This window comes from Bacillus kwashiorkori (assembly GCF_001375515.1).
In the GTDB taxonomy this organism is placed as follows: Bacteria; Bacillota; Bacilli; order Bacillales; family Caldibacillaceae; genus Bacillus_BK; species Bacillus_BK kwashiorkori.
In genome coordinates, this window is record NZ_CTDX01000016.1 from 230,687 (window position 1) to 346,029 (window position 115,343).

The 115,343-nt window shown below is 35.6% G+C and carries 110 protein-coding genes, 1 other RNA gene and 4 other annotated features (2 of these 115 running past the window's edge); of the genes, 97 read left to right on the forward strand and 14 right to left on the reverse strand.

Features of this window, described 5'->3' with window-relative positions; genetic code table 11:
* The 3 genes from lonB to yihA all read left to right on the forward strand — a co-directional run.
* A protein-coding gene (gene lonB, locus BN1242_RS10320) for an ATP-dependent protease LonB (protein ID WP_062355359.1) crosses the window boundary here: on the forward strand, nt 1-1,589 show its 3' portion. It extends 88 nt beyond the left edge of the window; 1,589 of the gene's 1,677 nt are visible here — the last part of the coding sequence; its start codon lies off the left edge, out of view; it ends in the stop codon at nt 1,587-1,589.
* 297 nt (nt 1,590-1,886) lie between these two features.
* Nucleotides 1,887-4,211, forward strand: coding sequence for an endopeptidase La (gene lon / locus BN1242_RS10325; RefSeq protein WP_062355362.1), 2,325 nt, complete (start codon nt 1,887-1,889; stop codon nt 4,209-4,211).
* Nucleotides 4,208-4,795 carry a ribosome biogenesis GTP-binding protein YihA/YsxC gene (yihA, locus tag BN1242_RS10330; protein WP_062355366.1) on the forward strand — a complete coding sequence of 196 codons (588 nt, stop codon included), beginning with the start codon at nt 4,208-4,210 and terminating at the stop codon, nt 4,793-4,795. The genes lon and yihA overlap by 4 nt, the downstream gene beginning before the upstream one ends.
* Before the next feature lie 508 nt (nt 4,796-5,303).
* Here the strand turns inward: yihA and BN1242_RS10340 are convergent.
* Nucleotides 5,304-5,789: a hypothetical protein gene (locus BN1242_RS10340; protein ID WP_062355374.1), complete on the reverse strand. Its 486-nt coding sequence runs from the start codon at nt 5,787-5,789 to the stop codon at nt 5,304-5,306.
* Between the two features lie 265 nt (nt 5,790-6,054).
* On the opposite strand from BN1242_RS10340, the gene hemA reads away from it, so the two are divergent.
* The 8 genes from hemA to ysxE all read left to right on the forward strand — a co-directional run bounded on the left by hemA (nt 6,055) and on the right by ysxE (nt 15,603).
* Nucleotides 6,055-7,395, forward strand: coding sequence for a glutamyl-tRNA reductase (hemA, locus tag BN1242_RS10345; RefSeq protein WP_062355377.1), 1,341 nt, complete (start codon nt 6,055-6,057; stop codon nt 7,393-7,395).
* A gap of 23 nt (nt 7,396-7,418) precedes the next feature.
* Nucleotides 7,419-8,252 (forward strand): cytochrome C assembly family protein, encoded by an 834-nt coding sequence (locus BN1242_RS10350; protein WP_062355380.1) that lies wholly within the window; start codon nt 7,419-7,421, stop codon nt 8,250-8,252.
* A gap of 59 nt (nt 8,253-8,311) precedes the next feature.
* Complete coding sequence (hemC, locus tag BN1242_RS10355; RefSeq protein WP_062355383.1) at nt 8,312-9,244, forward strand: hydroxymethylbilane synthase; 933 nt, start codon at nt 8,312-8,314, stop codon at nt 9,242-9,244.
* 44 nt (nt 9,245-9,288) lie between these two features.
* A complete protein-coding gene (locus tag BN1242_RS10360) occupies nt 9,289-10,098 on the forward strand; it encodes a uroporphyrinogen-III synthase (protein ID WP_062355386.1) in 810 nt (269 codons plus the stop codon).
* A gap of 2 nt (nt 10,099-10,100) precedes the next feature.
* Nucleotides 10,101-11,084 (forward strand): porphobilinogen synthase, encoded by a 984-nt coding sequence (gene hemB / locus BN1242_RS10365; RefSeq protein ID WP_062356985.1) that lies wholly within the window; start codon nt 10,101-10,103, stop codon nt 11,082-11,084.
* Between the two features lie 62 nt (nt 11,085-11,146).
* Nucleotides 11,147-12,445, forward strand: a complete 1,299-nt coding sequence (gene hemL, locus BN1242_RS10370) for a glutamate-1-semialdehyde 2,1-aminomutase (RefSeq protein ID WP_062355389.1) — start codon at nt 11,147-11,149, stop codon at nt 12,443-12,445.
* A gap of 398 nt (nt 12,446-12,843) precedes the next feature.
* Nucleotides 12,844-14,286: a LysM peptidoglycan-binding domain-containing protein gene (locus tag BN1242_RS10375; RefSeq protein ID WP_062355393.1), complete on the forward strand. Its 1,443-nt coding sequence runs from the start codon at nt 12,844-12,846 to the stop codon at nt 14,284-14,286.
* 300 nt (nt 14,287-14,586) lie between these two features.
* Nucleotides 14,587-15,603 (forward strand): spore coat protein YsxE, encoded by a 1,017-nt coding sequence (ysxE, locus tag BN1242_RS10380; RefSeq protein ID WP_062355397.1) that lies wholly within the window; start codon nt 14,587-14,589, stop codon nt 15,601-15,603.
* A 116-nt stretch (nt 15,604-15,719) separates the two neighbouring features.
* Here ysxE and BN1242_RS10385 read toward each other — a convergent pair whose 3' ends face one another.
* Nucleotides 15,720-15,911, reverse strand: a complete 192-nt coding sequence (locus BN1242_RS10385) for a hypothetical protein (protein WP_062355400.1) — start codon at nt 15,909-15,911, stop codon at nt 15,720-15,722.
* Nucleotides 15,912-16,202: 291 nt separating this feature from the next.
* Nucleotides 16,203-16,476, forward strand: a binding site (T-box leader).
* 88 nt (nt 16,477-16,564) lie between these two features.
* Between BN1242_RS10385 and BN1242_RS10390 the strand changes: the two genes are divergently transcribed.
* The 3 genes from BN1242_RS10390 (at nt 16,565) to BN1242_RS10400 (ending at nt 22,697) form a co-directional block, all read left to right on the forward strand.
* The gene (locus BN1242_RS10390) at nt 16,565-19,213 is read left to right on the forward strand and encodes a valine--tRNA ligase (RefSeq protein WP_062355403.1); all 2,649 of its coding nucleotides are present in this window, start codon (nt 16,565-16,567) and stop codon (nt 19,211-19,213) included.
* Between the two features lie 344 nt (nt 19,214-19,557).
* Nucleotides 19,558-20,871 carry a bifunctional folylpolyglutamate synthase/dihydrofolate synthase gene (locus BN1242_RS10395; protein ID WP_062355406.1) on the forward strand — a complete coding sequence of 438 codons (1,314 nt, stop codon included), beginning with the start codon at nt 19,558-19,560 and terminating at the stop codon, nt 20,869-20,871.
* A 107-nt stretch (nt 20,872-20,978) separates the two neighbouring features.
* A complete protein-coding gene (locus BN1242_RS10400; protein ID WP_062355409.1) occupies nt 20,979-22,697 on the forward strand; it encodes a sensor domain-containing diguanylate cyclase in 1,719 nt (572 codons plus the stop codon).
* Between the two features lie 518 nt (nt 22,698-23,215).
* Here BN1242_RS10400 and BN1242_RS10405 read toward each other — a convergent pair.
* From BN1242_RS10405 to BN1242_RS10415, 3 genes are read right to left on the reverse strand one after another with little or no spacing between them, the layout of a single operon-like run.
* Complete coding sequence (locus tag BN1242_RS10405; RefSeq protein ID WP_062355412.1) at nt 23,216-25,117, reverse strand: hypothetical protein; 1,902 nt, start codon at nt 25,115-25,117, stop codon at nt 23,216-23,218.
* Nucleotides 25,107-25,610: a hypothetical protein gene (locus BN1242_RS10410; RefSeq protein WP_062355415.1), complete on the reverse strand. Its 504-nt coding sequence runs from the start codon at nt 25,608-25,610 to the stop codon at nt 25,107-25,109. Before BN1242_RS10410 ends, BN1242_RS10405 begins: the two co-directional genes overlap by 11 nt.
* Entirely contained in the window at nt 25,603-26,019 is a 417-nt protein-coding gene (locus tag BN1242_RS10415) for a type IV pilus modification PilV family protein (RefSeq protein WP_062355417.1), read from the reverse strand. Before BN1242_RS10415 ends, BN1242_RS10410 begins: the two co-directional genes overlap by 8 nt.
* 317 nt (nt 26,020-26,336) lie before the next feature.
* Here BN1242_RS10415 and BN1242_RS10420 point away from each other — a divergent pair, with 317 nt between their 5' ends.
* The 28 genes from BN1242_RS10420 to BN1242_RS10555 all read left to right on the forward strand — a co-directional run bounded on the left by BN1242_RS10420 (nt 26,337) and on the right by BN1242_RS10555 (nt 51,962).
* The gene (locus tag BN1242_RS10420; RefSeq protein ID WP_062355420.1) at nt 26,337-27,659 is read left to right on the forward strand and encodes a G5 domain-containing protein; all 1,323 of its coding nucleotides are present in this window, start codon (nt 26,337-26,339) and stop codon (nt 27,657-27,659) included.
* Between the two features lie 20 nt (nt 27,660-27,679).
* Entirely contained in the window at nt 27,680-29,335 is a 1,656-nt protein-coding gene (locus tag BN1242_RS10425; protein ID WP_203226057.1) for a GspE/PulE family protein, read from the forward strand.
* 12 nt (nt 29,336-29,347) lie between these two features.
* Entirely contained in the window at nt 29,348-30,397 is a 1,050-nt protein-coding gene (locus BN1242_RS10430) for a type IV pilus twitching motility protein PilT (protein ID WP_062355427.1), read from the forward strand.
* Nucleotides 30,384-31,592 carry a type II secretion system F family protein gene (locus tag BN1242_RS10435; RefSeq protein WP_062355430.1) on the forward strand — a complete coding sequence of 403 codons (1,209 nt, stop codon included), beginning with the start codon at nt 30,384-30,386 and terminating at the stop codon, nt 31,590-31,592. Before BN1242_RS10430 ends, BN1242_RS10435 begins: the two co-directional genes overlap by 14 nt.
* A gap of 126 nt (nt 31,593-31,718) precedes the next feature.
* Nucleotides 31,719-32,132, forward strand: coding sequence for a prepilin-type N-terminal cleavage/methylation domain-containing protein (locus BN1242_RS10440; protein WP_062355433.1), 414 nt, complete (start codon nt 31,719-31,721; stop codon nt 32,130-32,132).
* Nucleotides 32,133-32,174: 42 nt separating this feature from the next.
* The gene (gene pilM, locus BN1242_RS10445) at nt 32,175-33,164 is read left to right on the forward strand and encodes a type IV pilus biogenesis protein PilM (RefSeq protein ID WP_062355436.1); all 990 of its coding nucleotides are present in this window, start codon (nt 32,175-32,177) and stop codon (nt 33,162-33,164) included.
* Nucleotides 33,165-33,758 (forward strand): PilN domain-containing protein, encoded by a 594-nt coding sequence (locus BN1242_RS10450; protein ID WP_062355439.1) that lies wholly within the window; start codon nt 33,165-33,167, stop codon nt 33,756-33,758.
* A complete protein-coding gene (locus tag BN1242_RS10455) occupies nt 33,751-34,491 on the forward strand; it encodes a hypothetical protein (protein ID WP_062355442.1) in 741 nt (246 codons plus the stop codon). The genes BN1242_RS10450 and BN1242_RS10455 overlap by 8 nt, the downstream gene beginning before the upstream one ends.
* A 22-nt stretch (nt 34,492-34,513) precedes the next feature.
* On the forward strand, nt 34,514-35,269 hold the full coding sequence (locus BN1242_RS10460) for a prepilin peptidase (RefSeq protein WP_062355445.1): 756 nt from the start codon (nt 34,514-34,516) through the stop codon (nt 35,267-35,269).
* Between the two features lie 336 nt (nt 35,270-35,605).
* Entirely contained in the window at nt 35,606-36,589 is a 984-nt protein-coding gene (locus BN1242_RS10465; RefSeq protein ID WP_062355449.1) for an SPOR domain-containing protein, read from the forward strand.
* Between the two features lie 188 nt (nt 36,590-36,777).
* Nucleotides 36,778-37,347, forward strand: coding sequence for a Maf family protein (locus BN1242_RS10470; RefSeq protein ID WP_062355459.1), 570 nt, complete (start codon nt 36,778-36,780; stop codon nt 37,345-37,347).
* Nucleotides 37,348-37,478: 131 nt separating this feature from the next.
* Nucleotides 37,479-38,168, forward strand: coding sequence for a RadC family protein (gene radC / locus BN1242_RS10475; RefSeq protein ID WP_062355462.1), 690 nt, complete (start codon nt 37,479-37,481; stop codon nt 38,166-38,168).
* Between the two features lie 375 nt (nt 38,169-38,543).
* Nucleotides 38,544-39,560: a rod shape-determining protein gene (locus BN1242_RS10480; RefSeq protein WP_062355467.1), complete on the forward strand. Its 1,017-nt coding sequence runs from the start codon at nt 38,544-38,546 to the stop codon at nt 39,558-39,560.
* 16 nt (nt 39,561-39,576) lie between these two features.
* Nucleotides 39,577-40,449, forward strand: coding sequence for a rod shape-determining protein MreC (gene mreC / locus BN1242_RS10485; protein WP_062355470.1), 873 nt, complete (start codon nt 39,577-39,579; stop codon nt 40,447-40,449).
* Nucleotides 40,446-40,982: a rod shape-determining protein MreD gene (gene mreD / locus BN1242_RS10490; protein ID WP_062355473.1), complete on the forward strand. Its 537-nt coding sequence runs from the start codon at nt 40,446-40,448 to the stop codon at nt 40,980-40,982. The genes mreC and mreD overlap by 4 nt, the downstream gene beginning before the upstream one ends.
* A 153-nt stretch (nt 40,983-41,135) precedes the next feature.
* Nucleotides 41,136-41,813 (forward strand): septum site-determining protein MinC, encoded by a 678-nt coding sequence (gene minC, locus BN1242_RS10495; RefSeq protein WP_062355476.1) that lies wholly within the window; start codon nt 41,136-41,138, stop codon nt 41,811-41,813.
* A gap of 2 nt (nt 41,814-41,815) precedes the next feature.
* Nucleotides 41,816-42,619 (forward strand): septum site-determining protein MinD, encoded by an 804-nt coding sequence (minD, locus tag BN1242_RS10500; protein WP_062355478.1) that lies wholly within the window; start codon nt 41,816-41,818, stop codon nt 42,617-42,619.
* A 122-nt stretch (nt 42,620-42,741) separates the two neighbouring features.
* Entirely contained in the window at nt 42,742-43,512 is a 771-nt protein-coding gene (locus BN1242_RS10505) for a M23 family metallopeptidase (RefSeq protein ID WP_062355481.1), read from the forward strand.
* The gene (locus BN1242_RS10510) at nt 43,505-44,356 is read left to right on the forward strand and encodes a M50 family metallopeptidase (protein WP_062355486.1); all 852 of its coding nucleotides are present in this window, start codon (nt 43,505-43,507) and stop codon (nt 44,354-44,356) included. The genes BN1242_RS10505 and BN1242_RS10510 overlap by 8 nt, the downstream gene beginning before the upstream one ends.
* Nucleotides 44,357-44,534: 178 nt before the next feature.
* Nucleotides 44,535-44,616: a sequence feature (ribosomal protein L21 leader region), on the forward strand.
* Nucleotides 44,617-44,629: 13 nt separating this feature from the next.
* Nucleotides 44,630-44,938, forward strand: coding sequence for a 50S ribosomal protein L21 (gene rplU / locus BN1242_RS10515; RefSeq protein ID WP_062355488.1), 309 nt, complete (start codon nt 44,630-44,632; stop codon nt 44,936-44,938).
* Between the two features lie 11 nt (nt 44,939-44,949).
* Complete coding sequence (locus BN1242_RS10520; RefSeq protein ID WP_062355491.1) at nt 44,950-45,282, forward strand: ribosomal-processing cysteine protease Prp; 333 nt, start codon at nt 44,950-44,952, stop codon at nt 45,280-45,282.
* A 15-nt stretch (nt 45,283-45,297) separates the two neighbouring features.
* On the forward strand, nt 45,298-45,588 hold the full coding sequence (rpmA, locus tag BN1242_RS10525; protein WP_062355494.1) for a 50S ribosomal protein L27: 291 nt from the start codon (nt 45,298-45,300) through the stop codon (nt 45,586-45,588).
* Between the two features lie 199 nt (nt 45,589-45,787).
* Nucleotides 45,788-46,333, forward strand: a complete 546-nt coding sequence (locus BN1242_RS10530) for a Spo0B C-terminal domain-containing protein (protein WP_062355498.1) — start codon at nt 45,788-45,790, stop codon at nt 46,331-46,333.
* A gap of 18 nt (nt 46,334-46,351) precedes the next feature.
* Nucleotides 46,352-47,635 carry a GTPase ObgE gene (obgE, locus tag BN1242_RS10535; protein ID WP_062355502.1) on the forward strand — a complete coding sequence of 428 codons (1,284 nt, stop codon included), beginning with the start codon at nt 46,352-46,354 and terminating at the stop codon, nt 47,633-47,635.
* A gap of 247 nt (nt 47,636-47,882) precedes the next feature.
* Nucleotides 47,883-49,463, forward strand: coding sequence for a SafA/ExsA family spore coat assembly protein (gene safA / locus BN1242_RS10540; protein ID WP_062355505.1), 1,581 nt, complete (start codon nt 47,883-47,885; stop codon nt 49,461-49,463).
* Nucleotides 49,453-50,439, forward strand: coding sequence for a phosphotransferase (locus tag BN1242_RS10545; RefSeq protein ID WP_062355508.1), 987 nt, complete (start codon nt 49,453-49,455; stop codon nt 50,437-50,439). Before safA ends, BN1242_RS10545 begins: the two co-directional genes overlap by 11 nt.
* Before the next feature lie 37 nt (nt 50,440-50,476).
* Nucleotides 50,477-51,217 carry an NAD(+) synthase gene (gene nadE / locus BN1242_RS10550; protein ID WP_062356987.1) on the forward strand — a complete coding sequence of 247 codons (741 nt, stop codon included), beginning with the start codon at nt 50,477-50,479 and terminating at the stop codon, nt 51,215-51,217.
* Nucleotides 51,218-51,419: 202 nt separating this feature from the next.
* The gene (locus BN1242_RS10555; protein WP_062355513.1) at nt 51,420-51,962 is read left to right on the forward strand and encodes a BofC C-terminal domain-containing protein; all 543 of its coding nucleotides are present in this window, start codon (nt 51,420-51,422) and stop codon (nt 51,960-51,962) included.
* Nucleotides 51,963-52,101: 139 nt separating this feature from the next.
* Here the strand turns inward: BN1242_RS10555 and BN1242_RS10560 are convergent, their stop codons facing one another.
* Nucleotides 52,102-52,722 (reverse strand): FMN-dependent NADH-azoreductase, encoded by a 621-nt coding sequence (locus BN1242_RS10560; protein ID WP_062355516.1) that lies wholly within the window; start codon nt 52,720-52,722, stop codon nt 52,102-52,104.
* Between the two features lie 303 nt (nt 52,723-53,025).
* Between BN1242_RS10560 and ruvA the strand changes: the two genes are divergently transcribed.
* From ruvA to yajC, 6 genes are all read left to right on the forward strand, one after another.
* Complete coding sequence (gene ruvA / locus BN1242_RS10565) at nt 53,026-53,619, forward strand: Holliday junction branch migration protein RuvA (RefSeq protein WP_062355520.1); 594 nt, start codon at nt 53,026-53,028, stop codon at nt 53,617-53,619.
* Nucleotides 53,620-53,669: 50 nt separating this feature from the next.
* Nucleotides 53,670-54,671, forward strand: coding sequence for a Holliday junction branch migration DNA helicase RuvB (gene ruvB, locus BN1242_RS10570; RefSeq protein ID WP_062355523.1), 1,002 nt, complete (start codon nt 53,670-53,672; stop codon nt 54,669-54,671).
* Nucleotides 54,668-54,874 (forward strand): DUF2905 domain-containing protein, encoded by a 207-nt coding sequence (locus BN1242_RS10575; RefSeq protein ID WP_062355526.1) that lies wholly within the window; start codon nt 54,668-54,670, stop codon nt 54,872-54,874. The genes ruvB and BN1242_RS10575 overlap by 4 nt, the downstream gene beginning before the upstream one ends.
* Nucleotides 54,875-54,899: 25 nt before the next feature.
* On the forward strand, nt 54,900-55,928 hold the full coding sequence (gene queA / locus BN1242_RS10580; protein ID WP_062355529.1) for a tRNA preQ1(34) S-adenosylmethionine ribosyltransferase-isomerase QueA: 1,029 nt from the start codon (nt 54,900-54,902) through the stop codon (nt 55,926-55,928).
* Between the two features lie 113 nt (nt 55,929-56,041).
* Nucleotides 56,042-57,181 (forward strand): tRNA guanosine(34) transglycosylase Tgt, encoded by a 1,140-nt coding sequence (gene tgt / locus BN1242_RS10585; protein WP_062355533.1) that lies wholly within the window; start codon nt 56,042-56,044, stop codon nt 57,179-57,181.
* A 23-nt stretch (nt 57,182-57,204) separates the two neighbouring features.
* Nucleotides 57,205-57,489 (forward strand): preprotein translocase subunit YajC, encoded by a 285-nt coding sequence (yajC, locus tag BN1242_RS10590; protein ID WP_062355537.1) that lies wholly within the window; start codon nt 57,205-57,207, stop codon nt 57,487-57,489.
* Nucleotides 57,490-57,589: 100 nt separating this feature from the next.
* Here yajC and BN1242_RS10595 read toward each other — a convergent pair whose 3' ends face one another.
* Nucleotides 57,590-57,979, reverse strand: coding sequence for a TIGR04086 family membrane protein (locus BN1242_RS10595; RefSeq protein ID WP_062355540.1), 390 nt, complete (start codon nt 57,977-57,979; stop codon nt 57,590-57,592).
* Between the two features lie 159 nt (nt 57,980-58,138).
* Between BN1242_RS10595 and BN1242_RS10600 the strand changes: the two genes are divergently transcribed.
* Nucleotides 58,139-58,792 (forward strand): DUF421 domain-containing protein, encoded by a 654-nt coding sequence (locus BN1242_RS10600; protein WP_062355543.1) that lies wholly within the window; start codon nt 58,139-58,141, stop codon nt 58,790-58,792.
* Between the two features lie 235 nt (nt 58,793-59,027).
* Here the strand turns inward: BN1242_RS10600 and spoVB are convergent, their stop codons facing one another.
* Entirely contained in the window at nt 59,028-60,578 is a 1,551-nt protein-coding gene (gene spoVB / locus BN1242_RS10605; RefSeq protein WP_062355546.1) for a stage V sporulation protein B, read from the reverse strand.
* Nucleotides 60,579-60,776: 198 nt separating this feature from the next.
* Between spoVB and BN1242_RS10610 the strand changes: the two genes are divergently transcribed.
* The 33 genes from BN1242_RS10610 (at nt 60,777) to BN1242_RS10770 (ending at nt 97,833) form a co-directional block, all read left to right on the forward strand.
* The gene (locus BN1242_RS10610; protein WP_062355549.1) at nt 60,777-61,070 is read left to right on the forward strand and encodes a post-transcriptional regulator; all 294 of its coding nucleotides are present in this window, start codon (nt 60,777-60,779) and stop codon (nt 61,068-61,070) included.
* Between the two features lie 119 nt (nt 61,071-61,189).
* Complete coding sequence (gene secDF / locus BN1242_RS10615; protein WP_062355552.1) at nt 61,190-63,451, forward strand: protein translocase subunit SecDF; 2,262 nt, start codon at nt 61,190-61,192, stop codon at nt 63,449-63,451.
* A 339-nt stretch (nt 63,452-63,790) separates the two neighbouring features.
* A complete protein-coding gene (gene recJ, locus BN1242_RS10620) occupies nt 63,791-66,154 on the forward strand; it encodes a single-stranded-DNA-specific exonuclease RecJ (RefSeq protein WP_062355555.1) in 2,364 nt (787 codons plus the stop codon).
* Entirely contained in the window at nt 66,145-66,657 is a 513-nt protein-coding gene (locus tag BN1242_RS10625; protein WP_062355558.1) for an adenine phosphoribosyltransferase, read from the forward strand. The genes recJ and BN1242_RS10625 overlap by 10 nt, the downstream gene beginning before the upstream one ends.
* Before the next feature lie 393 nt (nt 66,658-67,050).
* Nucleotides 67,051-69,240 (forward strand): RelA/SpoT family protein, encoded by a 2,190-nt coding sequence (locus BN1242_RS10630; RefSeq protein WP_062355561.1) that lies wholly within the window; start codon nt 67,051-67,053, stop codon nt 69,238-69,240.
* A 15-nt stretch (nt 69,241-69,255) separates the two neighbouring features.
* A complete protein-coding gene (gene dtd / locus BN1242_RS10635; RefSeq protein ID WP_062355564.1) occupies nt 69,256-69,702 on the forward strand; it encodes a D-aminoacyl-tRNA deacylase in 447 nt (148 codons plus the stop codon).
* A gap of 149 nt (nt 69,703-69,851) precedes the next feature.
* Nucleotides 69,852-70,028, forward strand: a complete 177-nt coding sequence (locus BN1242_RS13730; protein ID WP_062355567.1) for a hypothetical protein — start codon at nt 69,852-69,854, stop codon at nt 70,026-70,028.
* A gap of 85 nt (nt 70,029-70,113) precedes the next feature.
* Nucleotides 70,114-70,423 (forward strand) — a binding site (T-box leader).
* An 86-nt stretch (nt 70,424-70,509) separates the two neighbouring features.
* Entirely contained in the window at nt 70,510-71,793 is a 1,284-nt protein-coding gene (hisS, locus tag BN1242_RS10645) for a histidine--tRNA ligase (protein WP_062355571.1), read from the forward strand.
* A 2-nt stretch (nt 71,794-71,795) separates the two neighbouring features.
* Nucleotides 71,796-73,568 (forward strand): aspartate--tRNA ligase, encoded by a 1,773-nt coding sequence (aspS, locus tag BN1242_RS10650; RefSeq protein WP_062355574.1) that lies wholly within the window; start codon nt 71,796-71,798, stop codon nt 73,566-73,568.
* Between the two features lie 149 nt (nt 73,569-73,717).
* A non-coding RNA gene (ssrS, locus tag BN1242_RS10655) (6S RNA) lies at nt 73,718-73,902 on the forward strand.
* 144 nt (nt 73,903-74,046) lie between these two features.
* Complete coding sequence (locus tag BN1242_RS10660; protein WP_062355577.1) at nt 74,047-74,805, forward strand: tRNA threonylcarbamoyladenosine dehydratase; 759 nt, start codon at nt 74,047-74,049, stop codon at nt 74,803-74,805.
* Nucleotides 74,806-75,013: 208 nt separating this feature from the next.
* Nucleotides 75,014-76,303, forward strand: a complete 1,290-nt coding sequence (locus tag BN1242_RS10665) for a replication-associated recombination protein A (RefSeq protein WP_062355582.1) — start codon at nt 75,014-75,016, stop codon at nt 76,301-76,303.
* Nucleotides 76,304-76,477: 174 nt separating this feature from the next.
* Nucleotides 76,478-77,146 (forward strand): DUF6198 family protein, encoded by a 669-nt coding sequence (locus tag BN1242_RS10670; protein ID WP_062355586.1) that lies wholly within the window; start codon nt 76,478-76,480, stop codon nt 77,144-77,146.
* 14 nt (nt 77,147-77,160) lie between these two features.
* A complete protein-coding gene (gene cymR, locus BN1242_RS10675) occupies nt 77,161-77,583 on the forward strand; it encodes a cysteine metabolism transcriptional regulator CymR (protein WP_062355589.1) in 423 nt (140 codons plus the stop codon).
* A gap of 78 nt (nt 77,584-77,661) precedes the next feature.
* Nucleotides 77,662-78,804, forward strand: a complete 1,143-nt coding sequence (locus BN1242_RS10680) for a cysteine desulfurase family protein (protein ID WP_062355592.1) — start codon at nt 77,662-77,664, stop codon at nt 78,802-78,804.
* Between the two features lie 17 nt (nt 78,805-78,821).
* A complete protein-coding gene (gene mnmA / locus BN1242_RS10685) occupies nt 78,822-79,943 on the forward strand; it encodes a tRNA 2-thiouridine(34) synthase MnmA (RefSeq protein ID WP_072136187.1) in 1,122 nt (373 codons plus the stop codon).
* 30 nt (nt 79,944-79,973) lie between these two features.
* Nucleotides 79,974-82,358, forward strand: coding sequence for an SF1B family DNA helicase RecD2 (gene recD2, locus BN1242_RS10690; RefSeq protein WP_062355595.1), 2,385 nt, complete (start codon nt 79,974-79,976; stop codon nt 82,356-82,358).
* Nucleotides 82,359-82,528: 170 nt separating this feature from the next.
* A complete protein-coding gene (locus BN1242_RS10695) occupies nt 82,529-82,720 on the forward strand; it encodes a hypothetical protein (RefSeq protein ID WP_062356992.1) in 192 nt (63 codons plus the stop codon).
* A gap of 54 nt (nt 82,721-82,774) precedes the next feature.
* Nucleotides 82,775-83,842: an AI-2E family transporter gene (locus BN1242_RS10700; RefSeq protein WP_062355598.1), complete on the forward strand. Its 1,068-nt coding sequence runs from the start codon at nt 82,775-82,777 to the stop codon at nt 83,840-83,842.
* A gap of 67 nt (nt 83,843-83,909) precedes the next feature.
* Nucleotides 83,910-84,157 (forward strand) — a binding site (T-box leader).
* Between the two features lie 275 nt (nt 84,158-84,432).
* Complete coding sequence (gene alaS / locus BN1242_RS10705; RefSeq protein WP_062355601.1) at nt 84,433-87,063, forward strand: alanine--tRNA ligase; 2,631 nt, start codon at nt 84,433-84,435, stop codon at nt 87,061-87,063.
* 74 nt (nt 87,064-87,137) lie between these two features.
* On the forward strand, nt 87,138-87,404 hold the full coding sequence (locus tag BN1242_RS10710; protein WP_062355604.1) for an IreB family regulatory phosphoprotein: 267 nt from the start codon (nt 87,138-87,140) through the stop codon (nt 87,402-87,404).
* Nucleotides 87,405-87,821, forward strand: coding sequence for a Holliday junction resolvase RuvX (ruvX, locus tag BN1242_RS10715; RefSeq protein WP_062355607.1), 417 nt, complete (start codon nt 87,405-87,407; stop codon nt 87,819-87,821).
* Between the two features lie 18 nt (nt 87,822-87,839).
* Complete coding sequence (locus BN1242_RS10720; RefSeq protein ID WP_062355610.1) at nt 87,840-88,118, forward strand: DUF1292 domain-containing protein; 279 nt, start codon at nt 87,840-87,842, stop codon at nt 88,116-88,118.
* A 170-nt stretch (nt 88,119-88,288) separates the two neighbouring features.
* On the forward strand, nt 88,289-89,407 hold the full coding sequence (gene mltG / locus BN1242_RS10725) for an endolytic transglycosylase MltG (protein WP_062355613.1): 1,119 nt from the start codon (nt 88,289-88,291) through the stop codon (nt 89,405-89,407).
* Nucleotides 89,408-89,570: 163 nt separating this feature from the next.
* On the forward strand, nt 89,571-90,215 hold the full coding sequence (locus BN1242_RS10730; RefSeq protein ID WP_062355616.1) for an O-methyltransferase: 645 nt from the start codon (nt 89,571-89,573) through the stop codon (nt 90,213-90,215).
* Nucleotides 90,216-90,282: 67 nt separating this feature from the next.
* Nucleotides 90,283-91,209 carry a peptidase U32 family protein gene (locus tag BN1242_RS10735; RefSeq protein WP_062355619.1) on the forward strand — a complete coding sequence of 309 codons (927 nt, stop codon included), beginning with the start codon at nt 90,283-90,285 and terminating at the stop codon, nt 91,207-91,209.
* A 38-nt stretch (nt 91,210-91,247) separates the two neighbouring features.
* The gene (locus tag BN1242_RS10740) at nt 91,248-92,516 is read left to right on the forward strand and encodes a peptidase U32 family protein (RefSeq protein WP_062355622.1); all 1,269 of its coding nucleotides are present in this window, start codon (nt 91,248-91,250) and stop codon (nt 92,514-92,516) included.
* 1 nt (nt 92,517) lies between these two features.
* Nucleotides 92,518-93,153 (forward strand): uridine kinase, encoded by a 636-nt coding sequence (udk, locus tag BN1242_RS10745; protein WP_062355625.1) that lies wholly within the window; start codon nt 92,518-92,520, stop codon nt 93,151-93,153.
* Nucleotides 93,154-93,471: 318 nt separating this feature from the next.
* On the forward strand, nt 93,472-93,945 hold the full coding sequence (gene greA, locus BN1242_RS10750) for a transcription elongation factor GreA (RefSeq protein ID WP_062355628.1): 474 nt from the start codon (nt 93,472-93,474) through the stop codon (nt 93,943-93,945).
* A gap of 177 nt (nt 93,946-94,122) precedes the next feature.
* Nucleotides 94,123-95,898 (forward strand): peptidoglycan D,D-transpeptidase FtsI family protein, encoded by a 1,776-nt coding sequence (locus tag BN1242_RS10755; RefSeq protein ID WP_062355631.1) that lies wholly within the window; start codon nt 94,123-94,125, stop codon nt 95,896-95,898.
* Between the two features lie 104 nt (nt 95,899-96,002).
* Nucleotides 96,003-96,740, forward strand: coding sequence for a YrrS family protein (locus tag BN1242_RS10760; RefSeq protein ID WP_062355634.1), 738 nt, complete (start codon nt 96,003-96,005; stop codon nt 96,738-96,740).
* 12 nt (nt 96,741-96,752) lie between these two features.
* Nucleotides 96,753-97,448 carry a 5'-methylthioadenosine/S-adenosylhomocysteine nucleosidase gene (gene mtnN, locus BN1242_RS10765; protein WP_062355637.1) on the forward strand — a complete coding sequence of 232 codons (696 nt, stop codon included), beginning with the start codon at nt 96,753-96,755 and terminating at the stop codon, nt 97,446-97,448.
* A gap of 130 nt (nt 97,449-97,578) precedes the next feature.
* Nucleotides 97,579-97,833, forward strand: coding sequence for a YrhC family protein (locus BN1242_RS10770; protein WP_062355640.1), 255 nt, complete (start codon nt 97,579-97,581; stop codon nt 97,831-97,833).
* A gap of 102 nt (nt 97,834-97,935) precedes the next feature.
* On the opposite strand, the gene sigK is transcribed toward BN1242_RS10770, so the two are convergent.
* A complete protein-coding gene (gene sigK / locus BN1242_RS10775) occupies nt 97,936-98,661 on the reverse strand; it encodes an RNA polymerase sporulation sigma factor SigK (RefSeq protein WP_062355643.1) in 726 nt (241 codons plus the stop codon).
* Between the two features lie 147 nt (nt 98,662-98,808).
* Between sigK and BN1242_RS10780 the strand changes: the two genes are divergently transcribed.
* The gene (locus BN1242_RS10780; protein ID WP_087941749.1) at nt 98,809-100,644 is read left to right on the forward strand and encodes a M3 family oligoendopeptidase; all 1,836 of its coding nucleotides are present in this window, start codon (nt 98,809-98,811) and stop codon (nt 100,642-100,644) included.
* A gap of 49 nt (nt 100,645-100,693) precedes the next feature.
* On the opposite strand, the gene pssA is transcribed toward BN1242_RS10780, so the two are convergent.
* Nucleotides 100,694-101,233 carry a CDP-diacylglycerol--serine O-phosphatidyltransferase gene (pssA, locus tag BN1242_RS10785; protein ID WP_062355649.1) on the reverse strand — a complete coding sequence of 180 codons (540 nt, stop codon included), beginning with the start codon at nt 101,231-101,233 and terminating at the stop codon, nt 100,694-100,696.
* Between the two features lie 98 nt (nt 101,234-101,331).
* On the opposite strand from pssA, the gene BN1242_RS10790 reads away from it, so the two are divergent.
* Entirely contained in the window at nt 101,332-102,111 is a 780-nt protein-coding gene (locus tag BN1242_RS10790; protein ID WP_062355652.1) for a phosphatidylserine decarboxylase, read from the forward strand.
* Between the two features lie 66 nt (nt 102,112-102,177).
* Here the strand turns inward: BN1242_RS10790 and BN1242_RS10795 are convergent, their stop codons facing one another.
* A complete protein-coding gene (locus BN1242_RS10795; RefSeq protein WP_062355655.1) occupies nt 102,178-102,318 on the reverse strand; it encodes a sporulation histidine kinase inhibitor Sda in 141 nt (46 codons plus the stop codon).
* A gap of 465 nt (nt 102,319-102,783) precedes the next feature.
* On the opposite strand from BN1242_RS10795, the gene BN1242_RS10800 reads away from it, so the two are divergent.
* The 8 genes from BN1242_RS10800 (at nt 102,784) to BN1242_RS10835 (ending at nt 107,867) form a co-directional block, all read left to right on the forward strand.
* Nucleotides 102,784-103,314: a YqeG family HAD IIIA-type phosphatase gene (locus BN1242_RS10800; protein ID WP_062355658.1), complete on the forward strand. Its 531-nt coding sequence runs from the start codon at nt 102,784-102,786 to the stop codon at nt 103,312-103,314.
* Nucleotides 103,304-104,407 carry a ribosome biogenesis GTPase YqeH gene (yqeH, locus tag BN1242_RS10805; RefSeq protein WP_062355661.1) on the forward strand — a complete coding sequence of 368 codons (1,104 nt, stop codon included), beginning with the start codon at nt 103,304-103,306 and terminating at the stop codon, nt 104,405-104,407. The genes BN1242_RS10800 and yqeH overlap by 11 nt, the downstream gene beginning before the upstream one ends.
* A gap of 72 nt (nt 104,408-104,479) precedes the next feature.
* Complete coding sequence (gene aroE / locus BN1242_RS10810; RefSeq protein WP_062356995.1) at nt 104,480-105,235, forward strand: shikimate dehydrogenase; 756 nt, start codon at nt 104,480-104,482, stop codon at nt 105,233-105,235.
* 26 nt (nt 105,236-105,261) lie between these two features.
* Nucleotides 105,262-105,552, forward strand: coding sequence for a ribosome assembly RNA-binding protein YhbY (gene yhbY / locus BN1242_RS10815; protein ID WP_062355664.1), 291 nt, complete (start codon nt 105,262-105,264; stop codon nt 105,550-105,552).
* Between the two features lie 23 nt (nt 105,553-105,575).
* Nucleotides 105,576-106,160, forward strand: coding sequence for a nicotinate-nucleotide adenylyltransferase (locus tag BN1242_RS10820; protein WP_062355667.1), 585 nt, complete (start codon nt 105,576-105,578; stop codon nt 106,158-106,160).
* The gene (gene yqeK, locus BN1242_RS10825; protein WP_062355670.1) at nt 106,138-106,698 is read left to right on the forward strand and encodes a bis(5'-nucleosyl)-tetraphosphatase (symmetrical) YqeK; all 561 of its coding nucleotides are present in this window, start codon (nt 106,138-106,140) and stop codon (nt 106,696-106,698) included. The genes BN1242_RS10820 and yqeK overlap by 23 nt, the downstream gene beginning before the upstream one ends.
* Before the next feature lie 72 nt (nt 106,699-106,770).
* Nucleotides 106,771-107,124: a ribosome silencing factor gene (gene rsfS, locus BN1242_RS10830; RefSeq protein WP_062355674.1), complete on the forward strand. Its 354-nt coding sequence runs from the start codon at nt 106,771-106,773 to the stop codon at nt 107,122-107,124.
* Nucleotides 107,124-107,867 (forward strand): class I SAM-dependent DNA methyltransferase, encoded by a 744-nt coding sequence (locus tag BN1242_RS10835; RefSeq protein WP_062355677.1) that lies wholly within the window; start codon nt 107,124-107,126, stop codon nt 107,865-107,867. The genes rsfS and BN1242_RS10835 overlap by 1 nt, the downstream gene beginning before the upstream one ends.
* 149 nt (nt 107,868-108,016) lie before the next feature.
* Here the strand turns inward: BN1242_RS10835 and comER are convergent, their stop codons facing one another.
* On the reverse strand, nt 108,017-108,841 hold the full coding sequence (gene comER, locus BN1242_RS10840; RefSeq protein WP_062355679.1) for a late competence protein ComER: 825 nt from the start codon (nt 108,839-108,841) through the stop codon (nt 108,017-108,019).
* Nucleotides 108,842-108,940: 99 nt separating this feature from the next.
* Between comER and BN1242_RS10845 the strand changes: the two genes are divergently transcribed.
* From BN1242_RS10845 to BN1242_RS10855, 3 genes are all read left to right on the forward strand, one after another.
* Nucleotides 108,941-109,561: a helix-hairpin-helix domain-containing protein gene (locus tag BN1242_RS10845; protein WP_238985133.1), complete on the forward strand. Its 621-nt coding sequence runs from the start codon at nt 108,941-108,943 to the stop codon at nt 109,559-109,561.
* A 70-nt stretch (nt 109,562-109,631) separates the two neighbouring features.
* On the forward strand, nt 109,632-110,198 hold the full coding sequence (locus BN1242_RS10850) for a ComE operon protein 2 (protein ID WP_062355685.1): 567 nt from the start codon (nt 109,632-109,634) through the stop codon (nt 110,196-110,198).
* 98 nt (nt 110,199-110,296) lie between these two features.
* Nucleotides 110,297-112,573 carry a DNA internalization-related competence protein ComEC/Rec2 gene (locus BN1242_RS10855; RefSeq protein ID WP_238985134.1) on the forward strand — a complete coding sequence of 759 codons (2,277 nt, stop codon included), beginning with the start codon at nt 110,297-110,299 and terminating at the stop codon, nt 112,571-112,573.
* Between the two features lie 253 nt (nt 112,574-112,826).
* On the opposite strand, the gene BN1242_RS13020 is transcribed toward BN1242_RS10855, so the two are convergent.
* Nucleotides 112,827-112,961: a YqzM family protein gene (locus BN1242_RS13020; protein ID WP_071435512.1), complete on the reverse strand. Its 135-nt coding sequence runs from the start codon at nt 112,959-112,961 to the stop codon at nt 112,827-112,829.
* A gap of 321 nt (nt 112,962-113,282) precedes the next feature.
* Here BN1242_RS13020 and holA point away from each other — a divergent pair, with 321 nt between their 5' ends.
* A complete protein-coding gene (gene holA / locus BN1242_RS10860) occupies nt 113,283-114,305 on the forward strand; it encodes a DNA polymerase III subunit delta (protein ID WP_062355692.1) in 1,023 nt (340 codons plus the stop codon).
* Nucleotides 114,306-114,665: 360 nt separating this feature from the next.
* On the opposite strand, the gene rpsT is transcribed toward holA, so the two are convergent.
* Nucleotides 114,666-114,932 carry a 30S ribosomal protein S20 gene (gene rpsT / locus BN1242_RS10865; RefSeq protein ID WP_062355695.1) on the reverse strand — a complete coding sequence of 89 codons (267 nt, stop codon included), beginning with the start codon at nt 114,930-114,932 and terminating at the stop codon, nt 114,666-114,668.
* A gap of 194 nt (nt 114,933-115,126) precedes the next feature.
* Between rpsT and gpr the strand changes: the two genes are divergently transcribed.
* On the forward strand, nt 115,127-115,343 hold the 5' end (the start) of the coding sequence (gene gpr, locus BN1242_RS10870) for a GPR endopeptidase (RefSeq protein ID WP_062355698.1). 899 nt of this gene lie beyond the right edge of the window; 217 of the gene's 1,116 nt are visible here — the first part of the coding sequence; the start codon lies at nt 115,127-115,129; its stop codon lies beyond the right edge, outside the window.

The following is a 115,343-nucleotide window of genomic DNA, read 5'->3' on the forward strand; positions in this document are numbered from 1 at the left end:
GAACACAAAAAGTTTCAATAGATCGTGAATCAAAGAAGGAAATGGAAACATTAAGGAAAATGCGCTTAATAAAGCTTACAGAACCACTTGCTGAAATGGTACGGCCATCTAGTTTTTCCGACATCATTGGGCAAGAAGACGGTATTAAAGCACTGAGAGCAGCACTATGCGGACCAAATCCACAACATGTAATCATCTACGGTCCACCAGGGGTTGGAAAAACGGCTGCAGCAAGACTTGTGCTAGAAGAAGCGAAAAAAAACGATAAGTCACCATTTCGTCATGATGCATCTTTCGTTGAACTTGATGCTACGACAGCTAGATTTGATGAGAGAGGAATTGCTGATCCGTTAATTGGCTCTGTTCATGATCCAATCTATCAAGGTGCGGGTGCGATGGGACAGGCAGGAATTCCTCAACCGAAACAAGGGGCAGTGACAAATGCCCATGGTGGAGTATTATTTATCGATGAAATTGGTGAACTACATCCAATACAAATGAATAAATTGTTAAAAGTACTGGAAGATAGAAAAGTATTTTTTGAAAGTGCTTATTATAGCGAAGAGAATCCGCAAATACCAAGCTTTATCCATGATATTTTTAAAAATGGACTGCCTGCTGATTTCCGTTTAATTGGTGCAACGACAAGAACACCGGAAGAAATTCCGCCAGCAATTCGATCACGTTGTATGGAAGTGTTTTTTCGAGAATTAACGGAAGAAGAAATAAAAAAAGTTGGTAAACGTGCAGCGGATAAAGTAGCTTTACATATAAGTGAAAAAGCACTAGAAAATTTAGCTCATTACGCGAAAAATGGACGGGAAGCGGTCAATCTTGTGCAAATTGCCGCTGGTTTAGCAATTACCGAGGAACGGAAATACATTAAAGATGAAGATATTGAGTGGGTAATTTATTCTAGTCAGTTAACACCAAGATATGATATAAAAATTCAAAAAGACCCGCAAATCGGCTTAGTAAATGGACTTGCTGTGTTTGGACCAAATAGTGGTGCTCTCCTGGAAATAGAAGTAACAGTCATACCGGCAAAGGAAAAAGGCTCCATTAATATTACTGGAATAGTGGAAGAAGAGTCGATAGGTGGTCAAGGGAAATCCATTAGAAGAAAGAGTATGGCAAGGGGCTCCATCGAGAATGCAATTACAACACTGCGGTCTTTAGGTGTACCTGCTGATGAATATGATATACATGTGAATTTTCCCGGTGGTATTCCAGTAGACGGCCCATCAGCAGGAATTGCAATGACAACAGGGATTTATTCGGCAATATATCGTTTTCCAGTTAAAAACACGGTGGCAATGACAGGTGAAATTAGTATTCACGGTAAAGTGAAACCAGTTGGCGGTGTGCTGGCGAAAGTGAAAGCAGCGAAAAGAGCTGGGGCAAAAAAGGTAATTATCCCTGCTGAAAATATGCAATCGGTGCTCAACGAAGTGGATGGAATCGAAATCATTCCTGTCCATCATTTAAGTGAAGTATTTGAGGCGGCATTAATAAAATTTGAAAAGAAAGAAAAACTGGACCAACCAGCATTTTCATTACCTTTTCAACAACAAAAAGAAAGTATATAACAGTAACAACTAATAGCTTCACGACAGAACGGTTTGTTATCAAACAAACCGTTTTTCCAAGTCTAAGCGAGGAGGCTTAGCCATATTTTACATATCCATTCATTTTCCTTTACAAATTAGCTATATTTAAGATAAGGTTAATTTTACTCGGTTTCATTAATTACCTATCTTATTTAAATGATAGATAAACTCCATGTAAATAGACATCGCCAGTTTTTTACGTTAAAATTTTTACAAGAGGACTAATACATATCGGAGCAAAGGATAAAGCAAAATATAATTTTGGAGGTTTGCATAATGAGTGAACAACATAAGATGATCGTTCCCCTCCTTCCACTAAGAGGATTACTCGTCTTTCCAACAACTGTTTTACACTTAGATGTAGGAAGAGAAAAATCAGTACAAGCATTAGAAAAGGCGATGATAGATGAACATCTAATTTTTTTGACGACACAAAAAGATGTAGCTATTGATGAACCTGATAAAGATGACATGTATCATATTGGTACCCTTACGAAAGTGAAACAAATGTTAAAACTGCCAAATGGTACTATTCGAGTATTAGTAGAAGGATTAAAAAGGGCAAAAATTGAAAAATTCATCGATCACGAAGAGTATTTCGCAGTAGAAATTAATACATACGAAGAGGAAAATGAGAAAGACGCAGAAGCTGAAGCATTCATGCGCACCGTGTTAGAGTATTTTGAACAGTACATCAAAATATCGAAAAAAGTTTCCGCCGAAACATTTGCCATCGTCAAAGATGTGGAAGAGCCAGGCAGACTTGCGGATATTATCGCATCCCACTTACCTTTAAAACTAAAGGAAAAACAAGATCTCCTTGAAACAATTGACGAGAAAGAACGATTACATAAGATTATTCGTGTGTTAAATAACGAAAAAGAAATTATTCAATTAGAAAGAAAAATTGGCCAACGTGTAAAAAAATCAATGGAGAGAACGCAAAAAGAATACTATTTGCGGGAACAGATGAAAGCAATTCAAAAAGAACTAGGCGATAGAGAAGGAAAAAGTGGTGAAATCGAAGAACTACGTGAAAAAATTGACTTCGCTCAAATGCCAGAACACGTTTATAAAACCGCATTAAAAGAATTAGACCGATATGAAAAGATTCCGAATACGTCAGCAGAAAGTGCGGTCATTCGTAATTTTTTAGACTGGTTAATTGCATTGCCTTGGACGAAAGCAACTGCTGACGATTTAAATATTCAACGAGCAGAGAAAATATTAAATGACGATCATTACGGTTTGGAAAAAGTAAAAGAACGTGTTTTAGAATATTTAGCTGTCCAACAATTAACGAAATCTTTAAAAGGACCTATTCTTTGTTTAGTAGGGCCACCAGGAGTAGGTAAAACGAGTTTAGCCCGCTCCATTGCCCGTTCATTAAAGCGAAACTTTGTTCGGATTTCCTTAGGGGGAGTTCGGGATGAATCAGAAATTCGCGGACATCGTCGTACATATGTAGGAGCTATGCCAGGTAGAATTATTCAAGGAATGCGTAAGGCTGGAACTATTAATCCTGTGTTTCTATTAGACGAGATAGATAAAATGTCGAACGATTTTCGTGGGGATCCGTCTGCAGCTATGCTAGAAGTGTTAGATCCAGAACAAAATAAAAGTTTCAGTGATCACTACATCGAAGAGACTTATGACTTATCGAAAGTAATGTTTATTGCAACAGCGAACGATTTAAGTACTATTCCTATACCGCTAAGAGACCGGATGGAAATTATCTCTATACCTGGTTATACAGAGCAGGAAAAATTACATATTGCAAAAGGTCATTTAATTGGAAAACAAATAAAAGAACATGGATTAACGAAAAAGCAGCTACAAATTCGTGATGAAGGATTATTACAAATTATTCGCTACTATACGAGAGAAGCTGGAGTTAGAGGTTTGGAACGACAAATTGCCTCCATTTGCAGAAAAACGGCAAAAATTATCATTGCTGAGGAAAAGAAACGCGTCATCGTAACAGAACAAAATGTGGAAGACTTTTTAGGTAAGCAGATTTTTCGTTATGGTCAGGCTGAAACAGAAGACCAAATTGGTGTGGCAACTGGTCTAGCTTATACAGCATTTGGCGGAGACACTTTACAAATCGAAGTGTCATTGGCACCAGGAAAAGGTACGCTTGTCCTTACCGGAAAACTCGGCGATGTGATGAAAGAGTCTGCACAGGCAGCTTTTAGTTATGTACGTTCATCATCAGAAATGCTCGGCATTGAGACAGACTTTTATAAAAAATATGATGTCCATATCCATGTGCCAGAAGGAGCGGTACCGAAAGATGGTCCTTCTGCTGGAATTACCATTACGACAGCCCTCGTTTCTGCCTTGACTGGTAAAAAAGTGCGCCGTGAAATAGGTATGACCGGAGAGATTACGCTACGGGGACGTGTATTGCCTATCGGTGGATTAAAAGAAAAAACATTAGCGGCCCATCGAGCAGGTATAACAACTATTATTTTGCCGAAAGACAATGAGAAAGACTTAGACGATATTCCAGATAGTGTGAAAGGTGAGCTAACGTTCATCCCTGTTTCCCATATTGATGAAGTGTTAGCGAAAGCGTTAGTTGGTGAAGATAAATGAAAGTAAATAGTGCAGAATTTATTATCAGTGCCGTTTCCAACAAGCAATATCCAGAAGGGGATTTACCAGAAATTGCTTTAGCTGGCAGATCTAATGTCGGAAAATCATCATTTATTAATAAGTTAATTAATCGGAAAGGCTTAGCAAGAACATCTTCTAAGCCAGGTAAAACACAAACATTAAATTATTATTTAATCAATGAGCAGTTTTATTTTGTCGATGTTCCAGGGTATGGCTATGCAAAAGTATCCAAAACAGAGAGAGCTGCTTGGGGAAAAATGATTGAATCGTATTTAACAGAACGAAAACAACTAAAATGTGTTTTACTAATTATTGATATTCGTCATAAGCCGACCGATGATGATGTGATGATGTATGACTTCTTAAAGTATTACGAAATACCGACGATTATTATTGCAACGAAAGCAGATAAAGTACCTCGAGGGAAATGGCAAAAACACTTGAAGGATGTAAAAGAAACATTAGAAGTTGTAGAGGGAGACCAAACCATTCTTTTTTCCGCTGAAACAGCGCAAGGGAAAGAGGAAGCATGGAAATTATTAACTCCTTATATTAACTCCTAACTAAAAGTCACGATACTGTATAGGCGAAAAAACGTTTCCAGGTTTTATTAGAAAAACAACGTGGAATTAACGGGAGTTCTCTACTAATTTCTAAACAATCAAGAAGAATTAGAAAAAAGCTGACGCAAAAGGTCGATAAAAAGACTTGTCTGAGCCAGCTTTTTTCTTTATCGGTGTTTATTTTTAAATGTAAAAAGATGAAGGGTTGATTTTCCCCCCCTTCATCTTTTTTGTAGTTTTCTCTTATGAGTTTCCCGCTTTTTCCAATGATAAAAAACACAAATAAGCTCCATTCCATATTTTTTGAATAGTCCTCATAGTGGAAAAAACATTTTTGCATCTACCTATTATGGATACACTTATTCCGCACGACGTCCTCCTCTAACAAACAAAAGCTCCTCTAAAAGTCAATCTGTGTTTCTTAAGGGGAGCATTTTAAAAAGGATATACTTTTTGGATAACATCTTTTTGGTGTTAATAAATAGACCTAAATTTACGCATTGGACCATTATTTCCGTTTAAAAAAGAATAGATAACCGCCTACAGCAAATAAAATGATTGGCCAAAAAGAATTTAAGTCGGCTATTTTATATTGGATAAACCCGAGCCACTGAAAGATTTTTTCATAAAACAATTGGATAAAAGCTAAAATAAGGAAAAGCCAGCCATACAATAATCCAGAATTTGTTTTTTGGTATTGCAGAAAAAAGCTTAAAGAAATAAATAAAATAATTACACCCATATGATCCAAGCGAATCGAATATTGCTGAGATAAATAAAAATGAATTCCTAGTCCAGAAAATAATACTGCTGGAAGGATAAAATCATATTGTTTTCCACCGTAAGCTTGTACAAAAAAAGCAACTCCGATTAAAAACAATAAAGCCGGCCACCCGAATAATGACAGATAAGTCAAGATGGGAAAGTTTTGCAAAATAACATATAAGCCAAACCCAATTAATATTGCACTAGGAAATAATTTATTGCCTTTCATTTTGCACCTCAAAAAACATAGTCTTTAAAAGAACAATGAAAATTTATTTGATAGATGTTGTATGGATAATTAAAACTTAAAACTTGAATATTACGGTAATCTTTGATAAGTTACAAGTGAAAACATTAATTTATAATAAATTTAAATTAGTAGTAGTTATTGACTGCTAGGCATACTACATATTATCGTATCATAATTTTTACGAAAATGTGGCTTAAATTAACTAATTTTGAAAATAAAACTATTTATGTTAGGGTGGTTCCTGTTGCATATTCTCGCAGTTGGTCTCAATTATAAAACCGCACCTGTTGAAATAAGAGAACGTCTGTCTTTTAATGAAACGCTGATCGGCGAAAATATGCTTTTATTAAAGCAGACGAAAAGTATATTGGAAAATGTCATTATTTCGACATGCAACCGTACAGAAATATACGCTGTTGTAGATCAAATACATACGGGAAAATATTATATAAAAGAGTTTCTAGCAAAAACTTTTGGAATTTCTCGAGAAGAATTTGAACAATATCTCTTTATATATGAAAACGATTTAGCCATTCGTCATTTATTCCGAGTTACTTGTGGTCTAGATTCGATGATATTAGGAGAAACTCAAATTTTAGGACAAGTTAGGACAAGCTTTTTTACTGCACAAAAACATCATACAGTTGGAACGGTATTCAATCAGCTATTTAAACAAGCGATTACTGTGGCAAAAAAAGCCCATACAGAAACAGAGATTGCGGCAAATGCAGTCTCGGTCAGTTATGCCGCAGTCGAGCTTGCGAAAAAGGTTTTCGGTAATTTGAAAGAAAAGAAAATATTAATTATTGGTGCAGGTAAGATGGGCGAGCTGACACTAGAAAACTTAGCTGGAAGCGGTGCAAATAATATTACCATTATTAATCGAACATATGAAAAGGCTAGTGCGCTAGCTGTTAAATTTAGTGGGGTTGCTAAACCTTTTGAGGAAATCCAAAAGTGTTTAGCAGAGACAGATATCGTCATTAGTTCTACTGGAGCTAGCCAATACATTATAACTGAAGATTTAGTAGAAGACGCTGTGCATTATCGAAAAGGAGAACCAATTCTTTTCGTTGATATTGCGGTACCGCGAGATATTCATCCGAATATTGGAACACTAAATTCCGTTTTTTTATACGATATTGATGATTTAGAGGGAATTGTCCAAGCTAATTTACAAGAGCGAGAACGTGCCGCTATTGAGATTGACAACTTTCTTACCGTAGAACTAGTTGCATTTAAGCAATGGCTAAATACGTTAGGTGTTGTACCACTAATTTCTGCGTTACGAGAAAACGCATTGCAAATCCAAGCTAATACGATGGAAAGTTTGGATAGGAAGTTGCCAAACTTAACGGAGAGAGAAAGAAAAGTTATTGGCAAACATATGAAAAGTATCATTAATCAAATGTTGCGGGAACCAATATTACAAATAAAAGAAATGGCAAATGAAGAAAATGGAGATGTTGCTTTACATTTGTTTAAGCAAATCTTTAACCTGCAAGTGGAAGAGGAAGATAATTATGTGCAAAATCCTAAGTCAGTTAAAGACAATACTGTAACATTTGAACTAGCAAAAAATTAACGATTGTTAGTGAGGTTTTCCTAATGGGTGAAAACTTTTTAGCCAAAATGCATGAAGTAACAATTTTACTTTATGCATTTTGTGTTCTTTTATATTTTATTGATTTTTTGCAAAATAATCGGAAAGCAAAACAATGGGCTGCTTTTTTATTATCAATTATTTGGGCTTTGCAAACGGTTTTTTTTCTACTATATATGATTGATATAGGTCGTTTTCCCATTTTAACATTAGGAGAAGGATTATATTTTTATGTGTGGATTATTATATCGCTTACTTTAGTTTTTCATAAATACTCTCGCATTGAATTTTTAAGTTTTTTTACTAGTATATTAGGATTTATTTTAATGGTCATTTTAACATTTGCTCCGTTTCGCTGGCAGTCGGAAGCGTTAGCACAAAACTTAGCATCCGAACTGCTATTTATTCACATAACGATGTCAATAGTAGCATATGGAGCGTTTTCTTTATCCTTCATCTTTTCCCTGCTCTATTTATTTCAATATCGGTTATTGAAAAAGAAAAAATGGGGGATTCAATTAATGAGAATGGATAATTTAGTAAAGCTGGAAAATATGTCCTATATTTTAAATGCTCTTGGAATGCCGATTTTTTTGCTAGGTGTTATACTAGGGTTACAGTGGGCTTACATAAAAATTCCTCATTTATCTTGGTTTGATTGGAAGATTGTCGGTTCGTTTATGTTAATCGGTATTTATGGGTTATATTTATATGTAAAATTGCGAAAAGAGATGGCTGGCAAAAGTTTGGCGTTCTATAATATTGGCGCATTCTTATTTGTACTTATTAATTTCTTTTTGCTCGGCAAATTGTCTGCTTTTCATTTTTGGCTCCAATAAGTTTGATAGGTAATTGTATGTGAATGGAATAACATATTTTTATACAATTAGGAGGAACAATGAGAAAAATAATTGTTGGTTCTAGAAGAAGTGCGCTTGCATTGACACAAACAAAGTGGGTTATTGACAAACTAAAAGAGTTAGGGGCTCCCTTTTCATTTGAAATAAAAGAAATGGTTACAAAGGGAGATCAAATTTTAAACGTAACACTATCAAAAGTGGGTGGCAAAGGTCTTTTCGTGAAAGAAATTGAACATGCACTGTTGCAAAATGATATTGACTTTGCGGTACATAGTATGAAAGATATGCCGTCGGTTTTGCCGGCTGGACTCATTATCGGTGCGATACCAGAACGCGAAGATGCTAGAGATGTTCTATTAACGAAAAAAGGAGAGAAAATAGAAGATATGTCGGCAGGTTCTATTGTCGGTACGAGCAGTTTGCGAAGACAAGCGCAAATTTTAGCTATCCGACCAGATTTACAAATCAAATGGATTCGTGGAAATATTGATACTCGAATTAATAAGCTGCAAACGGAAGACTATGATGCCATCATATTGGCGGCGGCTGGATTAAATCGTATGAATCTAAAAATTAATGAAGTTACTGAATATTTAAATATAGAGCAATACATCCCTGCTGTTGGGCAAGGGGCACTTGGTATTGAATGTCGTGAGGAAGATATTGAACTTCGCCAATGGTTAGATAAATTAACTTGTAGCAAAACAGAACGGGTTGTCAAGGCGGAACGAGCTTTCCTCCAAAAAATGGAAGGTAGCTGTCAAGTACCGATTGGTGGTCACGCGATTATTACGGATGCCGATAAAATCGAATTAACTGCTTTCGTTGCGGCTCCAGACGGGAAAACAATTTTTAAAGAAACGATGACAGGCAATGACCCGAAAACGGTTGGAGAAGAAGCAGCCCGAAAATTAATTGCAGCTGGTGCCAAGAAATTAATTGATGAAGTGCTGAAGCAAAATGAGCAATAAAGTTTCATCTTGCTAGAATTGTCATTGTTAGGGAGTTGGGAACGTTGAAAGAGCAACAGTTGCCGTTAGAAGGTAAAACTTGTTTAATTACACGGGAACAAAGGCAAGCACAACCGTTAAAAAATGAAATTGAAAAACTAGGCGGCATACCGATAGTTATTCCGTTAATCGCTTTTCGAAAAAGCAAATTAACGAAGGGCGAGCGTGCAATTCTTTCTAACTTACGAGCGTACCAGTGGTTCGTTTTCACTAGCCAAAATGGGGTCGAGTATTTTTTTACCGAATTAAAAGAGCAGGGACTGGCTTTTCCGCAAGGGGCAAAAGTAGCTGCTGTCGGAACAAAAACTGCAAAATTGTTACAAAACTTTGGGGTTACCGCTACCCTTGTTCCGGAAAAATTTACCGGTGAATGGTTAGCAAGTGAAATGCTCCCGTTGATGACAGATAAAGACTCTGTTTGTGTAATAAAAGGGAACTTAGCCCGCGATATAGTCGGAAAAAGTTTAACAGAACAAGGGATATCTGTATCTGAAATCATCATCTATGAAACATATTTTCCAACAGAAAATAAAAGCGCATTATTAGCTGCTATGCAGAATAAGACGCTTGATTTGCTCATATTCACAAGCCCGTCTACCGTGAAAAATTTTATTGAAACATTAATAGAAAATGATTTGCTATGTCTAGTGAAATCGAAATGGATTGCATGTATTGGCTCTGTTACGAAACAACAAGCGGAAGATTACGGGTTAATCGTTCATATATGTCCCGAAATATATACGACAGATCAATTAATGCAAGAAATCGCAGCTTTTTTTAGTGAAAAAGCTAATTATATGGAGGAATCATCATGAAAATGAATGAATTACAATTTACGAGACATCGGCGATTACGACAAAATTCCACCTTACGGGATTTAGTGCGAGAAACTCATATATTAATAGATGATCTTATTTATCCACTATTTGTGACATTTGGAACGAATAAACGTCAACCTGTTCCATCAATGCCAGGTATTGATCAAATTTCTCTAGATTTGTTGAAAGAGGAAATGGATGACATTAATAGTTTAGGCATTAAAGCGGTACTGTTATTCGGTATTCCAGAGAAAAAGGATAGTTGTGGTTCAGGTGCCTATCATGATCATGGTATTGTCCAGGAAGCAACAAGGATTATTAAATCAGAATATCCTCATATTCTAGTAATTGCTGACACATGTCTTTGTGAGTACACCGACCATGGTCATTGCGGGGTGGTTGATAATGGCGATGTTTTAAATGATGAATCATTGGATTTATTAGTGAAAACCGCTGTCAGTCAAGCACAAGCAGGCGCCGATATTATTGCTCCATCAAATATGATGGATGGCTTTACAACAGCTATTCGCCACGGCTTAGATGATGCTGGTTTTTCCCATTTACCGCTAATGTCCTATGCAGTGAAATATGCTTCTTCTTTTTACGGTCCATTCCGCGATGCTGCAGAAAGTACGCCACAGTTTGGTGATCGAAAAACGTATCAAATGGATCCTGCTAATCGGTTAGAAGCATTAAGAGAAGCACAATCAGATGTAGAAGAAGGGGCAGATATGCTCATCGTCAAACCTGGGATGCCTTATTTAGACATTATCCGTGACGTTCGAAACGAGTTTCCTATCCCAATTATCGCTTATAATGTCAGTGGGGAATATTCGATGGTGAAAGCCGCTGCACAAAACGGTTGGATTGACGAAGAAAAGATAGTAATGGAAATGTTAATAGGGATGAAACGGGCAGGAGCAACGATGATCATCACTTATTTTGCGAAAGATGTTGCGAAATGGTTGCGTAACGGAAAATAGCGTCATTTATCCTAACAGATTATTTGCAGGTCAATGTATGATATAGAAAGGAAGGCATATCGATGAGAAACTATAGTAATTCAAAAAAAGCTTATAAAGAAGCAGTTACATTTATGCCAGGCGGGGTAAATAGTCCTGTTCGAGCGTTTAAATCGGTACAAATGAATCCGATTTTTATGGAAAAAGGGAAGGGCTCGAAGATTTATGATATTGACGGAAACGAATACATTGATTACGTTCTGTCTTGGGGTCCACTTATACTGGGACATGCAAATGACCAAGTAGTAGAAGCATTAAAAAAAGTAGCAGAAAATGGAACTAGTTTCGGTGCACCAACATTAATGGAAACAAATTTGGCTCGACTCGTGCAAGAAAGATTGCCTTCCATGGAAATGATTCGAATGGTTAATTCTGGAACTGAAGCGACGATGAGTGCTTTAAGATTAGCAAGAGGATATACAGGCCGAAATAAAATTTTGAAATTTGAAGGCTGTTACCACGGTCATGGTGATTCCTTATTAATAAAAGCTGGTTCAGGTGTTGCAACACTAGGTTTGCCTGACAGTCCCGGAGTGCCCGAAAATACTGCGAAAAATACGATCACCGTACCATTTAATGATTTGGAAGGTGTGAAAATGGCTTTTAATACATTCGGTGATGATATTGCCTGTATCATCGTAGAACCGATAGCTGGTAATATGGGCGTTGTTCCTCCACTACCAGGATTTTTAGAAGGTTTACGAGAAATAACGAATCATTACGGTGCCCTGCTAATTTTTGATGAAGTAATGACTGGATTTCGTGCTCACTATCATAGTGCTCAAGGGTTATTCAATGTTACACCCGATTTAACATGCCTTGGAAAAGTGATTGGTGGTGGTCTTCCTGTCGGTGCGTACGGTGGTAGGGCAGAAATTATGGAAAAAGTTGCGCCAAGCGGCCCGATTTATCAAGCAGGCACATTGTCGGGTAATCCACTTGCTATGACAGCAGGTTATGAAACATTAAGTCAATTAACAGAGGAAGATTATGTCCAGTTTGAACTAAAGGCAGACAATCTAGAGAAAGGTTTCCGTGCCGCTGCAGAAAAGTACCAAATCCCATTCACAGTCAATCGGGCTGGTTCAATGATTGGTTTCTTTTTTACGAATGAAAAAGTAATTAACTATGAAACAGCCAAAACAGCAAGCTTAGATTTATTCGCAGCTTATTATCAGGAAATGGCAAATCAAGGTGTGTTCTTACCTCCATCCCAGTTTGAAGGTTTATTTTTATCAACAGTGCATTCATTAGAAGATGTAGAAAAGACGATACGAGCAGCCGAAACAACGTTCGAAAAGATTCGGAACAGCTTATACTAAATAATAAATCAAAATCATAATCGTGAAGCGTCGGCCTGTTCCTGTCGATTCGCTTAGTCACAAATAAATTTGAAACGGAAATTAACACCAATCTTTAACATCCAATGTAATAATCAATAGTTTTAGCAACTACCCTACTTAAACGAGTTAGGGTAGTTTTTTTATGCGAATCTTCATGATGTTGTATTTGTAAAGGTAAAGAAATTCAATTGTTTGGATAGAAAGTTTTTACTAGAAAGCTAGGAAGTTTAGTTTGAAAAAAATAGTTGCAAAAGGATCGGTGTAAGGAAGAATTATAAGGAATTTAGCATAAATTAACCCTCTATATCATACATTGTAATGATATTTACACATAATTCTTTCGATAAAAGGAAGAAACTTGGAGAGGAGGAAAATTTATGGCCAAACCATCGTCGTTGAAATTTTCTCTAGAAGAAGCAGTTTGGTTTCGCAAAGGGGAAGAGATTGCAGATTTAGTTAGTTTGTCCTTAGAACCGAACGTTACGATCCAAGAATTAGATCATTATATATCTATTCGTGGAAGTTTAGAAATGAATGGGGAATATAAAAAAGTAGCTGAACAGGTGGATGATGACCACGGCTTCGCATTTTCAGGGCAAAAATATGTAAATGTAGAGGAATCAAGGGAAGTGGGCATTTATGAATTTACGTATCAATTTCCTGTGGATATTACAATCCCGAAAACGCGAATAAAAAGTGTCGAAGAGTTGAATATTTTAATTGATTCCTTTGATTATAATATTCCGGAGCGGTCATGTTTGAAACTGTCTACCGATATTTCGATTCACGGAGTATATGAAGAAGATTATAGTTTTGATGATTGGGAAGACGAAAATGATAATGAAAGATTAAATACGATGTTTCAGCCAGTGGAAAAGGAAACATCTTCTTTGGAAACGGAGACACCGGTAATCGATTTGAATGAGTCAGTCCTTCATCCACTAGATAATTTTGAAGAAGAAACAGATGAAGAAAAGACATTTACTGTGGAAGCACGAAAGCAGTTTGAAAAACCGCACCAAGAAGCGGCAGACCATCATGTACCAATTCAAGTGTTTTACCAGGAGGATGAAACGGAAGATAAGGGAGATATAGAAAGTGCGGCAAGTAATGATTCGAAAAACATTTGGTTAATTAGTAATAGTCCTTTGAAAAAAGCAGAATTTGTTGAGCGGGAGGAAGAAGAATCTAGCAGTTCCTCATCATCCAGTGAGGTAAATAATAGTGAGGCTATGAAAGAAATAAATATTCCCGATGCGATCGGCCAGGAATTGGAGAGTGTTAAGTCGGTTGTAAGAGAAGAGACGCCATCTGTAATGGAAAATTTAGACATACCGCAATTGGAACAAAATGATGAAACAAATGAATTAAGAGCTGCTGAACAAGAAAAGGTAGTGAAAGAAGTAGCGGAAGTACGGAATAGCAATGAAAGCAATGAAAATGATACGGCTGACGAAATAAGTGAAAATACTCCAGCATTACAAAGAAAGGAACAAGAGCGTGCAGATGTAGTTGAGTTAGCGGATGTCAGATCAGAAAAAAATATTAAATACCAAGCACAGGAAAAATCAGAAGAATCTAGTGATGCCAGTATATCGTTAACAAAGTTTTTTGCGCGGAAAGAGGAAGAAAGGCCTGCTAAAATGCGAATGTATATCGTCCAAGGGGAAGACACATTAAGTGTAATTGCTGAACGTTACAACGTCAATCCTGCGCAAATTTTGCGAATGAATCAGCTAGAACCGAATCAGGATGTATATGAGGGGCAAGTATTATATATTCCTGTTAAACGTGAAAAAGCGGCAACGAATGCAGACTAATTTCTATTATCACATTGGGAAGCTTTAAAATTTAGTCATATGAGCAAGTTGAAATAAGATGCTTAACGAAACGGGTGTAGCTGCCCGTTTCGTTTCCTACTGTTAACAAACGAGTTACTCCAAGCGAGAAAACGAACGAAAAAGTAATTCTGAAATGATATGAGCCGATGCAAAAATATTCATACATTATACAACGGCACTCCATTTCTTCGTTTATTGACGATTGGGAGGAAAGAAAACAATTGGCGTTTTATAGAAGAAAGGTTGGCCAATGCTTCAATAAATCGGTGGTGGGTTACTGTGGAAAAAGGGTATCCGGAATGGTTGCTTTCCATTTTAAAAGAATACAATATTCGCCCGCGTTACGTAGAGCAGCACGGGAAAGTATATAAAATTTTTAGTAAAGACGATATATATGCGTTAAAAGAAATGAACGGGATGCGAGGGGTTCATTTTTTTCAACAGCTCCCATTTTTATATAAAAGAGGATTTCACCGTTTCGTACCTGTCTATCCTACGAAAACAGGAAATTATAGTGTAATAATGAATAACAGAGTTTATTATTTAATGCCATGGGTGGAAAGTGCATTACGAGACGATAGCGAACAGTCAAAACAGATGATGCGTGAGTTGGCAAAACTTCATACCTTAACAACTAAAGACATCACGGTGACAAAAGAAGCGGTGGAAGAGAATTTAGAACGTATCAATCAACAATGGAAAAGGGAACTAACTTTATTAGAGGAATGGGTTGAACGGTGCGAAAACAAAGTATATATGTCTCCATTTGAATGGGAATTTGTTCAATATTATTTTGAAGTAAAAAAAGCCTTAGAGTATGCGGTCCGAACAATAAACCTTTGGGGTGAACAGGCAAAAGAAAACGATAAAGCACGAACCACTTTCATACACGGAAAGATTGCTCCAAATCATTTTCTCCTCAACGAAAAAGGTTATGGATTTTTTATTAACTTAGAAAATAGTCGATATGCTTCTCCAATACACGATCTTTTACCATACTTATCGAACAGACTAAGAACACATCCAAAACATTGTAACGAAACAATCGAGCTATTATTCACTTACTTAAAATATAACCCGCTGCGAAAAGAGGAAATGTTACTGTTAAAAAGCTACTTAGCCTACCCAGGTGACTTCCTTCAAATTGTTCGACAATATGATCGTAAAAAAATTATTAACCATGAACTAAGAATGACTAACCGTCTTCAAAAACGATTTTGGCATATAAAAAATATTGAGTATATCATTATGAAACTAGAGGAAATCGAGCATGCACAAGAAAATGCCCAAACGTAACATGTCTCTTGAAATGTGCTCGAAAATCCACGCTTTTCTGTAAGAATGGACGGAATGGACATTAGAAAAACAAATAATGGCGGAGGCGGGCATGTCTCCGCTAAAATTTTTTTCTTTTAAATGATTTCTAAATAAAAACCGACTGCTATCGCAACAAAAACAATTAATAATATGACATCAAAAGTGGTCGGTAATAGCAAAGTGCGAATACCTTGGAAAATACAAAACGGAATGATGAGTTGGCTACTGACACTACGTACCGTTCGCAACCACGAAGGCAATAAAAATGGATTATATTTTTTCCGCATGGACAAATCTCCCCCTTTTTTTCAACTCATTCTCTCTATATATAAAGCTTAGAACGTCTGAACGAGCAATGATGAAATCCTCTTATTCCATCATATGTCCCATTTTCGAAAATAATTATGAAAAGTCCTAATTCAGTTTATGCATGTTCTTATTAATAGTGAGAAAATACTGCTAAAGCAAAAAACACGAAATTCTTGTTGCATAACAAGGATAAAGGTATATTTTTTGAATAAAATGTAGAAAATGATTGACGAAACTTGAAATAATCTTATACAATAATGAGTAAAATAATGATTGCGATGACAGGGAAGAGTACGGTAGTGAAAGCATACTAGAGAGGGAATGGCTGGTGGAACATTCCTATGTGAAACTATTGGAAGGTCGCCCTAGAGCTGCACTTGTGAACAAAACTTTTGTTTTCATTAGCAAGAGCCGGATGAAACCCGTTATCAAATGAAGTGCCGAATGTTGTTAGGCTAAATGATTTATTGTTAAAGAATCAATTAGTCAAAACAGCATTCGTGAATAAAGGTGGTACCGCGAACAACTCCATTCGTCCTTTTTACGAGTGGGGTTGTTTTATTTTTCGTAAAAAATTTCAGGTACCTAAAATGTAAGCACGAATTCCGAATTTATAAGGAGGTAAATTTTTATGACAGAACAACAATCTATTTCTATGCCGTCCAAATACAGTCCGAATGCGATTGAAAAAGGTCGCTATGAATGGTGGGTAAAGGGAAAGTTTTTCGAGGCCAAAAATGATGAATCGAAGCAACCGTATTCGATCGTCATTCCACCACCAAACGTAACAGGAAAATTGCATTTAGGACATGCGTGGGATACGACTTTACAAGACATTATTACGAGAATGAAACGAATGCAAGGTTATGATGTATTATGGCTTCCTGGAATGGACCACGCTGGGATTGCCACACAAGCGAAAGTAGAGGAAAAACTGCGCAGCGAAGGAAAATCCCGTTATGATTTAGGAAGGGAAAAATTCCTCGAAGAAACGTGGAAGTGGAAAGAGGAATATGCTACCCATATTCGGGAACAGTGGGCAAAACTAGGTCTTGGCCTTGATTATAGTCGCGAGCGCTTTACTTTAGATGAAGGTTTATCGAAAGCAGTAAGAGAAGTTTTTGTTTCCCTTTATAATAAAGGACTAATATATCGTGGCGAATATATTATTAACTGGGATCCAGCAACAAAGACAGCTCTTTCTGATATTGAAGTTATTTATAAAGATGTGCAAGGTGCATTTTATCATATGAGATATCCGCTAAAAGACGGCAGTGGCTATATTGAAATTGCCACGACTCGTCCAGAAACGATGCTCGGTGACACAGCTGTTGCCGTTCATCCGGATGATGAACGTTACAAACAATTAATTGGTAAAACGGTAGTATTACCAATTGTCGGCAGGGAAATTCCGATTATTGCCGATATTTTCGTTGAGATGGAATTTGGTTCTGGAGCTGTAAAAATTACCCCTGCTCACGATCCAAACGACTTTGAAGTAGGGAATCGCCATCAATTAGAACGCGTTCTCGTTATGAATGAAGACGGAACGATGAACGAAAGAGCGGGCAAATACGAAGGTATGGACCGCTTTGAATGCCGCAAACAAATTGTAAAAGATTTGCAAGACTTAGGTGTCCTTATTAAAATTGAGGAACATTTACATTCTGTTGGTCACTCAGAACGGAGCGGTGCTGTAGTTGAACCTTACCTTTCTACTCAATGGTTTGTAAAAATGAAACCATTGGCAGAAGCAGCGATTGCTTTACAAAATTCAAAAGATAAAGTTCAGTTCGTTCCTGAGCGATTTGAAAAAACATATTTACATTGGATGGAAAATATCCGCGATTGGTGTATTTCGAGACAACTTTGGTGGGGTCACCGAATTCCAGCTTGGTATCATAAAGAGACTGGAGAAGTATTTGTCGGTCATGAAGCACCGGCAGATAGCGAAAATTGGGAACAAGACTCCGACGTTCTTGATACGTGGTTTAGCTCTGCATTATGGCCATTTTCAACAATGGGCTGGCCAGACGAACAGGCAAACGACTTTCAAAGATATTATCCGACAAACTGCTTAGTAACTGGTTATGATATTATCTTTTTCTGGGTATCACGGATGATTTTCCAAGGACTTGAATTTACTAGTAAAAGACCATTTGATGATGTGCTTATTCACGGTCTCGTTCGTGACTCACAAGGTCGAAAAATGAGTAAATCGTTAGGAAATGGTGTCGATCCGATGGAAGTAATTGACCAATATGGAGCAGATTCTTTACGCTACTTCTTGTCAACTGGTTCTTCTCCAGGTCAAGACTTGCGCTACAGTACAGAAAAAGTGGAATCGATTTGGAATTTTGCAAACAAAATATGGAATGCGTCTCGATTCGCATTGATGAACATGGACGGCTTAAAATATGAAGAAATCGATTTATCCGGTGAAAAATCTGTTGCCGATAAATGGATTTTAACTCGATTAAACGAAACAATCGAAACAGTAACAAAACTAGCAGATAAATATGAATTTGGCGAAGTTGGCCGTGCCTTATACAATTTTATTTGGGATGACTTCTGTGATTGGTACATCGAAATGGCAAAACTTCCGCTATATGGGGAAGATGAAGTTGCGAAAAAAACAACACGCTCCATATTAGCCTATGTACTCGATCAAACGATGCGGTTATTACATCCGTTCATGCCGTTTATTACCGAGGAAATATGGCAAAACTTACCACACAGCGGAGAATCCATTACCGTTGCTTCATGGCCGACTGTGCGGGAAGAGCTTAGTGATACGAAAGCTGCAGAAGATATGAAATTGCTCGTTGAAATTATTCGCGCTGTTCGGAATATCCGTGCGGAAGTAAATACACCAATGAGCAAAAAAATTACGATGTACGTGAAAGCTACTGACGAAAATGTTTTAAATACATTAAATACAAATCGGATGTATGTAGAAAGATTTTGTAACCCAGATGAATTAACAATTGATCTGGACGTGGCTGCTCCTGAGAAGGCGATGACCGCTGTTGTTACAGGTGCAGAAATCTTCCTACCATTGGAAGGGCTTATTAATATAGATGAGGAAATCGCCCGGTTAGAAAAAGAACTCGATAAACTCAATAAAGAAGTTGATCGTGTTCAAAAGAAACTGGGCAATGAAAAATTTGTTGCAAAAGCACCGGAAAAAGTTGTTGAAGAAGAGCGGGCAAAGGAAAAAGACTATTTGGAAAAACGCTCTCTCGTTCAATCACGATTAAATGAATTGAAAAGTATGTAGTAACGGGGCTGTATTTGGACTAGACGTATAAATGAAAAAAGAGTATAACTGTATTAAAGGCATAAAGTTATTTCCTAATTGGATATAATGATTGGCTGTCCCAAAGTATAAAGACAAATTCCGCACTTTAATTGGTACGTAGTTACCACTTGCGGAATTTCCGTCCTTTTTGAGACAGCCTATTTCTCTATTTACAATTAGTTAGTGAAAAATTTAGCAAATTAAATGTAACGTATTTTAACAACGAAAATGCCACTTAATGTAACAAGCCATTATAAAACAGTAAAACAACCAACTAATGATAAACATTACCGAAAAATGCATTGTTTGATGGGGGATTTATTATGTTTCAAACGAGTGAAGAAGTGATTCATTGGATTAACAATCGTCTGAAATTTGGAATTAAACCTGGTCTAAAAAGAATGGAATGGTTCATGGATAAACTAGACCATCCGGAAAGACGATTAAAAACGGTACATATCGGTGGTACGAATGGAAAGGGATCGACAACTACTTTTCTCCGATCTATTTTACAAGCAGCTGGGTACAGAGTAGGTACTTTTACATCTCCATATGTTGAAAAATTTAATGAACGAATTAGTATTAACGGAGAGCCAATTGCAGATTCTGATTTAGTGGAAGTAGCAAACATAATTAAACCGTTAGTCGATGAAATAGATGCTACCGATCTTGCTTATCCGACAGAGTTTGAAATTATTACAATTATTGGCTTTTATTATTTTGCTTATATTCAACAAACAGATATTGTTCTCGTGGAAGTTGGTTTAGGGGGAAGGCTAGATTCTACGAACATTATTCATCCTATTCTTTCTATCATTACGAATGTCGGTTACGATCATATGAACATTCTTGGTTCGACGATAGAAGAAATTGCTAGTGAAAAGGCAGGAATAATAAAAATTGGTGTCCCGTTAATTACTGGGATAAGAGATGAGAAAGCGTTGGCGGTTATTCGCCAAACAGCAAAAAATAAGAAAGCACCCATTTACGGGTTGTTTCAAAATTTCTCCTATGAAGACTACGGAGCAAGTAGATTAGAAGAACAATTTTCTGTTCAAACATTATTTAAATCATATCCACAACTGACAATTTCCATGCTTGGTGCCCATCAAATCGAAAATGCGACAATTGCTGTCATGGCCGCTACTTATTTAAAAACGTATCAATCGTTCATAATAGAAGAAAGTCATTTAAAAACTGGATTAAAGAAGGCGCATTGGCCGGGCCGCTTTGAAATTTTAAGTAAAAAACCATTCATTATTATTGATGGCGCACATAATATCGATGGAACTCACAGTCTCATTGCAACATTAAAAAGACATTTACCAATGAAAAAAGGGACGATTCTTTTTACCGCATTAAAGGATAAACAATATGAAGAAATTATTGAACAATTAGACAAGACAGGAATGGAATTAGCTTTTACCGAATTCGAATACCCACGAGCAACAACTGCAGAACAATTATATTCCGTTTCAAAAACTTCCAAAAAATTAGTAGTGCCTAATTGGCGAGATTTTCTTCAAGAAAAAATCTATAATTTAAAAGAAGACGAGCTCTTCGTTTGCACTGGTTCTCTTTATTTTATTTCAGAAGTGAAACCATATTTAAAGAATTTATTAAATATAAAATATTGATATACAAAAATACTTCTATTTGATAAAATATTCATAAACTTAAAGTTTGAATAGAAAATGCTATTTTCATATTTTTAAGTCTCACTACCTTTTCAGGGGGGAGAATGATGGTTGTTGATCGAAAAAGAAAAATTATCGTTTGGATTATTTGGGCTTTTGTTCTACCACTTAGTATTTGGTATGCATACTATTTTTCTCCAGTACAGCCTGAATTTTCCACATTGGATTTTGCCGTTTTCACATTAATCATGATTCCGGCAGCTCTTTTACCTGTCACTGTCAACTATATTACGATTTCTCTTACACAATGGATTTCTCTTGCCGTTTTTTTGAAGTTCGGGTTATTCGCAGAATTAATGATTACACAAATACTCGTCATAATTGTCATGATTCGAGTGAAATTACCAAATGATCAACTGGACCGTTATGCGATCAATTCTGCTATGTTTGCGTTAGTTTCTATTTTGAGTGCAGAAATTTTTTATTTATTGGGCGGAAATCATGAAGAACACCGAATAACAGAATTATCGTTTTTAGCTTTAGCAGCAGTTTATATGATAGCAATTTTTGGCACTAATCAACTATTATTTAGAATAGCCCAATTTCTTTTATATAAAGTTAGACAACGGTTTTTCACGAAAGAAGTTTTGTGGGAAGTTTTATCCCATCTCGTTATTTTTCCAATTGGATTAATTTTATACTCTTTATATAATATGATGGGTTATGCTGGTGTATTTCTCATTAGCATCCCAATATTTAGTATGTTATTGCTCATTAAAACGTATAACGCTACGCAAAATATGAATAATTATTTGCAAAAAGCAGCCGAGTTTGGTCACCGTTTAAATGAACGTTTGCAAGTGGATGAAGTATTAAATGCTTTTATTGATAATATAGTAAAAATGTTTCCAGTGGATTACTTATATATTTTTGATCAGGCAGACTCCAAACATTTGGAGCTTATTCGCAGTTATGAAAAGGGAAAATATGTGATAGTCGAACATGAACCGTTAAGAAAGTTTGAAGGCATTGCTGGTCTTGCATGGGGGACGGGACAAGCGCTCATCTATCGTGAGAAAAAAGAATGGATCAATATTGTTAAGGGGTATATGCCAGGGAATGCGGAAAGTGTGTTAACGGCACCGATGATTCGCAATAATGAAGTAGTAGGGGTTATCTTTATCGGATCCGTGCGCAAACGAATGTTTGTAAAATTTCATTTAATGATTTTTGATATTTTATGTTCCTATTTAGCAGTCGCTATTGATAATGCGAGACATTACGAAGAAACAAAGGTGAAAAGTGAGCGCTGTCCATTAACGAACTTATACAATGCACGTGTTTTTAATGAGAAGCTGGAAACAATTGTGGAAGAGCAATATCGGAATGAAATCAAATGCTTATCTGTACTAATGCTGGATATCGATCATTTCAAAAAAATTAATGACACATATGGTCATGAAAGCGGCAACGATATTTTATGCCAGCTGGCAGATTTGTTGAAGACGATGGTCGGTGAGAAAGGTTTGCTCGCTCGATACGGTGGGGAAGAATTTGTTATTCTCCTTCCAAATATGACGAAACTGGAAGCAACAACCTTTGGTGAATACATTCGCAAAACTATTGAAAATCGTACGTTTATTATGTACGATGACTTATCCGAAGTGCGTCGCAAACTGTCTGCTCGCATCACCGTCAGCATTGGTGTCGCCTCTGCACCTGAGGATACAGACGAACCACAATCGCTCGTTCGCTATGCCGACCGCGCCCTATATATTGGCGCAAAACGGGTGGGGCGAAATAAGGTTGCAGGATATGTAGGATGAAAAAAAGAGGCCGGAACAAAATAAAATTGTCTGTTTTTAAAGCAGTTTCATTTTTGTTTTATTGGCTACCCTGAAAATACAGCTATTTTCATTCACCATGGTGAAAAATCAGTTTCATGGGTGTCTATGTTATTGTTTATTATTGATTTTTAAACAGTTGTTGATTGTAGTGTAAGGCGGCGACTCCTCGAAAAAAGCATTCGCTTTTCCTTCGTGCAATGTGTCGCTTCCGATGCGTTCCTTGTCCTACGGGAACAGCACGAGCCAGAAATAACGAGACGTGCAGCGGCTGAGGCTGTGCCCGCGGAAAGCGTCCGCCTGTTCCTGTCGCTGAGATTCGTCACAAATAAACTTGGAAGCGAAATCAACACCAATCTGTAACATAGCCGTTTTAATAAGAAAAAAATAAAAAAGCCGAACTATTACGAAGTAGTTAACAACTTATGATAGTTCGGTTTTATCTTTATTTGAAATACTTATGTCCCAACTACGTTTGTATGAAATGAATGATTAATTTATTACTCCCGCTCGATGATTTTTGGCAGGTCAATATTTGTAACAATAGGTTGTTTTATTTTTAATTCTTTATATGTTTCTTCAATATACTGGTCATGGATGATTTGTAAACGAGATTTTTCAGGTGGCAGATTTTTTTGAACAGATTCATGTTCAAAAACACTAGTCCCATATTTATTTCCACACTGAGGTGAATCGGAACGGGAATTCTTACAAAAATATTGTTCCGCTGCTCTTCCTCTAATAGCGTTGAGTACAATTCTTCGTGCAGACACTCCACCTTCGATTTTTATGTTTGAGCCAACACCAAACATCTCAAAATTTTTATCTGAATAAAAGAACCCTTTAATATAACTTGGATCATTCTGATTGACACTGTTATTAACAATTCTAATATCACCAGTAGCAAATATAATTAATGAACCGTACTGACCGAGCCCGCTTAATTGGGAATATTCTATATTTACGTCTCCATCCACAAACATCATGGAATTAAATCGAGCTTTCGCTCCTTTTATTGTCAAGTTTCCTTTAATAAAATAAAGACCTGATATGTCTATGGAGTGGTAGTTATCGACATTATTAGGGTCTTTTTCATAATCAATTCGTGTATTTCCGATAGTAAGATTCCCTTTAATAAAAGCTGCTGCTTCAATATCTTCCGTCGACAAATCGCCATCAATTGCAAACTTCGTTCCATTACCACTTATGGAAAGATTTCCGTCTGTTTCAAAGAATTTGAATTTATTATCTCCAGTAAAAATATAGTCCCCATTTGTTTTAGTTGAATATCGAGTACAAATAAACCAAAACCAATCCGTACATTCAGTATGACTAGGAATGATTTTTCTATTATCCTTACTATAGTCATAGCCTTTGTTAAAGGTTTGTCTGCCATCTTCCGATAGTTTGAAATTTGCCTTCTTATTGAAGATGGATTCAATACTATTTATTTCCTTGATAACCTGTATGGAAGGTTTTTCATGATTTCTATTTACAACAATTGGAGCATTATTACTTGAAAAGGCAGATTTTACACTATCATTATCCTTTCTGATTAATTGATAATAATTAGGTAAAAAGATATTGTATTTATTATTTGGTCCAAAATTCACGTGGTCTCCATAACCATCGTAGCCCGTGTATTTATAAATATTTCCCCCAATTACTATGTGAGAATTGGTATCTCCTCTCGAAGGTAGTGAAGTTGGTAATAAAGATTTAATCCATTTTTCCCCATTTAAATAAGCATATGCACGATCAGAAATGATCAAATCTCCGTCAACTTTAATATCTCCTTGTATTGTTGAGCTTCCGTGGAAAAATACGTTTCCTTCGCCATTCTCACATCTATTTTTGTTTTCTAAGCATGCATTTGATTTATTAGCCCCAACGGCATAATTTAATATGTCAGGGACAGCACCAGCACCTATTTCTATTACTGTTTTCACTTCTTTTTGTTTTCCGTCTGCTATACCTGTACTTTTAAAGGTTACCTTTTTTTTCAATGGATTTCTAATGCCGTTAGAATCAACAGAATCAACATAATCCTCAATAATAACAGTATAACTCCCGGTACTCGTATCCATATTTACATTATTCAGTTTATAACTATTAAGTATCTGTTCGAGTTTTTCGATAAACACATCTTTAGGAAGACCTGTAATTTCCCCTGATTCGTTTTTAAGCTCTTTATAAAGTTTAGAATTAATTTCATTAGTGATTCTATCAATACCTTTTACTGCTAATTCTGTAGCTTGTACTGAATCTTCGCTAGCTTGATTGCTTTTTGTACCTGCCAACGTTATGGACAAAAGGGAAACAGCAAGTACAGTAAATAATAAAAACACCATCAAAGTTAAAAGTAGGGAATAACCTTTTTCGTTTAGTATTTTATCCTTCATCGTTCTCCTCCTTTCTATCATTAATTATTGAGAAGATGCTCTCTAGTTCAATTACCTCGCTTGTCTTCTTTGATTTTAGTACTAAATGAATCTCATAAAGATCACCATTCTTCTGTATTTTTGAACCTTCCATAGAAATATCGTTATTAGACAACATAAGGACTTCATTATTGAGATATACGTTTGAATCTTTAAATCCTAACAATCCTTTATTTTTGATTTCAAGATAATAGTTCGAACGATCATCTTGTTCTGGAAGATGTTCAGCAACAATTTCACTAGCCTTTAATACAAAGAATTCGTTAATGAAATGAGAAAGTATGTAATCCGCTTCATTTCGTAATGTTGCTTCTACTTTTATTCTTTCATTAGCCTTTATCCCAGTAAACAATATAGAATATGTGACAATCCCAATTATTGAAATGATTAAAATAGAGGCTAGCAGTTCAACTAATGTAACACCTTCACTTGAATTAAGAAGTTTTTTACTCATAACTTACATACCCTTCAACTTGAGATGTTGTTCCCATATTGCTGTTTAACTTATTGACATCCACTAGCACGTTAATTAATCCGTAATTTTTTTCATCATTAGTTTGTGTGAAATGGATAGTGACTTCATAGTGATTATCATTGATAGTATGTGTTTCGGTAACAACGTTATTTACTAGAGTTGCATTCGGCTTGTCAATATAGGAAAATGGGTCGATTTTCACCCGCTCCAATGTTGCTTTTGCGAGATGAATGGCGACTAATTTATCATTGTTCGTCACTGCGGTTTTATTTGTAAAAACGAATAAATTAAGAAAGGTCAGGATGATAATCGATAGTATTACTAAAGATGCCAACACTTCTATTAAAGTAAATCCGCTTTTGTTAGTTAAAACTCGCTTTATACTCATAAAATCATTCCCCGTGGAATTTGTTTTTTGTCATTAAATATTTGAAAATAAACCATATTAAATATTGAAAGATATTTAAAAGAATAGTACATTATACCCATAATAAAAAAAGAATATATTACTAGTAAATAAGAACTAAAATTAATTGCTTTATATTGTAATAAATAATAAAATTACAGTAAGAATCTTTTTTAATAATGTAGGATTTTCTTACTTATATCATACTCAAAAAGAGTCATTTATACTATCTTTTTCTATCGGAAATGAGTCTTTTTTACCAAATGCGAAAAATCATTGTTAAAGGCAGGGATTGTCGAATGTATAAGATTAATAGAAATATTGCATACACTTTATTGCTAGTGCTTGTTATTTTTGGAACACTTTCGACAGTTAATAAAACTGCTTTCGTCAGTGCTGCTTCGACCATTCCTAAAGGTACTACGGTCGGAGGAGTCGATGTAAGTAACTTAACCATTCCAGACGCCCAAGATAAACTTACTAATCAAGTATTACGCTGGAAAGATTATGATGACTATGTGATTGAAGTTGCAGAGGATATAATTACCATTCCTGCTGAGCAAGTAAAATTTGATATTCAATCTACTATTAAACAATTAGAAGGCCAAATTAAAAAGCCTTGGTATGATTTTTTTCAAAAAAAAGGACCTGTACATATACCTTTAATAGCGGATTTTAGCTTTACAGAAGAGCAAATCTCTTTATTTCCGGCTTATATCGAAGTTGAACAAGTAGCAAGAGAAATAGTAAGAATTGCAACCGTTCTCGGTGAAAAACAATTCACTTTAGCAATCGATCAGACAAATGAAGAAGTAGTAATAGCTGAAAATTATTGGGAAGTTCCAGAAGGCTTCCTTTTTGCGAACGAGGTAGTGGAAGAATTAAACGGCAAGAAAATTTCTTCTGAAAATCAATTCTCCTTCCTAGGCAATGTTGCTGAAAATGTCAGCTTTTATAACGAAGAGGATGGAAGTTTTGTTGCATCGTTACTATACTCATTGCTTTTAGAAACGAATGTTGAAATAGTGGAACGTCATTCCCAAAAAGTGATCCCTGCTTATTCTGAAGCTGGTATAGAAGTGAAAGTAAGTGAGAAAGAGCTATTAGATTTTATTGTAAAAAATCCGAATCCTAATGCAATCACTATTAAGGCAGAGATAGTCGACAATAATCTATACATGTCCCTGTTATCTGTTCCACAAAAAACGAAATATCATTATACGATGGAAAATAGTGAAGAGGTTCATTACCGTACAATTACTCGGTATAACAATGATCTCCTTCCTGGACACAAGCAAACATTACAAGAAGGGAAAAATGGGAAAAGGGTGGAAGTATATCGAGTAGCGGTTGCTGAAAATGGAGAAGAGTTAACGAAGGAATTAATGAGCAAAGACTTTTATTTACCAACTCCGGAAGTTGTATTGAAAGCAGTTAAAGTAATTTCAGAGCCGCCAGCCTCGGATGAACCAACAACAGATGAACATGTTGAGAATAATGATTCTGGAAATGATCGTATCGACCAATCTGAAGATACATCTAAAGATAATGATTTTATGAAAGAACAAGAAGAGAACGAAATAGATGACGGTATATATGAATCTCCTAATATTCAAAAGTAAGTATTTAAGAGGTGAAAACAATGGCAAGAAGACGACTAGGCGATTTGCTTGTAGAAGCAGGTTTAATTACTGCCGAACAGCTAACCCACACATTAAATACAAAGTCACCTGACGAAAAATTAGGGGATGCACTATTGCGCGAAGGGTTTATTACGGAACAACAATTAATTGAAGTATTAGAGTTCCAATTAGGAATTCCGCATGTAAATATTTACCAATACCCTATTGACCAAGAACTAATTCAACTCGTTCCAAAAGAATTAGCTAAGCGCCATTACGCTATGCCGATTCGTCGAGATAAAAACCGACTTTTCGTTGCGATGGCTGATCCAATGGACTACTTTGCTATTGAAGAAATTCGTATGGCGACTGGTTATCAAGTGGAACCAGCAATTGCAACGAAAGATGATTTATATCGAACTATTACGAAGTATTATGATTTACAAGAATCAATGGAAGAAATTATGGGTGAGTTTTCACCGAAAGATACAATAGATGAGGCAAAAGTAACAGATGAAGATTCTCCTGTCGTTCGGCTAGTAAATCAAATAATTGCCAACGGATTAGCGCAAAGAGCGAGTGATATTCATTTTGACCCACAAGAAACGGAATTTCGGGTACGTTACCGGGTAGACGGTGTTTTACGAACAGAAAGAACGTTGCCGAAACATATGCAAAATATTATCGTCGCGCGGATAAAAATTATGGCGAATTTGAACATCACAGAAAGTAGGCTCCCTCAAGATGGAAGGATTAAAACGACGGTTAACTTTAAACCGGTAGACATTCGAGTTTCCACTTTACCAACGATATTTGGTGAAAAAGTCGTTATGCGTATTCTCGATTTAAGTAATGCACTCAATAATATCGAGAAGATAGGGTTTACTAATGATAATCTCGTAAAATTCCAAACTATGTTGAAACAACCGAACGGAATTGTATTGATTACCGGGCCGACCGGTTCAGGTAAGTCTTCCACTCTATATGCAGCGTTAAATCAAATGAATTCCGAAGACGTCAATATTATTACTGTCGAAGATCCAGTTGAATATCAGCTAGAAGGGGTTAACCAAATTCAAGTGAATGAAGATGTCGGTTTAACGTTTGCTAATGGATTGCGCTCGATTTTACGTCAAGATCCTGACATAGTCATGATTGGAGAAATCCGTGATACGGAAACAGCTCAAATTGCCATCCGCGCGTCTTTAACAGGACATTTAGTATTAAGTACTTTGCATACGAATAGTGCGGTTGCTGGTGTAACGAGACTGATAGATATGGGTATTGAGTCCTACTTAATATCGTCTTCTGTTATAGGCATTATCGCTCAACGTTTAGTACGAAAAGTATGCCGAGATTGTGGTGAAGAAGTAGAAGCTACTGAGCGGGAAAAGGATATTTTTGCAGAAAGAGGGCTAGAAGTTCATACTGTTATGCGCGGTAGTGGTTGTCCGAGCTGTAATAATACCGGTTACCGAGGTAGGATGGCAATTCAAGAAGTTTTACCAATAAATGATGCGATCCGCAAATTAATTATGACTGGTGGCTCTACAGCAGAAATACGCCAATTTGTACAAGAAAATGGTATGAAATTTTTACTAGATGATGGACTGTTAAAAGTAATTAATGGACAAACAACGACCGAAGAAGTATTGCGTGTTGCATCATTAGATTAAGGGGGAAGGAATGTGACCTATCAAATAAATCAATTGCTAGAAAAAGCTTATCATGACGGTGCATCTGACCTCCATTTAATTGTTGATTCACCTCCTGTTTTTCGGTTACATGGAGAGTTAAATCGTTTCGGAGAAGAAAATTTAACTGCCAGTGACACGGAAAGAATGGCGCGAGAACTAATCGGAATAGATTGGGAACAGTTTCAAGTGACTGGAGAATTGGATTTTAACTACGAATTACCTAATATTGCCCGCTTTCGTCTAAATGCTTTTAAACAGAGGAATGCAATTAGTATAGCAATTCGATTAATCCCAACAGTAATACCTAATATAAGTCAATTAGGACTTCCTGCTATTGCAGAGCAACTAATGGAAAAACCGAAAGGACTCATATTAGTTACCGGTCCAACTGGTTCTGGTAAATCGACAACCCTTGCAGCTATGTTGGATTACATTAATCAAAACTATGCGAAACATATTATTACACTAGAAGACCCTATTGAATATGTCCATTCTCATAAAAAGTCGATAGTCAATCAACGGGAAATTGGTTCAGATACGAAAAGTTTTGCTAACGGACTTCGTGCTGCATTAAGGCAAGACCCTGATATTATATTAGTCGGTGAAATGCGTGACCTAGAAACGATTGCAACAGCGATGACAGCGGCTGAAACGGGACACCTCGTCTTAGCGACACTCCATACGAGCAGTGCTGCGCAAACAATCGATAGGATTATTGATGTTTTTTCACCACATCAGCAGCGACAAATTCGTTTGCAAGTTGCCAGTAACCTTCAAGGAATTATTTCGCAGCGGTTATTTCCAACTGCTAGAGGTGATGGAAGGGTAGTAGCAACAGAAGTGTTAATTAATAATCCTTCCATTGCAAACTTAATTCGCAATGAAAAGATTCATCAAATACAAAACGTCTTACAAACGAGCCGTTCCCAAGGGATGCATACGTTGGAAATGTCGATCCAACAGTTGTTACATTCAGGAAAAATAGAGTATGAAACAGCTAGGCCTTATATAGATGCGGGTGATATGAATGGCTATTTATAAATACGTTGGTCGTAATCGAAAAGGACAATTAAAAAAAGGAACGCTCGAAGCAATTAATAAAAACCAAGCAATTGCTAAACTTCGGGAAGATGGAATAAGCCCGCGGGACATATCCGAAGCGAAAGGGATCTTTTATAAAGAAATAACGATTGGCAATCCTGTTAAACATCAACATTTCGTTATATATTGCCGGCAATTCGCCACGTTAATTCGTGCGGGTGTGTCTATTGTAGACTCAACGAAAATTTTAGCTGACCAAACAGAAGATAAATATTTGAAAAAAGTTTTAAAAGCAATTGTAGATGAATTAAGGACCGGGATTCCATTTTCAGATGCGGCTAATAAACATCATAAAATATTTCCTCCTATCTTCGTGAATATGGTTCGTGCTGGTGAAGCGAGCGGAAGCCTTGATGAAACATTAGAACGACTTGCTAGCTATTTTGAAAAACAATATGACTTGAAAAAGAAAGTTCAATCCACTTTAGCGTATCCGATTACATTATTAGTTATTATCATTGCTGTCGTATCCTTTCTAATGTTGTCTATCGTTCCGACTTTTACTGGCATGTTTGAACAATTCGGTAGTGAGTTGCCTGCTATTACGCAATTTGTCGTTAATGTAAGTGATGGCTTAAAGAACTATTGGTGGCTGATTTTATTCATTATCACCACAATTGTATCCGTTTTTAGTTTCTTAATGAAGACGAATAAGCAGTTTCACTATTCTGTCCATGTAGCGTTGCTGAAAATGCCGATTTTCGGTGTATTATTACAAAAATCTGCCATTGCTAGAATGACACGCACCCTTTCTTCCCTAGTTTCTAGTTCCGTGCAAATTTTACAAGCATTGACGATTGTAGAGAAGGTAGTAGACAATCCTGTAATCGGACGGGTAGTGTTAGATTCTCGCGATAGTTTGGAAAAAGGGGAACGGTTATCAGCCCCTTTAGAAAAAAGTTGGGTTATTCCCCCGTTAGTGACGCAAATGGTCGCCATCGGTGAAGAAACTGGCTCCCTCGATTATATGCTCGCAAAAGTGGCCGATTTCTATGAAGCGGAAGTAGATCGAACGGTTGACACATTAAAGTCGTTAATCGAACCGTTAATGATTGTTCTACTTGCCGGTGTCGTCGGAACAGTCGTTCTATCTATCATGGTGCCGATGTTTAGTATCTTCTCAGAAGTACAATAAATATTTTAATGAAATGAGGAAACTATTAATAGCTTTTAGGGGGTGGTCACATAAAAAAGATTTGAAGACGTAGTTTTAAAGAAATATATACACAAAAACTTTAATTAAAATGTAGGAGGAAAAACAATGAGAAAACATCTAAAACATCTGAAAAATGAAAAAGGTATGACATTGATTGAACTTTTAGCTGTTATTGTAATTTTAGCTATTATTGCAGCAGTGGCAATCCCTATTATCGGTAATGTAATTGGGGATTCAAGGGATAAAGCCGATGTAACGGAGGCACTAAATATAATTTCTGCTGCGAAGCTAAGACATGCTCAGGACCCAGTAGAAGGAACTGGCGACAATTTCTCATATTCAAATGATGAATTAGCAGGATATATCGGTAATACTTCTGGTTTTACTTCGGTAGATTTTGATAGTACTAACTGGTCTATTAAAGGTCATGATGCGATTACAGTTTTAGATAAAGAAAAAGATACAGATTCTGTCACCGAAGGAGAATTACAAGAATTCCTAAATGGTGAAGATAATTAATTATGTGACACTTTCTATAAACCTTCTAAGGAGGACCCACCCATGCTCAACATTTTAACAACAAAAAAAACTATCAATCTCGTAATTGATGATTATGCCCTACGGATGGTGGATCATTCCGGTGGGGATTTGACACATGTGAAAACATTGAAGGAAAAGGCCATTCCACATGGTCTGCTTGAGCATGGGCGGATTATCCAAGAGATGGAATTCTATCATTTTATTCGTGATGTTGTGGATCAGTGGGGTATAAAGCGGCGGGCAGTGCGGTTTTATGTCCCAGATTCCCTCGTCATCATGAAAAAAGTAACGTTTCCTGCTTATTTAAAAGATAATGAGATTATTGGGCATTTTAATATGGAATTAGGGCAAACATTGTATCTTCCTTTTGACAATCCGTCCTTTGATGTGTATCCGTTGCCAATGGAAGCGGAAGGCAGTGAAAGAGACGGGCTGTTATTTGCTGTACCTCAGGAAGAAATCAAGAAATTCACCGATATTTTCGTTGATGCTAGTTTAAAACCAATTGTGGCCGATATTCGTTCCCTTGGCGTGTATCGTTATTATCATTACTTAATGAAGCCAGAAGAAACAGAAGCGATTTTATTTTTCGAACTTAATTTATCATCCGTCATTGTTAGTATTTTTTCTAATAATCGGCCGGAATTTTTGCGTTACCATGATTTAGATATACAAGTGAAAGATTGGCGTGGCATTGAAAACAAAGACCGCCTTACATGGGAATACGATGGGAATGAGGCACAATTTTTAGGTTTAATTGATGATCAAATGGTGGAACTAGAAAGAATTTTAAATTTTTACCGCTATTCCATCCATAAAGGGAGTCAAACTGTCTCGAAAATTGTTATTTTAGGTGATTTCCCGCAACTAACTATAATTAATGACAAAATTCAACAACAATTTTCACTGCCAATCATGCAACTAGATGCCTATCTTTCCCCTACGAAGCATGAGAAGGTAGAACGTTGTTTTATCCCGGCATTAGGTCTTGCACTTAAGGGGGGGAAGTAAATGTTACCAGAAATTAATTTATTGCCAAAATATGAAAAAGAAAATTCCATTATTCAGCTTATCGTCTTAATATTTATTATTTTATGGGCATTATTATTATCATTTATCGTTTTCCAATATTTTCAAACGAAATCAGATAAGCAAGTATTGGATCAACGAATAGAAACGTTAACATTAGAAAAATCAACGTTAGAAACGAAATTAACGAATCAAAATAGTGAAGAAAAAGCTACTTTAGCCGATGCTGTTAATTATGCACAAATGTTAACAGCGCCAACTTCGAAATTAGTGGAAGAATTATTAGCACTTCTTCCTGAAAATAGTTATTTAAGTTCTTATTCGTACGGAAGTAGTCAATTAAGTGTACAAACTCAATTTGAGTCATTAGATATTGTTGCCACTTATGTGAGAAGCCTTGTTGCCTCGCCGTTTTTTACCGATGTGAAAGTGAATAATATTTCCACTTTTACTATTGAAGAGGTTGCAGATTCTGAGGAAAAATATGATACGATTCCACGCTACGATGTTTCCTTTAGCTTAAGTGTTAATCGCTCTGCACTCGTGTTAGAAGACGGGGGTGAAGATCATGAGTAACTTCATCCAAGAAAAAAAGTCAGCAGTTCTCTTTATCACTACCATTCTATTTTTGTTGCTTGGTGTTGTCTATATTTATGTGATTAAACCGTTGAATGATGATATATCTATTTCAGAGACGAAGGTAAAAACAATCGAAACCGATATTCGCATACTGGAAGCACAATTAGTAAAAGCGCCCACCAGTCAAGAGGAAAATACAATGTTATTAGAAAGACAAATGCCTCTTGCTCGTAATATTGATGAAATATTGCTTTCATTGCAAGAAGTGGAATTAGTTAGTGGCAGTCAAATCCAATCGATTTCTTTTAATACGTATGACGGAACATTATCCAACTCGGAGGAGCTCATCCGAAATGACGAATCAACTAACGTTGGAGAAGCTGACGAGGAAGCAACAGATGATGAGACAAACGAACAAGGAAGGGAAAGTGATTTAAGTAGCAATGGGGAAGAAACAAATGAAGCCCCTGTCTCTGAGCTTGCCGATGATATAAATAAACCAGAAAATGTTAAACTACTTACGATTAGTTTAAGTGTGGAATCACCAGACTTTGCACATTTCCAAAAGTTTTTGAAAGAAATAGAGAATTTGCAACGAATTAATCGTGTCGAGCAAGTGACATTTTCCAAGCCAGCAGAACAGGAATTATTATCAGAAGAATATGAGGAGACGATATCCTTTTCTTTAACGATAACGACCTTTTATTTTGATGAACAAGCAACTAAATAACGAATAGTAAGAGGAAAAAATAATGATAGAGATTTACTGCGTGCTATTTTTTATATGCGGGTTAATTTTTGGATCTTTTTTTAATGTGGTCGGCTTAAGGGTGCCAAAGAAACAGTCGATTAGTTATCCTGGTTCCCACTGTCCGAACTGTCAACATGATTTAGCGTGGTTTGAGTTAATTCCGGTTTTTTCCTATTTATTTTTACGAGGAAAATGCCGTTCTTGTCATACGAAAATTTCACCACTTTATCCAATAATGGAGGCAATTACTGGTTTATTATTTGCTTTTACTTTTTACAAACTAGGTTTTTCAATAGAACTGATTGCTAGCCTTTTCTTCATTTCATTATTAGTGATTATTACTGTTTCCGATATAGCTTATATGATCATACCTGATAAAGTGCTATTAATTTTTCTAATTATCTTTATTATCATCCGCTATTTCCAGCCGCTTTATCCGTGGTGGGACTCTATCGTTGGTGGTATCATTGGCTTTTCGGTTCTTTATATTATTGCGCTTATCAGTCGTGGTGGAATGGGTGGCGGTGATATTAAATTATTCTTCGTAATCGGAGTTATATTAGGGACGAAACCAGTGCTTTTTACCCTTTTTTTCGCTTCATTTCTTGGCGCAATATATGGAATTGGCTTGAAGTTGCTAGGCAAATTCCGTAAAGGCACCCCGATTCCATTCGGTCCGTTTATAAGCATTAGTGCGGTCGTCTCGTATTTCTATGCACATATTATTATTGACTGGTATTTGAATTTATTTATATAACAACTATCCTTCTCACAGTAGAGGGATTTTTTGTTTATCAAATAGTTTTATCCCTCATGATCGTTTTTCCATCTAAAGCAAGCGTGAAGTTGATAACTAACTTTCATAAGCTTTATCCGAATGATTTTCCTTTATTTTAAGAATCATCACTTGCAACACGTTCCAATATCATCGTTGTATCCATTTTGTGAACGTACTTCTGAATGAACTTCTGCAATCACCTTTTTTATTGTCGAAATTTAACGAACACCTTTTTTAAAAAAACGACAAAAGTCTTGTTCTTTTTTATTTTCAATATGGTAGTATTAATAAAACTTCCGATGTGAGGTGATTTTTATGGACAAGCAACCAAAACAGACGAATAAAATTACTGTGAAAATTAATGGAGAAGAAAAGCCGTTGAAAGAGAATCTAGTCATTCATAATTGGCAGCAGGCAAAACGGGAAGTTGCTGCAACGAGTGAGGAGACGAATAACGAAAGTTCTTATAAACAACTGTCTACACTTTTAAAAAAGAAACATAATCGAAAGCCTCGTACCCTTTCAACGAAAAACAAATATACGCGAAATTTAAAATCTAGTAGTACAAGATCGAATCCTCCAGTACTTATTATGGCAATCGCATCTGCAATTACTGTTGGGGTGTTAATAGGGTTAGTTTTATTAAAAATTATGGTGAAAGATTCTGCAACTTCGGAAATACCACCAACTACTGGACAAGAACAACCTGTTACAGGGAAGCCTAGTGAAGCAGGTGTGACTCATCCGCTACCTGAATTAGATTTTGTCATTTTACAAGCAGGCTATTTCTCTAATTTAGATTCTGTCGACAAGTTGAAAACGGAACTAAAACAGAAAGGGATTTTCGCTGCTAGCATTCAAGAAGAAGATAGTTATCGCGTGTTTGTTGCAGTCGTCAATGATTTAGCTGTAGGGAAGAAATTGCGAGAAATCGTTGCGGATGTGGAACTTTGGCCAAAAGAAGTAGGCATTATGAATAAAGAAGGAAAATCGTTAACGAAGGATGAAATTGCTTTTTTAGAATTATCCTCAGAACTTTTTGGCAAACTAACAGAAGAAATGACAATGGCTTATACACAAGGCGAGAAATATGTTTTTTCAGAATCGAAACTTTCGCCTCTTTTAGCTGACATCGATCAGTTGAAAGAGATAAAAAATAAGCAAGTAGAGGCGATGAGGAAATCATTGCAACAAACAATTAAAAATTTAAAGCAATTCAATCAAGGGTATTCACAAGAAAGCTGGTTACAAGCCCAAGCTTCTTTAATCCAATTTTTGGAGCAGTATGATTTACTTTAAGAAAGGATGGAAAATCGCCTAGATTGCAATAATTTTTTCATCTAAAAAATTTTTTATTACAAAAACCTTGTCGAATTTAATCATTTCGTAACGAAAAAATAAGAATTGTGTCGTTGAGTGTTTATCTTTATTTTGATACGATATGCTTAGTATCTCCCCTGGTACGATTTCTGAGGAAGGTGGTTCATATGGCGCGACTAATATTAGCTTCATCTTCACCGAGGAGGAAGGAACTTTTAGAACGATTAAATATTCCCTTTGAAATTATCGTTAGCGATACAGAGGAAAGAATCGACGCAAGCCTTTCTCCAGAACAAATTGTAATGAATTTAGCAAAGCAAAAGGCTGAGGCTGTTGCAAAAAACTATCCAGAACATTTTGTGATTGGCGCTGACACGCTAGTAGTGTATGAAAATCAACTTCTCGGTAAACCGAAAAATAAGGTAGAAGCAAAACAAATGCTGATGAACTTATCTGGTAAAAGCCACTATGTCTATACAGGAACAGCTATTATTCACGGGAAAATAGTAAAAAAATTTTATGAAAAAACAGAAGTAACTTTTTGGAATTTATCGGAAAGTGAAATCGACCGTTACGTAGCTACAGGGGAGCCGCTAGATAAAGCAGGAAGTTACGGCATCCAAGGGTATGGGGCAACTCTCGTGCGTTCTATTAACGGTGATTTTTTCACAGTCGTTGGTTTGCCTATTGGTAAGTTGTATCGGGCATTACAGGAACTTGGTTTTTCTTTTTCGTAGTTTTTGCATGATTATTCGAAGGTTTGCTATAACGGATAGCTTTTACAAATACCGTAAAACAGACGACTTGAAAAACTGAATATATAACACCTTTCGATAAAACATGAAGTTGCTTTAAAAGGGAGGGGACAATGATCAGCAATCATTTAATGATCCGTGATTATCCTGTTGATGAACGTCCACGTGAAAGGTTTAAAAATTATGGACCAGAAAGCCTCTCAAATCAGGAACTTCTAGCGTTATTGTTACGGACAGGCACGAAATCACAGTCCGTTTTACAACTCGCTCAAAACCTCATTAAAGAATTTGATGGACTTCGAATGTTAAAAGATGCCACTATTGAAGAACTCACAAAAATTGACGGGATTGGCCAATCTAAAGCCATTCAAATTCTCGCAGCAGTTGAATTAGGAAGACGCATTACTAATCTTACTTTTGATAATCGCTACATTATCCGTTCACCAGAAGACGCAGCAAATTATATGATGGAAGAAATGCGCTTTTTAAATCAGGAGCATTTTGTTTGTCTTTATTTAAATACGAAAAACCACATCCTTTATAAACAAACCATTTTTATCGGTAGTCTAAATGCCTCCATCGTTCATCCGCGGGAAGTTTTTCGTGAAGCTGTGAAACGATCTGCCGCTTCATTTATTTGCATCCATAACCACCCTTCTGGAGATCCGCAGCCGAGCCGTGAAGATATTGCGGTAACGAAACGGTTAGTCGAATGCGGGAAATTAATGGGTGTGGAGCTTTTAGACCATATTATTATTGGTGAGAAAAAATATGTTAGTTTGAAGGAAAAAGGTTACTTGTAGTACTATGATTTTTTTTATCAATAAGATATAATATTACTTATGATTTTTAGACGTAATTGGTATGTTTTGTCTCAAATAGGAATGAAATGTCTTGTGAAAAGTATAGAAAAGCAGTAATTTATTTAATGGATAATAATTAGTGGAAGAGAGACTCATTTTAGACAAAACTTTTTACCAAGGCTGTTTTCTTCAAAACTTTTATTGCAACTTGATTTTCGCAAATAAAGAACCGTGTCCGAGAAGAGACGAAATGTTTTTAGAAAAAGGCCTTATATAAATGCTACTTATTGTACGGAGTGCTATATACATCACCGTATGAAGCTATATAACAACGATGAATGACTTAAGAATTGTATCAGAAAGGGAGATACTACCATGTTTGGATTAGGTACGAAAGATTTAGGGATTGATTTAGGTACTGCAAATACACTCGTTTATGTAAAAGGAAAAGGAGTCGTGACAAGAGAACCATCTGTTGTCGCTTTTCAAACAGATACAAAACAAATTGTTGCTGTCGGTAATGACGCAAAAAATATGATTGGTCGGACACCTGGAAATGTCGTAGCACTTCGTCCAATGAAGGATGGTGTAATTGCCGATTACGACACGACAGCTAAAATGATGAAATACTTTATTAACCAAGCGTTAAAAGGAAAAGGTGGCTTTGGTAGAAAACCGTACGTAATGGTATGTGTACCATCAGGTATTACCGCTGTGGAAGAACGTGCTGTTATAGATGCAACGCGACAAGCTGGTGCACGTGACGCATATCCGATTGAAGAACCGTTCGCTGCTGCAATTGGGGCAGACTTACCTGTTTGGGAACCAACAGGAAGTATGGTCGTTGATATCGGTGGCGGTACAACAGAAGTTGCCATTATTTCACTAGGCGGTATTGTAACGAGCCAATCCATTCGTGTTGCAGGCGATGAAATGGATGAGGCAATCATTACATATATTCGTAAAAATTATAATTTAATGATTGGTGATCGAACGGCAGAAATTGTGAAAATGGAAATTGGTTCAGCAGGTTTGCCAGATGGAATTGATAATATGGAGATTCGTGGAAGAGACTTATTAACAGGGCTACCGAAAACAATTGAAATTACAGCAGAAGAAATTTCCCAAGCACTTCATGATACGGTATACTCAATAGTAGAAGCTGTGAAAATGACTTTAGAAAAAACACCGCCGGAACTTGCTGCAGACATTATGGATCGGGGAATTGTTCTCACTGGTGGAGGAGCATTGTTAAGAAACTTAGATAAAGTAATTAGTAATGAAACGAATATGCCAGTGTTAATTGCTGAAAATCCACTAGATTGTGTAGCTATTGGTACCGGAAAAGCGCTTGACAATATCGATTTATTTAAAAATAAAGCAACACGGTAAGTAAGAGGTGTAAATCATGCCACAATTTTTTATGAATAAACGTTTAATCATCCTTCTCGTTGGAATTATAATCCTCGTGGCATTGATTGGTTTTTCGTTACGAGACAGGGAGCAAATATCATGGCCTGAGCAGTTCATTAAAGATACTGCAGGCTTTGTGCAAAATATTTTTGCAAAGCCCGCAAATTTAGTTGCGGGCTTTGTTGAAAATGTCCAAGATTTAAAAAATACATATGAAGAAAATAAAATATTAAAATCACGAATGGATGAGTATGCAAAAATTAAAGTAGAAGTAAATCGTTTGCAAAAGGAAAATGAAGAGTTACAAGCATTATTGGATAAAGAAAAGGACTTATCCGCCTACACGCCAATTCACGCTTCTGTTATTTCCCGAAATCCGGAACGGTGGAATGAAACAATTATTATCAATAAAGGCGAGGTACATGGTGTCGAAACGAATATGGCTGTGATCACCGCTGAAGGAATGATAGGGAAAATTAAAAGTGTTGGAAAAATTACTTCCCATGTTCAACTGTTATCGGCAGCCGACCGGACGAATCGTATTCATGCAACGATCCAAGGTAGTGAGGATGTGTATGGATTAATTGATGGTTATGATGATGAGACGAAATATTTGCTGTTAAAAGAAATTCCATCGGATAAAAAAATAGAAGCAGATCAAGATGTCATTACTTCTGGATTCGGTGGTGTTTTTCCGAAAGGCTTATATTTAGGGAAAGTAGAAAAAGTAGAAGCCGATCAATATGGGCTAACGCAAACAGCATATATTAAACCTGCTGCTAACTTTTACAATATTGAAAATGTTATCGTTGTCGTACGGGATATGGAGCAGCCGGAAAATGAGGCAGATAAGGTGGATGGCTCATGAGAAAAAAATGGGGTATCCCGATCTTATCCGTTGTTTTTTTTGGACTCGAAAGTATTTACAATATTTACTTCCCTGGCCTGTTACCAGAAGATTGGTTAATCATTCCACGGCTTTTATTTTTCTTGTTTATTTTTTTGGCCGTTTATTATGATCGCAATTTAGCATTGATTTATGCTTTTGTATTTGGGCTTGTGATGGATATCGTTTTTACGGAAGTATATGGTATATACTTATTATGGTATCCGTTAGTTGTTTATTTAGTAGAAAAATTGATGAAAATATTGCACAATAATTTATTTATTATGGCATTTGTCATGATTATTGCGATGGTCGTATTAGAATTTGGGCTGTATGGAGAATATTTGTTAATTGGCTTAAATCATATTTCAATAGATACGTTTATTAATTTCCGATTATATCCTTCCTTAATTGCGAATATTATTTTTTATTTATTTCTATCTTATCTATTAAAAAAATGGCTGTTATCATTAAAGAAAATTAAACAAGAAGAAGAGGGCATGTTCCAATCTTAACTCCATCCGAGTAGGATGAGAAATGGACGAAGTTACCTGTTTTTGCTGTACTGATAACGAATTAGCACAAAGGATGGAAAGTTTTTTTTTGAAAAAAAGAGGAAAATGCCCGCCTTTTGTTGAATTTTATTGTTGTTGAGGTGAATGACAAGCATGGTGAAATCACATAATGTTATGATAAAAGGAACAAAGGACGGGTTAATCCTCCAATTAGACGATACATGTTCCTTTTCTGACCTATTAAAAGAGTTGGAGGAAAAGCTTTTATTTACGTATAAAGATGAGGACGAACATCAAGTAGATGTAACGATTCAAACAGGTAATCGCTATTTATCCGCTAGCCAAAGAAAATTAGTTAAAAAAATAGTAAGTAAAAAAAAGAACTTAAATATTGCTGGTATTGATGCGAACGTGCTTTTAAAAGAAGAAGCTGAACGTTTAAAACGGGAAACTGAGTTAGCTGTTATAAATAAAGTAGTTCGTTCTGGACAAGTTCTCCATTTTCCAGGGGACGTGCTTATTATCGGTGATGTCAATCCTGGTGGGACTGTTCGTGCTAAAGGCAATATTTTTATTCTCGGAAGTTTGAAAGGAACTGCCCACGCTGGATATGAAGGAAATGAGGATGCAGTTATTTGCGCCTCCATCATGAAACCGACACAATTGCGTATTTCTCAATTAATTACAAGGGCACCTGATAGAGATGACCGTTATCGAAATGAAGTAGAATGTGCCTATATTAATCAAGAAAAACAAATCGTTGTGGATAGATTTCAAGTGTTAAATAAAATCCGGCCAAATTTAACTAGATTTATGGAAGGGGGATTTTAATCGTGGGAGAGGCGATTGTTATTACTTCCGGTAAAGGCGGTGTAGGTAAAACAACTACATCTGCTAATATCGGCACTTCTTTAGCGTTACAAGGGAAAAAAGTATGTTTAGTAGACACCGATATTGGTCTGCGTAATTTAGATGTTGTAATGGGATTAGAAAATCGAATTATTTATGACTTAGTTGATGTGGCTAAAGGTCGTTGTAAATTACATCAAGCACTAGTGAAAGATAAACGCTTTGATGATAAATTATATTTATTACCTGCTGCACAAACGAGTGATAAAACATCCGTTAGTCCAAAGCAAATGAAAACGATAATTGATAGTTTAAAGAAGGAATTTGATTATATTATTATCGATTGTCCGGCAGGTATTGAACAAGGATTTAAAAATGCGGTTGCAGGCGCAGATAAAGCGATTGTCGTTACGACCCCGGAAGTTTCTGCCGTCCGTGATGCAGATCGAATTATCGGATTGCTAGAACAGGAACCAATTGAACCACCGAAACTAGTAATCAATCGAATTCGCAGTCATATGATGAAAACAGGTGAAATGCTCGATGTAGACGAAGTTACTCAACATCTGGCCATTGATTTAATTGGAATTGTCGCTGATGATGATGAAGTGATTAAAGCTTCTAATATCGGAGAGCCGATTGCGCTGAATCCAAATAGTAAGTCAAGCATTGCTTATCGTAATATTGCAAGGAGAATACTTGGTGAATCAGTACCGCTTCAGCATTTAGAAGAAACCCATAAAGGAATGTTCACCCGCATTAAGAAGTTTTTCGGTGTCAGAGCTTAATTACAAGAATAATATTATAGACAAAAAGTTGACTGAAGGAAGTCAACTTTTTTTTGTCATAATTTTTAGGACAAGTCATACACTTGTATAAAGAATAGCTTGTATAAAAAGGGTTGATAGTTGTGAGAGATCGTAGAGAAGAAATTAAGAAAAGAATTGCAGCGAGAAAGAAGCAAAAATTAACCGTGCGTCCAACTAGCGGTGAAACTACTAATTTTTCTCCGAGATATGAAATGCCAATAAAGACAAACAATGATTCACCACCTATTGTTCCGAATCATGAGGAGCCAATTCATCCGTTATTTCGAAAAGAAGTATTTGCTTTGAAAATACTTATTGCTGCATGCCTTGTATTAGCTGTTGCTATTCTTTTTAAAAATGAGTCAGCAAAATTTGAACCAGCAAGAGTTGCAGTGAAAAATGTGATGGAAAAAGAATTTCAGTTTGCAACGGTGGCAGACTGGTATGAATCAACTTTCGGTAAACCGTTAGCACTTTTTCCAAAACAAAATCCATTAACCGAAGAAAAAGAAAGAAGTTACGCGTTACCAGCAAGTGCCAAAATTGTTGAGAACTTCGATAAAGATAATCAAGGTGTTACCATTCAAACGGTGATTAATGCACCAGTAGAAACTATTCAATCTGGAAAAATTATTTTCGCTGGAGAGAAGGAAACGACTGGGAAAACCGTTATCGTTCAGCATAAAGACAATAGTCAAGCATGGTACGGACAGTTAAGTGAAATTAATGTAAAAGTTTATCAAGAAGTAAGTCCAGGTGAAAAGTTAGGAATTGTTTCGCCATCAGAAGATGAATTTACCGGTCAGTTTTATTTTGCGATAAAGAAAGACGAGCAATTTATCGATCCAATTCAGGTGATAAAATTTGAGTAAACTGATGTTATTTCTTAAAAATATTCATATTCATCCATTTTTTTGGCTAGTTGCGGCAATGGCCATTGTTACCGCGCGATTTTATGATTTACTTATGCTTTTTATTATCGTATTCATCCATGAATTAGGCCATGCTGTAGCTGCTTTTTCTTTTTCTTGGCGAATTCGCAAAATCATTTTACTGCCGTTTGGCGGTGTGCTTGAGTTAGATGAGCACGGGAATCGTCCGGTAAAAGAAGAACTAATCGTCACTATCGCAGGACCAATTCAGCATCTTTTCCTAATAATGATAGCAAAATTGTTAGAAAGCGCCTCACTCATTACGGAAACGACCTATACTGTATTTGTAGAATACAACGTCATGATTTTTTTATTTAATTGTTTGCCGATTTTGCCATTAGATGGCGGAAAATTAATTTATTTATTTTATTCTCATATTTTTCCGTTTGTTGAAGCACTAAAAAAGGCAATTATCACCTCTTTCATTTGCTTATGCTGTTTCGTCCTGGCAGTTTTAAAGATTATGCCATTCCATTTAAATAGTTGGGTCATCGTGATTTTTTTATTTCTCTCCTTAAGAAAGGAATGGAAAAATCGTCATTTTGTTTTTATGCGATTTTTAATGGAGCGGCAGTTTTCCGATAATAAAAAGAAAGGGACAATTATTACCGTTCATGAAAATGATTCGGTAATGACCGTATTCCATCAATTTTTCCGTGGAAGAGAGCATTTCATTCGTTTGCGGACAAGGGAAAACCAAGAAAAACAGATTAATGAAAAGCAATTATTACAAACATTTTTTGATAAAAAGTCATACGTGATATCAATGAAAGAGCTGTTTTAATGTTAGTCAGCAGATTTCCCCTATCTGTTTGAGAAAAGACGAATCCTTTTACAGCTCTATTTTTATTTTGCCACTAATGAAACGGTCGATATATGAAAAGCTAGAGAAAAATCTTTTACCGAGCTATTGACTTTTTTAACAGGAATATGATAGTATTCATATGTTATTGTTTGTAGCACCCGTGCTACAACCGCTCATAACAGGTTTTAAGTTTTTACTATAGAGTAAAACACCTGCAAATGGCGAGTCTTAGACTAAGAGGAGGTGCAGTAGATGTACGCAATTATTGAAACAGGTGGAAAACAATTAAAAGTTGAAGAAGGCCAAACTATTTATGTTGAGAAATTAGACGCTGCTCAAGGCGAAACAGTAACTTTTGACAAAGTTCTTTTCGTTGGTGGTGAAAACGTAAAAGTTGGTACTCCATTCGTAGAAGGAGCAACTGTTACTGCTAAAGTTGAAAAACATGGCCGTAACAAAAAGATTATTGTTTTTAAATACAAACCTAAAAAGAATTATCATAAAAAACAAGGTCATCGCCAACCATATACTAAAGTAACTATTGAAAAAATTCAAGGTTAAGGCGAATTGCAATGATTAAAGTGACAATTTATGAAACGGAAACCGATACAATTCGTGGGTTTACCGTAGAAGGTCATGCTAATTTTGCAAAAAGAGGTTCAGATATTGTTTGTGCTGGTGTTTCAGCGGTAACATTTGGTATGCTAAATGCAATAGAAGCAATTGCCGGACTTACTCTTGAAGTTGAGCAGGGCGGTGAAGGCGGATACCTTCATTGGATGGTGCCAAATCAATTGCAAGGAGAAACATTTGCGAAAGTACAGCTTCTCCTCCAAGGGATGCTCGTATCACTACAAACAATTGAAAGAGACTATAGTGATTATATAAAAATAACCTTCAAATAGTAGGAGGTGGAAAACATGTTAAGATTAGATCTTCAATTTTTCGCGTCTAAAAAAGGTGTAGGTTCTACGAAAAACGGTCGTGACTCGATTGCCAAACGCCTTGGTGCAAAACGTGCGGATGGTCAATTCGTTACTGGCGGATCTATCCTTTATCGTCAACGCGGTACTAAAATTTTCCCTGGTGAAAACGTAGGTCGCGGTGGAGATGACACACTTTTTGCTAAATGTGATGGTGTAGTACGTTTCGAACGTTTAGGCCGTGACAAGAAAAAAGTTAGTGTTTATCCTGTAGCTAAAGAAGCATAATAAAACAAAACTCTAGCCACGTTGGTTAGAGTTTTTTTATTGCAATGACCAATAGAGGACATAAGACCTCTTTTTGCTGAAAATGATTGTATGTTATACTATTGTTGCATGTTTTTTTCGTCTGTCTAGTGATTTTTTATATGTTTGGTATATTTTTTATGAGGGGAAACGATAAAAAATAGTTTTGAGGGGAAAGCTGATGAAGGAATGGAATACGGTAGACATATTAAGACATTCACGTCATGATTGGCTGAATAAAATCCAACTAATTAAAGGGTATATGTCCATAGGAAACTTACAAAGAGTGGAAGAAATTATTGATAAAATCGTTCAAGATAGTGAAATGGAAGCGAGAGTTTCTAACATAAACGCTCCAAAGTTTGCAACATTGGTACTTACATATAACTGGAATTCAAACCCAATTGGACTTACCTATACTGTTACAGGTGACAAGAAATTGACCGAAGAAATGGATAGTAAAATATCGGAAATCTTTTTTCATTTCACAACTATTCTCCACAAAGTTGTTTCATTTGAAGGAGAGAATTGGCTTCATTTACAAATAGAGACTACTAATCGTTTTTGTTTGTCGTTCCATTTTACTGGAATGATAACGGATGTAAGTAAAGTGCAGGAATTTATTACGAAAGAAGACAACGATTATTCTTTTACCGTCCAATTATTGGAGGAAAATGGTTTTCATGTCATTTTAACTATGAAACATACAGATTCATCATATGGATGAAAGGAGCAATAAATTCAAATGTTTGTCGATCAGGTGAAAATTTATTTAAAAAGTGGGGATGGCGGCGATGGCATGGTCGCCTTTCGTCGGGAAAAATATGTGCCAAAAGGTGGCCCAGCTGGTGGTGATGGAGGTAAAGGGGCAGATATCATTTTCCAGGTGGATGAAGGTTTGCGCACATTAATGGACTTTCGCTATCAACGCCATTTTAAAGCAAAAAAAGGCGAGAACGGTATGTCGAAAAATATGCACGGAAAAAATGCCGAAGACTTAATCATTAAAGTGCCGCCTGGAACGGTAGTGCGGGATGAAGATACGAATGAAGTAATTGCTGATCTTGTACGTCATGGGCAACGAGCAGTTATCGTAAAAGGTGGGCGTGGCGGAAGAGGGAATACTCGCTTTGCTACACCAGCTAATCCAGCTCCGGAAATTTCTGAGAAAGGGGAACCAGGGCAAGAGCGTTATGTCGTTTTAGAATTAAAACTGCTCGCTGATGTTGGTTTAGTCGGTTTTCCTAGTGTAGGGAAATCAACGTTACTTGCTTCTGTTTCCGCTGCTAAGCCGAAAATTGCTGATTATCATTTTACAACAATTGTTCCGAATCTCGGAGTCGTTGTTTCAGAAGATCAACGTAGTTTTGTAATGGCCGATTTGCCTGGATTAATTGAAGGTGCTCATCAAGGAGCAGGACTTGGGTTACAATTTTTACGCCATATTGAGCGAACTCGTGTCATCGTGCATGTAATCGATATGTCTGCCCTTGAAGGAAGAGATCCGTATGATGATTTTGTGACCATCAATAATGAGCTAGCGCAATACAATTTACGTTTGACGGAAAGACCGATGATTATTGCTGCAAATAAAATGGACATGCCTGATGCAGCGGAAAATTTGCAAAAGTTTAAAGAAAAATTACAAGAGGATATTCCTATCTATCCTATTTCTGCTGCTACTCGTCAAGGAATTAGAGAACTCCTTTTTGCTATTGCTGACTTATTAGAAGAAACTCCATCATTCTTACTAAGTCATGAAGAGGAAGAGGAATTCCGAGTCGTTTATAAACATGAAAAAGAAGAAGTACCATTTACGATTACTAGAGACCCGGATGGAGCGTTTGTTTTGAGTGGTGAAAAAATCGAACGCCTCTTTAAAATGACAGACTTTAGTAGAGATGAATCGGTCCGACGCTTTGCTCGTCAGCTCCGTAGCATGGGTGTTGATGATGCACTGAGAGAACGAGGTGCAAAAGACGGTGACACAGTAAGATTAATGGAATACGAATTCGAATTTATTGATTAACATGCAAATTGCCTAACTTCCGTATTGATGCAAAGGGAGCTAGGCATTTTTCTTATTTTTTCTAAAAAAGTGCTTACGACAGCGAAAACAGTAATTTATTGATACCTATCTTCCTTATCATCTACTATACATGCTACATATCATCATATTTTGTAAAAGTTTATCATAAGTTTTTACGGGGAATGGTTAGCATTTTATGCATATTGTCATACAATATATCGACAAGTGCACAGGAGGGGAAAAAAGAGTGAAGATCCATATCGTCCAAAAAGGAGATACACTGTGGAAAATTGCCCAAAAATATGGGGTTAATTTCGAACAATTAAAAAGCGCGAATACACAGTTATCGAATCCAGATATGTTAATGCCCGGTATGAAAATAAAAATTCCGACATCATCTGGAACGATAAAGAAAGAACAACCTATTTATAAAAAAGAAATGCCGATGAAGGAAATGCCATTAGCTGAACATCCTTTTGCTCAAGAAAAGCCAATGGAAATCCCAGTACAAAAAGAACAACCAATCATGCAACCACCGAAAGAAGTAATTAAAGAAGTACCAAAACCAATATACGTTCCTAAAATACCTCAACCAATCATCCCAGAAATTGATGTTAATAATTATTATATGGTGAATATGGCAAAGATGAACATTGATCAACATCCGGTTCAACAAATACAGCCACAACAAATAGAAGAGGAAAGCCCGGAAAGTCCTGAATCGCCAATGGACATTCCAATTTCGGTACAACAGCCTGCACAGCATCCGATGATGATGCCAATGTACCATTCACCATGTGTTCCAATTAGTCCCGTACTACCTGGTTCAGGCTTGCCGTGCTTTCCAATTCACCCATGTTCAATGCCAATAGTTCCATTAAGTATGCCGAATTATTTCCCACCATTCAGTCAAACGATGCCACAAGCAGGTGGAATGGTAGGGCCGATAGAACAACCGCAACAACCGATGCCAACAGTACAGCCAGAACAAACAATGGAACAGCAACCAATGCAAATAGGGATGATCAGTCCGACGCTTATTCAATCCAATCAATTAATGCCACAGCAAATGCCAATGGACACAATGGGAAATATGCAACAAATGTCGATGCCAATGGACACAATGGGAAATATGCAACAAATGTCGATGCCAATGGACACAATGGGAAATATGCAACAAATGTCGATGCCGATGGACATGATGGGAAATATGCAACAAATGTCGATGCCAATGGATTCTATGGATAATATGACAAATGGTGATGATATGGGGCAAATGTCACCAACGATGGGGCAAATGCCAATGACAATGGGAAATCCATTTCCACAAACAGGGCAAATGATGAATTCAAATCCTGCAGGGATGGCGGTCCCACCATTTAGCCAATATGGGCAAACATATCCAGATATGGACGAATCACCTGAAACAGGAGAAATGAATATGTCTTGGAGTCCAGAACAAGGTATGTATAACCCTCAAGGACAAATGTATTACCAAAATATGCCGTTGGGGCAACAAATGGGACCAATGGTACAGCCACCACAATTTGCAACACAATGGACGCCACAAACAGGAATGATGCCGATGGGAGAACAAGATTGTGGATGTTCTAGTTCCCAACCAACTTACGGTGGAATGACAGGCATGCCACCAATGATGCAACCAACGATGCCTGGATCATTTGGACCGATGTCAGGAGCTAGTCCATTTAGTGGGTTTCCAAGTTCACCTTGGGGTATGACTTCCCCATATAACTACCCACAAACTGGTTTCCAACAGCCGATGAGAGAAGATTTATTGGATGAGGAAAGCAGTGATGACTATTAATTACAACAGAGACGATCATCAACTTGATCGTCTCTTTTTTCACCTTACCGATTGTTTCAACTTTCCACTAAAAAGTTTGAAAAAAATCAACGACAAAGTCTATCTCATCAATTTCATAAATGATGAACACCCTTTAGTAATTAAAAAATTCCCTACATACAACAAACTAAAAAAACAAAAACTATTAACGGATTATCTAGTGTTAAATGGTTTCCCGACATACACTTTTATGCAAAGAAATGATTATCTTTTTCGGGAGCAAAATTCCTATTATGCAATTTTGCAGTATTTACCGAAACATGAACAAGTATTTACGTTTGATAAGGAAAACGATCGAATTTCTGGTTTAAACTTACTAAATCATTTTCATAAGGAATCAAGAAAATTTGCTGGCATGTTAACGAATGATCAGCTAACTATTTTTCCAAAGTTAAATTTAGAGGAAAGATGGTATAAAAGGCTTGATTTTTTTCTTTCTCAGGAAAAAATCATTACCAATTATATCCCACTCGAGTACTTTCGTGAAATTACTTACTGGAGTCAATGGGCATTACTGCAGATGGGGGATAATAAGCGGGAAAGAACTTTGGAAGAACATGCGATTATCCATGGTGATGTCGCTCATCATAATTTTTTACGGGCAGTGAATAATCGTCTTTATTTAATTGATTTCGATTTAACAGCCTATGCATACCCTGTTTATGATTATGTACAATATGCGTTGCGCACAATTTCGTTTATGAATTGGAATCTCGATCAATTATTTACTCATAAAGTTTATGAAAAATATAAAGAAAATCGCTGGTTTCTATCGGCTTTAACTTTTCCAAATGAGATTATTCGCGAATGGAATCAACTAATTCGCCTCGGAAAATATCATCATGAAAAATGGTTAACATATGGAGTAAAGCTTGCACTTTCAAGATTTCCAGGGCAACAGTATGTTTTCAATAGAATTCGCAATATGTTATCATAAATTTGAACTTGTTGGAAAGGAAGTCAATTCAATGGATATGAAGGAAAGAATTGAAAAAATTATCACTTGGTTACAAGATCAAGCTAAAAACGCCCATGTTAATGGTGCATTAGTTGGAGTTAGTGGGGGCATTGATTCCGCTGTTGTCGCATTTTTATTAAAGAAAGCATTTCCAGAAAATTCACTCGGAGTCATTTTGCCATGTAAAAGTGATGCGAAAGATGTGGAAGATGCATTAACAGTTGTTCAAGCGTGTGGAATTAATCATGTAACGATTGATTTAACAAAGACTCATGAAGAACTATTTTCTCAAGTGAAGGGAAAAGTAAATGAAATTGGTGACTGGAAAGAAAATAATGAAAAAATGAGTGATGCTAATTTAAGAGCAAGATTAAGAATGTCCACCTTATATACGATAGCAAATAATTATAACTACTTGGTCGTTGGGACTGACAATGCTGCGGAATGGTTTACAGGTTACTTTACTAAATACGGTGATGGTGGTGTCGATTTAGTACCACTTGTTCATTTTACTAAGGGGGAAGTTAGAGAAATTGCCAAAATTGTTGGTGTCCCAGACGAAATAATTAATAAAGCTCCAAGTGCAGGGCTTTGGGAAGGTCAGACAGATGAAGGAGAAATGGGTACAACTTATGAGATGATTGATAATTTTCTTAAAGGTGAACAAATACCGAAACGGGATCAGCAAATTATCGAACGGCTTCACCGAGTATCCGAACATAAACGGCATATCGCAGCACATCCGCCAAAAATATAAAGATTCTCCCTCCTAAAAGGGCTGAAAAAAATAGTTTTAATTCGAAATTTTAACCAAGAATGTTTTTATTTTTATAACAGCATTCTTGGGTTTTTTTTTGAAATGTGCTTTTTTTAAGAAAGTCCTTTAAAATCGATGGGTTAATTTTTCACGAGATGGAAAAAATATGATTAGAATAAAACGATTGGAAAAGAGGGAGATTATGAATTTAATCTTGAGAGTAAGTTTGATGGGTCTATTTGTCCTTTTCGCTATGTTTAATATATTTTTCTCTAATACAGAAAATAAAGGCGTTCTTGCGACAAATGAAAGTTTTAATAATATTGAAGTGAAACAGCAACAAATGACGGTAGTCTTACAAACGTATTATTTAGACGGTGAAATTGGTGAGGAAATTGTAATTGAAAAAGATATGCCATTTCCTGTTTTAAAAGAAAGGTATAAAGATTGGCAGTTAGTGGAAATGAATGGCGATCGAATTGTACTAAAAAAATCTGTCGATGATATTTCTCCGTTATTAAAAGCTAATGGCTATTTTGGGTTATCGGATGATGGGGCATTATCTATTTTTAATGGAAAACCAGATGACAAAAATATCATTCAATCTTTTTTTCAAATAGAAATGCATAAATTAGAAAGTAAGCTCCAAGAAAGGTTATTAAAAGGTATCCCGATTCGGACGAAAGACGAGTTTCATGACGTATTAGAAACATACAAGCCATATAGCAGAAAACTTGCTCAATAACTTATGTGCCTGAAAGCGTGCCGGAAAAAAGCCAGTCTATAGCGAGGATATATGGTCTGATTAGATTGTACTTAATGAAAACCGGGCTAGCCCACCCGATGAAGGGGGAGTTAGCCCGCATAAATGAGTTTAACAACTATTAAAAGCTTTTTGCCATTTCCATTGCTTGTTGAATTGCTTCTGAGACAATTTCTGCAGCACGTTCTGGTTGGTGATCCATTCCTTCAACAAACAACTGATGGAAATCTTCTACGCCAAGGAAATTAAATAATGTTTTTACATATTGACTAGCTGGATCTTTTCCACTATACATTCCACCATTTGCCTGAATGTGGAGTACCTTCTTCCCTGTTAATAAACCGATAGAGCCATGGTCTGTATATTTGAAAGTTTTCCCTGCAACTGTAATTGTATCTAACCATGCCTTTAAACGAGTCGGAACACTTAAATTCCATAAAGGATTTGCGATTACAACTTTTTCACTCGCTAAAAAACTGTCCGTAAAGGAATCAAATAGTGTTACTTTATGCTGTTGAGCAGGTGTCAATGCGTAAAAAGGTTGCCCGCTCTGCAAGGAACTCCATGCATTAAGTAAGTCACGATCAATCTCTGGTAACGAAATATCGTAAAGGTTTAATTCTTCCACTTTATCTTCCGGATGATGTTCTTTATATGATTCGATAAAAGCGTTCGTCACTTTCATGGAACGTGAAACATCTTCACTGAAAGGATGGGCTTTTACAATTAAAATATTTGCCATTCATATTCCCTCTTTCTTTATTGTTTTCCTTACGACGTTATTGATATTATTTTTTCCTGAGAAGAAAAAATTATTTAAAAAGCTACGGCATAATGGCTTAGTTTTACCGAAATTAACAATTGAGTTATAATGGATTTTGACTCTTTAATAGAAACAGAAAATATTTTACCATAAAATGGCACACTATAAAAGAGTTATGTTCACATATTTTAGGAAAAGACTGCCTGCTTTCCGAAATAAAATTAGAACATTTGTTTATATATATGGTAAAATGTAGTACAGAAATAAAAGGGAGAGAGTGGATTGTACGAATATATTATTGGTACAGTAGAAAATATTAATCCTCAATATGTGGTAATTGAAAATAATGGCATCGGATATCAAATTTTTACACCGAATCCATATGTATTTTCAAAAGACGGGGAACGGCAAAAAGTCTATACATATTTCCATGTTAGAGAAGATGCGAATTTGCTATACGGATTCAAAACATTTGAAGAAAAGATATTCTTCATGAAACTATTAAATGTTTCTGGAATAGGACCTAAGGGGGCACTAGCTATTTTAGCTGCTGGCGAACCTTTTCAAATAGCTACGGCAATTGAACAAGAAAATGAAAAGTTTTTAGTTAAATTTCCAGGTGTAGGGAAAAAGACGGCAAGACAAATTATTTTAGATTTAAAAGGAAAGTTAAAAGAGTTTTTATCGGAGAATGATCCTACAGAAGTTTCTATTGATGACAAAGGATATTCTCACGAGTTGACAGAGGCATTATTAGCTCTTGAAGCATTAGGTTATTCGCAAAAAGAAATAAAATCTGTTGCAAAACAATTACAAAATGAACAATTGTCTACAGATCAATATATTAAATTAGCATTAAAAAAACTAACATCTTAAAAATCCAAAGCAATCGTGGAATGTAAATATGTTACAGAAAGGGGGAAAACGTGATGGAAAGAATTGTTGATCAAAATGCAGACAGTCAAGAATTGTCGCTAGAACAACATTTGCGCCCCCATTCATTTGACCAATATATTGGCCAAGATAAAATTAAAGCGAACTTGCAAATTTTTATTAAAGCTGCCAAAATGCGTAAGGAAACGTTAGACCATGTATTATTGTATGGTCCACCAGGTCTTGGAAAAACGACACTAGCGGCAATCATTGCGAATGAAATGGAAGGGAATCTCCGGACAACTTCCGGACCAGCAATTGAAAGACCAGGAGATTTAGCAGCAATTTTGACGAGTGTAGAACCAGGGGATGTGCTTTTTATTGATGAAATTCACCGATTACCCCGTTCTATCGAGGAAGTATTATATCCTGCAATGGAAGATTTTTGTTTAGATATCGTCATCGGTAAAGGGTCCAGTGCCCGGTCGATTCGTCTAGATTTACCACCTTTTACCCTAGTTGGAGCAACGACCCGGGCTGGATCTCTATCTGCGCCATTAAGAGATCGTTTCGGCGTGTTAAGCCGTCTAGAATATTATGAGCCGAAACATTTAAAAGAGATCGTACTAAGGACTGCTGCCATATTAGAAGTGGAAATTGAACTGTCCGCTGCAGAGGAGATTGCACTAAGATCCCGAGGGACACCGAGAATTGCCAATCGGCTTTTAAAACGTGTGCGTGACTTTGCCCAAGTGAAGGCTGAAGGCTATATTTCAAACGAATTAACGAAGGAAGCACTTCATTTATTGCAAGTCGATCGTCTTGGCTTAGATCATATTGATCATAAACTTTTAAAAGGAATGATTGAAAAATTCAATGGCGGTCCAGTTGGGTTAGAGACGCTTGCTGCTTCTATCGGCGAAGAATCTGGTACGATTGAAGATGTTTATGAACCATATTTATTACAAATAGGGTTTTTACAAAGGACTCCTAGGGGTAGAATAGTTACTAACGAAGCATATCGGCATTTTCAATTGGAGGTTCCAAAACGATGACTGGTTTAGGAAAATTGTTCATGATTATTGGAGTAATTTTCGTTGTAGTAGGATTCATCATGCAATTTGTCCATTTTGGCAAATTACCTGGAGATATCATTATTCGCAAAGGCAATACGACCTTTTACTTTCCTATCATGACCTCCATCGTCATCAGTATCCTATTGTCTCTAATCTTTTTTATTTATAACAAAATAAAATAGCAGATGTAAAGAAGTTGGTGAAACAATGAAAGTAGAAGATTTTGATTACGATTTACCGGAAGAATTAATTGCTCAAGTACCATTAAAAGACCGGGCGAACAGTAGACTGATGGTTTTAGATAAAAAAACTGGCGAATTAAAACATGAGGTTTTTGCAAATATTAAAAACTATTTAAAACGTGGAGACTGTTTAGTTTTGAATAATACGAAAGTACTGCCAGCCCGTCTTTTTGGAATAAAAGATGAAACAGGGGCACATGTGGAGGTGTTACTGTTAAAACAATTAGAAGGAGACAAGTGGGAGACATTAGTCAAACCAGCTAAACGGGTGAAGGAAGGAACCGTTTTGACGTTTGGATCTGGGCAATTAACTGGGACTTGCGTCGGTACGTTAGATTACGGCGGTCGCATTATTGAATTTTCTTACGATGGAATATTTTACGAACTATTGGAAACGCTCGGTGAAATGCCGTTGCCACCATATATAAAAGAACGATTAGATGAACCAGATCGTTACCAAACGGTTTATGCGAAAGAGCGTGGGTCCGCCGCAGCTCCAACAGCGGGGTTACATTTTACGGAAGAGTTGTTAGCAGAACTTCGGGATCTTGGAGTTCACATCGCCTTCATTACTTTGCACGTTGGACTTGGAACTTTCCGACCAGTTAGTGTCGATACGATAGAAAATCACGAGATGCACGCGGAATTTTACGAGATGACAGAAGAAACAGCGAATTTATTAAATGAAGTGAAGGAAAATGGCGGGCGTATCATTTCGGTTGGTACTACTTCAACAAGAACGTTGGAAACAATTGCTTCAAAACATCACGGGAAGTTAGTCGCTGATAGTGGATGGACGAATATTTTCATTTATCCAGGCTATGAGTTTAAAGCTATTGATGGGTTAATAACAAATTTCCATTTACCAAAATCAACGTTAATAATGTTAGTTAGTGCTTTCAGCAGTCGGGAACATATTCTACATGCTTATAACGAAGCAGTAAAAGAAAAATATCGTTTCTTTAGTTTCGGTGACGCAATGTTCATTTCGTGAGCTCGGCAGTAAATCATACTAATATGAATTTTCTCCAAACAAATGGTAGTTAAAAGATTTCACGTCGTCACATCTAACCCGTCTGAAACGAATTCTAGAAAGGAGTAACTTATTTGGCAGCAATACGCTATGAACTAATAAAAACATGTAAACAAACAGGTGCGAGGCTTGGAATTTTACATACACCACATGGTTCTTATGAAACACCGATGTTCATGCCAGTTGGGACGCTTGCTACTGTAAAGACGATGTCACCAGAAGAATTAAAAGAAATGGGTGCTGGTGTCATATTAAGTAATACATATCATTTATGGTTACGGCCTGGTCATGATATTATTAAAGAGGCTGGTGGCTTACATAAATTCATGAATTGGGATCAAGCGATTTTAACAGATTCGGGCGGATTCCAAGTGTTTAGTTTAAGTGAATTTCGTAAAATTGAAGAAGAGGGAGTACATTTCCGCAACCATTTAAATGGGGACAAGCTTTTCCTATCTCCAGAAAAAGCAATGGAAATTCAAAATGCCCTCGGATCTGATATTATGATGGCTTTTGATGAATGTCCGCCATATCCAGCAGAACATGATTATATGAAAAAATCAGTTGAACGGACGTCCAGATGGGCCGAACGTTGTTTAAAAGCACACCAAAATCCAGCAACCCAAGGTCTTTTTGGTATTGTTCAAGGGGGAGAATATGAAGACTTACGAAAATTAAGTGCTCATGATTTAGTCTCGCTTGATTTTCCAGGGTATGCAGTTGGAGGCTTAAGCGTAGGGGAACCGAAAGATGTAATGAATCGCGTCTTGGAATTTACGACACCACTCCTACCAAATAATAAGCCTCGGTATTTAATGGGGGTTGGTTCTCCAGACTCTTTAATTGATGGTGCGATACGCGGTATTGATATGTTTGATTGTGTACTGCCGACAAGGATTGCGAGAAATGGTACATTAATGACGAGTAGCGGCAGACTTGTGGTGAAAAATGCAAAATATGCTCGTGATTTTGGTCCATTGGATGAACATTGTGATTGTTATGCTTGTCGAAATTACAGCCGTGCGTACATTCGACATTTAATCCATACTAACGAAATTTTCGGATTTCGACTTGCTACTTATCATAACTTATATTTTCTGTTAAAATTAATGGAGCAAGTCCGTCAAGCGATTCGTGAAGACCGCTTAGGGGACTTCAAAGAGGAATTTTTCGAAAAATATGGCTTTAATAAGCCTAATGCGAAAAACTTTTAATTATTTGAAAGGAGGGAAAATGTATGCCAGATCAAGGTAATCCGTTATTTTCAACGTTAATCATGATTATTTTAATGTTTGTTATATTTTATTTCCTGTTAATCCGCCCACAACAAAAACGTCAAAAAGCGGTTCAACAAATGCAAGCAAGTCTTGAAAAAGGGGATAAAATTGTGACAATCGGTGGTCTCCATGGCACAATTGATTCAATCGATGAGGGAACAATTGTGATTAAATGTGGAGATGGTAGCCGTCTTACATACGATCGCAATGCAATCCGCGATGTTGTTGAAAAAGTTAAAAAATAATTGGGAGTAGTTAGTACTTTCCAGTAAAATTCAAAACAAAAACAGGGCAATTTTGGACTGCACCTGTTTTTGTTTTTTTAAACAACATAGGTTAATTAACTTAACTTTGTCTTGTGCGATTGCCGACAATATTAACCCCTAAAATTCCTCCCATCATGGCAATAACAATAAAGCAAATATAATAAATAATTTGTTCCAAGGTAAATAAAGCATCCATTCCTAAATATTGAAATAAAAAGTTGATGATTGTGTAAATTATTCCGGTTAAACCGCCAAGTAACCAACCTTTCTCTTTGCCACGCCCGCCAGAAATAAAGCCTCCGATAAAAAGTGCGATAAAGGAAATACTTGTAATAATATATGTTAAGGAACTTTCATCTAATGAAGTGAACCTTAACAGTAAAGAAAAAACTAAACTAAAAATCGCAGCAACTCCATAAATAACAGCTACACCATATAAGATGGAACTTGCCATTTTTTTTGATTCCATAAACTTTTCCCCCCAATTGCCATACTATAAATAATTCCATTTGTACAAGCATATTCACCGACTTCTTTTTTTAGAAGGAAAAATGTTGAATACGTAACTTAAAATTTTTCATATTTCTAATGGAATGAGCCAAAGTAATATTAGGAGTAATTAGGGGGGATGAAATTGGGAATTTATAGTATCCTTTTAATTCGAACGATATTAGTTTATATTTTAATTACCATTATTTTTCGTTTAATGGGGAAAAGAGAAATTGGTGAACTTAGTATTTTAGACTTAGTAGTATTTGTCATGATTGCCGAGATGGCGGTAATGGCCATCGAAAGGAATAAAATACCATTTTTTGAAAATATTTTTCCTATGCTAATTCTTATGTTCATACAAATATTATTATCTTTTATTTCTTTAAAAAGCAGAGCATTCAGAAGACTAGTTGATGGCGAGCCATCCATTATTATAAAAAACGGAAAAATACTTGAGAAAGAAATGAAAAAACAACGGTATAATTTTGACGATTTATTAATGCAATTACGGGAAAAAGATATATCGAAAATATCTGACGTTGAATTTGCTATCCTCGAATCTTCGGGAAAACTTTCGGTAATAAAAAAACAACAAGGAAAAAAACAACACGATGGTTTTACTGCTGCTTTAATTTTAGATGGGGAAGTACAGGAAGATAAATTGAAGGAAATAAATAAAACGCCGGCTTGGTTAAATAAAGAGTTAGCAAAGCGCGGGTATCATGATGTAGGGGAAATCTCCTTTTGCAGTTATTCAGGGGGAGAATTTTATATTGATGTAAAAGATTGACTACTAATAATTATGATCAACTAGTTTGAGAATTAGGAACGCAGACGGCTGAAGTATGTTGTTACTCGCCGTCTTATGTTCATTTCTAATATTTAATTTTTAGGCTCTCCACTGTAGATAACTCTATTTTCTTATTTATGTGCATATCATTTTGCATGGGTGTTCGTTAACGACTTATTTTGATGTTGCAGGTACGGAGACTTCGTGAATTTAGTTAGTAACTTTTAATGAGCTATTATCTTTTTATCGGCTGCAAAAACATAAAAAGTTTTCTTATATCTTTTAATGAAATGACTTTAAAAAGGGTAAGACCGATAATATATAACAAAACCATTACGCAACTAGTGAGAGATATTGCAATAAAATTAGGATATTGTTGTATAAATAAAGCAAATAAATATTTCCCAGCAAAGCCGATAGCAATGGTGACGATCAAAATTTTTACGTAAAACCGAGCATAAAAGGTAAGGGGAATTACCTTCATTATTGTTGCATAATGAAGAAATGCGACCAACACAAAACCGATAATAAAACCGAGGGCAACGCCATTAATGCCGAAATCCGGTTGAGAAGCAAGAATAAAAATGGTTGCCGTTTTTACGACAGCTCCTATGAAACTGTTAATCATTGCGGCTTTAGCTAAGTCTAACGCTTGCAATGTTGCTTGTAGTGGCGCTTGCAAATATTGAAAAATGATGAAAGGTGCCATAATCTGGATGAAAATCGCTCCACTGCTCGAATTGTACATCGCTTGCATTAATGGTTCTGCAAGAGTGTAAATAACAATGACGGAAATCGCCCCTGTTAAAATACATAGCCGTAATGCTTGTTGGATTCTTCTCTCTACAAGGGCGAATTTTTTTAATGAATATGCTTCACTAATTGCCGGAACTAGCGATGTACTCAAAGCAACGGTAATAAATGATGGCAGCAATAATAGCGGTAAGGCAAAACCTGTTAATGATCCATATTGTTTCGTAGCAAGTGTCGTTGTTACTCCGGCTATTGCTAAACTATGGGTGACAACGATTGGTTCTACAAACCACGATAAAGATCCAATCATTCTACTACCTGTCGTAGGCAAAGAAATATTTAATAGTTCTCGGAAAATCGATTTCGTGTTTTTTAAACTGGATAAGAAATTTTTCCGCAAAGGGAATGCTTTTTTTATTTTGAACATCGTTAATAAATAAAATAACGCAATAGTTTCTCCTCCGATAGTAGCTAACATCACTGCAGCAGCGGCATATTCAATACCAAATGGTAAAAAGTATTTCGTTAATACGACAATTAGGCCAATGCGAACAACTTGTTCAATGATTTGTTGAATCGCAGCTGGTTTCATATTTTGTTTCCCTTGAAAATATCCGCGAATAACAGAAGATACAGCAACAACGGGAATAACAGGTGCAATGGCCAATAACGGAAAAATGGTTCGTTCATCCGTGAAGACGGTTCCTGCTAGAAGTGGTGCACCAAAAAATAATAAAGGTGTGAAAATAATCGAAAGGGTTAATGTTGTAATAAGCGATATCGCTAAAATTTTTTTTACTTTTCTCGTATTTCCAATCGCTTCTGCTTCTGCGACTCGTTTGGAAATAGCGACAGGAAGCCCAAATTGTGTTAAAGTAACAACAAGGATAAAAGTCGGATAGGCCATCATATATAGTCCTACACCTTCTTCTCCAATCATTCTGGCGACAACAATCCGATTTATAAATCCTAATATACGAGTAAATAGTCCGGCGATTAATAAAATCATCGTCCCTTTTAAAAACTTTGACATTTTATTCCCAGCCTTCTCAAAGGGTATTTTTTTATATACAATTGATATATATGCCAAAGCTTGTACAAAGAATGACTAAAAAGATAAACAGTTTCCAAATCAGTCGTTACTTTTCATCAAAGATGGACTATACATATAAGAAAGGCGGTAATTTTTAAGAATTAATTAGTTGAAAATTCTTTTTTAGGGGGATTTACCTTGGATCATCCATATGAAAAATATCGTCAAGAAGTAAAAGCGGCATTAGAGAGTAAATTAGAAGAATTTGCCCTGTTAGGATATGGTACTGTTACAGAATCAGAGTTGTGGAATTTCTTCCTTACGAAAAAATGGCGTAAACCGAACGAGGAGGTCCGCATTTACCAAATTGTCAGTGATATTATGTCATTAAAGCCGAGTGATTATATGACATTTGCCACGGTTGAATCGTTAAAAGCACCAAATTGGTTCACAAATGAGGGAGCGGAGCAATTAAAAGAATTATTAAAATAAACAAAGTCACATTGACAGTGTGATTCTCCTGTTTCATAATGAAATTATTCAAATCAATATTGTAAAAGTTCGTATTTCAGTCATCGTAATGGAGGCGCTTTAAGGAGGATTTGTAAAATATGGTAAAAAGAAGTCGGATTGTTGCTTTTTTTCTCATTATTATTTTATTCGCAAGTTTAGCTGGAACGACTACACAACCCCTTTTAAAAAAGCTTAACTTAGGTTTGGATTTAAAAGGTGGGTTTGAAGTTTTATATGATGTAAAACCAGTGAATGAAGGTCAAAAAATTAATCAAGACGTATTAAATAGTACGGTGGATGCATTGAACCGCCGAATTAACGTTCTCGGTGTAAGTGAACCTAGAATTGATATTGAAGAAGGTAATCGAATTAGGGTTCAATTAGCAGGCATTACTGATCAGGAAGAGGCTAGAGATATATTATCGACCACTGCAGTATTAACATTTCGTGATGCAGATGATAATAAGTTGCTCGATGGTACTGATTTAGTAGAAGGTGCTGCGAAACAGTCATTTGATGAGAATGGAAAACCAAATGTCGCATTAAAATTAAAGGACGCTTCATTATTTGGAGAAGCGACTGGAAAAGTATTGCAAAATCAAATTCCAGTTATGGTTATTTGGCTTGACTTTGAAGAAGGGAAAGATTCCTATGCTGCAGAAAGGACGAAGGAAAATCATAAATATATTTCCGATCCAGCTGTAAGGGAAGTTATTAATAGTACTGATGTCACCATTACAGGGAATTTCACTCCAGAGGAAGCACAAAATTTGGCAAATCTTTTGAATGCCGGTTCCCTTCCAGTAAAATTGAATGAAGTGTATTCTACATCTGTCGGTGCGCAATTTGGGGAGCAAGCACTAAATAAAACGTTAACGGCTGGAATCATTGGAATTATTTTAGTTTTCTTATTCTTGATTTCTTTATACCGTCTTCCAGGTGTTGTCGCAACTGTTACGTTAGCAGTGTATATTTATTTAATTATAGCGGTTTATAACGGTTTGCATGCAGTATTAACTTTGCCAGGTATTGCGGCACTATTATTAGGAGTCGGTATGGCGGTAGACGCCAATATTATTACGTATGAACGAATTAAAGAAGAACTTCGAGTGGGAAGATCACTAAAAGCCGCTTTTAAAGAAGGAACAAAGTCTTCCTTTATAACCATCATAGATGCAAACTTAACTACTTTAATTGCCGCAGGTGTATTGTTTGTATATGGGACAAGCTCGGTTAAAGGCTTCGCTACGATGTTGATTGTCAGTATTATTATCAGTTTCTTTACGGCAGTTTATTTAACACGGCTATTATTAGCATTATTAGTTAATAGTAATTACTTTAACAATAAACCACAATGGTTCGGTGTGAAAAAGTCAGATATTAAAGATATTAAAGAAGGCTATGATACATTAGATATGCCAACGAAATTTGATAAGATTGATTTTGTAGGACATAGAAAATTATTCTTCACCATTTCATCTGTATTAATCGGCTTAGGGATTGTCATTCTCTTTATTTTCCGATTAAATTTAAGTATCGACTTTTCTAGCGGAACAAGAATTGAAATCATGTCTAATCAATCATTTACAACAGAGGAAGTAAAAACAGAGTTAGAACAGTTTAATATTGAAACGAATGATATCGTACTTTCAGGAGCGAACAAAGAAATTGCTGTTGCTAGGTACAAAGGTTTATTGAAACAAGAGGAAATTAACGAATTAAAAGATTATTTTCATGATAAATACGGCATCGATCCTAATATTAGTGTCGTAACTCCGACCGTCGGAAAAGAACTAATTAAAAATGCACTATTTGCTTTAACAATTGCTTCCTTAGGAATTATACTCTATGTGACATTACGTTTTGAATGGCGAATGGCTTTGGCAGCAATTATTGCCTTATTACATGATTCGTTCTTTATGATTGCTTTATTTAGTTTTACAAGATTGGAAGTAGATTTAACATTTGTTGCTGCAATTTTAACCATTATTGGTTATTCGGTTAATGATACAATCGTAACTTTTGACCGAATTCGCGATCATTTAAAACGCAAAAAACGTATTCGCGAGTTTCAGGAACTTGTAGACATCGTTAATACTAGTTTAAGACAAGTATTTACTCGTTCATTAAATACAGCTTTTACGACATTAATTCCAGTTCTATTCTTATTAGTAATGGGTAGTTCAGCAATTTGGAATTTTTCCTTTGCTATGTTCATCGGATTAATTGTCGGTCTTTATTCATCTCTATACATTGCCGCCCAATTATGGCTCATATGGAAAGGGAGAGAATTAAAGCAGAAGGGTACATTAATTACTTATAAAGAAAAGAAAAAATACTCCGATCAACCACAAGTATAATATACCTTTACTGATGTATTTTGATAATGCCTGCTACTTCTACTATCTAGAGGGAAGCAGGTTTTTTTTGGATTGTTTAAATATCTTATGGTAGTAATGCGTTTTAGTGGAAAAGTTTGCTTTTTGCATCTAACTTAGCGTTAATTCACCTAAAGAAATTCATTATGTACTCGACCCTCCTATTTTTACGCAAATAACATCATCTATTCCAGAAATATTCCTCTCCGAATAATTAACTAAAAGTCATCACGCATATAGGAAAAATAAAGTTTCAAAAACTATTCGTTGAAAGTGATTTTCCCCTTTTGTATAATGAATTAGTTGAGAGGTGGAATGTTAATGATTGAAGCAAAATCACGTTGGGTTTTTCGAGAAACAAATGAAACAGTTGCAAATCAACTTGCTAAGCAGTTAAATATAACACCTCTAGTTGCGAAATTACTGGTAAATCGTGGAATTCAAACAATGGAAGAAGCGCAAGACTTTTTATTTCCAAAAGAGCAACTGCATAATCCTTTTTTATTAAAAGATATGGATATTTGTGTGAAACGCATCAATGAAGCGGTTGAAAAAAAGGAAAAAATAATAGTCTATGGAGATTATGATGCCGACGGTGTTTCTAGTACAGTTGTGCTTTTACAAGCTTTAAAATCGTTAGGAGCACATGCTGATTACTATATCCCTAATCGCTTTACAGAAGGATACGGCCCAAATGAAACGGCATTTCGAAACATTAAAGCAGCAGGTTATGATTTATTAATTACCGTTGATAATGGAATAACTGGTATCCATGAGGCAAAAGTTGCGCAGGAAATCGGATTAGATTTAATTATTACTGATCACCATGAAATTGGTAGTGAGTTACCAGAAGCAATTGCAATTATTCATCCGAAACGTCTAGATGGAAATTATCCTTTTAAAGAATTAGCTGGTGTCGGTGTTGCATATAAAGTGGCTTCTGCTTTGCTAGAAAAAGAACCAGAATATTTATTGCCATTTGTTGCCATCGGTACGATAGCCGACTTAGTACCTTTACACGGTGAAAACAGAGTTATTGTCAAACGTGGATTAGAAAAAATGAAGGAATCAAAAAATCTAGGTTTACTAAGTTTAATTGCACGTACTAGTATTGGACAAAATGAAATAAATGAGGAGTCCATTGGTTTTTCTTTAGCTCCCCGCATAAATGCTCCTGGCAGGATGGATAGTGCTTGCATCTGTGTCCAGTTATTTTTAACCGATAGTAAGGAAGAAGCGGACGAGTTATCTAAAGAAATAGATTTAATGAACCAACAACGGCAAGAAATTGTCAATGATATTACATTAGAAGCAATCGAATTGGTAGAAAAGACAGAAATGCATCAAACAAATAAAGTACTTGTTATCGGAAAATCAAATTGGCATGCTGGAGTAATTGGAATTGTTGCTTCTCGTTTAGTAGACAAATATTACCGACCTGTCATTGTTCTTACTTTTGATGAGGAAAAGGGGATAGCTAAAGGATCTGCACGAAGTATTCCTGGTTTTAACATATATGAAAATTTAAATTTATGTAAAGATTTTCTCCCGCATTTTGGTGGACATCCACTTGCTGCAGGTATGACATTGCTGTTAGAGAATGTTTCCATATTAAGGGAGCAGCTCAATGAACAAGCAGATGCGATCATGAGTGAAGAAGATTTCGTTCCGATAACTGAGTTAGATGGAAAAGTAGCTCTCAGCGATATTACTGTTGAATCCGTTGAACAAATTCAACTACTTGCTCCTTTTGGAATGGGTAACCCAAAACCAAAATTGTTAATTGATCAAATTACGATACCCAACTTAAGAAAAGTTGGTGCCAATGCGAACCATTTAAAAATTTCCATGACTGATGGGGAAAATCATCTAGATGGAATTGCTTTCGATATGGGAGAATACGCGGATCATATATCAACACTATCCTCGGTATCTGTAATAGGTGAGCTAGCAATTAATGAGTGGAATAATATTCGTAAGCCCCAACTATTTATGAAAGATGTAGCTGTAAAAGAATGGCAATTATTTGACTTTCGTGGATCCAAACAATTAGATAAAATGGTGGAGCTAATTCCAGAGAAAAATCGAAAAATTATCGTATTTCAAGAACAAACGATTACTAAATTAAATTTAGCTCCATTTCTTAAAGATATTCGTTTAATCCAAACAGTACAAGATGCCCTCGACTGTTCTTTAGATAATTGTCATATACTACTTGTTGATATGCCACCAAACGAGCAACTTTTGACTAGCTTAATCACTAAAGAACGCATTTCGAGAATTTATGCTCATTTTTATCAAGAAGAAACACAATTCTTTCGGACAAATCCAACCAGAGATCATTTTAAATGGTTCTATGCATTTCTATTAAAACAAGGTGTATTTGACCTGAACCGTTACGGCAAAGATTTAGCCAAACATCGTGGTTGGTCAAATAATACAATTGATTTTATGACAGAGGTGTTTTTTGAATTAGATTTTGTTACAATAAATAAGGGAATTATTTCTATTAAAAAAGATGTCCAAAAAAAGGATTTATCTGAATCAAAAACTTTCAAAAAAAGACAAGAGCTAGTGCAATTAGAAAAAGATTTACTATTTTCTTCTTATCCCCAGTTAAAAACATGGTTTGATAGGTGGATGAAATTGTCTAGTCTTGAGGAGGAAAAAGTATTATGGATTTAAAAGAATATGTCGCTATCGTACAAGATTGGCCAAAGCCAGGTATTAAATTTAAAGATATTACACCATTAATGAGTAATGGTGAAGCTTTCAAATATGCGACAGATCAAATCGTTCAATACGCGAAAGAAAAAGAAATTGATATTATTGTTGGTCCAGAAGCGCGCGGTTTTATTATTGGTTGTCCAGTAGCTTACTCATTAGGAGTTGGCTTTGCACCAGTCCGGAAAGAAGGAAAACTTCCCCGTGAAACGATAAAGGTCGAATATGGTCTAGAATATGGAAAAGATATTCTCACCATTCATAAAGATGCCATTAATCCAGGGCAAAGAGTATTAATAGTGGATGACTTGCTCGCAACAGGTGGTACTACAGAAGCAACAGTCAAATTAGTGGAACAACTTGGTGGCGTTGTAGCGGGTTTGGCGTTTATCATTGAATTGGGTTATTTAAACGGCAGAGAGAAATTAAAAGGCTACGATATTTGCACATTAATGCAATATTAAAAAAGTTATTTTATAGCTTGGCATTTATTGCCAAGCTATTCATTTTTTCATTTGAGTGATACCAACTTTACAATTCGACAATTTTTTTTCATAATAAATACAATTCAATTATGCAAATGTACGTTTTTATAGTATATTAAAGTTATCCAATATTCGCACTGAATGAATAGACGCTAGACTTCTACGTGTAGTCTTTTTTAAAATTGAGAGATTTGTTTGCTTAAGACTTAAGAAACAATAGTTGTCCTAATAGTCATTATTTATTTTCCCCTAGTGTGAACGGATGTACGGTCTTCTTTATTTTTTAAAATTTTTTCACTTATCGATAAATGAATCGTTAACTTATATTTTTGGTATTCTTTTTATTTATAGCTTTATACAAAAGGTGATTATATGACAACCGACCAAATATTATCCATCAATGAAGTAATGGGAAAAATATCAGGCTACTTAAATGAAGAACATGTTGCATTCGTAAAGAAAGCTTACGAATTTGCTTGTGTTTCTCATAAAAATCAGTTTCGAAAATCAGGTGAACCATATATTATTCATCCGATTCAAGTAGCGGGAATTTTAGCGGATTTAAAAATGGATCCTGCCACACTGGCTGCCGGCTTTTTGCACGATGTTGTAGAAGATACCGCCGTTACATTAGAGCAAATTCAAACGGAATTCGGTGAAGAAGTAGCAATGCTTGTGGATGGTGTTACGAAGTTAGGTAAAATTAAATATAAATCGAAACAAGAACAGCAAGCGGAAAACCATCGGAAAATGTTTGTAGCGATGGCAAAAGATATGAGAGTGATTCTTATAAAGTTTTCTGACCGATTGCATAATATGCGGACGTTAAAACACTTACCCGAAGATAAACAACGCCGAATTGCTAATGAAACACTGGAAATATTTGCCCCACTCGCACACCGTCTTGGGATTTCAAAAATTAAATGGGAACTAGAAGATACTGCTCTACGCTACTTAAATCCTCAACAATATTACCGAATCGTTAACTTAATGAAACGGAAACGAGCAGAAAGAGAACAATATATCGAGGCGGTAATGGATGAGGTAAATAATCGTCTTCAAGAAGTGAATATAAAAGCAGAACTAACAGGCCGTCCAAAACATATTTATAGTATTTATCGAAAAATGGTCCATCAAAATAAACAGTTTAACGAAATATATGATTTATTGGCTGTAAGGATTATCGTAAACAGTATAAAAGATTGTTATGCAGTATTAGGGATTATCCACACTTGTTGGAAACCGATGCCTGGACGGTTTAAAGATTATATTGCAATGCCAAAACAAAATTTATATCAATCATTGCATACGACCGTGATTGGACCTAAAGGGGAACCGTTAGAAGTACAAATCCGAACGTTAGAGATGCATCAAATTGCAGAATTCGGTATCGCAGCACACTGGGCATATAAAGAAGGAAAAAAGACCGATCACGTTGATACGTTTGAGAAAAAGCTAACTTGGTTCCGGGAAATATTGGAATTTCAAAATGAATCCGCTAATGCACAAGAATTTATGGAGTCATTAAAGATGGACTTGTTCTCTGATATGGTATATTGTTTCACCCCTAAAGGTGACGTGATAGAGCTACCGTCAGGGTCCGTTCCAATTGATTTTTCCTACCGAATTCACTCGGAAATTGGCAATAAGACCATTGGTGCGAAAGTAAATAATAAAATGGTACCACTTGACTATAAGTTAAAAACCGGTGATATTGTAGAAATTTTAACATCTAAACATTCGTACGGACCTAGTCGTGACTGGTTAAAATTAGCGCAAACTTCCCAGGCAAGAAATAAAATTAAACAATTCTTTAAGAAACAATTGAAAGAAGAAAATATTGTTAAAGGTAAAGAGTTAATTGAAAAGGAAATCCGTGCCCTTGACTTTGAATTAAAAGATGTGTTAACTGCAGAAAATATCCGTCGCGTTGCGGAAAAGTTTAACTTTGCCAATGAAGAGGATATGTATGCAGCTGTCGGCTATAGCGGAATAACAGCTGCACAAGTTGCCAATCGTTTAACAGATAAACTGCGCAAACAAAAAGAAAGAGACGAACCAACTATTTTAAAAGAAGTTAATGAATTGCGGCCGATTGAGTCTCCAAGACGGAAAGATACTGGGGTTCGTGTGAAAGGGATTGATAATTTATTAATTCGCCTATCCAAATGTTGTAATCCAATTCCAGGAGATGAAATAGTCGGTTTTATCACAAAAGGAAGAGGGATTTCCGTTCACCGAAGCGACTGTCCAAATATTAATGTGGAGGATCGCGATCGATTAATTGACGTAGAATGGGAAGGTTATTCCAGCAACCGGAAAGAATATAACGTAGACTTAGAAGTAAGTGGATTTGACCGTCGAGGCTTGTTAAATGAAGTGTTGCAAGCAGTTAACGAAACAAAAACGAATATTACCGCTGTTACAGGGAAAACGGATCGGAGCAAAATGGCAACGATATTAATCACTATTTCTATTCAAAATGTTGCTCATTTACAAAAGGTAGTAGACAGGATTAAACAAATTCCTGATATTTATGCGGTGCGAAGAGTGTTAAATTAACTAGAGGAGAAGACAATGAGAATAGTTTTACAAAGAACGAAAGAAGCAAGTGTAACAGTCGATAATGAAATTGTAGGTAAAATCCGTAAAGGGTTCGTTTTATTAATTGGTGTAACTCATGAAGATACAGAAAAAGATGCAAGTTATTTAGCAGATAAAATAGCTGGACTGCGAATTTTCGAAGATGATAATGAAAAAATGAACTTATCATTAATGGATGTAGGTGGGGCTATACTTTCTATATCTCAATTTACTTTATATGGTGACACGAGAAAAGGTAGAAGACCAAACTTTATTAATGCTGCCAAGCCGGAGCAAGCAGAAAAATTATATGAATTTTTTAATGCATTATTGCGTGATAAAGATATTCAAGTCGAGACCGGTGTTTTTGGAGCGATGATGGATGTTCAGTTAATCAATGACGGACCGGTAACGATTATTCTTGATAGTAAAGAGAAATAATAAAATTAATTTAAACAGTCTATAAAATTTTCTAGCAGTGGAAATTTTATAGACTGTTTTTCTTTTATAAGTGATAATTCGATTCAAGTAAGGGAAAGCTAATTAAAGAGAATGTAACGATTAGAATTAGCTAAGGAAGGATGAATATAATGCGCGCAAGTGATAAAAGTCAACAAACGAATCGGCTTGGCAACCAATTATATGGTGTTAATCTCCATGATTTTCTGGAAAAATACGATAATAATTCTATGATTGAATTAGCAAGTGAATTTGGTTTATCTTTAGGTGACGTGCGAAAACTAAAAAAACAGTTGGAAAAAAACTAAAGAAGAAAACTTGTGAAAAAGTCTAATATAACGCTTGACAATTGTGAAAATCTCTCATATCATAAGATAATTAATATACATATATTTTAATCCGTTGAAGGAGAAAAGTAATTTTGCCCCACATGGAAAGAGAGGGAGTGTCTAAGGCTGTGAGCATTCCTCCATGATGACGAAATGAAAGACACTCCCGAGGATGATCTCTGAACGGGATTTAACTTAACTATTCATGTTTCCTTATTAAGAGATTACGTTAACAGGCGTTAACTGTGGAAGTGGAAAGATTTTTTTAAAGTAGAGTTAGTTTCAAGCTTATTTCAGAAAGCATAGCATGTTTCCTTACTTTACATTAAATCTTTCAAAAAGGGTGGCACCGCGAGCAATACCTCGTCCCTTGTGATAATGACAAGGAACGGGGTTTTTTTATACATAAAAAAATTACCATATATTGTTAAATTATTCTTTAGTTGGAGGGAACTTAACAATGAAAGTGCAAATCCCAAGAGGGACACAAGATATCTTGCCAAAACAAGTGAAGTTATGGCAAATAATTGAAGAAAAGGCGCGGGAAATTTGTCAAAACTACCGCTATGAGGAAATTCGTACCCCGATGTTTGAACATACGGAAATTTTTACTAGAGGAGTCGGCGATACGACTGATATCGTTCAAAAGGAAATGTACACCTTTTTGGATCGTGGAGACCGTGAATTAACACTACGACCAGAAGGCACAGCGCCAGTTGTCCGCTCTTTCGTAGAAAACAAATTGTTTGGTGATCCTAATCAGCCAACAAAATTGTACTACTTAGGCCCGATGTTTCGTTATGAACGACCACAATCAGGCCGTTATCGACAATTTGTTCAGTTTGGTGTAGAAGCACTTGGCAGCAAAAATCCGGCAATTGATGCAGAAGTGATCGCCCTTGCCATAGAGTTATATTCGCAATTAGGATTAAAAAATTTAAAACTAGTTATTAATAGTCTCGGTGATAAAGAAAGCCGAATGCGTCATCGCGAAGCACTGATCAATCATTTTAAACCGAAAATTGGAGAATTTTGCTCTGATTGCCAAAGCCGCCTAGAAAAAAACCCGCTCCGTATTTTAGATTGTAAAGTGGATCGCGATCACGAATTAATGAGCAATGCCCCATCCATTTTAAATTACTTGAATGATGAATCGAAGCAATATTTTGATAAGGTATGTCATTACTTAGATTTACTAAATATTAACTATGAAGTAGACGCTACATTAGTTCGTGGTCTTGACTATTACAACCATACTACATTTGAAATTATGAGTAATGCGGAAGGGTTTGGTGCAATAACCACTTTATGTGGTGGTGGTCGTTATAACGGTCTCGTTGAGGAATTTGGTGGACCGGAAACACCAGGGATCGGTTTTGCATTAAGTATTGAACGATTAATTTCTGCTTTAGAAGCGGAAGCAATCACGATTGAACAAGAGGATACACTTGATCTGTTCGTCATTGCCTTAGGTGAAGTAGCTGAAGATTTTTCAGTAAAATTGTTGTATGAATTGAGGAAACAGCAAATTCGAGCAGACCGTGATTATATGGATAGAAAAATTAAAGCGCAATTAAAAGCGGCTAATCGGTATAATGCAAAATATGTAGTCATTATCGGTGATGATGAAATGAACAATGGAAAAGCAATGCTAAAAGAAATGGCTACAGGTGAACAGACGGAAGTAAATCTCGATACGTTTGTGGCGAATTTTAAACAGAGAGTAACTTCAAGGGAGGAATAACAATGACTAGTCGTACTCATTATTGTGGAGAATTAAATGAGCATCATGTAGGCGAACCTGTTACTTTGAAAGGTTGGGTGCAAAAGCGGCGCGATCTCGGCGGGCTAATTTTTATTGATTTAAGAGACCGTTCGGGAATTGTTCAAGTTGTTTTTAATCCCGACGTGTCAAAGGATGCATTAAGTATTGCTAATACTATTCGTAATGAATTCGTACTGGAAATAAAGGGTAAAGTTGTAACTCGGGCAGAAGGAACAGAAAATAGTAAATTAAAAACTGGTAAAATAGAAATACATTGCGAGGAAGTTAACATTTTAAACGAAGCGAAAACCCCGCCTTTTGTTATTGCTAATGATACCGATGTGTCAGAGGAAATTCGTTTGAAATACCGTTATTTAGATTTACGGCGCCCAGCAATGTTTGAAACGCTTAAATTACGTCATCAAACAGTGAAAGCGATTCGTGACTTTTTGGATAATGAAGGGTTTATCGAAGTAGAAACACCAATTCTTACGAAAAGTACCCCTGAAGGTGCACGGGATTATTTAGTACCTAGTCGCGTTCATCCAGGTGAATTTTATGCATTGCCACAGTCACCACAAATCTTTAAACAACTATTGATGGTGGCGAACTTTGATCGATATTATCAAGTTGCGCGTTGTTTCCGCGATGAAGATTTACGGGCAGACCGTCAACCAGAATTTACCCAAATCGATATTGAGACAAGCTTTTTAGATCGGGAAGAAATAATTTCCGTCATCGAAAGACTGATGCAGCAAGTTGTTCAAAAGGTGAAGGGACTACAAGTTACAATTCCGTTTCCACGGTTAACATATGATGAAGCGATGGAAAGATTTGGTTCGGACAAACCAGATACGAGATTTGGCATGGAGTTAATAGATGTTTCGGATATTGTTAATGATTGCAGTTTTAAAGTGTTTGCGAGTGCAGTAACTTCCGGTGGCCAAGTGAAGGCACTTAATGTGAAAGGTGCTGGGGAGGTTTATTCTCGTAAAGACATTGACAGCCTGACAGAATTTGTTAGTCGTTATGGAGCAAAAGGATTAGCTTGGATGAAGGTAACTGAAGCAGGATTAACTGGACCAATCGCTAAGTTTTTCACAAATGATAAAGGGAATGAAATAATGAAAGTAACCGATGCAGCAGCGGGAGATTTACTATTATTTGTTGCTGACAAGAAACAAGTTGTTGCTGATGCGCTAGGTGCTTTACGGATAAAACTTGGTAAAGACTTACAATTGATTGATGAAAGTAAATTTAATTTCCTTTGGGTGACTGATTGGCCTTTATTAGAATATGACGAAGAAGAACAACGTTATTTTGCAGCCCACCATCCTTTTACAATGCCAGTTCGAGAAGATATACCGTTATTGGAAACCGCACCTGATAAAGTGCGTGCACAAGCTTATGATATCGTCTTAAACGGTTATGAAATTGGTGGAGGTTCCTTGCGAATTTATGAACGTGACATTCAAGAGCAGATGTTTAAAGTGCTTGGCTTTTCTAAAGAAGAAGCACAGGAACAATTTGGCTTCTTAATGGAAGCATTTGAATATGGAACGCCGCCACATGGTGGGATAGCACTCGGTTTTGACCGTTTCGTTATGCTACTAGCTGGAAGAACTAATTTGCGTGAAACGATTGCATTTCCAAAGACAGCAAGTGCAAGTGATCCGATGACGGATGCACCGAGTTCCGTAAGTGACATGCAATTGGCAGAATTAAAATTAGCTATTGCTAAAGAAGAAAAATAATGATTTGGATTCGAGTAGAAATTTTGCCATCATTCCTTTCCATCTTGTAAGATAAATAGTGGTGTATAATGCCTGATCTGTAGAAAAAAATGGTACTTGCCAGTTCTTGAAAAACTAATATTAATTATGGTATGATGATTTTAGTAAAGAGAGTCCTGATGTGACCGTTAGTTCAACCGAAGTTTTGACCGAACATCATTGCCAAGGGAGTCAAAAGTTTCTAAGGTAGCGTAAATGCCTCCTCTGAGTGGACTTACAAAACTTAGAACATGACACCCACCTGCTTATTGCGGGTTCAAAACAAGGCAATAACGACGGCGCGATTGGGACCTCTTTTTTCAAGTTCTCACTATCTAAAAAGGTGAAGGATGAATTTAAACAGTAAGTAAAGGTTTCCGTATTGTGGACCTTTTTTTTATGGAAAAAATTTCTCATTCTTTATAATAGATTCCTATTCTTATAGTAAAGGTGTGGGTAGATGTTACATCAATTTTCACGTAATGAATTAGCGATTGGCCAAGAAGGCTTAAAAATATTAAAACATTCTACGGTATTAGTACTAGGTATTGGTGGTGTAGGCTCTTTTACTGCTGAAGCTTTAGCAAGATCTGGAATTGGAAGAATCATTTTAGTTGATCGAGATGTTGTAGACATCACAAATATCAATCGCCAGCTGATCGCCTTATTATCGACAGTAGGCAGACCTAAAGTTGATGTTATGTTGGAACGAATTCATGATATAAATCCAGAGTGTGACGTAATCCCGTTAAAAATGTTTTATACGGAAGAAACATATGAACAAATATTTCAGTATCCAATTGATTTTATCGTTGATGCATCTGATACAATTATTTATAAAGTTCATTTAATGAAAGAAGCATTAAAGCGAAATATTCCTATCATTTCTTGCATGGGTGCTGCTAATAAAATGGACCCAACCCGATTCCAAATTACGGATATTTCAAAAACTCACACAGATCCTATTGCCCGGGTAATTCGTCAAAAATTAAAACGGGATGGGATAAAAAAAGGTATTCCGGTAGTATTTTCTGATGAAAGTCCCATTGTGATTAGGGAAGATGTGAAACAGACGGTCGGTAATCAAAATTCTACTATTCGGAAGGCACAAATGCCACCTTCTTCTAATGCATTTGTCCCATCTGTCGCAGGTTTGATTATGGCATCATACGTTGTGACAGAACTACTAAAATCTATTTCTATCGAAAGAGTTCAATAATAATGACAACGACGGGATTGCCAAATGGGTCAATCCTGCTTTTTTATTCTGATTTAAGTTTCCCTCTATCCTGCGGTAAAAACAGGTCAGTAAAACGTTAAATTTTGGTATAGTAAATATATGCAAACAAAACTAGGGTGAAAGTCTCCCACTGCTTTAAGTGTTAAAGTGACAGGGAGGAATGAGAACCTTATTGGAGGGTAAGTCTTTGAATACCGAACCTTTAGCATATCGGATGCGTCCGCGTACTCTTGATGAGATTGTCGGTCAAAAAGAAGTCATTGGAAAGCAGACGAATTTATACAAGATGATAAAAAATGGCTTTGTTCCATCGATGCTTTTATATGGTGAACCAGGAACTGGAAAAACTTCGCTTGCCTATGCGATAGCTGGTGAAACGAAAATTCCTTTTATCGCTCTTAATGCGACAACAGCTGGAAAGAAAGACGTGGAGGCTGTAGTGGAAGAGACGAGAATCACAGGAAAGGTTATTTTATTTTTAGATGAAATACATCGATTTAATAAAGCACAACAAGATTATTTACTCCCACATGTTGAACGTGGAGATATTATTTTAATCGGTGCGACAACGGAAAATCCATTTCACGATGTTAATCCTGCGATTAGAAGTCGTTGTGGACAAATTAAGCAGTTAACTCGTCTGACACAATCTAATATTATCCAGTTATTAAAGCGTGCTTTGACAGATGAAAAAAGAGGACTTGGTAAATATCCGATACACATAACTGATGAGCAAGTGGAGAAATTAGCGATAGCTGCTAACGGTGATGCACGTAAATCGCTAACATTATTAGAAACAGTATTTTTCTCCACCACAGCTAATGAAAATAATGAAATCATCATTACAGATGAATCGATTAATGATTTAATAGAAAATGTCGGGGTGTATGGAGATAAAAAAGGAACAAATTTTTATAATTTGCTATCAGCTTTACAAAAAAGTATTCGCGGAAGTGATGTGAATGCGGCACTTTATTATTTGGCACATTTGCTTGAAGCGGGTGATTTAATAGCGGTAAATAGAAGATTGTTAGTCATTGCCTACGAGGATATTGGGTTAGCAAATCCTATTGTTGGGACGAATGTTCTTGCTGCGATAACCGCAAGTGAACGTCTTGGAATGCCAGAAGCAAGAATTCCACTCGCGTCCGCTGTTGTTCAAATGTGTTTGTCAACAAAATCCAACTCTGCTTATAAGGCGTTAGATAAAGCAATGGAAGATGTACGAAATGGTAAAGTTGGCGATATTCCGAAACATTTGCGGGATGCGCATTATCAAGGAGCGAAATCATTAGGGCATGTTGGTTATAAGTATCCACACGATTATCCAATTGGTACTTTTGGGGGCTGGATAAATCAACAATACTTACCAGATAGTTTAGCGGGAGTGGAATATTACGAGCCAATGGAAGCAGGAGAGGAAAAGCGTCTTTGTGCCATCTATAAAAAATTACAAGAATTCAAGCAAAAACGGTAATTATTTTCGGATTTTTGAGTACTCGATTACTATTGTTACAACAGAAAAAATTAGGAACTTGCGATGCTTAAAAAAAGCACTGTCGCTTTATAGAAATTATGATATAATTCGATAAGTATACTCGGGATTATAGAAACATGGAGAATTGGGAGAAAAATGTAAGGGGGACTAAGATTGAAAAAAAGCAAGCAAGAATGGTTTATTCGTCATGGAGCCTTTTTTCTAGGGCTAATTATTATGGCGCTTGGCATCGTCTTAACGATTAAGGCCGATTTAGGAGTTGCACCGTGGGATGTGCTACATATCGGTTTGTACTACCAATTCGGCTTAACGATTGGATCTTGGTCTATCATAATTGGTATTTTTATTTTAGCTATCTCTTCACTCATTATGAAATCATGGCCAAAATACGGTTCTTTTTTAAATATGTTATTAGTCGGTATTTTTATTGATTTTTTTATGCTCTTACCTTTTTTACAAACTCCATCTGTTTTCTTCGGAAAATTGTTAATGCTACTCATTGGCGTAGTTATTTTAGCGTTTGGGATGGGATTGTACATTTCAGGCAGTATCGGTGCAGGTCCACGTGATAGTCTCATGCTAGCCTTTCATTTAAAAATGGGATGGAAAGTGCAAAATGTCCGATTATGTATGGAAGTGATGGTGCTCTTCATCGGCTTTTTATTAGGTGGTCCGGTTTCCATTGGTACATTAATCGTTACAGTAGCACTAAGTTATCTAGCCGGCTTTATGATTCCGTTTTGCCGCAAATTGACGGATCGATTTGTTGCTACCATCTCCCTTCGTCCTAAAACAATTATCAATACGAAAGATATTGCGTAAAAGTAGGTGATAAAATGAAAATTTCAACGAAAGGCCGTTACGGATTGACAATTATGATTGAACTTGCCAAAAATTTTGGAGAAGGACCAACCCCTTTAAAAACTATTGCTAAAGATAATAATTTGTCGGAACATTATTTAGAACAAATTATCTCTCCGCTAAGAAATGCAGGGTTAGTTAAAAGTATCCGCGGTGCTTATGGAGGATATGTGCTAGCAAAGGAACCAGCTGCAATTACATCTGGAGACATCATCCGAGTGTTAGAAGGACCTATCGTTTTAGTAGAAGGCATTGAAGATGAAGAACCAGCAAAACGTGAGCTTTGGATTCGAATTCGTGATGCAATAAAAAATGTGTTAGATAAAACGACATTAGAAGATTTAGCAAATCATACGGAAAATGACCATGAAGATTATGGATATATGTTTTATATATAAAACTTGTTTGTCCATGTCTAATTTACTGATAGTTAGTCATACTGGTAGTGAAATGTTTTTAAAGTAGGTGTAGATATTATGAACCAAATATACTTAGATAATGCTGCGGCAACCCCAATGTTTCCAGAAGTCATTCAAACGATGAGTACAGTGATGGAAAAAACATATGGTAATCCGTCAAGCATTCATACTTTCGGCAGAGAGGCAAGACAAATTATTGATGATGCAAGAACGGTCATTGCCAAATCCATTGGGGCTGATTTTAATGAAATAATTTTTACAAGTGGCGGTACGGAAGCGGATAACCTAGCCTTAATTGGAACAGCCCTTTCCAATAAGGAGAGAGGAAATCATATTATTACAACTGTGACAGAGCATCATGCAGTTCTGCACACATGTGAGTTTTTAGAAAAGCAAGGTTTTTCTATTACGTATTTGCCAGTGGATGAATATGGGATAATTAATATAGAGGACTTACAAAAGGCATTACGGGATGATACAATATTAGTTTCCATTATGTATGCGAATAATGAAGTTGGAGCAATCCAACCAATTTCCGAAATTACTAAGTTATTATCTTCACACCCAGCTGTTTTTCATACGGATGCGGTGCAAGCGTATGGACATGTGAAAATAAATGTGAAAGAACTTCGGATAGACTTGTTATCGGTATCGGGCCATAAAATTAATGGACCGAAAGGCGTCGGTTTTTTGTACGTAAATAATGGAATCAAATTAACTCCTCATTTATATGGAGGAGAACAAGAACGTAAACGCCGTGCTGGTACGGAAAATGTGGCTGCTATTGCTGGCCTGGCAAAGGCAATAATATTAACGAGCAATAGTATAGATATAAACTACCAGGCAATGCAACAGTTAAAACAGCAATTTATTACCATTCTGGATGAAGAAGGTATTTCATATAAAATTAATGGTGATATGAACAAAACATTGCCAAATATTATCAATATCAGTTTTCCAGGTACAAATGTGGAACAAATGCTAATTCATTTAGATTTAGCAGGTATCGCTGCTTCAAGCGGATCGGCTTGTACTGCAGGCTCACTAGAACCGAGCCACGTATTAAAAGCAATGTACGGAAAAGATTCACAAGAACTTTATAATTCTATCCGGTTTAGTTTTGGATATGGAAATACGATAGAACAAATTGTAACAGCTGCTAAGAAAACGGCAGATATTGTTAAACGATTAACCATGTAATTTTGGAGGTGAAACCGTTGAAGGACAACAAAGATATTCGTGTCGTAGTAGGAATGAGCGGTGGGGTAGACTCATCGGTTGCTGCTTATTTATTAAAACAACAAGGATACGAAGTAATAGGAATTTTTATGAAAAACTGGGATGATACGGACGAATTTGGTGTTTGCACAGCAACAGAAGATTATAATGACGTTATTCGTGTTTGCAACCAAATTGGCATCCCTTATTATGCAGTCAATTTTGAAAAGGAATATTGGGATAAAGTTTTTACTTATTTTCTCGAAGAGTATAAAAGAGGCCGAACACCGAACCCAGATGTTATGTGTAATAAGGAAATTAAGTTTAAAGCCTTCTTAGAACACGCATTGAAACTAGGGGCAGACTACGTAGCTACAGGACATTACGCACAAATACAATATAGAGATGGCGAGTATAAAATGTTACGTGGTGTCGATGAAAATAAAGATCAAACTTACTTTTTGAATCAATTATCACAAGAACAAATTTCGAAAGTAATGTTCCCACTCGGCCACTTAAATAAAAAACAAGTACGTGAGATTGCAAAAGAGGCGAATCTTGCTACCGCAGAGAAAAAAGATAGTACTGGGATCTGTTTTATTGGGGAAAGAAATTTCAAAGAGTTTTTAAGCCAATACTTACCAGCTCAACCTGGTAAAATGGAAACGATGGACCATGAAGTAAAAGGAAATCACGAAGGGTTAATGTACTATACGATTGGTCAAAGACACGGACTTGGTATTGGCGGATCTGGTGGAACTGGCGAACCTTGGTTTGTCCTTGGTAAAGATTTAGAGAGAAATGTTCTTTATGTTGGACAAGGATTTGACAATGAGTATTTGTATTCAGACGAACTAATCGGAACTGAAGTGAATTGGATATCAAATAAACAGAGACAAGATACCTTTACATGTACTGCAAAGTTTCGGTACCGACAAAAAGATACTGGTGTAACGGTAAAACTTCTTGATAATAATCGTGTGCGGGTGATATTTGATGAACCTGTTCGAGCGATTACTCCTGGACAAGCAGTTGTTTTTTATCATGAAGAAGAGTGTCTTGGTGGTGCAACAATTGATCAAGTTTTTAAAAATGGTCAACCATTAACGTATGTAAATTAATTTAGGTGCTTTACTAAGGAGTGAAATAGGGTGACACTAGCGGAGGAAAAGTTTATTAAAGGTCGGCTAATTGTAACTATTTTCCATAACGAAACTAATTTATATTCAGTCCTAAAAATTCGTGTAGAAGAAACGAGTGAACCATATGAGGAAAAGGAAGCAGTAGTCACTGGTTATTTTCCTCGAATACACGAAGAAGAAAGCTATATTTTTTATGGGAAATTTCAAGAGCATCCTCGTTATGGTGTCCAATTTCATTCCACCCATTTTCAAAAGGAGTTGCCTAAATCAAAGCAAGGATTAATCCATTACTTATCGAGTGAATTATTTAAAGGTATCGGTAAAAAAACAGCCGAAACGATAGTAGAAACATTAGGAGAAAATGCGATTTCAAAAATTCTTGAGCAACCATCGATTCTTGCTACGATCCCGAAATTAACTGCTGAGCGAGCGGAACAATTATATAAAACATTACTAGAAAATCAAGGATTAGAAAAAATTTTAATTTCCTTAAATCATTATGGATTTGGGCCGCAATTATCGATGCGGATTTACCAAATATATAAAGAACAAACGTTAACGATTATAGAAAGCAATCCTTACAAACTAGTAGAAGATGTTGAAGGAATTGGTTTTGGCCGTGCTGATGAATTAGGTGCCAAATTAAATATTAAAGGAAACCATCCGGATCGGATCAAAGCTGGTTGTCTATACACGCTACAAACGGTTTGTTTATCTGATGGACATTGTTATTTAGCTCGAAATGAACTTATCTCCGCTGTAAAAAATTTGTTGGAAGCTAATCAGCCAGTGGAAATTTTACATGAAACAGTCGATTATGAGCTATTAAAGTTAGAAGAAGAAGGAAAAATAATAACCGAAGACGATCGAATCTATATACCTTCTATTTATTTTTCTGAAAAAGGGTTAGTTAAAAATATTAAACGAATTCTTGCGCAGACAGAATATGAAAACCAATTCCCAGAATCGGAATTTTTACTAGCGTTAGGCAATTTAGAAGATCGTTTGCAAATTCAATATGCACTTACGCAAAAAGAAGCAATTCAAACGGCATTAATGTCCCCGATGTTAATTTTAACCGGGGGACCAGGTACTGGAAAAACGACAGTAATTAAAGGAATTGTTGAATTATATAGTGAACTGCATGGCTGCTCACTGAATCCGAAAGACTATAAAAAAGAAGATGTGTTTCCTTTTTTATTAGCAGCACCAACTGGACGAGCAGCAAAAAGGATGACTGAATCAACGGGTCTCCCAGCTGTTACTATTCATCGATTGCTCGGTTGGAATGGATCAGAAACTTTTGATCACGATGAAGATAACCCAATTGAAGGGAAAATTTTAATAGTTGATGAGATGTCCATGGTTGACATTTGGCTAGCCCATAATTTATTTAAAGCAATCCCAGATCAAATGCAAGTAATATTAGTTGGGGATGAAGACCAATTGCCATCTGTCGGACCAGGACAAGTTTTGAAAGATTTACTAATGAGTGAAAAAGTTCCTACTATCCGTTTAAATGAAATATATCGGCAAGCGAGCGGCTCATCGATTATCGATTTAGCTCACTCGATAAAAAATGGCATCGTTCCAATTGACTTGACAGCCCAACAGAAAGACCGCTCTTTTATCGCTTGTAATTCCAATCAAATAGGTGAGGTAATTAAACAAATCATTACGAAAGCGATAAATAAAGGTTATACACCAAAAGATATTCAAGTGTTAGCTCCGATGTATCGTGGACCAGCTGGGATTGACTATTTAAATCAACTGCTACAAGAAATATTAAATAGTAATGAAAGTAATAAAAAGAGGGAAATCAAGTTCGGCGATATAGTTTATCGGGTTGGTGATAAAGTGTTACAGCTTATTAATCAGCCTGAAAAAAATATTTTTAATGGGGATATAGGGGAAGTTGTAGCAATATTATATGCAAAAGAAAATGAAGATAAACAAGATCAACTTATTGTTAATTTTGAAGGGAATGAAGTAACTTATTTACGACAAGATTTAAATCAAATTACCCTTGCATACTGTTGTAGTATTCATAAAGCACAAGGAAGCGAATTCCCTGTCGTGTTACTTCCTGTCGTAAAAGGATATTATCGAATGTTGCGGCGGAATTTATTTTATACTGCAGTAACACGAAGTAAGCAAATATTAATTATTTGCGGTGAAGCAGATGCATTTAAAATGGCTGTAAATCGCACCGATGATAACCAGCGCAATACGACATTGACACCAAGGTTACTGGAAACGTTAAAAACAAATTCCTTTCACTATTCTAGTGAGGAGCCTCAAAGTTTATCCATTGAAGAAAAATTAATGAATGCTGATCCAATGATTGGCATGGAAAATATTACACCATACGATTTTCTTGAAAAATCAAGTTAACGGGTTTGTCCACAAAAGGAAAACCCGTTTTTATTTGTGAAACAATTTTTTAAGGTTTATTATATTGGCAATTTGGACACAATTTTTAATGGTATAAGACTTATTCGGAACAATTGATTTATTGCAAAATATACTAAAACGAGATTTCTATTAAAGAGGTGTTTCCATTGATTTTTTCTTGTCCTAATTGCCAGAGTAAAGATATTGGAAAAATAGGTATAAATCAATACTATTGTTGGAACTGTTATATTGAATTATCTATTCAAAAAGGTATCATTCATACTCATCAAGTGGAAGAGGACGGTTCATTATCTTCTTTAGATGATTTATTTGCTGAAGAATCAAGACGTATTAATGCATAAGCGAAAGAATATATGGATCTATGGATTGGCAAACTAATAGGAGGAGGTTTGCCAATGGATATTAAAGTAAAATGGTTTTACAGATTAGGATTTTTATTATTACTATTTATTGTTTTGTTTATTTTTTTTAAGTTGCAACCGTATTGGCAACCAATCTTACATATACTATTATCAGCCATTTTTCCGTTTGTAATTGCGGCCTTTATTACCTACTTACTTCAGCCACTTGTAAGAGGTTTACACAAAAATGGTCTGCCAAAATGGTTATCAGTACTAATTATTTATTTGCTTTTTTTTGGCGGGGTCGGGTTCTTAATATATAAAGGCATACCGATATTTATAAACCAGCTGAATGATTTATCAAAGAATACCCCGTTATTAATCAACCAATATGAAAATTGGGCGGTTTGGATTGAAAATAAGACAAACAATTGGCCAATTGGAATTCAAGAGCAAATTGAACATGGATTTGAAGCGATAAATAACGGGATAGAACGTTTCGCAGAGAAGACGTTAAAATTTGTTTTTGCCGTTTTTAATTCCTTATTTATTATCATTTTAATACCTTTTATTGCCTTTTATATGATAAAAGATAGTGACTATTTAGCGGATTTTTTTTGGTATATTGTGCCAAATAAATGGCGTAATGAAACAAGACGATTTATTGAAAATGTTAACGAGTCATTAGGAAATTATATTCGCGGACAGCTAATGGTATGCGGCCTTATTGGTGTTGTTTCCAGTGTGTTATTTTGGCTAATAGATTTAAAATATCCATTATTATTAGGTTTTATTGTCGGAGCTACGAATGTAATTCCCTATTTTGGCCCAATTATTGGTGCGATACCAGCTGTAATTATTGCAGCAACGACATCAGTAAAATTAGTGATTTTTGTAATTATCATTATTTTTGTGTTGCAATTTATAGAAGGGAATATTTTATCTCCGTTAATTGTCGGAAAAAGCTTGAAAATGCATCCACTACTAATTATGTTTTCTATTCTACTAGGCGGAGAAGTTGGTGGTGTCATTGGTTTAATAGTGGCAGTTCCCATTGTAGCGATTATAAAAACAGCTATTTTACAGTACTATAAAGTTTTTCCAGCAAGAACGGAAAATTAACTAGAAATTACCGAAAAACCTTATTTGACAAAATAACGAAAGATGAATATAATCCATTTATATATGGTTAAAAACGTCGAAGGAAAAGAGTATGTCATAGTCCATCTATCATGCTTGGCATGTCAGAGAGGAATTTCCGTGGCTGAGAGAAATTCTAGATGAAGGATGACAGAAGGCTAGTCTGGAGTGCAGTTAAACCCTGCCGTTCTGCCGCGTTAAGGCGAATAAGCGATGAAAGTGAATTAGTGGTTATGGCTCTTGTCATAAACACTTTCATAATCAGGGTGGTACCACGGGTAACTCCTCGTCCCTGCTTAGGGAAGAGGGGTTTTTTTATTTGTTGAGAATTTTTGTTTTCTTCAAAAGGGTAGGCCACTTTACTTGGACTGGGGCGACATTGCACAACTAGAACTTGCGCGACAACTTCTTTTATCGGAAAGGCTATGTTATTGTTTATTGAGATTTTTAGGCAGTTGTTGATTGTAGTGTAAGGCGGCGACTACGACGGGAACAGCCGAGCCGAATTTTCAGGGTAGCCATCGCAAAAGTAATGTGACTTAACTAAAATTACAGAAATTGGAGGTAATTGCATGAAATCATTAACAGGCGCGGAAATACGCCGTATGTTTTTACAGTTTTTTGAAGAAAAAGGCCATAAAGTTGAACCTAGCGCATCGTTAATTCCTCATGAAGATCCAACATTACTATGGATTAACAGCGGAGTAGCAACGTTAAAAAAATATTTTGATGGAACGATAAAACCAGATAACCCAAGAATAACTAATGCACAAAAGTCGATTCGGACAAATGATATTGAAAATGTTGGTTTTACTCCGAGACACCATACGTTCTTTGAAATGTTAGGTAATTTTTCCATCGGAGATTACTTTAAAGAAGAAGCAATTGCTTGGGCTTGGGAATTTTTAACTGACCCAAAATGGATCGGTTTTGATAAAGAGAAACTATCGGTAACAATTCATCCAGAAGATGATGAAGCATATGAAATTTGGTCAAAAAAAATCGGTGTCCCTGAAGAACGAATTATTCGGCTAGAAGGAAACTTTTGGGATATTGGAGAAGGTCCAAGTGGCCCAAACTCGGAAATTTTTTATGATCGTGGCTCCGAATATGGAGATGACCCAAATGATCCTGAAGCTTATCCTGGAGGAGAGAATGACCGCTATTTAGAAGTATGGAACTTAGTTTTTTCTCAATTTAATCATAATCCAGACGGTACATATACACCTCTGCCAAAGAAAAACATTGATACAGGTATGGGTTTAGAAAGAATGGCTTCGATTATTCAAGAAGTGCCAACTAATTTTGATACTGATTTGTTCATGCCAATCATTCAAGCGACAGAGAAAATTTCTGGTGAGAAATATCGAGAAGATCAGAAAAAAGATATTGCTTTCCGCGTCATCGCTGACCATATTCGAACAGTTGCCTTTGCTATTAGTGATGGTGCTTTACCTTCGAATGAAGGAAGGGGTTACGTATTACGGAGATTACTAAGAAGAGCTGTTCGATTTGCAAAAACAATTCAAATCAATCGTCCGTTTATGTATGAATTAGTTCCAACTGTTGGGAAAATAATGGTTGATTACTATCCGGAAGTAAATAACAAATCAGATTTTATTCAAAAAGTTATTAAGACAGAGGAAGAAAGATTTCATGAAACGTTAAATGACGGATTAGAAATTTTAGCAACGGTGATTAAAAATGCAAAAGCTGCTGGTAGTAATATGATTCCAGGAATAGATGCATTTCGTCTCTATGATACGTATGGCTTCCCAGTTGAGTTGACAGATGAATATGCCAAAGATGAGGGAATGGAAATAGATTATGTTGGCTTCGAAAAAGAAATGGAAGAGCAACGGGATAGGGCCCGAAAAGCTCGACAAGATACGGACTCCATGCATATTCAAAGTGGCGTTTTAGGTGATTTAACAATTGATAGCGAATTTATTGGATATGAAATGTTAGAATGTGATACACAAGTTGCAGCTATTGTAAAAGCTGGACAACTAGTGGGAGAAGCTCAAGCGGGTGAAGAAGTAGATGTAATCTTTTCTAAAACTCCTTTTTACGCTGAGAGTGGAGGCCAAATTGCAGATGTTGGCTATATAAGCTCTTTAGACGTGAAAGCAGTTGTAAAAGATGTACAAAAAGCACCACATGGGCAAAATTTACATCGAGTGTTGATTGAATCAGGTAATCTGAAACAAAATCAACAAGTCCGATTGCAAGTAGATAAAAATAATCGACAACAGATTACAAAAAATCACACAGCAACCCATTTACTTCACCAAGCTTTAAAAGATGTTTTAGGAGAACATGTGAACCAAGCTGGATCATTAGTTGAAGCAGAAAGATTACGCTTTGATTTTTCTCATTTCGGTCAAATTACTGATGAAGAGTTAGATAAAATTGAAACAATTGTAAATCAGAAAATAATGGCTGGACTTCTAGTCGAAACATCATACTCTGGAATTAATGAAGCAAAAGCGATGGGAGCAATGGCTTTATTTGGGGAAAAATATGGCGATGTCGTTCGAGTAGTGAAAGTTGGCGATTACTCCTTGGAACTTTGTGGAGGTTGTCATGTGCCAAATTCAGCTGTAATAGGTTTGTTTAAAATTGTGTCAGAAAGCGGCATTGGAGCAGGTACGAGAAGGATAGAGGCAGTTACAGGTGAAAACGCGTATCATTTTATCAATGATCAAATTCAAGTTTTAAAAACAAGTGCCAAATTATTGAAAACAAAACCGTTGGATGTACCAACTAAAATTTCTCAACTTCACCAAGAGGTAAAAGAGTTGCAAAAGCAAAATGAATCATTAACAGCAAAACTAAGTAATTTAGAAGCTGGGAACTTAATTGATGACGTCCAAGAAGTTGCAGGGGTGAAATTTTTAGCAAAGCAAGTTCAAGCGAAAGATGTCACTCAATTACGGACAATTCTTGATGATTTGAAACAAAAAATTGGTTCAGGTATTATCGTCCTCGGTTCTGTTAATGATGATAAGGTTCAACTAATTGTCGGTGTAACAAAAGATTTAACAAATAAATATCATGCAGGAAAATTAATTAAAGAAATCGCTGGAATATGCGGTGGCGGTGGTGGAGGTCGTCCAGATATGGCTCAAGCTGGTGGGAAAGACCCTGAAAAATTAACCGACGCCTTAAACTTTGTTAAAGAATGGATAAAACAGTTTTAATAGCTTGGCAACTAGTGTAGAATAGAATTATCAGTATTTGGAAGTGCGATGGACGAAAGTGAGGTGCCAGAATTATGAGTTCACTTGATAAAACGATGCAATTTCATTTTCCAGAAGAACCATATAAGCACGAAGTTAAGGAAGTATTGTTTCAAGTTTTTTCTGCACTAGAGGAAAAAGGTTATAATCCGATAAATCAAATTGTCGGCTATTTACTATCCGGAGATCCTGCCTATATTCCGAGACATAAGGACGCCCGTAATATTATTCGGAAACTTGAAAGAGACGAAATAATTGAAGAGCTAGTAAAATTTTATTTACAGCAACGAGAGGATAAGTAAATGCGGATTTTAGGTTTAGATGTCGGATCAAAAACTGTTGGAGTTGCAATCAGTGATGAATTCGGCTGGACAGCTCAAGGTATTGAAACGATATCCATTAATGAAGAGAAGAAAGAATATGGAATAAATAAATTGGCACAAATCGTCGAACAATATCATGTAGACAAATTTGTCGTTGGTCTCCCTAAAAATATGAATGGCACAATCGGTCCACGGGGAGAAGCAAGTAAATTTTATGCAAAACTATTGGAAGAAACCTTTTCATTACCAGTTGTTTTATGGGATGAGCGTTTAACGACGATGGCCGCTGAAAGGGTACTAATAGAAGCGGATATGAGCCGAAAAAAAAGGAAAAAAGTAATTGATAAAATGGCTGCAGTAATGATTTTACAAGGTTATTTAGATAGTATGAAATAAACTCAGGAGGAATGAATAATGGAACATGGAGATAACCATATTACAGTAATTGATGAAGAAGGTAACGAACAGCTTTGTGAAATTTTATTTACATTTGAATCAGAGGAGTTTGGAAAGTCATATGTTCTTTACTACCCTGTTGGTGCAGAAGAAGATGAGGATGGTCATATTGAAATTCATGCATCAAGTTTCATTCCTGGTGAAGAAGAAGGCGATTTATTGCCAATTGAGACAGATGAAGAGTGGGTTTTAATCGAAGAAATGTTAGACACTTATATGGACTCGGAAGAAGAGTAATTTTAATAGAGAGCTGATGTTTTCTAACACACTGTAATACTGAATGAAAAAGGACTGTTTCTATAGGACAGCCCTTTTTTTACGTAAAAAATTGTTTTTTTTATATTATGTTATAGTATAATGATTCAGAACGGAAAATTTGAATACTCTCTTATCTAAGGGGGAGAATGATGGAAAAAGATAAAAAACTATCAAAGCAAGAAATTTTATTAGCGAAACAAAAAGAAGCAAAAATAGTTAGGAAGATCGTATTTCCGGTTAGTATCGTTTTATTTTTACTTTTTACTGGTATAGCAACAGGAGGTTACTTATATATAACTTCCAGTTTAAAACCTTTAGACCCTTCTAATAAAGCCGACAAAGAAATCGAAATTCCGCTCGGATCTGGGATAACTTCCATTGCGAACATGCTAGAAAAACAAAAAATAATTAAAGATGCAAAAATCTTTAAATATTATGTAAAGTTTAAAAATGAATCCGGCTTTCAGGCAGGTACGTATCAGTTAAGTCCTTCAATGACGTTTGATGAAATTATTGCCAATTTAAAGACTGGTAAAGTGTTAAAAGATGTAGCAATTAGAATACCAGTACCTGAAGGATTGTCTTTAAAGGAAATTAGCGCAATAATAGCTCGGGAAACTTCCTATTCGGTTAATGATGTCGATGCTTTGTTAGCTGATGCAAATTTTATAAAAGAATTAAAAGAACAGTATCCGACCATATTTACGGATGAAATTGATAATGAATTAATCAAGCATCGTTTGGAAGGCTATTTATTTCCAGCAACCTATACATTTACAGAAGAAAAACCAGATTTGAAAAAGATTATTAAATCAATGGTTGCAAAAACAGAATCGGTAATATTGAAATATTTACCTGATATGAAAAGTAAAGAAATGACGGTGCATCAACTGTTAACACTCGCTTCATTAATTGAAGAAGAAGCTGCTGATGAGGAGAGTCGCAAAACAATCGCTAGTGTTTTTTACAACCGAATGGATATAGGTATGCCATTACAAACAGATCCTTCTGTATTATATGCTATGCAAACCCATAAAGATCGACTTTATTTTAAAGACTATGAGTATGACGATCCATATAATACGTATAAAAACTTAAATTTACCGCCTGGTCCGATTGCAAATGCAGGTGTTAGCTCTATTGAGGCAGCATTATATCCAATTAAAAGCGATTATTTATATTTCTTAGCAACGAAAGAAGGAGAAACACTTTTCTCCAAAACTTTTAAAGAACATAATGAAAAGTATAATAAGTATATTGCTCAATAAGGACAATTATTTTATTATACTTATCGCTTTTTTATTTTATCTATGCTAAAATAGAAAAAGTATTTTTACCTGCTTCTAAAAAGCGTCATTCGTAGGAAAACCTTTGTTTTCTTATGATGACTCTTTTTTGTTGTTATCTCGATTTGAAAGGGGATTTTATTAAATGATTAATGGTGATCATTTAAATAGTTATTTGCAAAGTTTTATTAGTGAAAGATCTCCTTTTTTTCAAGAAATGGAAAGATATGCAAAAGAAAACTGTGTTCCGATTATGGATCCTTATAGTATGGAAACAGTTTTGCAATTACTCCGTTTATACAAGCCGAAAAATATGCTGGAAATCGGTACTGCCATTGGTTATTCAGCATTAAGATTTGCTGAAGCGGTTCCTAATATAAAAATTTTAACGATAGAAAGAGACAATAACCGGGCAAAATTAGCTCATACAAATATTCAGCAGGCAAACAGACTAGGCCAAATTACCATGTTGGAAGGAGATGCTTTTGATTTGGTCTTAGAAGTTGCCAAGTATGCACCATTCGATTGTTTGTTTATTGATGCTGCTAAAGGACAATATCAACGGTTTTTTCAAACATTTGAACCATACTTAGCAGAACAAGCCCTCATCATTACCGACAATGTTCTCTTTAAAGGATATGTATATTCGGACAATGAAAATAATAACCGGTTGAAGAAGCTCGGTAAAAAAATTCACCATTATAATGAATGGCTCATACAAAATCCATCATATCAAACAGTTATTTTACCTGTTGGTGATGGAATTGCTATTAGTATAAAACAAAAGTAATGCTTACTGTACGATATAAATATTTAGTATATGTTTAAACAGATATTAAAAAAAGGGTGAAAGACAAATGTTTAAACCGGAATTATTATTAACACCAACAAAACTATCTGATTTAGAACCGCTAATAAATGCGGGGGCAGATGCTTTTGTAATCGGAGAACAACAATTTGGTCTTCGTTTAGCTGGAGAATTTACGAGAGGTGATGTTCTAAAAGCCGTAGACATCATTCATTCTCACAATAAAAAAGTATATGTGGCGGTAAATGCAATTTTCCATAATGAAAAATTAGACGATGTTACTGACTATATGCAATTTTTACAGACGGCAAATGTCGATGGAGTATTATTTGGAGATCCAGCCGTTTTAATGATTGCTCGTGATGTTGCACCGAAGCTAAAACTTCATTGGAATCCAGAAACGACGGCTACTAACTGGTTTCAATGCAATTACTGGGGAAAACGACGTGCACTACGATCAGTTCTCTCGAGAGAACTAAGTATGGATGAAATTATTGAAATTAAAGAAAACACTGACGTGGAAATTGAAGTTCAAGTTCATGGGATGACTTGTATGTTTCAATCGAAAAGAAAGCTTGTTGGCAATTATTTTGAATTCCGTAAAGAACAAATGGAATTGAAACATGATGACAATCAACAATTGTTTTTATACGATGCAGAACGAGATAATAAATATCCCATCTTTGAAGATGTAAATGGAACACATATAATGAGTCCAAATGATATTTGTATCATCGATGAGTTAGAAGAACTAATTGATGCGAACATTGATAGTTTTAAAATTGAAGGTGTATTGAAAACAACCGATTATTTAGTGACTGTTACGAAACTATATCGCAATGCGATTGATTTAGCAGTGGAAAATAGAAAACAATATAATAAAGTTAAAGCGGATTTAGTAAAACAAATTGAAGAAGTCCAACCAGTGAATCGTCCGCTAGATACAGGATTTTTCTATAAAGAAACAGTATACTAAACGCCTTTTGTACAGAAAACTTCTAGGAGGCAAGTAAAATGACTACTTTGCAAGATAAAATTTCAGAAATTCGTGATGGCAAACGAGTTATTATAAAAAAGCCGGAATTACTTGCACCTGCCGGAAATCTTGAAAAGTTAAAAATCGCCATCATGTATGGTGCAGATGCAGTATTTCTTGGTGGACAAGAATATGGATTGAGATCCAATGCAGATAACTTCACACTTGAAGAAATGAAAGAAGGGGTGGAGTTTGCAAACAACTATGGCGCAAAAGTGTATGTAACAACTAATATTATTGCGCACAATGAAAACATTCCTGGGTTAGAAGATTATTTGCGAGGATTAGAGGAAGCAGGTGTAACTGGTATTATCGTTGCTGACCCTCTAATCATTGAAACTTGTAGAGAAGTAGCACCAAAATTAGAATTGCATTTAAGTACTCAACAATCATTAACAAACTGGAGAGCCGCACAGTACTGGAAAGAAGAAGGATTACATCGTGTCGTATTAGCTAGAGAAACAAGTGCAGCAGAAATTGAAGAAATGAAGGCGAAAGTTGATATTGAAATTGAAACATTTATCCACGGAGCAATGTGTATAGCATATTCTGGTCGTTGTGTATTAAGTAATCATATGACAGCACGTGATTCTAACCGTGGCGGTTGTTGTCAATCATGTCGCTGGAACTATGATTTATACCAATTAGAAAATGATCAAGAAATACCATTATTCAATGAAAATGACCCAGCTTTTGCAATGAGTCCGAAAGATTTAAATCTACTGCAATCTATTCCGAAAATGATTGAATTAGGAATTGATAGTTTAAAAATTGAAGGACGAATGAAATCCATTCACTATATAGCTACAGTAGTAAGTGTATATCGAAAAGTTATTGATGCTTATTGTGCTGACCCAGATCATTTTATTTTCCAACAAGAATGGTTGGACGAGCTGCGGAAGTGTGCTAACCGTGATACAGCACCTGCCTTTTTTGAAGGAGTTCCTGGATACGAAGAGCAAATGTTTGGCAATCATGGACATAAACCGACCCACGAATTTGCGGGGATGGTCCTAGATTATGATGCAGATACAAATATAGTTACGTTACAACAGCGGAATTATTTCAAACCTGGTGATGAAGTAGAATTTTTTGGTCCAAATATTCAAAATTTCACCATGAAAGTTGATAAACTTTGGAATGAAGATGGAGAGGAAATTGATGCGGCCAGACATCCTCTGCAAATTGTTAAATTTAAAGTAGACAAACCTGTATATAGATATAACATGATGCGAAAGGAGAACTAAAATGCAGGAGAAACCTGTCGTGATAGGTGTTGCCGGAGGGTCTGGTTCAGGGAAAACGAGTGTTACTAGAGCTATTTGTAATAAATTTGGTCAAGATTTCATACTAATGATTGAACAAGATGCATATTATAAAGACCAGAGTCATTTACCTTTTGAAGAAAGACTAAAAACAAATTATGATCATCCGCTTGCATTTGATACGGATCTATTAATTGAACATCTACAACGTTTAATTAAGTACGAACCAATTGAAAAACCAGTCTATGATTATGCATTGCACACGAGATCAACTACAGTCATTAACTTGGAACCGAAAGAAGTAATCATTTTAGAAGGTATATTAGTACTAGAAGATGAACGCTTAAGAGATTTAATGGACATTAAATTATTCGTAGACACCGATGCTGATCTTCGGATTATTCGCCGGCTTGTTCGAGATACGAAAGAACGTGGTAGAACAATGGATTCGGTCATTGATCAATACGTCTCCGTTGTACGCCCAATGCATAATCAATTTGTTGAACCGACTAAACGATATGCGGATATTATTATTCCAGAAGGTGGACAAAATCACGTTGCTATCGATTTAATGGTTACAAAAATTAAAACTATCCTTGAAGAAAAGTCTTTTTTATGAAACAATATCATAAATCAATAGTAATATTTATCATAACGTTATTTTAGAATTTTAACTGCGGGAGGACTTAGAGTAATGCGGAATGTTTTCATGTTCTTCCGTAGAAACAATGTTTGTAGCAGTGCTACAGGCTAATAATATTCATTCATCCATACTACTAATTGGACATGAAATGGATCATTATTAGTCAAAAGCACTTAATTTTTTATATAACCCGTTCATTTCCCGGCCTACATATTAGGCCGTTTCATTCAATGAAAACAATTGTTATTAAAGATAGATAATGTTACGGGAGAAAAAATGAAGGAGTGAAGGATTATGGTAGAAAAAACATACCCTATGACAAAAGAAGGTAAAGAGAAAATAGTTCAAGAATTAGAACATTTGAAAACGGTTAAAAGGAAAGAAGTAGTAGAAAGAATAAAAATCGCCCGCAGTTTCGGAGATTTATCAGAAAACTCTGAGTATGATTCCGCAAAAGAAGAACAAGCTTTCGTGGAAGGAAGAATTGCTCTTTTAGAAAAAATGATCCGTAATGCGGTTATTATAGAAGATAATGGTAATGATAATGACACTGTAGCATTAGGGAAATCAGTTACATTTGTTGAACTTCCAGATGGAGAAGAAGAAAGCTATACAATTGTTGGGAGTGCAGAAGCTGATCCATTTGAAGGAAGAATTTCCAATGATTCTCCAATAGCGAAAAGTTTAATTGGCAAAAAAGTAGGCGATGAAGTAACTGTTCAGACGCCTGGCGGAGAAATGCTTGTGAAAATAGTTGCTATAAAATAATTTCATTCATTTTTTGGAGGCAGATAATTACCACTTAAGTAACAGCAAGTCGGTATTTTAGCAATCTGCCTCCTTTTCTTTTGCTGCTATCATTTATATATTCGTCTTACTAAGGAAATTATGGATATACGATTAAAATAGAATACATTCGTTAACAATGGTTAACGGGTGGTTTATGTGATAAAAAAGCGTATAACATTATTATCTATTTCTATATTAATTATTTTCACAGGACTTATTTTTCGGTTAGCACAAATTCAATTAATTGATACAATGCATTTTTCCAGCCGAAACATTAACTTAATTGAACAAAGTATTAAACAGCGGAGCCAAGAAGTTGTCATTGATAATGGTAGAGGTAAATTTTTAGATAAAAATTATATTCCATTAACCCATGAAACTTATGCTTCATTAATTTTATTTCCTTTTATTAAAACGATGGATTGGGATAGTAATAAAGTGGCGGAAATTATCGGGGTGGAACCTTATTCTCTTCATCAAGCGCTAAATGATGCGCAGGGACCGGTAATTTTCGGTGCTCCGAAACCGTTACGTTTAACCGACGAACAAGTAAAACAAATAAACCAATTACAAATTCCTGGTGTTTTCGCAGTAAAAAAGCAATTCCCTCGATCAGATACAGTTGCAGAACAGTTAATCGGATTTGTTGGGGAAAATTATTCATTATTAAAAGAACGCTATCCAGATAAAAAACTGTCCAGTGATACATTAATAGGAATATCAGGTTTGCAAAAGAGCTTCGATGAATTTTTATTACAAGAAGAAGCGACAAAACTAATATATCATGTTGATGGAAAGGGAGGGCCTTTGTTTGGAATTGATGTAAAATATGTTGACCCAGCAAACCCGTATTATCCGTTGAACATAATTACAACGATAGACTATCAAATTCAAAAAATGTTGGAAAACATAGTCGATCAGCATAATATAATAAAAGGTGGTTTAGTTTTATTAGATATTGAAAGGAATGCTATACTAGCCCTTGTGTCAAGACCAAAACTAGACAAAACGGATCCTTATAAAAATGATGGTGCAAAGAATTATATGTTTTCTGCGGAAATACCCGGTTCCATTTTTAAAACGGTTGTGGCAGCAGCGAGTATTGATCATCAGTTAAATAATCCGAGTAGAACTTTCAATTGTTCTCAAAAAATTAATGGTGAAAAAGATGAAATATTTGATCATGGTATTTTAAATTTTACCGATAGTTTTGCAGCAAGTTGTAATTTCACTTTTGGCCAATTAGCAAAAGAATTGGCTCAAAAAGATGCTACTATTTTAACAAGTTATGCAGAAAAATTGGGACTTACATCCCAAGTAGGTTGGCAAGGAGAAGTATTCCACTTTGACAATTTTAAACAATTTGCGAACGAAGAAGTGGGACGTGTATTCTTAAATAACGAGGAACAAAAAGATTTAAATTACGCAGCAAATTCAGGGATCGGACAGCATAACGTACGAATTACTCCCATTGCTGCAGCAAATATGATGGCAACTATAGCTAGGGGTGGGGATAGGCAATTAGTCCGTAGCGTATCATCTATTCAATATAAAAATGGCACAACGATGTTCCAATTCCCCCAAGTTCATCAAAAAAATTCTATTTCTCCTTATACGGCGATGAAATTGCAACAATTATTACGCGAAGTAATCGTTAATGAAAAAGGAACTGGCATCGGTTTAAAAGATCTCCCTTATGCAGTGGCAGGTAAATCAGGTACTGCGCAAACAAATCAAAAGATGGATGGAGAAGAGTTGTTAAATAAATGGTTTATTGGCTATTTTCCTTTTGAAAAGCCAAAGTATGCCTTAGCAGTCGTAAATTTAGATGTAACTTGGAATAGTGGTTCGGTAACACCCGTTTTTCGTGATGTGGTGAATACTCTGTATGAAATCGATTATAAAGATAAGCATTCTAATCAATTGCAGTAAAAAAATTTTATAGGAATGTTATAATCTTTTAATCGTACTGTTAAAAACAAAACCATTTTTATAGTAAAATGTTAATGTAAATAAAACTAAGGGAGGAGATGTATTTGAGTAATTATTATCCACCAAAGAGACGCTCACGTGTCGAACAACATTCCAAACAAAAAAAGAAAAATTTCGTACTAAATATATTAATTGGTATTGTTTTTCTATTAATTATCATTGTCGGAGCTTCTATAATATCTAACTTGAATAATAATCCGACTCAACAAACGAGTGGCGTTCAAAAAAGTAAGGATGCAAATGAAACAAATGGAAATAAGGAAGACTCGGAAAATAAAGCAGGGGAAGATAAAGAAACGGATGAGGATGAAAATAACCCTATTGAAGATGAGTCTGAAGAGGAAACAGAATCTAGTGGAACTGCTGATGAAGATAATCCTACAGACTCTGATGAGGAAACTACTGGCGAAGAGGATGGCACAAACGGGGATATTATTGAAGAAGAAAGTAACGATCCAAATATTATTAGAGTAGTGAAAAATCCAAATTGGCAACCAGTTGGAACTACCCAAAAGGGTGAACATATAACTAATTACCAAGAAGGTTCGGTTGATCGAAAGGAAATGGAGAAAGCTTTAACATATGCAACAGGCTTAAATGAAGGAGATATCATTTTGTGGTGGGTCGGCCACGGTGGTATTCCTAACCAAAATGTAGTTGGTACGATTACACCGAAAGATCAAAGTCAAACATTTCGTGTATACCTTGACTGGATAGACGGACAAGGTTGGTTGCCAACTAAAGTGGAACAATTAAAAGTAAATGATAAAAAACGAAATTAGTGAGGGAAACAAATGAAAATCGCAATTATTGGTGCAATGGAAGAAGAAGTGAGAATATTACGAGAACAACTAAGTAACAAAACAAGCGAAACAATCGCTAATTGTGAATTTACTATTGGAACTCTCTTTAACAAAGAAGTAATACTATTAAAATCAGGTATCGGCAAAGTGAATGCAGCAATGGCAACCTCTATTTTATTAGAGCGTTATTCACCAGATTATATAATTAATACAGGTTCTGCTGGTGGATTAAACCCCGAGCTCAAAATCGGAGACCTCGTTATTTCAAATGAGGTGCGTCACCATGATGTGGATGCAACAGCTTTTGGCTATGAAATTGGCCAAGTGCCACAAATGCCTCCTGCTTATCAGGCTAATGAATATTTAGTAAATATTGCTATGGAAAGCGCAAAAGAAATTGCAGGTGTTCAAACAGTTATAGGCTTAATCGCAACTGGCGATTCTTTTATGAGTGATGCAAATCGTGTTCGCCAAGTAGGAGAAAATTTTACCCAAGTTCAAGCAGTAGAAATGGAAGCAGCGGCAATCGCACAAGTAGCTTTCCAGTTTTCTACACCTTTTGTTATTATTCGCTCATTATCAGATATCGCTGGAAAAGAGTCCGATATATCATTCGATCAATTTTTGGAGACAGCAGCCCTCCATTCAACAAAGCTCGTTCTAAATATTGTTAAACAGCTAGATTAACTTCCGTTTTTACTGTAAGAATCAATAATGGAAGAGTTGCTTTTCCTAAAATTACATACAGAAATGTATTGTATTATATGTTAATCTATTAGTAGTTTATAAAATACTACTAGAATAACAGGTGAGATGAATGGATGATAGGAAAAAACTAAAGGAGAAAGCAACTGACTACCAAAACTTCTCTCATATTTTATTGGCAGCTAGCACATTTTTTTATTTAGGTTTATTAATAAAAGGTAACGAACAAACGAATACTCATTTAGCGATTATTATGATTGCTACATTAATATTTATCAGTTTAGCATTTCTCTTCCGTACCGTTTCGGTTAATTGTCGCAAGAAATTAATAGAAATGGAAGATGATATAAACGAATTAAACCATTAATAGTAAATGTAAATAAAGCGAGCCGTAGGTGAAGTATGCCCGCTACAAACAGATAAAATAGGGCAGTGATGATATGCTACAGTCATCGTTGCCCTATTATTTTTATTCTTCGCTTCGTTTCGATTTTCTTTCCTTTTCTTCACGATAAAATTCATGAAACATTTTCATTAAGGCACGTTTTTCGATTCGCGATACGTAACTTCTAGATATACCTAATTCTTTCGCGATTTCCCTCTGAGTTTTTTCCTTTTGAAGATCTAGTCCGAATCTCCCGATAATAACTTCTTTTTCTCTATCATCAAGAACTTCCAAGTAATTTTTCAATTTCTCCAATTCCATATTTAGCTGAATGGTTTCAATAACATCCTCTGAATCTGATTTTAGTACATCGATTAAACTTATCTCATTGCCTTCTTTGTCCTGACCAATTGGGTCATGGAGAGATACATCTTTTTTTGTCTTTTTTAAAGCCCGTAAATGCATTAATATTTCATTTTCAATACACCGTGCTGCATATGTAGCAAGTTTTGTACCTTTTCCTCCTGAGTAACTTTCTATCGCCTTTATAAGACCAATTGTACCGATTGAAATTAAGTCTTCTTGATCTTCACCGGTGTTTTCAAACTTCTTTACGATATGTGCCACTAGCCGTAAATTATGTTCGATAAGAATGTTTCTTGCTTTCATATCGCCTTTTGCTAATTGTTTTAAATATTTCTGTTCCTCTTTAGTCGATAAAGGTTGGGGGAAGGCATTATTTTTAACATAGGAGACTAAAAAAACTAATTCTTTAAAAATAACTCCAAGTGCAGTTAAAATTCCGGACATTTATCCACCTCCATATCGAAGAAGTACCCCGTATAAGCCATTATATGCAGGGAAGAGAAAAACTTAATTTGTCCAATACAAAAAACTATTTCGGGAAACTAAATTTTTTATTGAATGTTATAGAAAATTATGTAAAATCGTATTATAATGAAACGGATAACAATTTTTTCGGAGGGGATTTTTTTGACAAAAACGACTTATCTAGAAACTTGGGATTTGGATATATTTTTCAAAGGAGGTAGTGAATCGGCAGAGTTTAGCCAGTTTTTACAAGAGACGAAGGATGAACTTCTTTATTTTTCCAATCATGTTGAACAATGGACGTTGCCAAAAACAAAAGAAAACAATCAAGAGCTTGTAAAGTTAATTGATGAATATCAAGGAGTTGGGCAAAAGTTAAGACAGGCTGGGGCGTTTGTAAGTTGTTTACAAGCACAAAATATGGCTGATAAAAAAGCAACAGAACTGCGTGGTAAAGTAACGGAGCTTCAAGCAATCTTCCAAAATGCTTTAACATTGTTTGATGATAAATTGAAACAACTGGATGATTCCTTATGGGAGAAACTACTTTTAGCAGATGAACTAAAAGAAATTGCATTTGTCTTGTCAGAAAGACGGGATCGATCGAAGGAAAAATGTTCACAACGAGAGGAAGCTTTGATTAATTCTTTAAGTGTTGATGGTTATCATGCATGGGGACAGTTTTATGATGTGATTGTAAAAAATATCCGTATTCCATTTATTGATAAAGAGAAGGAGAAAGAAAGATTATTATCCGCAGGTCAAGCTCACAATAAGTTTTCTGATCCGGATCGTATGGTAAGAAAAACAGTTTTTGAAAATTGGGAAGAAGCTTGGGAAAGTCAAAGTGAATACATAAGCACGGTTTTGAACCACTTAGCTGGTTTTCGGTTGAATGTTTATAAAGAACGTGGCTGGACGGATGTTTTATATGAACCACTTAAAATAAATCGCATGGAAAGAAAAACACTTGATACGATGTGGTCGGTCATTAGTAACCATAAACAACTATTTTTAAAATACTTTGAAAGAAAAGCAAAACTGTTAAATTTAGACAAACTTTCTTGGTATGACTTAGATGCACCTATTGGCACTGCGAATACAAAAATGTCATATCAAGAAGGTGCCGATTTTATTATTGAGCAATTTGGTAAGTTTGGCAATAAATTAGCAAATTTTGCACAACAGGCATTTGAAAATCGTTGGATTGAGGCGGAAGACCGTGATGGAAAAAGACCAGGTGGATTTTGTACATCTTTCCCATTGAGTCAACAATCGCGAATTTTTATGACTTATTCCGGAACGCCATCGAATGTATCAACATTGGCCCACGAACTTGGTCATGCTTTTCATTCGTATGCGCTCCGTGATGTTCACCCGATGAATAAAGGCTATGCAATGAATGTTGCGGAAACAGCTTCCACTTTTGCTGAGATGATTGTAGCAGATGCGAGTGTGAAAGAAGCTAAAACGAAAGAAGAAAAAATAGCCCTTTTGGAGGATAAAATTCAACGGTCTACCGCATTCTTTATGAATATCCATGCCCGGTTCCTATTTGAAACACGCTTTTATGAAGAAAGGAAAAAAGGGATAGTTAGCAAGGAACGGTTAAATACATTAATGGAAGAGGCACAAAAAGAAGCATATTGTAACGCTTTAGCTGATTACCATCCGACATTTTGGGCTTCTAAATTACATTTTTATATTACTGGCGTTCCTTTTTACAATTTCCCATATACTTTCGGGTATTTATTTTCACTTGGCATTTATGCTCGCAGTAAGGCAGACAGTGCAGGCTTTGAAGATAAATATATCGCATTATTAAAAGATACTGGATCGATGACTGTTGAGGCGTTAGCTGCAAAACATTTAGATGTCGATTTAACAAAACAAAGTTTTTGGGAAGATGCTGTAAAATTATGTGAGGAAGATGTAAAAGATTTTTTACGCTTAACGGAATAAGAGGATTTCTAAAGTAAAAAATGAGGCTAGTTAAACAGCCTCATTTTTATTACACTTTTTTAATTTTGAATGGGCTAACCATAAAGAAGGATAATAATAAAGTTAAAAACAAGAAGAATTGCGGTGGAAAATATGGAATGCCCAAGTAACTAAAAGTTAGAATACAACCCGCAGCAGTTATTGGTAATCCTGTGAAATAACCATTGCTTTCGGTAATATTAAAACGCGCTAAACGAAATGCTCCACAGCTAATATAAAGAATCGTAAAGAAAATTCCTGGAACCGATAATACGTTCAAAATCCCTTCGTACATTAATAATGCTGGCGCAACTCCAAAAGAAATAATATCACTCATAGAATCTAATTGTTTGCCTAAATCAGATTCGGATTTTAATTTCCTAGCGGCCAACCCATCGAATCGATCCGCAAGGGCGGCTAAAAAGATTAATAATAAGCTTAAAGATAAGTTCCCATGTAATGTGAAAATAATTGCAAATCCGCCTAAGAAAAGATTCGTCATCGTTAAAATATTGGCTAGCTGTGTTTTGAGTTTTTTAATCGTATTGTCGATTACTTGCGAAAGAAACATATTTTCACCCCTTTCATGCAATTTTGTAAGTTTACATATATAATATATTATGCTTTTATTATGAATAGGTAAAGAACTATTTGGGGGTAACGATAAAAATGCGGAAATTTTTTTACCGATTATTAATAGAGTTAACGAATAGGAAAACATCTTCCTTATTACTTAGCAAGCTATCTCAATCGAAACTAAGCAAGAAGTTCATTCCATCTTTTATTAAATTATATCATATAAATATTGAAGAAGTTGAAAAGAATTTACATGAATATCATTCTATACAAGAATTTTTTACCCGTACGTTAAAAGCAGGCAGTCGCCCGATTAATAAAGATCCACATACGGTGATAAGTCCTGTCGATGGTGTTATTGAAGCGTTTGGTACCATTGATGAAGAAAGTCTTTTTTACGTCAAAAATAAACAATATTCATTAGCTGATATGTTTGCCAATGAAGAAGAAATAGAGAAATACATTGGTGGACAATACATCATTATTTATTTAAGTCCAAGCAATTATCATCGGATACATAGTCCTCTTGACGGCAAAATTGTTAAGAAATTTACGTTAGGGAAACGTTCTTATCCAGTTAACCGGCTAGGTTTGCTTTATGGGAAGGACCCATTATCTAAAAATTTCCGGAAAATAACGATTATTGAACATCCATTAGGAAAATTAGCGTTAGTAAAAATAGGGGCAATGTTTGTCAATAGTATCGAGTATTTACATGACAATGAGCGTACAACTAAAGGAGAAGAACTTGCTTATTTTGCTTTTGGCTCTACCGTTATTTTATTATTTGAAAATGGCACGTTCCGCTTTTCAGAAACAGTGAAACTAAAGAGCCCTGTTCACGTTGGTGAGCCCATTGGTACCATTCAATAAAATAAGGCTCACATAACAGCAAAAAATCTTTTCTGTGAGCCATTTATCGATGGTAAGTATTTTCAATTAGGAGACTCCTTTAATTTTATGATTAAGTGAACGGCGGCAAATTTCTTGTTTAATAAGATCGATAAAATCTTGACTTAGCTTTAATTCAACAGCTTTGAAATAAGACTCAATTAAAAGTTCATCCGATAAATTTCTCATTTTCGTCGGTATTTACCTTCACCTCCAAGTTCTATAATTTCTATATGAGGAATAAACATAGTAAGTTAAGATGGATAACATTACTTTAACAAAATTAAAAACGGAGGACAACCTGTGATTTTATCCACATGGACGGTGGATATCCTGTGAATGAAATGTTGAAAAACAGTGAAAAGTCTATCGTAACACTGTTAAAAATGTGAATAAACTTATCCACATGAAACGAACTAAGTCGGTATTTGTCGAAAACTTTTTTCTATTTGTCGGTCTTTAAGGGATTATGTCGAATAGTGTTGGAGCTAAAGGAAATCAAACGGCCAATCATCTTTGCTACACCTGGACTTGTATATTCTGTACTTCGAAAGTTTACTTTTTTTATAAATTGTCTTTGAAAATGAACACTTCTTTTTGTATGATGGAAACTGGTGACTAATATAGGTACTTGAAAAATATGAGGTGTATTTCATGTTGAAAGCTTTTTTACCGAACGATTATGTAAAAAATATATATGCCATTACTCCCGAATATTTAAAAGAGCGAAATATAAAGGGAGTTATAACCGATTTAGATAATACGTTAGTGGAATGGGACAGGCCACTTGCAACACCGGAAATTGAAAATTGGTTTAAAAAGATGAAAGATCACGGCATTAATATTGTTATTGTTTCTAATAATAAAGAAAAACGTGTCTATGATTTTGCTCGGCCATTGCAAATACCTTTCGTATTTAAAGCTAGGAAACCGTTAAGAAGGTCATTCCATCGGGCATTATCTATGTTAAAATTGTCAAAAGAAGAGGTAGTTGTTATTGGTGACCAATTACTTACAGATATTCTTGGTGGTAACCGATCAGGATTTCATACGATATTAGTTGTACCTGTCGCCTCCTCGGATGAGTGGGTAACGAAATTTAACAGGAAAGTGGAAAGAATAATATTGAATAAGTTTGCAAAAAAAGGATTGCTAAAATGGGGGGAATCTTCCAGTGGAAAATAATATCGTATGTGTTGGCTGCGGTGTGAAAATTCAAACGACTGATGAAAAAGCAATCGGTTATGCACCAAGTTCAGCACTTGAAAAAGAGGCAGTTATTTGTCAGCGTTGCTTCCGGCTAAAACATTATAATGAAATTGCGGATGTAGAACTGACAGATGATGATTTTCTGAAAATATTAAATGGTGTAGGAACTAGCAACAGTTTAATCGTTAAAATCGTTGATATTTTTGATTTTAACGGTAGTTGGTTACCTGGTATTCATCGTTTCACTGGTGGCAATGAAGTACTACTTATCGGCAATAAAGTTGACTTGCTACCTAAATCTGTGAAAAAAAATCGTCTAATCCATTGGATAAAACAACAAACTCATGAATTAGGCTTAAAGCCTATCGATGTTTTACTTGTAAGTGCCGAAAAGGGATTATTTATTAAAGAAGCGATTGACCTAATTGAAACATATCGACGGGGTCGAGACGTGTATGTTATCGGTGCGACGAATGTCGGCAAATCAACCTTTATTAACCGAATTATTCAAGAAGTTACTGGTGAGGGAAATATTATTACTACCTCTCAATTTCCAGGAACTACGTTAGACTTAATTGAAATACCGTTATCGGACGGGAAAGCAATTTATGATACTCCAGGAATTATCAATCATCATCAAATGGCCCATTTCGTGAGTAAAAAAGATTTGAAAATTATTACTCCAAAAAAAGAGATTAAACCGAAAGTATATCAATTGAAGGAGCAACAAACATTATTTTTCGGTGGCTTAGCACGTTTTGATTTCATTAAAGGTGGAAGTCGTTCATTCGTTTGCTATTTATCCAACGAATTAAATATTCACCGGACGAAATTGGAAAAAGCAGATTTACTTTATAAAGAACATTTAGGAGAGTTATTACAACCGCCAACTGGTGAGGAAGCACGTGAATTACCCCCATTCGTTCGACAAGAGTTCTCGATTAAAGAAGCGAAAACGGATATTGTGTTTTCTGGTCTTGGTTGGGTAACAATTAATGAACCAGGAGTAGTTATAGCTGCCTATGTGCCTAAAGGTGTTCGAGTGTATATTCGCAAATCATTAATATAGGCTAAATAAGAAGGTGACACGGTGAAATTATTTGGAATAATAGGGGACCCGATAAGTCATTCTATTTCGCCAATGATTCATAATTCACTATTTAAAAAATATGGTCTAGAAGCGTATTATCATCCATTCCATGTTAAGAAAGAAACATTGGCAGAAACTATCCATGCGATGAAACTATTAAATATTGCTGGGTTTAATGTAACGGTACCGCATAAAGAACGAATTATCCCGTATTTAGATGAAATTGATGATTTAGCTAAAATGATTGGTGCCGTCAACACAGTTAAAAACGAAAGTGGAAAATTAATTGGTTATAATACAGACGGAATTGGTTTTGTTGAGTCGTTAAAAGAATTAGACAATGAATTTATTAATAAACGTATCGTTATCATTGGTGCGGGTGGGGCAGCGAGAGCCATTTATTTTTCTCTCGCATCAGCAGGAGTGAAATGTTTAGATATTGCAAATAGAACCGAAAATAACGCCCTTAAAATCATTCATGCTTATCCATTAAATATTGAAACCAATTGTTTAACTTTAAATCAATTAGAACAAAGTTTACATCATTACGATATTATTATTCAGACTACATCGGTAGGGATGGAACCAAATGATCACCAATCACTGATTGAATTTTCGAAGTTACAGATAAATACGTTAGTAATTGATATTATTTATAAACCAGCAGTAACTAAATTTTTGAAAAATGCAGAAATGAATGGTGCACGAATCGACAATGGTTTAACGATGCTTTACAATCAGGCTGCATATGCCTTTCAAATATGGACTGGAATTTTTCCAGATGTCTCCAAAGGTATAACAACATGAATATGTGATAAGAAGGGATAGAAACTATGTTAACAGGAAAACAAAAACGTTTTTTACGTTCACAAGCACACCACTTACAACCGATTTTCCAAGTAGGTAAAGGTGGGGTCAATGAAAATATGATTAATCAAATTAGTGATGCCCTTGAGGCTAGAGAATTAATTAAAATTAGTGTTTTACAAAATTGTGACGTGCCAAAAGAAGAAGTAGCTGAACAACTAGCTAGCGGAGCAAAAGCAGAGCTTGTTCAAGTTATTGGCAATACAATTGTTTTATACAAAGAATCATCCGAAAATAAACAAATTATCCTTCCGTAATAATTTGGAGGATTGGTGAATATATGAAAAAAAAAATCGGAATTCTCGGTGGAACTTTTAACCCGCCTCATATCGGGCACTTAATTATTGCAGATCAAGTTTTACATTCGTTTCAATTAGACGAAATTTGGTTTATGCCAAATCATTTGCCACCACATAAGCAACTAAATATTCGTATTGCGAACGAGGATAGACAGAAGATGATTGAACTGGCCATTGACAATTGTAGTTATTTTAAAATCGAAACGATAGAAATAGAAAGGCTAGGGAAATCATATACATATGATACGATGTTGCTGTTAAAAGAGAGAGAGCCGAATGTGGAGTTTTATTTCATTATTGGCGGAGACATGGTGGAGTACTTGCCAAAGTGGTACAATATTGATCAGTTAATCAAACTAGTTCAGTTTATTGGGGTGAACCGTCCTCATTATTCTTTGCAAACAACTTATCCGATAAAGACAGTGGAAATACCGTCCATTGATATTTCCTCGTCCATCATTCGAGATAAACTAAAAAAAGGGGAATCCATTAATTATTATTTGCCCGATAAAGTAATTCAGTTTATTAGGGAGAAGGGTTTATATGGATGTAAATCAAGCAATTGATATAATAAAATCAGTCTTACCAGAAAAACGGTTTCTTCACACTTTAGGTGTTGTAAAAGCTGCAAAACAGTTAGCCAATAAATATGGTGGAGATATAAACAAAGTAGAACTATCGGCAATCTTCCATGATTATGCGAAATATCGTCCTGTCGAGGAAATGAGGCAAATTATTATTGAACAACAACTACCAAAACAGTTGTTGAACTTCCACACGGAATTATGGCATGCCCCAGTTGGTGCGTATTTAGTAGAACGAGAAATTGGGATAACAGATGTAGAAATTCTCAATGGAATTCGTTATCATACTACAGGTAGACCGAATATGACACTAGTAGAAAAAATCATTTATTTAGCTGATTATATAGAGCCAAATCGGCAATTTCCTGGAGTCGATGAAGTAAGACAACTGGCGGAAAAAAATATCAATCAAGCGGTGTTGCAAGCAACAAAAAACACGATTCAGTTTCTTTTGGAGAAAAACTCGCTTGTCTATCCTGATACAATCGATACATACAATAATCTTATTAACAAATCATGATTAAAAATGACGAAGGTTCTCACCAATTTTTTAAAATTTGAGCGCTAAATAAAAAGGAGGGATTTGCCTTTTATGAAAGAAAATAATCTTCCATTACAAATGGCAGTAAAAGCACTAGATGACAAAAAAGCAGAGAATATTGTTGTGTTAAATATGCAGGGAATATCAATGCTTGCCGACTACTTTATTATTTGCCATGGGAATTCCGATAAACAAGTTCAAGCAATTGCTAAAGAAGTGCGGGAAAAAGCCGAGGAATCAGGACATTTAGTAAAAAGATTAGAAGGATATGACGAAGCTCGCTGGATTTTAATTGATCTAGGGGAAATTATTGTCCATGTCTTTCATCGCGAAGACCGCGAGTATTATAATTTAGAACGCCTATGGGGCGATGCTCCTAAAATCGATATGTTGAGTGAATTATAATGGCGTATGAATCTTTTGCGTATCTTTATGATCAATTAATGGACGAAGCACCATACGATGCATGGTTGACTTTTTTCAAGACTATGCAGGAAACACACTTCTCTTCCTGTAAAAATGTCCTTGATTTAGCTTGTGGTACTGGCGAGATGAGTATCCGGCTGCATGAAGCAGGTTACAATGTAACAGGAGTCGATTTGTCTGAAGACATGCTCGCTGTTGCGTCTGAAAAAGCGATAACGAAAGGGTATAACATTCCTTTTTTTCAACAAAATATGACTAATTTACAAGGGTTTGGCCAATTTGATGCGGTAGTGATTTTTTGTGATTCATTAAACTACTTAAAAGATGAGTCAGAGGTAATCAGCACGTTCCGATCTGTTTTTCAAGTGTTGAAACAAGGTGGCTTACTTTTATTTGATGTCCATTCTTTATATAAGATGAATAATCTCTTTCCTGGAAAAACATTTGCCTATAATGGCGAGGAAATCTCTTATATTTGGAATAGTTATCGTGGGGAACTTCCTAATAGTGTTGAACATGAATTAACATTTTTCGTATTGGATGAAGAGACAAATCAATATGACCGCTTTGAGGAAGTTCATTTCCAACGTACGTATCCGATAGAACAGTATTATACATGGTTAACGGAAGCGGGCTTTACGCTATTAAATACAGCCGGTGATTTTCTTCATATGCCCCCTACTCAAAATCATGAACGGATTTTTTTTACGGTAAAAAAATAATGACATTTGATAATGGACAAACAACCCTGCCTTACCATTTCTGTATTTCGATCATAACGAAAAATGGCCGGCAGGGATGTTGACCTTTGTATTAAATACAATTTTAATTAAATTTTGCAGGAGTTTTTATGTTTAGCTAGAATATTAATTTATGACTGGAATTGCTCTGTCACTTTTGCGATATCCTCATAATATTTTTCATGGGTTTTTTGAAACAATTTCTGGAATACAGCATCTAAATTTGCTTCCTCTAATACTTTAATTCCTTCTCCAGTTACGCCACCTTTTACACACACTTTTTTTTGTAACGTTTGCAATGTATAATAATTCTTCTCTAGTAATTGCCCTAAGCCAATTAACATTTCAGAAACAAGTAAAGTAGCTTCTTCTTCGGTAATTTTTGTTTCATGAACTGCTGCTTGCACAAATTTTTGTACGAGAAAACTGAAAAATGCCGGACCACAACTAACGATATCCGAGGCAACACGGGTGATATCTTCATCAATGTCTACCGTTTTACTAATTTTCCCCAATAATTCCTTAATAACAGTAATCCAATTAGATGAGCAATATTGCCCAAAAGTTAATAATGATACACCACTTAGGCTACGATTAGTGATGCTTGGTATCGCCCTTATACATGAACAAGGAAGCACTGATTCTAATTGAGCGACAGATATTGGGCTTGTAATGGAGACGACACATTGCTGTTCATTTAATAATGGATTTATTTTCATTAAAAGTGGATGAATATCTAATGGTTTTATACAAATAAAAATGAGTTCACATTCTTTTGCAATTATCTCTGCGTTTTCCCCAACATTTATTTGAGGGTATCTCTCCTGAAATTGTTTTGCCCTGGACAATGTTCTATTTGTGATAAACATGTTCTTTTGAGGGATGGCACCACTATCCATAAAAGCTTCTAGTAAGATTGACCCCATATTGCCAGTTCCAATAATACCGATGCGCATAATTTCCCCCCTTTAAACTGAAATCGAGTAAGTTTTCTTTCCTTACTTCTACATAAAACTATATGCCTAGTTTTAAAACTTTATGATAAGGATGTGAAAATGATGGAGTTAATCAAGCTATATAAAAATAAATTAGTGTTTGGAGGTCTTACGTTAATTGGAATTTTCCTGTTTATTGTTTCAAACAAAGAAGACGAAATACAATTTGTATCGAAGCAAGATCAAGAAATGGCGATAGGAAATGATATTCATGAACAACTAGAAGAACAATCCGAATCAAACCAAACATCGATGAAGGTGGATGTGAAAGGGGCGGTTAAATATCCAGGGGTCTATAATGTTTATCCTGGGGATCGAGTAATTGACGTAATACAGAGGGCGGGCGGTTTTCTTAACGATGCAGATGAAGCAAAAATAAATCTTTCCGCAAAAGTACAGGATGAAATGGTCGTTTATGTACCTATTGTTGGTGAAGAAATGAATTGGCATGAAAATCAAAATTTCCAACAACAACAACATCAGGAAAATGGGAAAATTAATATTAATCGTGCCGATGAAATTGAATTGCAAAAATTACCTGGGATTGGTCCAGCGAAAGCACAAGCGATTATCGAGTATCGAAATAAAAATGGACCATTTCAGAAATTAGAAGACTTAATGAATATTTCAGGTATCGGTCAAAAAACTTATGATAAGTTAAAGGAACATATTACCATCTAACTTAAATTTTTGTTGAAAGATAGTTCATTCCGTTCTAAACTTAAAGAAAATAAGCGGAAGGAGAATGGTTGTGAAACGAATTGAATGGGACCAATACTTTATGGCACAAAGTTTTTTACTTTCTTTAAGAAGCACTTGTACAAGATTAATGGTTGGCGCTACCATTGTTCGGGACAAGCGTATTATTGCCGGTGGGTATAACGGATCGATTGCCGGTGGTGATCATTGTATAGATAAAGGGTGTTATGTGATAGATAATCATTGTCAACGTACCATTCATGCGGAAATGAATGCTATTATACAATGTGCAAAATTTGGTGTACCGACGGAAGGTGCAGAAATTTATGTCACGCATTTTCCTTGCCTCCAATGTAGTAAAGCAATTATTCAAGCCGGAATTAAAGTCATTCACTATGCAGAAGACTATAAAAATAGCCTTTATGCAATTGAATTATTCGAACAAGCTGGCGTGAAAACTGCAAAAGTTCCCTTTCAAGCTAATATTTTAGATTTACGATTACAAGAGAAACAATCATTTGTGGATCATCTATTGCAACAGTTGAAAAATAATGTTAGTCAAGAAGAGTTTAATAAATACAAGGAAACTGCAGATAAACTATTCACTAGGAATACGTAAAGGATTCACGGGCAAGCTTTTGCCCGTTTCCTTCATTCCAATTTTATATTAAAAAGGAGGGATTAAGTATTTACGGTTTTTTTGCCTACGTGAGTTTAATGGCTGTTTTTGCAAAAATAGCAAGAGCAGACTTTTTGTTAGGAATTATTTTAGCTATAGTACTGTTACATATTTTGCATTATCATAAAAGGCTCTCCATTATATCTTCGTTATTTATTAGCTTTCTATTGTTCTATGTCTACTTTACCTACACTAATATCGAGGGGCCAGTAAAGGACGAACGAGTGCAGCAATTGACATTTCGAATTTTGGAAACTCCTTTTATTAACGGTGATCGGTTGGAAACGAAGATTAAAACGAATAATGGAGAAAAACTGTTACTTTCCTACTGGATTCCGCTCGAATCGGAAAAACAAAAATTAATAAATGAAATAAATATTGGACTAGTTTGTCAATTGGATGGTGACCTCTATTCTCCAAAAAAGCCACGCAATCGCCACGCCTTTGACTACGCTAAATACTTAAAAACAGAAAAAATATCCTACATCTTTTCTCCTGAACAATTTTCACATTCTCATTGCGTACAAGCAAAATTATCCTTATATGAGCGGTTATTAAAGATTCGCAACAATAGTATCCAGTCGATTGAGAAATTTTTTCCAGATGAGGTAGAAGTTTTTATTACTGCATTATTATTTGGGGAAAAAAGAATGATGGATCGTGATATTCAAGAAGCATATCAAAGATTGGGACTTTCGCATTTATTAGCAATCTCTGGTCTTCATGTTGGGATCATTACTACCTTTTTCTATTTTATCTTTTTGCGAATCGGCATTACAAAGGAACGAACGAGAACGATATTACTAGTAATCTTACCGTTTTATGCAATGATTGCCGGGGGTGCACCATCAGTATTACGTGCAGTCATGATGACGTGGTTAGTACTTTTTTTCTTAAAGTGGCGTAAAATCGTCCATCCACTTGATGCAATTGGGCTTACATTTATTATTCTTCTCGTATATAACCCTTTTTTTCTCGACCATGTTGGTTTCCAGTTATCATTTACCGTCGCTACAGCTCTTCTATTATCTAAGCAAATTTTTGCAAGAGAAACGCAATGGTTCAAGTCAAGCTTACTTGTTTCATTAATTTCCCAACTAATCTCCTTTCCACTCCTTATTTATCATTTTTTTGAATTCCACTTATTAAGTTTCATAATAAATATTGTTTATGTTCCGATTTACTCCATTGTTTTGCTTCCTATGTCCCTCGTTAGTTTTATTATTATAGAATTTATCCCAAAGATAGCTAATTTATTTGTTGTTCCTTTGTCTTTCCTGTTTAATCTGATGAATAAAATTGCCCAATCTATTGCGAAGTATGAAATCTTTACTATTACGGTAGGGAGACCAGAGAAATTAATACTTGTTATTTTTTTCATTTCGATGATTATTGTTTTCATACTTATGGAACAGAAAAATTGGTGGCGAAATAAGACTTTATACTTCTTAGTCCTGTTTCCTTTTTTATTGCAGAAATTATTCGTAACTTATTCTCCCATTGGTGAAGTGGCGTTTATTGATGTTGGACAAGGAGATAGCATTTTTATTCAATTACCATTTGGTCAAGGAAATTATTTAATTGACACTGGTGGAGTTATAGACATGCCAATGGAGGAGTGGCAGGTAAGAACGAATCGATTTGACCCTGGGAAAAATATTGTTGTTCCATTTATTAAGAGCAAAGGAATAAGTAAAATTGATAAATTAATCTTAACACACGGAGATATGGACCATATTGGTTCGACTACTTCAATAATGGAAAATTTAAACGTGAAAGAATTAGTAGTTGGAAAAACAATAAACAAGAAAGCGATGGAACTGGAAATTATTTCTGAGGCAAAGAAACGGGGAATTAAAATTACGGAGGTTTATGAAGGTGCAAAGTGGGAAAAAGGAAAGGGAAACTTCTTTGTGTTAGCTCCTCAAAGATTTGCACAAGCAAGTAATGATGCTTCCATTGTAATTTATGGGAATTTCGGTGGGAAAAAGTGGTTATTCACTGGAGACTTAGAAAAATCAGGGGAAGAACAGTTAGTTGTCAACTATTTCGAATTGCCTGTAGACGTACTAAAAGTTGGCCATCACGGTTCGCTAACATCTACAAGCAGCTTTTTTTTGGACCATATTGATCCGCTAGTGGCGGTTATTTCAGTAGGAGAAAAGAATCGTTATGGTCATCCTTCCAAAAGAGTAATTGATGATTTACAAAAACGTCGTATATTGGTTTATCGTACAGATGAGCATGGTGCTGTCTATTATCGCTTTTTTTTAACAAAAGGATATTTTACGACAGTCTTTCCAAATAAGAAATAGCGACTGTTGGCCGGTTTGTTATTGAATCGCGTGGATTAGCCAACGACAAGCGGTATTAAATAAATGATTTGTTGTGACTGTGTGTAAATAAAGTCATTTTTGCCAATTTATGTGTTTTTCATCTGATAAAATGTTGTCATTTCTGTTACAGGCAATCACTATTAATAAAATTGATGTGCACCAATTTCTCTTAAATCACATATAGTAATATATAAAAATGGAAAAAGACTGCTTTAGCGCAGCCTTTTTCCAATTATGATCCAATTACCTTTAATACTACTGCAACAATAAAAATAGTTGCAAAAAACCCAAAAGATACTATAAACCCAACCGCCGAATCCACAAAATCGTTTCTAGTTGATTGTGGATTTTGTTCGAATTCATTCATATAACCCCTCCTATTTCACCATTAGTATAAAGGAAATGTTAAAAAAAATCTATTCTTTCGTACATTATACTGACAACAGTTGTCACCTATAATTCCATTTACAAACTACATAATAAAATTAAACGTAATTTTTTATAAATTCCGCTTTATGGTTAGTTCCTAGGGCTAAATCATAAAGCGTTTAAATAAATGGGGAATCAGCAACCGTTTAACTGATTCCCTTTTTACATGGACTTGAACAATCATATTCATTTAACGCTTGTATTATTGCTCCATTTTTTTTACCATTAAAGTAAGTAGTGCAACGAATGGAGAATGATGATGTTTTTAAAGTTATGGAAAGAAATTAAAAGCGGTAAGGTAGAACCAATTTATTTAATATACGGCACAGAGTCATTTCTTATAAACGAAACAACACATTTGATTAAAGAGCAAGTATTAAGTGAAGGTAATGATGATTTTAATTACTCTGTCTATGATTTAGAAGAAATCCCCGTACAAGTTGCAGTGGAAGATTGTCAAACCATTCCTTTTTTCGGTGAGAAAAGAGTTATCCTCTTTCAAAATCCTCATTTTTTAACGGCGGAAAAACAAAAGGGAAAAGAAAAGGTGGAACATAATTTAAAAGTTTTCGAAGAATATGTACAAGACCCTTCACGTTCCACCGTATTAATCATTATTGCTCCTTATGAAAAACTAGACGAAAGGAAAAAGCTAACAAAATTATTGCTAAAAAATGCATTTACTTTACAAGCAAAACAATTGTCAGAAAAAGAAGTGAAACAATGGATTGAAAAGCAAGTTCATGAAAAGAATCAAACAATAACGAAGAAAGCAATTGAACGAATTTATGAATTAATAGGTCCGAACCTTTTATTCATACATAATGAACTTGCTAAAATACTGCTATATACGAGTGCAGGTGAAGAAATCGACGAAAAAATTGTTGACTTATTAGTATCACGATCGTTAGAGGATAATGTTTTTTCATTAGTAAACTATGTTATCAGAGGAAATTTACAAAAAACATTAGAAATTTTTAATGATTTATGGAAGCTAAATGAGGAACCGATAAAAATTTTAGCGCTAATTGCAAGTCAGTTTCGATTTCTAGGACAGGTAGGAACATTAGTCAAGAAAGGTTACGGACAAAAACAAATTGCTTCTTTACTGAAAGTACATCCATATCGAGTAAAATTAGCAATGGAACAGGCAGGGAGTCTTCAGGAAAAAAGCCTAATAAAAATGATGAATGAAATAGCAGAACTTGACTATCAAATGAAAACAGGTAAAGGTGATAAAAAACAACTATTAGAATTGTTCTTTATTAAACATTTAGCATAAAAAAAGCGATCTAATATAATATGGTACCTGTAGTTAGGACACTTGAAAAAGAGTGTTTTGACTACAGGTATTTTATATCCGTCATTATACTTATTTACCATATAACAGAAATGTATAATCTAAATGTTGACCAATAAAATATCCATTTACGAAGTCTTATCCATCTTATGCTTCTGCTTAAGGCAAAAATAAATGATGACATAGTTTTGCTATAACAATGGGCGATCTCTCTATGGAAAGTAAAAAAGATGACCCTGTTTAAAAACAGGAATCATCTTCTAGTTGCTTAATCTCACTTTTTATTGTGTCCTTGACATAGATACGAGTTTACTTTTGATCATGCCCAAACTTTCCAATAAATTAAGCTTCCAATTTATTCACAGCTACTTGTAGACGTGATTTATGACGAGCAGCCGCATTTTTGTGAATTAAACCTTTCGTAACTGCTTTATCAATTTTACGAATAGCTACAGGTAATGCTGTTTTGGCAGCACTTGCATCGTTATTAACAATTGCTAATTCCACTTGTTTAATGGCAGTACGCATATCTGATTTTGCAGATTTGTTCAATACTCTTTTTGTTTCGTTCGTATTAATACGTTTAATAGCAGATTTAATATTTGCCAATCTCTTCACCTCCTAGTGAACGAGCGAGATCTATATAACTCGACTATCCAAATTCAACATTATGAACAAATGATATTCTACCAAATGAAACAAAAGAATGCAATAGGTTTAACGAGAGTAGTGAATGAAAAAAATATAGTCGGAAACAATATATAATAAATTTTTTAATGCAAACTAGGTAAAGGGGGATATTGATGGAGCGAGATTTACAACAATTTCAAGTTCGTACAGATTTAGCTATTGAAGCTAGAGATATGTTTGTTGAACAGCAGGAAAGTAAAAAAATAAAAGAACCAGTATCGAAAATTGAAGGTGTAATTGTTAAAGATCGTCAAGAAGGTAATGTGAAAATAATTGAAGTACAAATTACGGATAAAGGGGAACAGCAAATAGGCAAGAAGGCAGGAAACT

Excerpts from the sequence above, each read along its gene's own strand:
- lon (WP_062355362.1), top strand. The coding sequence starts at position 1,887 with ATGAGTGAACAACATAAGATGATCGTTCCCCTCCTTCCACTAAGAGGA.
- yihA (WP_062355366.1), top strand. The coding sequence starts at position 4,208 with ATGAAAGTAAATAGTGCAGAATTTATTATCAGTGCCGTTTCCAACAAG.
- BN1242_RS10340 (WP_062355374.1), bottom strand. The coding sequence starts at position 5,789 with ATGAAAGGCAATAAATTATTTCCTAGTGCAATATTAATTGGGTTTGGC.
- BN1242_RS10350 (WP_062355380.1), top strand. The coding sequence starts at position 7,419 with ATGGGTGAAAACTTTTTAGCCAAAATGCATGAAGTAACAATTTTACTT.
- hemC (WP_062355383.1), top strand. The coding sequence starts at position 8,312 with ATGAGAAAAATAATTGTTGGTTCTAGAAGAAGTGCGCTTGCATTGACA.
- hemB (WP_062356985.1), top strand. The coding sequence starts at position 10,101 with ATGAATGAATTACAATTTACGAGACATCGGCGATTACGACAAAATTCC.
- hemL (WP_062355389.1), top strand. The coding sequence starts at position 11,147 with ATGAGAAACTATAGTAATTCAAAAAAAGCTTATAAAGAAGCAGTTACA.
- BN1242_RS10375 (WP_062355393.1), top strand. The coding sequence starts at position 12,844 with ATGGCCAAACCATCGTCGTTGAAATTTTCTCTAGAAGAAGCAGTTTGG.
- BN1242_RS10385 (WP_062355400.1), bottom strand. The coding sequence starts at position 15,911 with ATGCGGAAAAAATATAATCCATTTTTATTGCCTTCGTGGTTGCGAACG.
- BN1242_RS10390 (WP_062355403.1), top strand. The coding sequence starts at position 16,565 with ATGACAGAACAACAATCTATTTCTATGCCGTCCAAATACAGTCCGAAT.
- BN1242_RS10395 (WP_062355406.1), top strand. The coding sequence starts at position 19,558 with ATGTTTCAAACGAGTGAAGAAGTGATTCATTGGATTAACAATCGTCTG.
- BN1242_RS10400 (WP_062355409.1), top strand. The coding sequence starts at position 20,979 with ATGGTTGTTGATCGAAAAAGAAAAATTATCGTTTGGATTATTTGGGCT.
- BN1242_RS10405 (WP_062355412.1), bottom strand. The coding sequence starts at position 25,117 with ATGAAGGATAAAATACTAAACGAAAAAGGTTATTCCCTACTTTTAACT.
- BN1242_RS10410 (WP_062355415.1), bottom strand. The coding sequence starts at position 25,610 with ATGAGTAAAAAACTTCTTAATTCAAGTGAAGGTGTTACATTAGTTGAA.
- BN1242_RS10415 (WP_062355417.1), bottom strand. The coding sequence starts at position 26,019 with ATGAGTATAAAGCGAGTTTTAACTAACAAAAGCGGATTTACTTTAATA.
- BN1242_RS10420 (WP_062355420.1), top strand. The coding sequence starts at position 26,337 with ATGTATAAGATTAATAGAAATATTGCATACACTTTATTGCTAGTGCTT.
- BN1242_RS10425 (WP_203226057.1), top strand. The coding sequence starts at position 27,680 with ATGGCAAGAAGACGACTAGGCGATTTGCTTGTAGAAGCAGGTTTAATT.
- BN1242_RS10435 (WP_062355430.1), top strand. The coding sequence starts at position 30,384 with ATGGCTATTTATAAATACGTTGGTCGTAATCGAAAAGGACAATTAAAA.
- BN1242_RS10440 (WP_062355433.1), top strand. The coding sequence starts at position 31,719 with ATGAGAAAACATCTAAAACATCTGAAAAATGAAAAAGGTATGACATTG.
- pilM (WP_062355436.1), top strand. The coding sequence starts at position 32,175 with ATGCTCAACATTTTAACAACAAAAAAAACTATCAATCTCGTAATTGAT.
- BN1242_RS10450 (WP_062355439.1), top strand. The coding sequence starts at position 33,165 with ATGTTACCAGAAATTAATTTATTGCCAAAATATGAAAAAGAAAATTCC.
- BN1242_RS10455 (WP_062355442.1), top strand. The coding sequence starts at position 33,751 with ATGAGTAACTTCATCCAAGAAAAAAAGTCAGCAGTTCTCTTTATCACT.
- BN1242_RS10460 (WP_062355445.1), top strand. The coding sequence starts at position 34,514 with ATGATAGAGATTTACTGCGTGCTATTTTTTATATGCGGGTTAATTTTT.
- BN1242_RS10465 (WP_062355449.1), top strand. The coding sequence starts at position 35,606 with ATGGACAAGCAACCAAAACAGACGAATAAAATTACTGTGAAAATTAAT.
- BN1242_RS10470 (WP_062355459.1), top strand. The coding sequence starts at position 36,778 with ATGGCGCGACTAATATTAGCTTCATCTTCACCGAGGAGGAAGGAACTT.
- radC (WP_062355462.1), top strand. The coding sequence starts at position 37,479 with ATGATCAGCAATCATTTAATGATCCGTGATTATCCTGTTGATGAACGT.
- BN1242_RS10480 (WP_062355467.1), top strand. The coding sequence starts at position 38,544 with ATGTTTGGATTAGGTACGAAAGATTTAGGGATTGATTTAGGTACTGCA.
- mreC (WP_062355470.1), top strand. The coding sequence starts at position 39,577 with ATGCCACAATTTTTTATGAATAAACGTTTAATCATCCTTCTCGTTGGA.
- mreD (WP_062355473.1), top strand. The coding sequence starts at position 40,446 with ATGAGAAAAAAATGGGGTATCCCGATCTTATCCGTTGTTTTTTTTGGA.
- minC (WP_062355476.1), top strand. The coding sequence starts at position 41,136 with ATGGTGAAATCACATAATGTTATGATAAAAGGAACAAAGGACGGGTTA.
- rplU (WP_062355488.1), top strand. The coding sequence starts at position 44,630 with ATGTACGCAATTATTGAAACAGGTGGAAAACAATTAAAAGTTGAAGAA.
- BN1242_RS10520 (WP_062355491.1), top strand. The coding sequence starts at position 44,950 with ATGATTAAAGTGACAATTTATGAAACGGAAACCGATACAATTCGTGGG.
- rpmA (WP_062355494.1), top strand. The coding sequence starts at position 45,298 with ATGTTAAGATTAGATCTTCAATTTTTCGCGTCTAAAAAAGGTGTAGGT.
- BN1242_RS10530 (WP_062355498.1), top strand. The coding sequence starts at position 45,788 with ATGAAGGAATGGAATACGGTAGACATATTAAGACATTCACGTCATGAT.
- obgE (WP_062355502.1), top strand. The coding sequence starts at position 46,352 with ATGTTTGTCGATCAGGTGAAAATTTATTTAAAAAGTGGGGATGGCGGC.
- BN1242_RS10545 (WP_062355508.1), top strand. The coding sequence starts at position 49,453 with ATGACTATTAATTACAACAGAGACGATCATCAACTTGATCGTCTCTTT.
- nadE (WP_062356987.1), top strand. The coding sequence starts at position 50,477 with ATGAAGGAAAGAATTGAAAAAATTATCACTTGGTTACAAGATCAAGCT.
- BN1242_RS10555 (WP_062355513.1), top strand. The coding sequence starts at position 51,420 with ATGAATTTAATCTTGAGAGTAAGTTTGATGGGTCTATTTGTCCTTTTC.
- BN1242_RS10560 (WP_062355516.1), bottom strand. The coding sequence starts at position 52,722 with ATGGCAAATATTTTAATTGTAAAAGCCCATCCTTTCAGTGAAGATGTT.
- BN1242_RS10575 (WP_062355526.1), top strand. The coding sequence starts at position 54,668 with ATGACTGGTTTAGGAAAATTGTTCATGATTATTGGAGTAATTTTCGTT.
- queA (WP_062355529.1), top strand. The coding sequence starts at position 54,900 with ATGAAAGTAGAAGATTTTGATTACGATTTACCGGAAGAATTAATTGCT.
- yajC (WP_062355537.1), top strand. The coding sequence starts at position 57,205 with ATGCCAGATCAAGGTAATCCGTTATTTTCAACGTTAATCATGATTATT.
- BN1242_RS10595 (WP_062355540.1), bottom strand. The coding sequence starts at position 57,979 with ATGGAATCAAAAAAAATGGCAAGTTCCATCTTATATGGTGTAGCTGTT.
- BN1242_RS10600 (WP_062355543.1), top strand. The coding sequence starts at position 58,139 with ATGAAATTGGGAATTTATAGTATCCTTTTAATTCGAACGATATTAGTT.
- spoVB (WP_062355546.1), bottom strand. The coding sequence starts at position 60,578 with ATGTCAAAGTTTTTAAAAGGGACGATGATTTTATTAATCGCCGGACTA.
- secDF (WP_062355552.1), top strand. The coding sequence starts at position 61,190 with ATGGTAAAAAGAAGTCGGATTGTTGCTTTTTTTCTCATTATTATTTTA.
- recJ (WP_062355555.1), top strand. The coding sequence starts at position 63,791 with ATGATTGAAGCAAAATCACGTTGGGTTTTTCGAGAAACAAATGAAACA.
- BN1242_RS10625 (WP_062355558.1), top strand. The coding sequence starts at position 66,145 with ATGGATTTAAAAGAATATGTCGCTATCGTACAAGATTGGCCAAAGCCA.
- BN1242_RS10630 (WP_062355561.1), top strand. The coding sequence starts at position 67,051 with ATGACAACCGACCAAATATTATCCATCAATGAAGTAATGGGAAAAATA.
- dtd (WP_062355564.1), top strand. The coding sequence starts at position 69,256 with ATGAGAATAGTTTTACAAAGAACGAAAGAAGCAAGTGTAACAGTCGAT.
- BN1242_RS13730 (WP_062355567.1), top strand. The coding sequence starts at position 69,852 with ATGCGCGCAAGTGATAAAAGTCAACAAACGAATCGGCTTGGCAACCAA.
- hisS (WP_062355571.1), top strand. The coding sequence starts at position 70,510 with ATGAAAGTGCAAATCCCAAGAGGGACACAAGATATCTTGCCAAAACAA.
- aspS (WP_062355574.1), top strand. The coding sequence starts at position 71,796 with ATGACTAGTCGTACTCATTATTGTGGAGAATTAAATGAGCATCATGTA.
- BN1242_RS10660 (WP_062355577.1), top strand. The coding sequence starts at position 74,047 with ATGTTACATCAATTTTCACGTAATGAATTAGCGATTGGCCAAGAAGGC.
- cymR (WP_062355589.1), top strand. The coding sequence starts at position 77,161 with ATGAAAATTTCAACGAAAGGCCGTTACGGATTGACAATTATGATTGAA.
- BN1242_RS10680 (WP_062355592.1), top strand. The coding sequence starts at position 77,662 with ATGAACCAAATATACTTAGATAATGCTGCGGCAACCCCAATGTTTCCA.
- BN1242_RS10700 (WP_062355598.1), top strand. The coding sequence starts at position 82,775 with ATGGATATTAAAGTAAAATGGTTTTACAGATTAGGATTTTTATTATTA.
- alaS (WP_062355601.1), top strand. The coding sequence starts at position 84,433 with ATGAAATCATTAACAGGCGCGGAAATACGCCGTATGTTTTTACAGTTT.
- BN1242_RS10710 (WP_062355604.1), top strand. The coding sequence starts at position 87,138 with ATGAGTTCACTTGATAAAACGATGCAATTTCATTTTCCAGAAGAACCA.
- ruvX (WP_062355607.1), top strand. The coding sequence starts at position 87,405 with ATGCGGATTTTAGGTTTAGATGTCGGATCAAAAACTGTTGGAGTTGCA.
- BN1242_RS10720 (WP_062355610.1), top strand. The coding sequence starts at position 87,840 with ATGGAACATGGAGATAACCATATTACAGTAATTGATGAAGAAGGTAAC.
- mltG (WP_062355613.1), top strand. The coding sequence starts at position 88,289 with ATGGAAAAAGATAAAAAACTATCAAAGCAAGAAATTTTATTAGCGAAA.
- BN1242_RS10730 (WP_062355616.1), top strand. The coding sequence starts at position 89,571 with ATGATTAATGGTGATCATTTAAATAGTTATTTGCAAAGTTTTATTAGT.
- BN1242_RS10735 (WP_062355619.1), top strand. The coding sequence starts at position 90,283 with ATGTTTAAACCGGAATTATTATTAACACCAACAAAACTATCTGATTTA.
- BN1242_RS10740 (WP_062355622.1), top strand. The coding sequence starts at position 91,248 with ATGACTACTTTGCAAGATAAAATTTCAGAAATTCGTGATGGCAAACGA.
- udk (WP_062355625.1), top strand. The coding sequence starts at position 92,518 with ATGCAGGAGAAACCTGTCGTGATAGGTGTTGCCGGAGGGTCTGGTTCA.
- greA (WP_062355628.1), top strand. The coding sequence starts at position 93,472 with ATGGTAGAAAAAACATACCCTATGACAAAAGAAGGTAAAGAGAAAATA.
- mtnN (WP_062355637.1), top strand. The coding sequence starts at position 96,753 with ATGAAAATCGCAATTATTGGTGCAATGGAAGAAGAAGTGAGAATATTA.
- BN1242_RS10770 (WP_062355640.1), top strand. The coding sequence starts at position 97,579 with ATGGATGATAGGAAAAAACTAAAGGAGAAAGCAACTGACTACCAAAAC.
- sigK (WP_062355643.1), bottom strand. The coding sequence starts at position 98,661 with ATGTCCGGAATTTTAACTGCACTTGGAGTTATTTTTAAAGAATTAGTT.
- BN1242_RS10780 (WP_087941749.1), top strand. The coding sequence starts at position 98,809 with ATGAAACGGATAACAATTTTTTCGGAGGGGATTTTTTTGACAAAAACG.
- pssA (WP_062355649.1), bottom strand. The coding sequence starts at position 101,233 with ATGTTTCTTTCGCAAGTAATCGACAATACGATTAAAAAACTCAAAACA.
- BN1242_RS10790 (WP_062355652.1), top strand. The coding sequence starts at position 101,332 with ATGCGGAAATTTTTTTACCGATTATTAATAGAGTTAACGAATAGGAAA.
- BN1242_RS10795 (WP_062355655.1), bottom strand. The coding sequence starts at position 102,318 with ATGAGAAATTTATCGGATGAACTTTTAATTGAGTCTTATTTCAAAGCT.
- BN1242_RS10800 (WP_062355658.1), top strand. The coding sequence starts at position 102,784 with ATGTTGAAAGCTTTTTTACCGAACGATTATGTAAAAAATATATATGCC.
- aroE (WP_062356995.1), top strand. The coding sequence starts at position 104,480 with ATGATTCATAATTCACTATTTAAAAAATATGGTCTAGAAGCGTATTAT.
- yhbY (WP_062355664.1), top strand. The coding sequence starts at position 105,262 with ATGTTAACAGGAAAACAAAAACGTTTTTTACGTTCACAAGCACACCAC.
- BN1242_RS10820 (WP_062355667.1), top strand. The coding sequence starts at position 105,576 with ATGAAAAAAAAAATCGGAATTCTCGGTGGAACTTTTAACCCGCCTCAT.
- yqeK (WP_062355670.1), top strand. The coding sequence starts at position 106,138 with ATGGATGTAAATCAAGCAATTGATATAATAAAATCAGTCTTACCAGAA.
- rsfS (WP_062355674.1), top strand. The coding sequence starts at position 106,771 with ATGAAAGAAAATAATCTTCCATTACAAATGGCAGTAAAAGCACTAGAT.
- BN1242_RS10835 (WP_062355677.1), top strand. The coding sequence starts at position 107,124 with ATGGCGTATGAATCTTTTGCGTATCTTTATGATCAATTAATGGACGAA.
- comER (WP_062355679.1), bottom strand. The coding sequence starts at position 108,841 with ATGCGCATCGGTATTATTGGAACTGGCAATATGGGGTCAATCTTACTA.
- BN1242_RS10845 (WP_238985133.1), top strand. The coding sequence starts at position 108,941 with ATGATGGAGTTAATCAAGCTATATAAAAATAAATTAGTGTTTGGAGGT.
- BN1242_RS10855 (WP_238985134.1), top strand. The coding sequence starts at position 110,297 with ATGGCTGTTTTTGCAAAAATAGCAAGAGCAGACTTTTTGTTAGGAATT.
- BN1242_RS13020 (WP_071435512.1), bottom strand. The coding sequence starts at position 112,961 with ATGAATGAATTCGAACAAAATCCACAATCAACTAGAAACGATTTTGTG.
- holA (WP_062355692.1), top strand. The coding sequence starts at position 113,283 with ATGTTTTTAAAGTTATGGAAAGAAATTAAAAGCGGTAAGGTAGAACCA.